60 protein-coding genes and 1 pseudogene are annotated in these 93,506 nt (G+C 73.0%); 30 read left to right on the top strand and 31 right to left on the bottom strand.

Annotated elements, in window-relative coordinates; genetic code table 11:
- Positions 1–148 precede the first annotated feature (148 nt).
- From VF746_25435 to VF746_25455, 5 genes are all read left to right on the top strand, one after another.
- Positions 149–3,526 (top strand): amino acid adenylation domain-containing protein, encoded by a 3,378-nt coding sequence (locus VF746_25435; protein ID HEX8695784.1) that lies wholly within the window; start codon positions 149–151, stop codon positions 3,524–3,526.
- Positions 3,527–3,716: 190 nt separating this feature from the next.
- Positions 3,717–7,073: an amino acid adenylation domain-containing protein gene (locus VF746_25440; GenBank protein ID HEX8695785.1), complete on the top strand. Its 3,357-nt coding sequence runs from the start codon at positions 3,717–3,719 to the stop codon at positions 7,071–7,073.
- Positions 7,074–7,359: 286 nt separating this feature from the next.
- Positions 7,360–28,032 (top strand): non-ribosomal peptide synthase/polyketide synthase, encoded by a 20,673-nt coding sequence (locus VF746_25445; protein HEX8695786.1) that lies wholly within the window; start codon positions 7,360–7,362, stop codon positions 28,030–28,032.
- Between the two features lie 94 nt (positions 28,033–28,126).
- Complete coding sequence (locus VF746_25450) at positions 28,127–28,456, top strand: hypothetical protein (protein HEX8695787.1); 330 nt, start codon at positions 28,127–28,129, stop codon at positions 28,454–28,456.
- A 218-nt stretch (positions 28,457–28,674) separates the two neighbouring features.
- Entirely contained in the window at positions 28,675–29,271 is a 597-nt protein-coding gene (locus tag VF746_25455) for a hypothetical protein (GenBank protein HEX8695788.1), read from the top strand.
- Positions 29,272–29,344: 73 nt separating this feature from the next.
- Here the strand turns inward: VF746_25455 and VF746_25460 are convergent, their stop codons facing one another.
- Both VF746_25460 and VF746_25465 read right to left on the bottom strand, forming a co-directional pair.
- Positions 29,345–32,017, bottom strand: a complete 2,673-nt coding sequence (locus VF746_25460; GenBank protein ID HEX8695789.1) for a hypothetical protein — start codon at positions 32,015–32,017, stop codon at positions 29,345–29,347.
- Positions 32,018–32,240: 223 nt separating this feature from the next.
- On the bottom strand, positions 32,241–33,050 hold the full coding sequence (locus VF746_25465) for a DUF4097 family beta strand repeat-containing protein (protein ID HEX8695790.1): 810 nt from the start codon (positions 33,048–33,050) through the stop codon (positions 32,241–32,243).
- A 315-nt stretch (positions 33,051–33,365) separates the two neighbouring features.
- Between VF746_25465 and VF746_25470 the strand changes: the two genes are divergently transcribed.
- From VF746_25470 to VF746_25480, 3 genes are all read left to right on the top strand, one after another.
- Positions 33,366–33,665: a hypothetical protein gene (locus tag VF746_25470; GenBank protein HEX8695791.1), complete on the top strand. Its 300-nt coding sequence runs from the start codon at positions 33,366–33,368 to the stop codon at positions 33,663–33,665.
- 89 nt (positions 33,666–33,754) lie between these two features.
- Positions 33,755–34,579, top strand: a complete 825-nt coding sequence (locus tag VF746_25475) for an alpha/beta fold hydrolase (protein ID HEX8695792.1) — start codon at positions 33,755–33,757, stop codon at positions 34,577–34,579.
- Between the two features lie 141 nt (positions 34,580–34,720).
- The gene (locus VF746_25480) at positions 34,721–35,920 is read left to right on the top strand and encodes an acyl-CoA dehydrogenase family protein (protein ID HEX8695793.1); all 1,200 of its coding nucleotides are present in this window, start codon (positions 34,721–34,723) and stop codon (positions 35,918–35,920) included.
- 559 nt (positions 35,921–36,479) lie between these two features.
- Here VF746_25480 and VF746_25485 read toward each other — a convergent pair.
- The 3 genes from VF746_25485 to VF746_25495 all read right to left on the bottom strand — a co-directional run bounded on the left by VF746_25485 (position 36,480) and on the right by VF746_25495 (position 39,917).
- Positions 36,480–36,809 carry a hypothetical protein gene (locus VF746_25485; GenBank protein HEX8695794.1) on the bottom strand — a complete coding sequence of 110 codons (330 nt, stop codon included), beginning with the start codon at positions 36,807–36,809 and terminating at the stop codon, positions 36,480–36,482.
- A 157-nt stretch (positions 36,810–36,966) separates the two neighbouring features.
- Positions 36,967–38,271 (bottom strand): erythromycin esterase family protein, encoded by a 1,305-nt coding sequence (locus tag VF746_25490; GenBank protein ID HEX8695795.1) that lies wholly within the window; start codon positions 38,269–38,271, stop codon positions 36,967–36,969.
- A 50-nt stretch (positions 38,272–38,321) separates the two neighbouring features.
- Entirely contained in the window at positions 38,322–39,917 is a 1,596-nt protein-coding gene (locus VF746_25495; protein ID HEX8695796.1) for an alpha-amylase family glycosyl hydrolase, read from the bottom strand.
- Positions 39,918–41,010: 1,093 nt separating this feature from the next.
- On the opposite strand from VF746_25495, the gene VF746_25500 reads away from it, so the two are divergent.
- Positions 41,011–41,271, top strand: coding sequence for a hypothetical protein (locus VF746_25500; protein HEX8695797.1), 261 nt, complete (start codon positions 41,011–41,013; stop codon positions 41,269–41,271).
- Between the two features lie 197 nt (positions 41,272–41,468).
- Here the strand turns inward: VF746_25500 and VF746_25505 are convergent, their stop codons facing one another.
- Positions 41,469–43,208: a DEAD/DEAH box helicase gene (locus VF746_25505; GenBank protein HEX8695798.1), complete on the bottom strand. Its 1,740-nt coding sequence runs from the start codon at positions 43,206–43,208 to the stop codon at positions 41,469–41,471.
- 139 nt (positions 43,209–43,347) lie between these two features.
- A complete protein-coding gene (locus VF746_25510; GenBank protein HEX8695799.1) occupies positions 43,348–43,887 on the bottom strand; it encodes a hypothetical protein in 540 nt (179 codons plus the stop codon).
- 293 nt (positions 43,888–44,180) lie between these two features.
- On the opposite strand from VF746_25510, the gene VF746_25515 reads away from it, so the two are divergent.
- The 4 genes from VF746_25515 to VF746_25530 all read left to right on the top strand — a co-directional run bounded on the left by VF746_25515 (position 44,181) and on the right by VF746_25530 (position 49,249).
- On the top strand, positions 44,181–44,360 hold the full coding sequence (locus VF746_25515; GenBank protein HEX8695800.1) for a hypothetical protein: 180 nt from the start codon (positions 44,181–44,183) through the stop codon (positions 44,358–44,360).
- Between the two features lie 204 nt (positions 44,361–44,564).
- Positions 44,565–47,738 (top strand): hypothetical protein, encoded by a 3,174-nt coding sequence (locus VF746_25520; GenBank protein HEX8695801.1) that lies wholly within the window; start codon positions 44,565–44,567, stop codon positions 47,736–47,738.
- Between the two features lie 245 nt (positions 47,739–47,983).
- Complete coding sequence (locus VF746_25525) at positions 47,984–48,583, top strand: TetR/AcrR family transcriptional regulator (protein HEX8695802.1); 600 nt, start codon at positions 47,984–47,986, stop codon at positions 48,581–48,583.
- Positions 48,584–49,093: 510 nt separating this feature from the next.
- Entirely contained in the window at positions 49,094–49,249 is a 156-nt protein-coding gene (locus tag VF746_25530) for a hypothetical protein (GenBank protein ID HEX8695803.1), read from the top strand.
- A 93-nt stretch (positions 49,250–49,342) separates the two neighbouring features.
- Here the strand turns inward: VF746_25530 and VF746_25535 are convergent, their stop codons facing one another.
- From VF746_25535 to VF746_25580, 10 genes are all read right to left on the bottom strand, one after another.
- Positions 49,343–49,870, bottom strand: coding sequence for a hypothetical protein (locus VF746_25535; protein ID HEX8695804.1), 528 nt, complete (start codon positions 49,868–49,870; stop codon positions 49,343–49,345).
- 27 nt (positions 49,871–49,897) lie between these two features.
- The gene (locus tag VF746_25540; GenBank protein ID HEX8695805.1) at positions 49,898–51,523 is read right to left on the bottom strand and encodes a hypothetical protein; all 1,626 of its coding nucleotides are present in this window, start codon (positions 51,521–51,523) and stop codon (positions 49,898–49,900) included.
- Entirely contained in the window at positions 51,520–52,329 is an 810-nt protein-coding gene (locus VF746_25545) for a hypothetical protein (protein HEX8695806.1), read from the bottom strand. The genes VF746_25540 and VF746_25545 overlap by 4 nt, the downstream gene beginning before the upstream one ends.
- Positions 52,330–52,368: 39 nt before the next feature.
- Positions 52,369–52,995 carry a penicillin-binding protein activator LpoB gene (locus VF746_25550; GenBank protein HEX8695807.1) on the bottom strand — a complete coding sequence of 209 codons (627 nt, stop codon included), beginning with the start codon at positions 52,993–52,995 and terminating at the stop codon, positions 52,369–52,371.
- A gap of 395 nt (positions 52,996–53,390) precedes the next feature.
- Positions 53,391–54,812: an amidase gene (locus VF746_25555; GenBank protein HEX8695808.1), complete on the bottom strand. Its 1,422-nt coding sequence runs from the start codon at positions 54,810–54,812 to the stop codon at positions 53,391–53,393.
- Complete coding sequence (locus VF746_25560; GenBank protein ID HEX8695809.1) at positions 54,809–55,216, bottom strand: hypothetical protein; 408 nt, start codon at positions 55,214–55,216, stop codon at positions 54,809–54,811. Before VF746_25560 ends, VF746_25555 begins: the two co-directional genes overlap by 4 nt.
- 45 nt (positions 55,217–55,261) lie before the next feature.
- Positions 55,262–55,906: a hypothetical protein gene (locus VF746_25565; GenBank protein HEX8695810.1), complete on the bottom strand. Its 645-nt coding sequence runs from the start codon at positions 55,904–55,906 to the stop codon at positions 55,262–55,264.
- Between the two features lie 30 nt (positions 55,907–55,936).
- Positions 55,937–56,095: a hypothetical protein gene (locus VF746_25570; GenBank protein HEX8695811.1), complete on the bottom strand. Its 159-nt coding sequence runs from the start codon at positions 56,093–56,095 to the stop codon at positions 55,937–55,939.
- Positions 56,096–56,238: 143 nt separating this feature from the next.
- Positions 56,239–57,615: a sigma-54 dependent transcriptional regulator gene (locus tag VF746_25575; protein HEX8695812.1), complete on the bottom strand. Its 1,377-nt coding sequence runs from the start codon at positions 57,613–57,615 to the stop codon at positions 56,239–56,241.
- Between the two features lie 35 nt (positions 57,616–57,650).
- Positions 57,651–59,423, bottom strand: coding sequence for an ATP-binding protein (locus tag VF746_25580; protein HEX8695813.1), 1,773 nt, complete (start codon positions 59,421–59,423; stop codon positions 57,651–57,653).
- A gap of 323 nt (positions 59,424–59,746) precedes the next feature.
- On the opposite strand from VF746_25580, the gene VF746_25585 reads away from it, so the two are divergent.
- From VF746_25585 to VF746_25605, 5 genes are all read left to right on the top strand, one after another.
- On the top strand, positions 59,747–59,992 hold the full coding sequence (locus VF746_25585; GenBank protein HEX8695814.1) for a hypothetical protein: 246 nt from the start codon (positions 59,747–59,749) through the stop codon (positions 59,990–59,992).
- A gap of 72 nt (positions 59,993–60,064) precedes the next feature.
- Positions 60,065–60,298, top strand: coding sequence for a hypothetical protein (locus VF746_25590; protein ID HEX8695815.1), 234 nt, complete (start codon positions 60,065–60,067; stop codon positions 60,296–60,298).
- A gap of 62 nt (positions 60,299–60,360) precedes the next feature.
- On the top strand, positions 60,361–60,588 hold the full coding sequence (locus tag VF746_25595) for a hypothetical protein (protein HEX8695816.1): 228 nt from the start codon (positions 60,361–60,363) through the stop codon (positions 60,586–60,588).
- A 64-nt stretch (positions 60,589–60,652) separates the two neighbouring features.
- Positions 60,653–60,874, top strand: coding sequence for a hypothetical protein (locus tag VF746_25600; protein HEX8695817.1), 222 nt, complete (start codon positions 60,653–60,655; stop codon positions 60,872–60,874).
- Positions 60,875–61,108: 234 nt separating this feature from the next.
- Positions 61,109–62,518 (top strand): putative glycoside hydrolase, encoded by a 1,410-nt coding sequence (locus tag VF746_25605; GenBank protein HEX8695818.1) that lies wholly within the window; start codon positions 61,109–61,111, stop codon positions 62,516–62,518.
- A gap of 109 nt (positions 62,519–62,627) precedes the next feature.
- On the opposite strand, the gene VF746_25610 is transcribed toward VF746_25605, so the two are convergent.
- The 4 genes from VF746_25610 to VF746_25625 form a co-directional block, all read right to left on the bottom strand.
- On the bottom strand, positions 62,628–63,758 hold the full coding sequence (locus VF746_25610) for a pyridoxal phosphate-dependent aminotransferase (protein HEX8695819.1): 1,131 nt from the start codon (positions 63,756–63,758) through the stop codon (positions 62,628–62,630).
- Positions 63,755–64,879 carry a succinyl-diaminopimelate desuccinylase gene (gene dapE, locus VF746_25615; protein HEX8695820.1) on the bottom strand — a complete coding sequence of 375 codons (1,125 nt, stop codon included), beginning with the start codon at positions 64,877–64,879 and terminating at the stop codon, positions 63,755–63,757. The genes VF746_25610 and dapE overlap by 4 nt, the downstream gene beginning before the upstream one ends.
- Positions 64,880–64,883: 4 nt before the next feature.
- Positions 64,884–65,705, bottom strand: a complete 822-nt coding sequence (locus VF746_25620) for a 2,3,4,5-tetrahydropyridine-2,6-dicarboxylate N-succinyltransferase (GenBank protein ID HEX8695821.1) — start codon at positions 65,703–65,705, stop codon at positions 64,884–64,886.
- A gap of 607 nt (positions 65,706–66,312) precedes the next feature.
- Entirely contained in the window at positions 66,313–71,805 is a 5,493-nt protein-coding gene (locus VF746_25625; protein ID HEX8695822.1) for a hypothetical protein, read from the bottom strand.
- A 758-nt stretch (positions 71,806–72,563) separates the two neighbouring features.
- On the opposite strand from VF746_25625, the gene VF746_25630 reads away from it, so the two are divergent.
- A complete protein-coding gene (locus tag VF746_25630; protein HEX8695823.1) occupies positions 72,564–72,740 on the top strand; it encodes a hypothetical protein in 177 nt (58 codons plus the stop codon).
- 214 nt (positions 72,741–72,954) lie between these two features.
- Positions 72,955–73,161 (top strand): annotated as a pseudogene (locus VF746_25635) (cold-shock protein).
- Positions 73,162–73,404: 243 nt separating this feature from the next.
- Here VF746_25635 and rpsU read toward each other — a convergent pair.
- The 8 genes from rpsU to hemQ form a co-directional block, all read right to left on the bottom strand.
- Positions 73,405–73,620, bottom strand: a complete 216-nt coding sequence (gene rpsU, locus VF746_25640; GenBank protein HEX8695824.1) for a 30S ribosomal protein S21 — start codon at positions 73,618–73,620, stop codon at positions 73,405–73,407.
- Between the two features lie 238 nt (positions 73,621–73,858).
- Positions 73,859–74,425 (bottom strand): NUDIX hydrolase, encoded by a 567-nt coding sequence (locus VF746_25645; protein HEX8695825.1) that lies wholly within the window; start codon positions 74,423–74,425, stop codon positions 73,859–73,861.
- Entirely contained in the window at positions 74,409–75,425 is a 1,017-nt protein-coding gene (locus VF746_25650) for an aspartate-semialdehyde dehydrogenase (GenBank protein ID HEX8695826.1), read from the bottom strand. Before VF746_25650 ends, VF746_25645 begins: the two co-directional genes overlap by 17 nt.
- A 3-nt stretch (positions 75,426–75,428) precedes the next feature.
- Positions 75,429–76,715, bottom strand: coding sequence for an aspartate kinase (locus VF746_25655; GenBank protein HEX8695827.1), 1,287 nt, complete (start codon positions 76,713–76,715; stop codon positions 75,429–75,431).
- Between the two features lie 96 nt (positions 76,716–76,811).
- Positions 76,812–77,909, bottom strand: coding sequence for an MlaD family protein (locus tag VF746_25660; GenBank protein HEX8695828.1), 1,098 nt, complete (start codon positions 77,907–77,909; stop codon positions 76,812–76,814).
- On the bottom strand, positions 77,906–78,694 hold the full coding sequence (locus tag VF746_25665; GenBank protein ID HEX8695829.1) for an ABC transporter ATP-binding protein: 789 nt from the start codon (positions 78,692–78,694) through the stop codon (positions 77,906–77,908). Before VF746_25665 ends, VF746_25660 begins: the two co-directional genes overlap by 4 nt.
- Entirely contained in the window at positions 78,691–79,473 is a 783-nt protein-coding gene (locus VF746_25670) for an ABC transporter permease (GenBank protein ID HEX8695830.1), read from the bottom strand. The genes VF746_25665 and VF746_25670 overlap by 4 nt, the downstream gene beginning before the upstream one ends.
- Positions 79,474–79,628: 155 nt before the next feature.
- Positions 79,629–80,444: a hydrogen peroxide-dependent heme synthase gene (hemQ, locus tag VF746_25675; protein HEX8695831.1), complete on the bottom strand. Its 816-nt coding sequence runs from the start codon at positions 80,442–80,444 to the stop codon at positions 79,629–79,631.
- A 668-nt stretch (positions 80,445–81,112) separates the two neighbouring features.
- Here hemQ and VF746_25680 point away from each other — a divergent pair.
- The 4 genes from VF746_25680 to fabF all read left to right on the top strand — a co-directional run bounded on the left by VF746_25680 (position 81,113) and on the right by fabF (position 85,647).
- On the top strand, positions 81,113–82,597 hold the full coding sequence (locus VF746_25680; GenBank protein HEX8695832.1) for a nitronate monooxygenase: 1,485 nt from the start codon (positions 81,113–81,115) through the stop codon (positions 82,595–82,597).
- Positions 82,598–82,789: 192 nt separating this feature from the next.
- Positions 82,790–83,530 carry a cytochrome c biogenesis protein CcdA gene (locus VF746_25685; protein ID HEX8695833.1) on the top strand — a complete coding sequence of 247 codons (741 nt, stop codon included), beginning with the start codon at positions 82,790–82,792 and terminating at the stop codon, positions 83,528–83,530.
- A 102-nt stretch (positions 83,531–83,632) separates the two neighbouring features.
- A complete protein-coding gene (locus VF746_25690) occupies positions 83,633–84,289 on the top strand; it encodes a response regulator transcription factor (protein ID HEX8695834.1) in 657 nt (218 codons plus the stop codon).
- A gap of 104 nt (positions 84,290–84,393) precedes the next feature.
- Positions 84,394–85,647 (top strand): beta-ketoacyl-ACP synthase II, encoded by a 1,254-nt coding sequence (gene fabF / locus VF746_25695; protein HEX8695835.1) that lies wholly within the window; start codon positions 84,394–84,396, stop codon positions 85,645–85,647.
- Positions 85,648–85,959: 312 nt separating this feature from the next.
- Here the strand turns inward: fabF and VF746_25700 are convergent, their stop codons facing one another.
- Both VF746_25700 and VF746_25705 read right to left on the bottom strand, forming a co-directional pair.
- Positions 85,960–87,324: a CBS domain-containing protein gene (locus VF746_25700; GenBank protein HEX8695836.1), complete on the bottom strand. Its 1,365-nt coding sequence runs from the start codon at positions 87,322–87,324 to the stop codon at positions 85,960–85,962.
- 129 nt (positions 87,325–87,453) lie between these two features.
- On the bottom strand, positions 87,454–88,197 hold the full coding sequence (locus VF746_25705) for an SURF1 family protein (protein ID HEX8695837.1): 744 nt from the start codon (positions 88,195–88,197) through the stop codon (positions 87,454–87,456).
- Between the two features lie 245 nt (positions 88,198–88,442).
- On the opposite strand from VF746_25705, the gene VF746_25710 reads away from it, so the two are divergent.
- The 6 genes from VF746_25710 to VF746_25735 all read left to right on the top strand — a co-directional run.
- A complete protein-coding gene (locus tag VF746_25710; protein ID HEX8695838.1) occupies positions 88,443–88,928 on the top strand; it encodes an Rrf2 family transcriptional regulator in 486 nt (161 codons plus the stop codon).
- 106 nt (positions 88,929–89,034) lie between these two features.
- Entirely contained in the window at positions 89,035–89,442 is a 408-nt protein-coding gene (locus VF746_25715) for a carboxypeptidase-like regulatory domain-containing protein (GenBank protein HEX8695839.1), read from the top strand.
- A gap of 111 nt (positions 89,443–89,553) precedes the next feature.
- Entirely contained in the window at positions 89,554–90,651 is a 1,098-nt protein-coding gene (locus VF746_25720) for an alkene reductase (GenBank protein HEX8695840.1), read from the top strand.
- Positions 90,652–90,686: 35 nt separating this feature from the next.
- The gene (locus VF746_25725; protein ID HEX8695841.1) at positions 90,687–90,851 is read left to right on the top strand and encodes a hypothetical protein; all 165 of its coding nucleotides are present in this window, start codon (positions 90,687–90,689) and stop codon (positions 90,849–90,851) included.
- A 249-nt stretch (positions 90,852–91,100) separates the two neighbouring features.
- Positions 91,101–92,429, top strand: coding sequence for an MFS transporter (locus VF746_25730; GenBank protein HEX8695842.1), 1,329 nt, complete (start codon positions 91,101–91,103; stop codon positions 92,427–92,429).
- A gap of 12 nt (positions 92,430–92,441) precedes the next feature.
- A partial coding sequence (locus tag VF746_25735; GenBank protein ID HEX8695843.1) for an ABC transporter ATP-binding protein occupies positions 92,442–93,506 on the top strand: 1,065 nt, incomplete at its 3' end.

The following is a 93,506-nucleotide window of genomic DNA, read 5'->3' on the forward strand; positions in this document are numbered from 1 at the left end:
TCTCCCGCGCAGCGGGGGAGGGCCGGGGAGGGGGCACCCCCGGTCGCACCGCGCCAATGCCAACCGAAGCAGGGTCGAAGTCGCACTTCGCACCTCGCACCTCGCACCTCGCACTTCGCACTCGTGAACGCGAATCGATGAAGAACCGATGACCATGGACACCTCCCCCCGGCGTGCCGGGCTCTCCGACGCCAAGCGCGCCCTGCTGGAGAAGCGCCTGCGCGGCGAGGCGCCCAGCCTGCGTCCGCGCGAGGTGGTCGGCCGCGTGGCGGGGCCCGGCCCCGAGCACCCGGCCTCGTTCGCCCAGGAGCGGATGTGGTTCCTCAGCCAGTTCACGCCGGGGAACCCCATGTACAACGTCCCCGTCGCCATCCTGGTGCCGGCCAGCATCGACCGCGAGGCGCTGGAGCGCGCCCTGACCGTGGTGGTGCGCCGGCACGAGGCGCTGCGCACCACCTTCCGCATGGACGCGGGCGGCGAGCTGAAGCAGGTGGTCCATCCCCCCTTCCCGGTGAAGGTGGAGGTGTTCGACCTCCGCCACCGCGTGGGCGGCGACTTCGCCAGGGACGTCGAGGCGCTGGTGGCCGAGGAGGGCTCGCGGCCGTTCGACGTGGCGCGCCTGCCGCTCTTCCGCGTCTCGCTCCTGCGCGTCTCCCAGGAGCACTACGCGCAGGTGGTGACCATGCACCACATCATCACCGACGGGTGGGCGTACCCGCTGGTGAACCGCGAGATGTTCGACCTCTACGAGGGCTTCGTCACCGGCAGCGTCCCCGAGCTCCCCGAGCCCACCCTGCGCTACGCCGACTACGCCGTGTGGCAGCGGCGCTACCTCACCGGCGAGACGCTGGATAAGCAGGTGAGCTTCTGGCGCGAGCACCTGCGGGGCGCGCCGCCGCTCGACCTCCCCGGCGACCGGCCGCGCCCGCCCGTGCTCACCTACCGCGGGCGCTTCCACCGCTTCCGCGTCCCGCTGGACGTCACCCGGCGGCTGCGCGAGATCTGCAGGGAGGAGGCGGCCACGCTCAACATGGTGCTGATGGCGGGCTTCTACGCCTTCCTGCAGAAGTACTCGGGGCAGGACGACATCGTGGTGGGCACCCTGCTCGGCAACCGCAGCCGCGCCGAGCTGGAGCAGGTGGTGGGCGTGTTCGTGAACACGGCGGCGCTCCGGATGGACCTCTCCGGCGACCCCGTGTTCCGCGACGTGGTGCGGCGGACGAAGAAGGTGGTGCTGGAGGCCGACCTGCACCAGGACCTGCCGTTCGAGAAGCTGGTGGACCTGCTGGGGGTGGAGCGCGACCTGAGCCGGCACCCCGTGTTCCAGGCGCTGTACTTCCACCACACCTTCGCCCGCTCGCACTTCGCGGAAGACACGGGAGACGAGCCGGGCGTGCTCCCCTCTCAGCCGATCTCGCCCGCCCACGAGGTGAGCCTGGTCGACACCGGCGTCGCCAAGTTCGACCTCCAGATCGCCACGATCGAGTTCCCCGACGGCCTGTCCGCCGTCGCCGAGTACTCCACCGACCTCTTCGACCCGGCGACGATGGCGCGCATGTGCGCCCACTTCGTCACCCTCCTCGACCACGCCGGCCGCGCGCCCGATTCGCGCCTCTCCCGGCTCTCGCTGCTGGGCGGCGACGAGCGCCGCGCGCTGCTGGAGGAGTGGGGCGTCGGCCCCGCGCTCGCCGCCCCCGCCGCCCCGCTGCACCGCCGCTTCGAGGCGCAGGCCGCGCGCACGCCCGGCGCCCTCGCCGTCGTCGCGGGCGGAGAGCGGCTGACCTACGGCGAGCTGGACGCGTGGGCGAACCGCGTCGCGGCGGAGCTGCGCTCGCGCGGCGCGGGGCCGGGGACCATCGTCGGCGTGGCGATGGAGCGCTCGGCCGCGCTGCCGGCGGCGCTGCTCGGCATCCTGAAGAGCGGCGCCGCCTACCTCCCGCTCGACCCGTCGTACCCGGCCGAGCGCGTCTCCTTCATGCTCTCCGACTCCGGCGCCGCGCTCGTCCTCACCGAGTCCGCGCTGCGAGACGCGCTCCCGGCGGACGCGCCCGAAGCCGTCCTCTGCCCGCCGCGCCCGTCCCCCGGCGAGACGGTGGAGCGCCCGGACGTCGCGGTCGCGCCGGCGGACCGCGCGTACCTGATCTACACGTCCGGCTCGACGGGGAGGCCGAAGGCGGTGGAGGTCGAGCACCGCGGCGCGTCCGCCTTCCTCGCCGCGATGGCCGCCGGGCCGGGGATCGCCGCGGGCGACGTGCTGCTCGCGGTGACCACCATCTCCTTCGACATCTCCGTGCTGGAGCTCTTCCTCCCGCTCGTCGCCGGCGCGCGCGTCGTCATCGCCAGTCGGGAAGAAGCGGCCGACGCGCCCGCGCTGGCCCGGCTGCTGGAGGCGGAGGGCGCCACCGCGATGCAGGCGACGCCGTCCACCTGGCGGATGCTGGTGCAGTCCGGCTGGGCGGGGCGCCCCTCGTTGCGCGTCCTCTCCGGCGGCGAGGCGCTCACCCCGGATCTCGCGGAAGACCTCCTCGCCCACGCGGGCGAGGTGTGGAACGTCTACGGACCCACGGAGACCACCGTCTGGTCAACCGCGCACCGCGTCGCGGAGCCGGGCGACGGCATCGTCCCCATCGGCCGGCCGGTCGCCGGCACGCGCGTCTACGTGCTGGACCGCGCGGGCGAGCCGTGTCCCGTGGGCGTCCCCGGCGAGCTGTGCATCGGCGGGGCGGGGGTGGCGCGCGGCTACCTGGGCCGCCCGGAGCTGACCGCCGAACGCTTCGTGCCCGACCCCTTCTCCGCCGCGCCCGGCGCGCGCATGTACCGCACGGGCGACCGGGTGCGCTGGCGGGCGGACGGCACGCTCGCCTTCCTGGGCCGCACCGACTTCCAGGTGAAGCTGCGCGGCCACCGGATCGAGCTGGGCGAGATCGAGTCCGTCCTGCTGCGCCACCCGGCCGTCGCCGCCGCCGCGGCCCTGGTGCGCGAGGACGTCCCCGGCGACCAGCGGCTGGCGGCGTACGTCGTCCCCGCCGCGGGAGGCGAGGCGCCCTCCGCGGACGATCTGCGCGCGTGGCTGAGGGAGCGTCTGCCCGAATACATGGTCCCCGGCGCCTTCGTGGCGCTGGAGAGCCTGCCGACGACCACCAGCGGCAAGGTGGACCGCCGCGCGCTCCCGGTCCCCGAGGCGCCCGCGGCCGCGGAGGACGAATTCGTCGCGCCGCGCAACGTGGTGGAGGAGATGCTGGCCGAGATCTGGGCCGAGGTGCTGCGCCGCGAGCCGATCGGCGTCACCGACAACTTCTTCCAGCTCGGCGGCCACTCGCTGCTGGCCACGCAGGTGATCTCGCGCGTGGCGCAGACGTTCGCGGTGGAGCTGCCGATCCGCGACTTCTTCGCCGCCCCCACCATCGCGGGCCTGGCGGAGGCGATCGAGGCCGCCGGCTCCCCCGTGCTCGAGCAGATGGTGTCCGAGCTGGAGGGCCTCTCCGCCGAAGAGATCGAGGCCCTGCTGGCCGAGGAAACGGCTTGACGGCAGGGGACAAAGGACAGCCTGCGGGACGGCTGGGAGGTGGCCCCCACGCGGAGGGGGAGGGCCGGGGAGGGGGCACCCCCGGTGGCGCCACGCCTACGTCAGCCGAAGCGGGATCGAAGTCGCACTTCGCACTTCGCACTTCGCACTTCGCACTCGTGAACGCGAATCGACCAGAGGACCGACGACCATGGACCCCTCCCCCCGGCGTGCCGGGCTCTCCGACGCCCGGCGCGCCCTGCTGGAGAAGCGCCTGCGCGGCGAGGCGTCCAGCCTGCGCCCGCGCGAGGTGGTCGGCCGCGTGGCGGGGCCCGGCCCCGAGCACCCCGCGTCTTTCGCGCAGGAGCGGATGTGGTTCCTCAGCCGGTTCATGCCGGGGAGCCCGATCTACAACATCCCCGTCGCGGTCCTGGTCCCGGTCGGCATCGACGTGCGGGCGCTGGAGCGCGCCCTCACCGTGGTGGTGCGCCGGCACGAGGCGCTGCGCACCACCTTCCGCATGGACGCGGGCGAGCTGAAGCAGGTGGTCCACCCCCCCTTCCCGGTGCAGGTGGAGGTGCTCGACGTCCGCCACCGCGTGGGCCCCGACTTCGCGCGGGACGTCGAGGCGCTGGTGGCCGAGGAGGGCTCGCGGCCGTTCGACCTGGCGCGCCTGCCCCTCTCCCGCGTCACGCTCCTGCGCGTCTCGGACGAGCACTGCGCGCTGGTGACCACCGTGCACCACATCGTCGCCGACGGGTGGGGGTGCGCGCTGGTGAACCGCGAGGTGTTCGACCTCTACGAGGGCTACGTCACCGGCAGCGTCCCCGAGCTCCCCGAGCCCACGCTCCGCTACGCCGACTACGCGGTGTGGCAGCGGCGCCACCTCACCGGCGAGACGCTGGAGAAGCAGGTGAGCTTCTGGCGCGAGCACCTGCGGGGCGCGCCGCCGCTCGAGCTTCCCGGCGACCGGCCGCGCCCGCCCGCGCTCACCTACCGCGGGCGCTTCCACCGCTTCCGCGTCCCGCCGGACGTCACCCGGCGCCTGCGCGAAGTCTGCAGACAGGAGGCGGCCACCCTCAACATGGTGGTGATGGCGGCATTCTACGTCCTCCTGCGGAAGTACTCGGGGCAGGACGACCTCGTGGTGGGCACCCTGCTCGGCAGCCGCGGCCGCGCGGAGCTGGAGCGGGTGGTGGGGATGTTCGTGAACACGGCGGCGCTCAGGATCGACCTCTCCGGCGACCCCGTGTTCCGCGACGTGGTGCGGCGGACGAAGCGGCTGGTGCTGGAGGCCGACCTGCACCAGGACCTGCCGTTCGAGAAGCTGGTGGACCTGCTGGGGGTGGAGCGCGACCTGAGCCGGCACCCCGTGTTCCAGGCGCTCTACTTCCACCAGACCTTCGTGCGCTCGCACTTCGCGGAAGGCGGCGGAGACGAGCCGGACGTGCTCCCCACCCGGCCGATCTCGCCGGCCCACGACCTGAACATGATGGACACCGGCGTCGCCAAGTTCGACCTGCAGCTCACCACCCTGGAGCTCGGCGAGGGGCTCTCCGCCTTCGCGGAGTACTCCACCGACCTCTTCGACCCGGCGACGATGGCGCGGATGTGCCGCCACTTCGTCACCCTCCTCGACCGCGCCGGCCGCGCGCCCGACTCGCGCCTTTCGGAGCTGTCGCTGCTGGGCGGCGACGAGCGCCGCACGCTGCTGGAGGAGTGGGGCGCCGGCCCCGCCCTCGACGTCCCGTCCGCCCCGCTGCACCGCCGCTTCGAGGCGCAGGCCGCGCGCACGCCGGACGCCCTCGCCGTGGTCGCGGGAAGCGGCCGCCTCACCTACCGCGAGATGGACGCGTGGGCGAACCGCATCGCGGCGGAGCTGCGCTCGCGCGGCGCGGCGCCGGGAGCGATCGTCGGCGTGGCGCTGGAGCGCTCGGCGGCGATGGTGGCGGCGCTGCTCGGCATCCTGAAGAGCGGCGCCGCCTACCTCCCGCTCGACCCGTCGTACCCGGCCGAGCGCGTCGCCTTCATGCTGGAGGATTCCGGCGCCGCGCTGGTGCTGGCCGACGCCCCGGCCGCGCCGCTCCCCGTGTCCGGGGCGCGGGTGATCCCCGTCCCCGCGCCGCCCGCGCCCGGCGAGGCGGTCGCGCCGGTCTCCGCCGGAGCCGCGCCGGGCGACCGCGCCTACCTGGTCTACACGTCGGGCTCGACGGGCCGTCCGAAGGCGGTGGAGGTCGAGCACCGCAACCTGTCGCACCTCCTGGCCTCCGTCGCCCACCAGCCGGGGATGCGCGCGGACGACGTGACGCTGGCGGTGACCACCATCTCCTTCGACGTCTCCGTCCCCGAGCTGTTCCTGCCGCTGGCGACCGGCGCGCGCGTGGTGGTCGCCGGGCCGGACGAGGTGGTGGACGGGCGGGCGCTGGCGCGGCTGATGGAGGCCGAGGGCGTGACGGTGATGCAGGCCACGCCCGCCGCCTGGCGGCTGCTGGTGCGGTCCGGCTGGGAGGGACGCCCCGGCCTGCGCGCCGTCGCCACGGGCGAGGCGCTGACGGCGGAGCTGGCGGAGGCGCTCCTCTCCCGCGCGGGCGAGGTGTGGAACCTCTACGGGCCCACCGAGATCACCGTCTGGGCGACGGCGCACCGCGTCACCGGGCCGGGCGACGGCATCGTCCCCATCGGCCGGCCGATGGCGAACGTGAGCGCCCGCGTGCTGGACCGCGCGGGCGAGCCGTCTCCCGTGGGCGTCCCCGGCGAGCTGTACGTCGGCGGCGGGGGCGTGGCGCGCGGCTACCTGGGCCGCCCGGGGCTGACCGCCGACCGCTTCGTGCCCGACCCCTTCTCCCCCGCGCCCGGCGCGCGCATGTACCGCACGGGCGACCGGGTGCGCTGGCGGGCGGACGGCACGCTGGAGTACCTGGGCCGCACCGACTTCCAGGTGAAGCTGCGCGGCCACCGCGTCGAGCTGGGCGAGATCGAGTCCGTCCTGCTGCGCCACCCGGCCGTCGCCGCCGCCGCGGCCCTGGTGCGCGAGGACGTCCCCGGCGACCAGCGGCTGGTGGCGTACTTCGTCCCCGCCGCGGGGAGCGAGGCGCCCTCCGCGGACGGCCTGCGCGCGTGGCTGAGGAAGCGGCTGCCGGAGTACATGGTCCCCGGCGCCTTCGTGGCGCTGGAGAGCCTGCCGACGACCACGAGCGGGAAGGTGGACCGCCGCGCGCTCCCGGTCCCCGAGGCGCCCGAGGCCGCGGAGGGCGGGTACGTCGCGCCGCGCAACCTGGTGGAGGAGATGCTGGCCGGGATCTGGGCCGAGGTGCTGCGCCGCGAGCCGATCGGGGTCACCGACAACTTCTTCCAGCTCGGCGGCCACTCGCTGCTCGCCACGCAGGTGATCTCGCGCGTGGCGCAGACGTTCGCGGTGGAGCTGCCGATCCGCGGCTTCTTCGCCGCCCCCACCATCGCCGGCCTGGCGGAGGCGATCGAGGCCGCCGGCTCCCCCGTGCTCGCGCAGATGGTGGCCGAGCTGGAGGGCCTCTCCGCCGAGGAGGTCGAGGCGCTGCTGGCCGAGTAGACCGCAGGGGACAGGGGATAGGGAACAGGGGACAGCCGGCACGATGGCTCCGATCCGCGCGAACGCTCGTAGGGGCGAGGCCTGCCTAAGGCCTGCCTCGCCCGCAGAGGCGGCCCCCGCGCGGATGGTGGCGGCGCGCGCAGTTCTCCCTCCCCCGCCCCGCTCCTGCGGGGCGGGGGAGGGCCGGGGAGGGGGCGCCCCCGCCGGCGCCCGCACCGATGTCATTCGCACGCACGATCACGACCGGCTGACCAACGCCGGTCTCGATGAGGGATAGCAGTACCAGATGAGCGACATCACCAGCAAGCTGGACAAGCTGACGCCCGAGCAGCGCAGGCTCCTGGCGCTCCGGCTCAAGGCGAAGAAGTCCGAGGCCGCCGCCGCGCCCGCCCCCGAGGAGGGCCGCGGGGCCGAGTACCCGCTCTCGTTCCAGCAGCAGCGACTCTGGCTGATCGACCGCCTGGAGCCGGGGACCGCCGCGTACAACATCCCCGCCGCCATCCGCGTCCACACCCCGCTGGATCCGCGGCTGGTGGAGCGCGCGCTGGACGAGATCGTCCGCCGCCACGAGACGCTGCGCACCCGGCTGGAAGAGCGCGAGGGCGGCGAGGCCGTGCAGGTGGTGGCCCCGCACCGCCCCTTCCGGCTGGAGGTGCTCGACCTCTCCCAGCTTCCCGAGGACGAGCGCGAGGCCGGGCTGCGCCGGCTGATCGCCGAGGAGGCCCACCTCCCCTTCCGGCTGGAGGAGGGCCCGCTCTTCCGCGCCCGCATGGTGCGGCTGGCCCCCGCCGACCACGCGCTGCTGGTGAACATGCACCACGTGGTCAGCGACGGGTGGAGCGTCAACGTGTTCTGGGGCGAGCTGGGCGCGCTGATGAGCGCCTTCGCCGAGGGGCGGCCCTCGCCGCTGCCGCCGCTCCCGGTCCAGTACGGCGAGTACGCCCGCCGCCAGCGCGAGCGCCTCTCCGGCCGCGCGCTGGAGAAGCTGCTGGGGCGCTGGAAGGAGCGCCTGGCCGGCGCGCCCCTGCTGCTGGAGCTCCCGGCCGACCGCCCCCGCCCGCCGGTCCAGACCTACCGCGGCTCGCTCCTCACCCGCGAGCTGGGCCGCGGCCTCGCCCCGCGCGTGCAGGCGCTGGCCCAGCGGCAGGGGGTCACGCCGTTCATGGTGCTGCTGGCCGGCTACCAGCTGCTGCTGTCGCGCTACACCGGGCAGCGCGACCTGCTGGTGGGCACCGCCATCGCCGGGCGCAACACCAGCGACGTGGAGGGGCTGATCGGCTTCTTCGCCAACACGCTGGCGCTGCGCGGCGACCTCTCGGGCGACCCGTCGTTCCGCGAGCTGCTGGCGCGGGTGCGCGAGACCACGCTCGAGGCGTACGCGCACCAGGAGATGCCGTTCGAGCGCCTGGTCGAGGAGCTGAACCCCGAGCGCAGCCTGGCGCACGCGCCCGTGCTGCAGACGCTCTTCGTCCTGCAGACCCCGGCGCCGGGACAGGCGGCGCCCGAGCACGCGCCCGGCGTGGAGACGGAGGCCGCCGCCGCCCGGGTCGACCTCACGCTCTCGCTGATGCTGGTGGAGGGGCGCGCCTTCGTCACGGTGGAGTACTCGGACGACCTCTTCGAGCGCCCCACCATCGAGCGGCTGCTGGCCCACTACGAGGCGCTGCTCGACGCCGCGCTGGCGGACCCCGACGCGCCCGCCTTCGCCCTCCCGATGCTGGCCCCCGGCGAGCGCGAGAAGGTGCTGGGCGAGTGGGCGGACGGCGGGGCCGCGGGCGACCGCGGCTCGTCCGTGCACGCGCTCTTCGCCCGGCAGCAGGCGCGCGCGCCGGAGGCGGTCGCGCTCTCGTGGGACGGCGGGGAAATGACGTTCGGCGAGCTGGAGCGGCGCGCCAACCGGCTCGCCCGGCACCTGCGGAGGCTGGGCGCGCGCCCGGGCTCGCGCGTGGGCGTGGGGCTGGAGCGCGGGCCGGAGATGGTGGTGGCCTTCCTGGCCGCGCTCAAGGCCGGCGGCGCGTACGTCCCCCTCGACCCGACGTATCCCCCCGATCGCCTGGCCTACATGGCGGCCGACTCGGCGGTGCCGGTGCTGGTCACCGAGTCGCGCTTCCGCGAGGCCTTCGCCGGGAGCGGCGCGGCGGTGCTCTGCATCGACGAGTCGCGCGGGGAGATCGAGGCCGAAGCAGAGATGGAGCCGGGGATCGACCCGGGGCCCGAGGCGCCCGCCTACCTGATCTACACCTCGGGGTCGACGGGCCGGCCGAAGGGGGTGGCCGTCCCCCACCGCGCCATCGTTCGGCTGGTGCGGCAGGACCGCTACGCCGAGCTGGGCCCGGGCGAGGTCTTCTACCAGATCTCCGCCGCCTCCTTCGACGTGGCCACCTTCGAGATCTGGGCGGCGCTGCTGAACGGCGGCCGCCTCGTCCTGCCGGGCGCGCAGCCGCCCACCCCGCGCGAGATCGGCGAGCACGTGCGGGGGCACGGCGTCACCACGCTCTGGCTCACCGCGGGCCTCTTCCACCTGGTGGTGGACGAGGAGATCGGCGCGCTGGCCGGCGTGCGCCAGCTCCTGGCCGGCGGCGACGTGCTGTCGGTCGCCCACGTGCGGCGCGTGCTGGAGGCGTACCCGCAGGTGCGGCTGATCGACGGCTACGGGCCCACCGAGAACACCACCTTCACCACCTGCCACACCGTCCGCCCCGAAGACCTGGAGCGCCCCTCCATCCCCGTCGGCCGGCCGATCGCGGGGACCCTCGTCTACATCCTGGACGAGGGGATGCGGCCGTGCCCCGTGGGCGTCCCCGGCGAGCTGTACGCGGGCGGCGACGGGCTGGCGCTGGGCTACCACGCGCGCCCCGCGCTCACCGCCGAGAAGTGGGTCCCCGACCCGTTCTCCGGCCGGCCCGGCGCGCGCCTCTACCGCACGGGCGACCGGGCGCGCTGGATCGAAAGCGCGGAAATGCGCGAGTGCGAAAGTACGCTGGATCCCGCCGAAGACGAACGCACTGACGCACTCACGCACTCACGCACCGGGGTCGTCGAGTACCTGGGCCGCATCGACCAGCAGGTGAAGGTGCGCGGCTTCCGCATCGAGCCGGGCGAGATCGAGGCCGCCCTCCGCGAGCACCCCCACGTGGGCGACGCCGTCGTGGTCGCGCGCGCCGACGGGCCGGGCGAGAAGCGCCTCGTCGCCTACGTCGTCCCGCGCGACGGCACCCGCCCGGCGGCGGCCGCGCTGCGCGAGGCGCTGGGGCGGCGGCTCCCCGCGCACATGGTGCCGTCCGCCTTCATGGTGCTGGACACGCTTCCGCTCAACCCCAGCGGCAAGGTGGACCGGGCCGCGCTCCCCGCCCCCGACGCGCGCGAGGAGGCGGAAGCCTACGTGGCGCCGCGCACGCCCACCGAGGAGGTCGTCGCCGGGATCTGGGCCGGCGTGCTGCGCGAGGAGCGCGTGGGCGCCGCGGACGACTTCTTCGCGCTCGGCGGGCACTCGCTGATCGCCACGCAGGTGGTGTCGCGCGTGCGCCAGGCGCTGGGCGTGGACCTGCCGCTGCGCGCGCTCTTCGAGGCCTCCACCCTGGCCGCCTTCGCCGCGCGGGTGGACGAGGCGCTGCGCGCGGGCGCGGGAACCGACGCGCCGCCGATCGTCCCCGTGGAGGGGAACGACCTGCCGCTCTCGTTCGCGCAGGAGCGGCTGTGGTTCATCGACCGGCTGGAGCCCGGCAACCCCGTCTACAACATCCCCTTCCCGCTGCGGCTGAAGGGCGCGCTCGACGTCCCCGCGCTGCAGCGCGCGCTCTCCGAGGTGGTGCGCCGCCACGACTCGCTGCGCACGCGCTTCCCCACGGTGGACGGCCGCCCCGTGCAGCGCGTCGAGCCCGCGGGCGATTCCCATCTCCCGAGCGAGGATCTTTCGACGCTGCCGGACGGCGGGCGCGAGGCGGAGGCCGCGCGGCGGGTGCGGGAGTGGGCGCTGGCGCCGTACGACCTGGAGCGCGGGCCGCTCTTCCGCGCCGGACTGCTGCGGCTGGGCGAGGGCGACCACGTGCTGCTGGTGGGGATGCACCACGTGGTCTCCGACGGCTGGAGCATCGGCGTCTTCTGGCGCGAGCTGATCACGCTCTACGGCGCCTTCGGCCGCGGCGAGCCGTCGCCGCTCCCCGATCCCCATCTCCAGTACGCCGACTTCGCCGTCTGGCAGCGCGGGTGGCTGCAGGGCGAGGCACTGCAACAGCAGGTGGACTGGTGGCGTGAGCACCTGGCCGGCGCCCCCGCGCTGCTGGAGCTCCCCACCGACCGCCCGCGCCCGCCGACGCAGAGCCACCGCGGGGCGCAGCTCCCCTTCACCCTCCCGGCGGAGCTGGCCGAGGGCGCGCGCGCGCTGGCCCGCCGCGAGGGCGCCACCCTCTTCATGGCGCTGCTGTCCGCGTGGAACGCGCTCCTCTCGCGCTGGTCGCGGCAGGACGACGTGGTGGTCGGCACCCCCGTGGCCGGGCGCACGCGGCGCGAGACGGAGGGGATGATCGGCTTCTTCGTCAACACGCTCCCGCTGCGGACCAGCCTCGCGGGCGACCCGTCGTTCCGGGCGCTGCTGGGGCGCGTGCGCGAGACCACCTTCGGCGCGTACGCGCACCAGGACCTGCCCTTCGAGCGGCTGGTGGAGGAGCTGCAGCCGGAGCGGTCCCTGAGCCACGCGCCGGTCTACCAGGTGATGATGGTGCTCCAGAACACGCCGGAGGGGCCCTCCGAGGGCTTCGCCGGGCTGGAGCCGGCCGGGCTGGAGGGCGGCGGCGAGTTCGGCGTCGCCAGGGTGGACCTCACGCTGGGGCTGATGGAGGGGCCCGGCGGCTCGCTGGTGGGATCGCTGGAGTACGCCACCGACCTCTTCGAGCGCGCGACGGCCGAACGGATCCTGCGCCACTTCGAGACGCTGCTGCGCTCGGTGATCCAGTCTCCCGAGGCGCCCGTCTCCTCGCTGGCGATGCTGACGCCGGACGAGCGCGCGGAGCTGGTCGCGGCCGGGTCGGCCACGGCGTCGTTCCCCGTCACGCAGCCGCTGCACGCGCTCTTCGCGGCGCGGGCGGCCGGGACGCCGGACGCGCCCGCGCTCACCTTCGCGGGGGAGACGCTTCCCTACGCCGAGCTGGACCGGCGCGCCAACCGCCTCGCGCACCACCTGCGCGCGCTGGGCGCGGGGCCGGAGCGGCTGGTGGGCCTGTGCGTGGAGCGGTCGCTGGAGACCGTCGTCGGCATCCTGGCGGTCCTCAAGGCGGGCGCCGCCTACCTCCCGCTGGACCCGGCGTACCCGGAAGAGCGCCTGGCGTACATGCTGGAGGACTCCGGCGCGTCCATCGTCCTCACCACGTCTGATTTGTCCGGAAAACTGACCGGAGGGACGACGCTGGTCCGTCTCGACGCCGACGCGGAGGCGATCGCGCGCCGGCCGTCGGACCCGCCTTCGGTAGACGTCGATCCGTCCGCGCTGGCGTACGTCATCTACACGTCGGGGTCGACCGGCCGGCCGAAGGGGGTCGAGGTCACGCACGCCAGCGTCGTCCGCCTCTTCCTGGCGACGGACCGCTGGTTCGGCTTCGGCGCGGACGACGTGTGGACGCTCTTCCACTCGTACGCCTTCGACTTCTCGGTGTGGGAGATCTGGGGAGCGCTGCTCTACGGCGGAAGGCTCGTCGTGGTCCCCTGGGTCGTCAGCCGCTCGCCCGAGGAGCTCCACGCGCTGCTGGAGCGCGAGCGGGTCACCGTGCTCAACCAGACGCCCTCCGCCTTCCGCCAGCTCATCCGCGTGAACGAAGAGGCGGCGCGCGACCTGGCCCTGCGCGTGGTGATCTTCGGCGGCGAAGCGCTGGACCCGGCGTCGCTGCGCGGCTGGGTGGAGCGGCGGGGAGATGAAAGCCCGCGGCTGGTGAACATGTACGGGATCACCGAGACCACCGTGCACGTCACCTACCGCCCGATCACGGCGGACGACGTGCGCGCCGGGTCCGCGAGCCCGATCGGCGTCCCCATCCCCGACCTGTCGGTGCACGTCCTCGACGCGCGCGGCGAGCCGCTGCCGGTGGGCGTGGTGGGGGAGATGCACGTCGGCGGGGCGGGGGTGGCGCGCGGCTACCTGCGCCGCCCGGAGCTGACCGCGCAGCGCTTCGTCCCCGACCCGTTCTCGTCCGACCCCGCCGCGCGCCTCTACCGCTCGGGCGACCTGGCGCGGCGGCTGCCGGACGGGAGCCTGGAGTTCCAGGGCCGCGCCGACGACCAGGTGAAGGTGCGCGGCTTCCGCATCGAGCTGGGCGAGATCGAGTCCGTCCTCCTGGAGCACCCCGCCGTGCGCGAGGCCGTCGTCCTGGCGCGCGGCGCGGGCGCGGACGACCGGCGCCTCTACGCCTGGGTCGTCCCCTCCGCCGAGGTGACGTCCGCCGACCTGCGCGCGCACCTGCTGGAGCGCCTGCCGGACTACATGGTGCCCGCGGCGTTCGTGCCGCTGGACCGGCTCCCGCTCACCCGCAACGGCAAGGTGGACCGCCGCGCCCTCCCCGAGCCCGAGGCGGACGCCGCCGCCGGCGCGGACTACGTGGCGCCGCGCACGCCGACCGAGGAGGTGCTGGCCGGGGTCTGGGCCGGGCTGCTGGGCCGCGAGCGCGTGGGCGCCACGGACGGCTTCTTCGAGCTGGGCGGGCACTCGCTGCTGGCGACGCGCGTCGTCTCCCGCCTGCGCGAGGACTTCGGCGTGGAGGTGCCGGTGCGCGCCGTCTTCGAGCACCCCACGCTCGGCGCGCTGGCGGCGGAGATCGACCGGCTGCTGCGGGCCGAGGGCGGCGTCGAGGCCCCGCCGATCCGCCCCGCCGCGCGCGACGGCGACGCGCCGCTCTCCTTCGCGCAGGAGCGGCTCTGGTTCGTGCAGCAGATGGAGCCCGCGAGCTCTGTCTACCACATGCCGTTCGCGTACTCGCTCTCCGGCGCGCTGGACGTGGACGCGCTCCACCGCGCGCTGGAGGAGGTCGTCCGCCGGCACGAGACGCTGCGCACGTCGTTCCCGCTGGTGGACGGCGATCCGGTGCAGCGCGTCTCGCCGCCCGCGCCGGTCGAATTCCCCCTGCACGACCTGTCCGATCTGTCCGACGAGGAGCGCGGCGAGGTGGCCCGGCGCATCGCCGCCGCGCACGCGGAGGAGCCGTTCGACCTGGAGCGCGGCCCGCTCTTCCGCGCCGCGCTGGTGCGGCTGGAGCCGGGGGAGCACCTCCTCCTCGTCAACCTGCACCACGTCGTCAGCGACGGGTGGTCCACCGGCGTGCTGTGGAGCGAGTGGTCCGCCCTCTACGGCGCCTTCGCGCGCGGCGAGCCGTCTCCCCTCCCCGAGCTTCCCGTCCAGTACGCGGACTTCGCCGTCTGGCAGCGCGGGTGGCTGCGGGGCGAGGTGCTGGAGCGGCAGCTCGACTACTGGCGCCGCACGCTGGCCGGCGCGCCGCCGCTGCTGGAGCTGCCGACGGACTGCCCGCGCCCGCCCGTGCAGGCGCACCGCGGCGAGGCCGTCTCCACGGTCCTCTCCCCCGACGCGGCGGAGCGGATCGCGGCGCTGGGGCGGCGCGAGGGGGCCACGCAGTTCATGGTGCTGCTGGCCGCGCTCGACGTGGTGCTCTCCCGCCTCTCGGGGCAGGACGACGTGGTGGTGGGCACGCCGATCGCCGGGCGCACGCGTGCGGAAGTCGAGGGGCTGATCGGCCTCTTCCTCAACTCGCTGGCGCTGCGCGCCGACCTCTCGGGCGACCCCACCTTCCGCGAGCTGCTGCACCGCGTGCGCGAGACCACCCTGGGGGCTTACGCGCACCAGGACCTGCCGTTCGAGCGCATCCTGGAGGAGCTGCAGCCCGAGCGGTCGCTCAGCCACACCCCCGTCTTCCAGGTGATGCTGAACCTGGCCAACTTCGGCGACGGCGAGGTGCGGCTGCCGGGGGTGGAGGCCGTCCCCGTGGGCGCCGCCAGCGAGGTGGGGAGCAAGTTCGACCTCACCATCTACGCGGGCGAGTCGCCGGACGGCACCTACCTGCACCTGGTGTACGACGCCGACCTGTTCGAGGCCGAGCGGATGCGCGGGATGCTGGCGCAGCTCGTCTCCGTGCTGGAGCAGGCCGCGGCCGACCCCGGCGTGCGCGTGGGGGAGATGTCGCTCGTCACCGGGGAGCAGCGCCCCGCGCTCCCCGACCCGGCCGCGCCGCTCTCGGCCGAGTGGCGGGAGAGCGTCCCCGCGCTCTTCGCCGCCTGGGCTGGGCGCACGCCCGACGCGGTCGCCGCGGAGGACCCGGGCGAGCGCTGGACGTACGCGGAGCTGGACGCCTCGTCGGCCGCCGTCGCCGCTCGCCTGGTGGCGGACGGCGTCGCGCCGGGGGACGTGGTCGCCATCCTGGGCCACCGCTCCACCGCGCTCGTCCGCGCGCTGCTGGGGACGCTGCGGTCCGGCGCCGCCTTCCTGGTCCTCGACCCCGCCTATCCGCCCGCGCGCCTGGCGGAGTACGTCCGCATCGCGCGCCCGACCGGCTTCCTGCGCCTGGCCGCCGCGGGCGAGGTGCCGGCGGAGGTCGCCGCCGCGCTCGCGGAGACGGTGAAGTCGACGGTCGAACTGCGGTCCGGGACGGATCTTTCTGCCGATGAAGTAAACGGAGTGAACGAGTCGCCGGACGTCGAGATCGGGCCGGACTCGCTCGCCTACCTGTCGTTCACCTCGGGGACCACGGGGAAGCCGAAGGCGGTGATGGGGCGGCACGGGTCGCTCACGCATTTCACCCCCTGGCTGGCGGAGACGTTCGGGCTCTCGGCGGCGGACCGCTTCTCCCTCCTCTCCGGCCTGGCGCACGACCCGCTGCACCGCGACGTCTTCACCCCGCTCCAACTCGGCGCCGCCGTGGTCGCGCCGGACCCGGAGGAGGTGGGGACGCCGGGGTATCTGGCCGGGTGGATGCGCGCAGCCGGGATCACCGTCGCGCACCTGACGCCGGCGATGGGGCAGGTGCTGGTGGACCTCCCCGGCGGGATCGACGCGGCGTCGGAGGTGCCGTCGCTGCGCCGCGCCTTCTTCGTGGGCGACGTGCTCACGCGCACCGACGTCGCCCGCCTCCACCGGCTCGCCCCCAACCTCCAGGTCGTCAACTACTACGGCTCCACGGAGACGCAGCGCGCCGTCGGCCACTTCGTCGTCCCGCGCGACCTCTCGCTGCTGGCGAAGGAGACGGTCCCCGTCGGCCGCGGCATCCCCGACGTGCAGCTCCTCGTCCGCACCCCCTCCGGCGCGCTGGCGGGCGTCGGCGAGGTGGGCGAGATCTGGCTGCGCAGCCCGCACGTCGCCCTCGGCTACCTGGGCGACGAGGAGCTGACGGCGGAGCGGTTCGTCGCCAACCCGTGGACCGGCGCGCCGGACGACCTCCTGTACCGCACGGGCGACCTGGGACGCTACCGGCCGGACGGCGTGGTCGAGGTGGCCGGCCGCGCGGACCGGCAGGTGAAGGTGCGCGGCTTCCGCATCGAGCCGGGGGAGGTCGAGGCCGCCCTGCGCGCCCTCCCCGCCCTGCGCGACGCCGTCGTGGTTCCCCGCGGCGAGGGCGCGGACCGGCAGCTGGCCGCCTACGTCGTCGCGTCGGACGGATCGGCCGGCGCGGCGGGGCTCCGCGGCGCGCTGCGCGGCGTCCTCCCCGAGCACATGGTCCCCGCCGCCTTCGTCTTCCTGGAGGCGATCCCGCTCACCCCCAACGGCAAGGTGGACCGCGCCGCGCTCCCCGAGCCCGGGCGCCCCGGCGCCGGGGCCGACGCGGGGCTGCCTCGCACGCCGACGGAGGAGGTGCTGGCGGAGATCTGGGGACAGGTGCTCGGAGCGGAGCGGATCGGCCCCGCGTCGGGCTTCTTCGACCTGGGCGGGCACTCGCTGATGGCCACCCGCGTCGCCTCCCGCGTGCGCGAGGCGCTGGGGGTGGAGCTGCCGCTGCGCGCCGTCTTCGAGCACTCCACGCTGGCCGCCATGGCGCTGGAGATCGACCGCCTGCGCGCCGCCGAGCGGACCTCTCAGGCGCCGCCGCTGGTCCCCGTGCCCCGCGGCGACCGGGCGCCCGCGTCGTTCGCGCAGGAGCGGCTCTGGTTCGTGGACGCGCTGGAGCCGGGAAGCCCCGTCTACCACATCTCTTCCAACCACCGCCTGCCCGGGCCGGTGGACCCCGCGGCGATGCGGCGGGCGCTGGAGGCCCTGGTGCGCCGCCACGAGACGCTGCGCACCTCGCTGGTGGAGGTCGACGGGCTCCCCGCGCAGCACGTGGCGCCGCCGGGGCCCGTCGAGCTCCCCTTCCACGACCTCACCGTGCTGCCGTGGGAGGAGCGCCGGCCGGCGTTCCTGCGCCTGGCCGAGGCCGACGCCAACCGGCCGTTCGACCTGGCGCGCGGGCCGCTCTTCCGCCTGGCGCTGGTGCGGCTGACGCCCGAAGACCACGTGCTGCTCCTCACCCTGCACCACGTGGTGGGCGACGGCTGGTCGGTGCGCGTGTTCCTGGACGAGCTGACCGCGCTCCACGCCGCCTTCGCGCGCGGCGAGCCGGCCGCGCTCCCCGAGCTGCCGATCCAGTACGCGGACTACGCAGTCTGGCAGCGCGAGTGGCTCACCGGCGCCCGGCGCGAGGCGCAGCTCGCCTACTGGCGCCAGGCGCTGGCCGGCGCGCCGCCGCTGCTCCGCCTCCCCACCGACCGGCCGCGCCCCGGGGTGCAGACGTACGCGGGCGCCTCGGAGAACCGCGTGCTCTCGCCGGAGCTGACCGGGGCCGTGCTGCGCTTCGGGCGGCAGGAGGGGGCCACGGCGTTCATGGTGCTGCTGGCGGCGCTGGACGTGGTGCTCTCCCGCCTGTCGGGCGAGGCGGACGTGGTGGTCGGCACCCCCGTGGCCGGCCGCACGCGCGCCGAGACAGAGCGGCTGATCGGCCCCTTCCTCAACACCCTGGCCCTGCGCGTCGCCGTGGCGCCGGGGGACGCCTTCGCGGCGCACCTGGCCCGCGTGCGCGAGGCGACGCTGGGCGCGTACGGACACCAGGACGTCCCCTTCGAGCAGGTGCTGGAGGCGGTGCAGCCGGAGCGCACGCTCAGCCACACCCCCGTCTTCCAGGTGATGCTGAACCTGCTGAACTACGCCGCGGCGGAGGGCACGGGCGATCCCGCGGCGCCGGCCACCTCGGCGCTGGGCGCGGGGGCGCAGCTCGCCAGCAAGTTCGACTTCACGCTGTACGCGGGGGAGACGCCGGAGGGGCTGACGCTGCACTGCGTCTACAACCCCGACCTCTTCGACGCCGCGCGCATCGCCGCGCTGCTGGCCCAGCTGGAGGGCGTGCTGCGCCAGGCGGTGGAAGACCCCGCTCGCCCGCTCGCCGCGCTGTCGCTGGCGACGCCGGAGTCGCGCGCCGTCCTCCCCGACCCCGAAACGGCGGACGCGGTGGTGCGCACGCCGTCCCACCTCCCCGCCGGGATCGGCGAGCTGGGCGAGGTGTGGGCGCGCGGGGCGGACGGCGCGCTGCACCCCACCGGCGCCGCCGCGCGCTACCGGCCGGACGGGTCGATCGAGCGGGTGGAGGACGCGGTTCCTGCCGCCGCCGCGGTCCCGGCCCCCGCGCCCGCGGTCTCCATCGCCCCCGAGATCGGCCGCCTGCCGAAGACGGCGACGGAGCGGGCGGTGGCGGCGATCTGGGCGGAGGTGCTGGGGGTGGACCACGTCGAGGCGGAAGAGGACTTCTTCGCGCTGGGCGGGCACTCGCTGCGCGCCACGCAGGTGCTCTCGCGCATCGCCGCGCGGCTGGGGGTGAAGCTCCCGGTGAAGGCGTTCTTCGCCGCCCCCACCGTCGCCGCTCTGGCCGCCGCGGTCGATGCGGCGGCTCCCGCGGCTGCGGCGTCGGTCGCACCGACGGTTGCACCGGCGCCCGAGCCGGAGTATCCGCCGGGCGTGTACCCGCTCTCCTTCGCGCAGCTCAGGCTGTGGGTGCTGATGCAGCTCGGCGGCACGCAGGCGTACCACATGCCGTCCGCGCTGCGCCTCGGCGGGCCGCTGGACGACTGGGCGCTGGAGCGCGCGCTGGACGAGATCGTCCGCCGCCACGAGTCGCTGCGCACCCGCATTGAGCCGCGCGGCGGCGAGCCGGTGCAGGTGGTGCAGCCCCCGCGCCCGCTCCGCCTGCGCGCCGAGGACGTGCGCCCGGAGCCGGGGGAGACGGTGGACGACGCGCTCCGCCGCCTGGCCGAGGAAGAGGCCGCGCGCGAGTTCGCGCCGGAGGGCCCGTTCCTGCGCGTGCGCCTCCTGCGCGCGGGCAACGACGACCACCTGCTGCTGTGGACCACGCACCACCTGGTGAGCGACGGGTGGTCGCTGGGCGTCTTCCAGTCCGAGATGGCGGCGCTCTACCGCGCCTTCGTGCGCGGCGAGCCCTCGCCGCTGCCGCCGCTCCCGCTGCAGTACGGGCCGTACGCGCTGGAGCAGCGGCGGCGCCTCTCCGGGGCGGCGCTCGACGCGCTGGTGGGTTGGTGGAAGGAGCGGCTGGCCGGCGCCCCCGCGCTGCTGGAGCTGCCCACGGACCGCCCGCGCCCGGCGCACCCCAGCGGCCGCGGCGCCTCGCTCTGGCTCGAGCTCCCCGAGGAGACGGCCGCGCGCGTGGGCGAGCTGGCGCGCCGCCGCGGCGCCACGCCGTTCATGGTGCTGCTGGCCGCGTTCCAGGCGCTCCTCTCCCGCTGGTCGGGGCAGGACGACCTGGTCGTCGGCACCCCCATCGCCAACCGCACGCGGACGGAGCTGGAGGGGCTGATCGGCTTCTTCGCCAACACGCTGGCGCTGCGCGGCGACCTGTCGGGCGAGCCCACCTTCGCGGAGCTGCTGGGCCGCGTGCGCGAGGCCACGCTGGGCGCGTACGAGCACCAGGACGTGCCGTTCGAACGCCTGGTCGAGGAGCTGAACCCCGAGCGCAGCCTCAGCCACTCGCCCGTCTTCCAGGTGATGTTCGTGCTCCAGAACGCCCCCGCGGCCGAGGGCGCGGCGGAGATGGAGGGCGTCACCGTGCGCGGGCTGGCGCGCGAGCGCGAGGCGGCCAAGTACGACCTCACCCTCTCGCTCTTCGAGCACGCCGGCGCGCTGCACGGGATGGTGGAGTACGCGACGGACCTGTTCGACGCCGGCACCATGGAGCGGCTGGCGGAGCAGATGAGCGTGCTGCTCGACGCCGCCCTCGCCGCGCCCGACACCCCCGTGGCGGACCTCCCGCTGCTGGACGCCGGGGGCCGCGCCGCGCTGCTGGAGACGTCGTCCGGCGCGCGGGCGGAGTACCCGGACGTTCCCCTGCACGCGCTCTTCGAGGCGCAGGCGGCGCGCACGCCGGGCGCGGTCGCGCTGGTCTTCGGCGGGGAGCGGGTCACCTACGCGGAGCTGGAGGCGCGGGCGAACCGGCTCGCGCACCTGCTGCGGGCGCGCGGGATCGGCCCCGAGTCGCCCGTCGCCGTCTTCATGGAGCGCTCGGTGGAGATGGTGATCGCGCTCTACGGCGTGCTGAAGGCGGGCGCGGCGTACGTCCCGGTCGATCCCGAGTATCCCGAGGAGCGCGTCGCCTACATGCTGGAGGACTCGGCGGCGGCGCTGGCGCTCACGCAGGATCGTCTCGCGTCGCGCCTGCCCGGCGGGATCGAGGCCGTCGCGCTGGATCGTCCCGGCGTGCTGGATGATTTCCCGGCCGACCGCCCCGCATCTCCCGAGACAGGGACGGACCGGCTGGCGTACGTCATCTACACGTCGGGCTCGACCGGCCGGCCCAAGGGGGCGATGAACGCGCACCGCGGCGTCGTCAACCGGATCCTGTGGATGCAGGACGCCTTCGGGCTGACGGCGGATGATGCCGTTCTCCAGAAGACGCCGTTCAGCTTCGACGTCTCCGTCTGGGAGTTCTTCTGGCCGCTGGCGGTCGGTGCTCGTCTTGTGATCGCCCCTCCCGGCGCCCACCGCGATCCGGCGGCGATCACCGGGCTGATCGAGCGCGAAGGCATCACCACGCTGCACTTCGTCCCCTCCATGCTGCGCGCGTGGATCGACGGCGCCGACGCGGAGCGCTGCGGCAGCCTGAAGAAGGTGATGAGCAGCGGCGAGGCGCTGCCGCCGGACCTGATCGCGCGCTTCTTCGAGCGCCTGCCGTCCGTCGAGCTGCACAACCTCTACGGGCCGACGGAAGCGGCGGTGGACGTCACGCACTGGCCCTGCTCGCCGGACGACGGCGGGGGGACGGTGCCGATCGGCGCGCCCATCGCCAGCACGCGGATGTACGTCCTCGACCCGCGCGGCGCGCCGTGCCCCGTGGGCGTCCCCGGCGAGCTGTTCATCGCGGGCGTGCAGGTGGGGCGCGGCTACTGGCGCCGGCCGGGGCTCACGGCGGAGCGCTTCCTCCCCGATCCGTTCTCCGGCGTCCCCGGCGCGCGGATGTACCGCACGGGCGACCGCGCGCGCTGGACCGAGCGCACTCACGCACTCACGCACTCACGCACTGCCGTTCTCGAGTACCTCGGAAGGACCGATTTCCAGGTAAAGGTGCGCGGCTTCCGCATCGAGCTGGGCGAGATCGAGGCGGCGCTCGCCGCGCTTCCCGGCGTGCGCCAGGCGGTGGTGGACGCGCGCCCCGGCCCCGGCGGCGACCGGCTGGTGGCCTGGGTCGCGGGCGAGGGCGGCGCCGCACCGGCCGCGGCGGAGCTTCGCAGCGGACTCCTCCGCACGCTGCCGGAGCACATGGTCCCCTCCGTCTTCGTGCCGGTGGACGGCGTCCCGCTCACCCCCAGCGGCAAGGCCGACCGCCGCGCGCTCCCCGACCCCGGCCGCGCCGCCGAGGGCCGCGGCTACGTGGCGCCCGACACGCCCACCGAGCAGCTCCTGGCCGGCCTCTGGGCGGACCTGCTGCGGGTGGACCGCGTCGGCGCGACGGACGGCTTCTTCGCGCTCGGCGGGCACTCGCTGCTGGCCACGCAGATGGTGTCGCGCGTGCGCGAGCTGTGGAGCGTGGAGCTGCCGCTGCGCGAGGTGTTCGAGGCGCCCGGGCTGCGCGAGCTGGCCGCGCGCATCGACGCCGCCGCGCACCGCGACGACTTCGCCGCGGCGCCGCGCCTGGTCCCCGGCCTGGCCCCGGAGAACGACGCGCCGCTCTCCTTCGCGCAGGAGCGGCTGTGGTTCATCGACCGCCTGGAGCCCGGGAGCGCGCTCTACAACATGTCGCCCTCCGTCCGCCTGGCGGGGGAGGTCGACGTCCCGGCGCTGGAGCGCGCGCTGGCCGAGGTGGTCCGCCGGCACGAGCCGCTGCGCACCTCCTTCCCCGAGGTCGACGGCGTCCCCGTGCAGCGCATCGCCCCGCCGGTCGATTTCCATCTCCCGGTCGAGGATCTGTCGTCGTCGGGAGATGAAGATCGCGAGCGCGACGTCGTGCGCCTGGCGACGGAGTTCGCGCGGGCGCCGTTCGACCTGCAGGCCGGTCCGCTCTTCCGCGCGCGCCTGCTGAAGCTGGCGGACGACGACCACGTGCTGCTGCTGGCGATGCACCACGCGGTGAGCGACGGCTGGAGCACGGGCATCCTCTTCCGCGAGCTGTTCGCGCTGTACGAGGCGTACCGCGCGGGCGAGACCCTGGCGCTCCCGCCGCTCCCCGTGCGCTACGCCGACTTCGCCGCCTGGCAGCGCGAGTGGCTGCGCGGCGAGGCGCTGGAGCGGCAGGTGGCGTACTGGCGCGAGCGGCTGGCCGGCGCCCCCGCCGTGCTGGAGCTGCCCACCGACCGGCCGCGTCCCGCCGTGCGCAGCCCGCGCGGCGCCTCGCACCTCTTCGGCGTCCCGGCGGAGGTCGCCGGCGCGCTGCGCACGCTCGCCCGGCGCGAGGGGGCCACGCTCTTCATGGCGGTGCTGGCCGCCTTCGACGCGCTCCTCGCCCGCTGGTCGGGGCAGGACGACATGGTGGTGGGCACCGCCATCGCCGGGCGGACGCGGCGCGAGGTGGAGGACCTGGTCGGCCTCTTCATCAACACCCTCGCTATCCGCGCCGACCTCTCGGGCGACCCCGCCTTCCGCGAGCTGCTGGGCCGCGTGCGGCGGACCACGCTGGAGGCGTACGCGCACCAGGACCTGCCGTTCGAGAAGCTGGTGCAGGAGATCCAGCCCGCCCGCAGCCTGAGCCACACCCCCGTCTTCCAGGCGATGCTCGTCCTGGAGAGCCGCGAGCACGACGACCCCGCAGCTTCCGGCGGGTCGGCGACCGGGCTGCGGCTGGCGCCGGTGGCGCGCGAGGGGACGCCGGCCCAGGTGGACCTGACGCTCGTGTTCATGGAGATGCCCGACGGGTCGCTGGCGGCCTCGCTGCGCTACGCGGCCGAGCTGTTCGAGCCCGCGACGGTGGCGCGCATGGCCGGCGAGCTGGGCGCGCTCCTGGGCGCGGCCGTCGCGGACCCCGACCTTCCCCTCTCCGCGCTCGTCCCGGCGGACGGGAGCGCGCCCGCCCCGCGGCGGACGGACCGTCCCGCCATGCCCGAGCCGGAGTCTGGCCCCGCCGAGTACGTGCCGCCGCGCACCGACACCGAGCGGGCCCTCGCGCGGATCTGGGCGGGGCTGCTGGAGGTGGAGCGGGTGGGGGTGGAAGACGGGTTCTTCGACCTGGGCGGGCACTCGCTGCTGGCCACGCGGATGATCTCCCGCGTCCGCGAGGCGCTGGGCGTGGAGGTGCCGCTGGCGGCGCTCTTCGAGGCCCCGCGCCTGGGAGCCTTCGCCGCGCGCGTGGAGGCCGAGGCGCATCGGGGCGAGCCCGCCGCGGCGCCGCCGCTGGCGCGCGTGGCGCCGGAGAACGACGCGCCGCTCTCCTTCGCGCAGGAGCGGCTGTGGTTCATCGACCGCCTGGAGCCGGGGAGCGCGCAGTACAACATGTCGCCCTCCGTCCGCCTGGTGGGGGAGATCGACGTCCCGGCGCTGGAGCGCGCGCTGGCCGAGGTCGTCCGCCGGCACGAGCCGCTGCGCACCTCCTTCCCCGAGGTGGACGGGCTCCCCGTGCAGCGCATCGCTCCCGCGGGCGACTTCCCTCTCCCGGTCGAGGACCTGTCGTCCTCGGGAGACGAGGATCGCGAGCGGGATGTCGTGCGCCTGGCGACGGAGTTCGCGCTCGCCCCGTTCGACCTGTGGGACGGCCCGCTCTTCCGCGCGCGCCTGCTGAAGCTGGCGGCGGACGACCACGTGCTGCTGCTGGCGATGCACCACGCGGTGAGCGACGGCTGGAGCCTGGGGATCCTCTTCCGCGAGCTGTTCGCGCTGTACGAGGCCTTCCGCGCGGGCCAGCCGTCGCCGCTGCCGCCGCTCGCGGTGCGCTACGCCGACTTCGCCGCCTGGCAGCGCGAGTGGCTGCGTGGCGATGCGCTGGAGCGGCAGCTCGGCTGGTGGCGCGAGCGGCTGGCCGGCGCCCCCGCGCTGCTGGAGCTGCCGACCGACCGGCCGCGCCCCGCCGTGCGCAGCCCCCGCGGCGCCAGCCACCTCTTCGCCGTCCCCGCGGGCGTCGCCGAGGGCCTGCGGGCGCTCGCCGCGCGCGAGGGGGCCACGCCGTTCATGGCGCTGCTGGCGGCGTTCGGCGTGCTCCTCTCGCGCTGGTCGGGGCAGGACGACGTGGTGGTGGGCACCCCGATCGCGGGCCGGACGCGGCGCGAGCTGGAGGAGCTGGTCGGGCTCTTCGTCAACACGCTGGCGCTGCGGACGGACCTCTCCGGCAAGCCCGGCTTCGTCGAGCTGCTGGGCCGCGTGCGCGAGGCCACGCTGGGCGCCTTCGCCCACCAGGACCTGCCGTTCGAGAAGCTGGTGGAGGAGATCCAGCCCGAGCGCAGCCTGAGCCACACCCCCGTCTTCCAGGCGATGTTCGTCTTCCAGAACACGCCGGACGGGGTGGTCGACTCGCCGGCGGGGCTCGCGCTGGCGCCGGTGGAGAAGGAGGGGGTGCAGGCGAAGGTGGACCTCCAGCTCACCATGGCCGAGATGCCCGACGGTGGGTTCGCCGCCTCGCTGGGCTACGCGGCCGAGCTGTTCGAGCCCGCCACGGCCGGGCGGATGGCCGCGCAGCTCGTCCGGCTGCTGGAAGCGGTCATTTCCGCGCCCACCCGTCCGGTTTCCTCGCTCCCGCTGCTGGACGAGGCGGAGCGCGCGGCGCTGCAGGAGACGTCGTCCGGCGCGCGGGCGGAGTACCCGGACGTCCCCCTGCACGCACTCTTCGAGGCGCAGGCGGCGCGCACGCCAGACGCGGTCGCGCTGGTCTTCGACGGCGAGCGTATCACCTACGCGGAGCTGGAGGCGCGGGCGAACCGTCTCGCGCACCTGCTGCGGGCGCGCGGGATCGGCCCCGAATCCCCCGTCGCCGTCTTCATGGAGCGCTCGGTGGAGATGGTGGTGGCGCTCTACGGCGTGCTGAAGGCGGGCGCGGCGTACGTCCCGGTCGACCCGGAATACCCCGAGGAGCGCGTCGCCTACATGCTGGAGGACTCGGCGGCGGCGCTGGCGCTCACGCAGGACCGTCTCGCGTCCCGCCTGCCGTCTGGGATCGAATCCGTCGCGCTGGATCGCCCCGGCGTGCTGGATGATTTCCCGGCCGACCGCCCCGCATCTCCCGAGAACGGGACGGACCGGCTGGCGTACGTCATCTACACGTCGGGCTCGACCGGCCGTCCCAAGGGGGCGATGAACGCGCACCGCGGCGTCGTCAACCGGATCCTGTGGATGCAGGACGCCTTCGGGCTGACGGGGGACGATGCCGTTCTCCAGAAGACGCCGTTCAGCTTCGACGTCTCCGTCTGGGAGTTCTTCTGGCCCCTCGCCGTTGGCGCGCGACTGGTGATCGCCCCTCCCGGCGCCCACCGCGAGCCGGCGGCGCTGACGGAGCTGATCGAGCGCGAAGGTATCACCACGCTGCACTTCGTCCCCTCGATGCTGCGCGCGTGGATCGACGGCGCGGACGCGGAGCGCTGCCGAAGCCTCAGGAAGGTGATGAGCAGCGGCGAGGCGTTGCCGCCGGACCTCGTCGCGAGCTTCTTCGAGCGTCTTCCCTCCGTCGAGCTGCACAACCTCTACGGCCCAACGGAAGCGGCGGTCGACGTCACGTACTTCGCCTGCTCGGGAGACGACGATCTGGCGACGGTGCCGATCGGGAGGCCGATCGCGAACACGCGGATGTACGTCCTCGACCCGCGCGGGGAGCTGTGCCCGGTGGGCGTCCCGGGCGAGCTGTTCATCGCGGGCGTGCAGGTGGGGCGCGGCTACTGGCGGCGGCCGGGGCTCACGGCGGAGCGCTTCCTCCCCGACCCGTTCTCCGATTCACCCGGCGCGCGGATGTACCGCACGGGCGACCGCGCGCGCTGGGTCGAACGCACTCACGCACTCACGCACTGCGGTTCTCGAGTACCTGGGGCGCACCGACTTCCAGGTGAAGGTGCGCGGCTTCCGCATCGAGCTGGGCGAGGTGGAGGCGGCGCTCAAGGAGCATTCGTCCGTGCGCGACGCGGTGGTGGTGGAGCGCGGCGGGCGGCTGGTGGCGTACCTCACCGCGGCGGACGGGCGGGCGCCCGATCCGGCGGAGTTGGGGGACGCGCTCGCGCGGCGGCTCCCCGACTACATGGTGCCGTCCGCGTTCGTCGCGCTGGACGAGCTCCCGCTCACCGGCAGCGGCAAGGTGGACCGCCGCGCCCTCCCCGAGCCCGCTGCGGGCGAGGCCGGCGACGCGTACGTGGTCCCGCGCGACGCCACCGAGCTGGAGCTGGCGCGGCTCTGGGAAGAAGTGCTGGGCGTGGAGCGCGTGGGCGCCGCCGACGACTTCTTCCGGCTGGGCGGGCACTCGCTGCTGGCGGTGCGGCTGCTGGCGCGCGTGCGAGAGCGCTTCGGGCGCGAGCTGCCGCTGGCCGAGCTGTTCCGCGCCCCCACGCCGTCCGGGCTCGCCGCCGCGCTCCGCCGCGAGGGCGCCGGCGCCGACGAGGCCGCGCTGCTGGTGACGCTGCGCCCGGGCGGAGACCTGCCGCCCTTCTTCTGCACGCCCCCCGCGGGCGGCACCATCACCCACTACGCCGACCTGGCGCGGCTGCTGGGGCCCGACCAGCCGTTCCACGCCTTCCAGGCCGTGGGCGTGGCGGGCGAGGCGGCGCCGCTGGAGACGGTGGAGGAGATGGCCGCGCGCTACCTGGCCGAGCTGCGCCGCGTGCAGCCGCGGGGGCCGTACTACCTGGGCGGCTGGTCCGCCGGCGGGATCACCGCCTTCGAGATGGCGCGCCGCCTCCGCGCCGAGGGCGAGGAGGTGGCGCTGCTGGCGCTCTTCGACACCCTCCCGCCGGACCCCGACGGCGAGGGCGAGGCGCCGGACCGAGTGGAGCTCTTCGTCCGCTTCGCACGCAGCATCGTCACCGGCGACGAGGAGCGGCTGGACGCGCTGGCCGCCGGGCTGCGCGCCCTCCCGCCCGGGGAGCGGCTGGCCGGGCTGGCGCGCTGGATGGCCGCCGAGGGCGTGCACTTCGGCGAGGGCGAGCTGGACCGCGTGGGCCGGGTGATGGCCGTCTACGAGGCCACCGCCCGCGCCACCCGCGCCTACCGGGTGGACGAGCCGTACGGCGGCCGCGTCGCCCTCTTCTGCGCCGAGGAGGGGAGCCCGGCGATCACCCTGACGCCGGACGAGCGCGCCGAGCGGTGGCGGAAGTACGCGAGCGGCCCCTTCAGCGTGTGGATGGTGCCCGGCGCGCACGCCCGCATGGTGCTGGAGCCCGCCGCCCGCGTCCTCGCCGCCGGCCTCCGCGACGCGCTCGCCGAGGCGCGGGAGGCGTGCGACGCGGCGGTGGGCGATTGATGCAAGTTGGGAAGAAGTGGCCGGGGGCGTCCCGGGCGGTTGAGTTCGCCCGGGCCGCACCGTCCCTCTCCGCCTCGACGTTCTAGATTCTTCGCAGTGCGTGTGTACGAACCCGGTGTACGGCCGATCGACTTCGGTCCGGCCGATGATTCCCCGCTCCCTCACACTGGAGGTAATCCCATGAAGACCCTGAAGCTGCATCTGGACGACCTGGCGGTCGAGTCGTTCCAGACCCTGCCGCAGGACGAGGCGCGCGGCACCGTACGTGCCGCTAACGCGCCGACGGTCTACGCGTGGGAGTACTCGTGCGAGAATTCGTGCCCCGACAGCGAATGCTGGCCCGTTCCCCCGGAGACGGCGGGTTGGACCTGTCCCGATTCCTTTGCCGACACCTGCTGGGATACCTGCGTCGGCTGCGGCACCAACGTGACCTGCACCTGCTACACCTGCAACGCGACGTGCGCAGGAGACACGTGCTATGAGACGTGCGCATTCACGTGCTCTTGCTAGCCCGAGACCTGCGTATGAGCTGCCGCCAGCACGACGGTAACCCGTAGACGGGGTGCCGCCACGGACAGGAGACGAGAGAGCCGGCCACCCTCGCGGGGCGGCCGGCTCTCTTCGGGTGCGAGGCGAGGGAGGCGTGCGAGGCCGCGTGGGCGATCGACGGCACGGGCACGCACCTTCCGGTGGAGCGTCGGCGAGAGCCCCGCTTCACCGGAGAGAGCATGACCGGACGAGCCTTCACCCTCTGCGCGCTGCTGCTGGCGGCCGCCGCCCCCGCCGCGGCGCAGAGGGCGTCCAACGGGGGATTCGCCGCCCTCGGCGTGGCCGGCGCCGACAGCCGCTACCTGGAGCCGAGCTGGACCATCGTCTTCGGCTGGGACCGGAGGTGGCCGGTGGCGCGCGACTTCCGGCTGGGGGTGCGCGGCGCCGCCGAGTACAGCCGCCTGGAGCCCGACGAGGCCGCGTACCTGGACTCCCTCGGCCTCGACGCCGGCGAGGTGGACGGCGGCGTCGCCAGCGTGGTGGCGACGGGCTTCGACGTGCTGGGCGGCTACCGGGCCGGCCGGTTCGGCGGCCACCTCTTCGCCGGCATCCGCTACGTGCGCGACCGGCGCGAAGAGCTGGAGATCGACTCCGGCGGCGGCGTCTTCACGGTGCGCGGCGACTCGGACTCGGGGCTGGGCGGAACCTGGGGCGCGGGCGTCACCTGGGACTTCGGCCCCGCCGGCCTCCTCGCCGAGTACTTCCGCACCGGCGGCTTCGGGGACGGGAGGGTCCAGGTGGAAGGGGTGCGCGCCGGCGTCTCCTGGGCGTGGTGACCCCTGGACCTGGAAAGCGAGCGAGCGCCCCGCGGCAGCCGCGGGGCGCTCGCTCGTTCTGCTCGCATCGAGTTCAGGGGAAGAGCGGGATGTCGAAGGCGATGAAGAACCCGCGCCGCACGGCGTCCACCTGCACCTCGCCCGGGTCGTCGGGATCCTCGGTCAGCGTGCGCAGCGCGGGGCTCAGCGCCCAGCCGTAGCCCAGCGTCAGCGGCGCGTCGTGCACGTCGAACACCACGAAGAGGCCCGGCGAGAAGACCTGCGCCAGCCCGATCTCGGGCCGCTGCTCGACGTCGTCGCTGTTCTCCAGCCGCCACGAGGCCAGCGCGCCCAGGTCGATCGCCTGGGCGAAGAGGCCGAACCGCCCCAGCCTGCGCCGGTGCCGCCAGACCACGTCCCACGGCGTGGTGAGCTCGAGCCCGACGGGGAGGTACAGCCCGGCGAACTTCGCGCGCTCGCCCCCCGCGGCCTCGCCGCTGAACAGCCCCGCCGAGAAGCCGAAGTACGCCCCTCCGAACGCGTTCAGGCTCAGGTGCGGGCCCCTGCCGGTCCGCTTGCCCATGAAGCCGCCGCCCGAATCCACGAACCCGGCGAGCGCCGTGTTGACCTGGTCCGGGCTGGACGCGTTCACCAGGTCGGAGACGAAGACGATCCCCCGCGTCCAGCTCTGCGTGGCGGGTGCGTTGGATGGGAGGTACGGCGCGACCTGGCGGCTGAGCGCCAGCAGCCCCGCGCTGTAGTCGCCGTCGAGGATCGGGAACACCACCTCCTGCACCCCCTCGACGATCCGCTGCGCCCCCACGAGCCGCTCCAGGCCCGCTCCGCCGCGGAACTCCGGGAGCTGCGACGCCTCGGCCAGCAGGTTCTCGACGGCCGAGAAGGCGCCCTGGGCCAGCCGCGCCTGCGCGGTCCGAACCACGCCCGTGCTGTCGGGCTTCGTCCGGCGCAGGTTCTCCAGCTCGCTCCGCAGCTCCTGGAGACGGTTGAAATCCTCGTGCAGCGTGAACGCGATCCGGACGAAGCGCCACGGCTCGAAGTCGAGCTCGCCCGCGGACGCCGGGGCGCCGCGCTCCTGCAGGTTCGCCATGGTCGCGATGAGCTGGAACCTGATCAGTTCCTCGGGCTCGAGCGCGGGAGGGACCAGGTTGCGCAGCCGCAGGGCGTCGAAGCGCGTGGACGCCAGGGCCGACAGGCCGAGCAGGATCTCCGTCACCGGCAGCGTGGAGTCGACCACCAGTCCCTCGAAGTGGCGCCGTACGTCGGCGAGCTGGCTGCGGGCCCGGTGCAGCTCCCACTGGAGGTCGACCAGGCCGCCGCGCGCGCGCAGCTCGGCGCGCGCGGCGTCTCGCAGCCGCTCGATCTCGGCGATCCGCTGCCGGAGGCGCTCGCGCTGTGCCGCGGCATCTTCCGCCAGCTCCCGCACGCGGTCTTGCGCCGCGGACAGCTCTCTCGACAGGCTGTCGACGCGCTCCCCGAGCGAGAGCGTGCTCGCGAGGCTGTCGACCTGCCGCTCGAGCGCCGCGCGGAGGAGGGTGACGCTGTCGCCGGCGCCCGCGAACCGCAGTCCCAGGTTCCCCAGCGCGAGCCACGGGTCTTCGCCGCGCGCGGCGTCGAGGGCGAAGCGCGTCACCTGCAGCGCGGTGAGCACGTTGTCGGCGTTCGGCCCCTGCAGCTTGAGCGAGTCGGCGTACCGCGCGTACGTCCAGTCGAGCGTCGTGTACGGGAGCGCCTGGAGATCCGCGCGCACCGCGCTGCGCAGGAGGGTGACGCCCGGCCTCGACAGCCCGAACTCATGGGACCGGAGCATCTGGCAGGACTCGCGCAGCACCATCCCTCCCAGGTCGCCGCACAGCCTGGCGGTGAAGCCCCGGAGCGCGTAGGCCTGGAGCTGCTGCTGCACGCGCGTGACCACGAAGTCCGTGGTCCCCCACAGCAGGTCCGACTGCCGGCTCAGCGACGACGGCCGGGCGCTGGTGCCGGCGACCAGCTCCTGCGCGGCCGCGCGGCTGAGGATCTGGCGCACGTTCGGGTCGGAGCTCCTCTTCTGCAGCAGGGTCGCGACGGTGGAGTCTCCGGCGAGATCCTTCAACACGCTCTGCTCGATCCGCGGCACCCGGGAGAGGAGGAGCGCCAGCTGGGCCGGCTCGAACCTCAGGATGGAATCCCTCACCGCTGCCACGATCTGGTGCGGCAGGCTGTCGGTGGACTGCCGGGCGCTCCGCAGCCGCGACGCGAGCAGCTGGATCGACTCTCCGGCCGTGTCCTGGACCGCGCTGTCGGTGGCGGCGTTGTACAGCTCCAGGATGTCCTCGTTCGCCAGGGCCCGCACGCGGCCGCGCAGCCGGTTCCGGTCCGAGAACAGCCGTTCGAACACCGCTGCGCGCTCGCGGACGCCCAGGTTGTCGAGCACCTCTCTCAGGGGGAGCTGCGCGGGGTCGACCCGCGAGTTCCGGATCGAATCCGCGAGCGCGGGGTTTTCGGCCAGCACGGCCCGCCAGTCTCTCCACTCCGTGGAATCCGCCAGCTGCTCGTACCTGGGCAGCTTCAGCCTGCAGAGCCTGTTCATCGCCGGCCCCCTCAGGCTGTCCGGCTTCAGGCAGATGAGCCGGACGTCGAGCAGGGTGACGGGGGCGCGGCGGGGCGGTGTCGCGACCGTGGCGGTCCCGGGCCGGGCTTGCGCCGCGAGGCCGGACGGCGCGAGCGCCCCGAGCGTGAGCGCTCCCAGCAGCAGCAGGTTCCTGTTCATGGAGGCCGGGGAGAGAGATGGCTGACCGGCCGGCGTGCAGCCGACCGGGAAGGGACCGCTTCGGGAGTGGCGGGAGAAACGCATGGGAGGCCCTGCCGCTGAATTATTACGCAGGCGAATCCTCGACGCAACCGACGGATGCGAGCGATCGACCAAACGTGACGAGGCCCCCGCGAGCGCTCGCGGGGGCCGGTCCGTTGTCGCCGGGTGGCGGGGCGGACGGCTACGACCGCCGCACCGTCACGGGCCCGTTGGTGGTGATCACGCGGATCGGGGGGCCGCCGCGGCCCAGGGTGGTGTTGATGCGGCGGTTCAGGCGGCCCTGTACGGTGACGGGGAAGTCGATGTTCATCGGCCCGTTCACGGTGCCCGTCTCCAGCTCGGCCGAGTAGCCGGCGGGGATGGTGAGGGTGACGGGGCCGTTGGTGGTCTCGGCGTCGAGCCCCTCGCCGCTCCAGCGCGAGCCCTCCAGCGACACGTGCAGCGGGCCGTTGGTGGTGCGCGCGTGCACGTCGCCGCCCACGCCGCGCAGCGCCAGGGGGCCGTTGTGGGCGCGCAGCTCCATGTCGCCGCTCACGCCGGTGACCGAGAGGGGCCCGTTGTTGGTCTCCACCTCCAGGTCGATCCGGCGCGGGACGAAGATCACGTAGCTCACCGACCAGTGGCGCCGGCGCCCCACGTCGGGCCCCTCGGCGTAGATCTCCCCGCCGGTGCTGACCCGCACCTGCCGGGCGATGTCGCGGGCCTCGTCGCGGGTCTCGGCGTGGGTCTGGATCTGCGCGCGGACCAGGATGTCGCGCCCGTCCCAGGCGCGGATCGACACGCCGCCGTTCTGGCGCCCGTCCACCCGCAGCTCGTCGCGCGCGCCCAGGCGCGTCTCGCGCTCCTCGCAGAAGACCTCGCGGTCGTTGTCGCGGTTGTTGCGGTAGCACCGCGAGACGAAGTCGCTGTCGTCCTGCGCGTGCGCGGGGAGCGCGAAGAGCGAGAGCGCCGCGGCGAGCGGGAGGGCGGCGCGGGCGATTCGGGTCTGCATCGGAGGGCTCCAGCGGGTGAGGGTTCTGCGGGCGTCAGACAGCGTGCCCGCCATAACGGACCCTTGGACATCGTGGAACGCCGGATGGTTTGAATCGCTTCGGCGGCAAGGGGTTGCCCCAATCCGGCCGGTCGTCGGGCGTGAGGAGGCAACCCGCGTGCGCGGCTCTCGACCCTGCCGGGTGCGCTTGCCGAGGTGCAGCTGGAAGGCGATCTTGCGCCCCTGGGAGTTGATTCGCAAGGAGGCGGAGGGGCTTCAGCCTGGTGCTGCAAAGATACTGAAAACTTCCCCCAACAAGATGCGCGGAGGTGCAACGTGGTCAAGCCGCTCAAGAACGTCTTCGTCCGGAGAATCGATTTCGAGCCGAAGGGGGATTTCCTGGGCTTCCGCACCTACGCCCATGTCTTCTTGAGAAACGAGCGAGACGAGGAGGTTGATGTTTACACGGATGATCCACGTCTCGAGGCGGCTCTGCTGGCAGCGTACGACCCATTCGCTCCCCAACCGCCCAAGGTCGAGGTTCACTACGAGGAAATCGAGAACGTGAAGAAGATTGTCCGCGTCATCCTGGATCGCGAATTCAATAAGCGGCCTGGCGTTCCAAGGCCGGCCTGACCAGGCGCTGCACCGGATCCGGCGGGTGCGTTGGTTCCCCGGATGTCACAGTTCATCCAGCCCGCCACGCACCCACGCACCGGCCATCCATGCCCACCCTGCGCGTCAACGGCGCGACCCTGCATTACGAGGACACCGGCTCCGGGCCCGAGACCGTGGTGTTCGCGCACGGGCTGCTGTGGAGCGGGCGGATGTTCGACGCGCAGGTGGCCGCGCTCCGTGACCGCTACCGCTGCATCACCTTCGACTTCCGCGGGCAGGGGCAGAGCGAGGTCACGGCGGACGGCTACGACATGGACACGCTCACCGGAGACGCGGCGGCGCTGATCGAGTCGTTGGGCGCGGCGCCGTGCCACTTCGTGGGGCTCTCCATGGGCGGGTTCGTCGGGATGCGGCTGGCGATCCGCCGCCCCGGGCTGCTGCGCTCGCTGGTGCTGATGGAGACCTCGGCCGACCCCGAGCCGAACGTGCTGAAGTACCGCGTGCTGGGCGGCGTCGTGCGGTTGTTCGGCCGGCGCGGCTTCCGCCTGGTGATGCCGCGGGTGATGCGCATCATGTTCGGCCGCAGGTTCCTGGAAGACCCGGCGCGCGAGGACGAGCGGCGGCTCTGGCGGGAGCGGGGGATGGAGAACCACCCCGTCGGCATCCTGCGCGCGCTGGACGGCGTGATCGAGCGCCGCGCCGTCTACGACGAGCTGGACCGCATCGCCCTTCCCACGCTGGTGATGGTGGGCGACCAGGACGTGGCCACCGTCCCCGCGAAGGCCGAGCGCATCGCCGCCCGCATCCCCGGCGCCAGGCTGGTGACGATCCCCGGCGCCGGCCACACCTCGTCCGTCGAGGAGCCCGAGCTCGTCAACCGCACACTGACGGAATTCCTGGCCTCCGTCTCCGCCGCCCCCACCCCGGCGTGAACGGGACCTCCGGAAGCCCGCAGCGCGCGCCGACCTCGACTCCGCGCCGACGCCGGTAGTCCGCGCAGGCGGACTTCGTGTGGTCGTTGCAGCGAATTCCATTCGCCCTTGCCCCCCAACCACCGGCGCCCCCGGCCCCGCATGACCGACGACCCGACCTCCCCCAACCTCGCCGCGCGCGTGCGCGCCTTCGTGCGCGAGGAGCTGGTGCCGCTGGAGGGGCGCTTCATGGCGGAGCCGTTCCGCGCGCTGCTGCCGGCGCTCGGCGAGGCGCGCGCGCGGGCGAAGGCGGCGGGGCTCTGGGCGCCGCACCTGCCGCGCGAGCTGGGCGGGCAGGGACTGTCGCTGGCGGTGTTCGCGCGGGTGAGCGAGGCGCTGGGGTGGAGCCCGCTCGGGCACTACGCGCTCAACTGCCAGGCCCCCGACGTCGGCAACATGGAGCTGCTGCACGCGCACGGCTCGCCCGAGCAGCGGCGGCGCTGGCTGGAGCCGCTTGCGCGCGGCGAAATCCGCAGCTGCTTCTCGATGACCGAGCCCGACCGCGCCGGCTCCAACCCCGTCTGGCTGTCGACGACGGCCGTGCGCGACGGCGGCCAGTACGTGATCAACGGGCGCAAGTGGTTCACCTCGTCCGCCGACGGCGCCGCGTTCGCCATCGTGATGGCGGTGACCAACCCCGACGCGGAGAAGCCGCACGCGCGCGCCAGCCAGATCGTCGTCCCCGCCGACACGCCGGGCTTCCGCCTGGTGCGCAACATCCCCGTGATGGGCGAGGCGGGCGAGGACTACTTCAGCCACGGCGAAGTCGCCTACGAAGACTGCCGCGTCCCGGTGGAGAACCGCATCGGCCCCGAGGGCGCCGGCTTCCTCCTGGCGCAGGAGCGGCTGGGGTCGGGGCGCATCCACCACTGCATGCGCTGGATCGGCGTGGCCGAGCGCGCCTTCGACCTCATGTGCCGCCGCGCCGCCGAACGCGAGCTGGCCCCCGGCGACGTGCTGGGGACGCGGCAGGCGGTGCAGCACTGGATCGCCGAGAGCCGCGCCGAGATCGACGCGGCGCGGCTCCTCACGCTGGACGCCGCGGAGAAGATCGACCGCGGCGGGGCGCGCGCGGCGCGGGTGGAGATCTCCACCATCAAGTTCTACGTGGCCGGCGTCCTCCAGCGCGTCCTCGACCGCGCGATCCAGGTGCACGGCGCCGCGGGAATGACCGACGACCTGCTGCTCTCCTTCTGGTACCGCCACGAGCGCGGCGCCCGCATCTACGACGGCCCCGACGAGGTGCACAAGTCGCTCGTCGCCCGCGAGGTGCTCAAGGGCTACGGCGTGCGGGGCGATTGAGCGCGCGGATGCCTCCACCTTCCCGCCCCCCCGTCGGCCGGGCCGGGCCTCGTCTACGCAGGCGCGGGTCTCCTGGAAGGTGAATCCCTGGCCCGGGCGATTGGCAGCCGGGCGGAATACCTCAGCCGGCGCGGCCACGCTCCGAAGCTCAGGGTAGAGGCGCGAGCACGTCATACCAGATTCCGAGATTGAATGTGCATTACAGAAAGGTGTCATCCTGAGGCCGGCCAGACCGCAGCCGCCTGCGCGCGAATGCTCGCAGGCCGAAGGATCTATGGCCCGCATGCGAAAGATCTACGCAGTGCGGGCCATAGATCCTTCGGTCGCGTCCAACCATCGGTGCGGGAGCGAATCACGCGCAGACGCTCCCCTCGGGATGACACCCTTCGGGGCGCGGAATGCACGATCGATCGTGGAATCCGGTATCACCGATCGGACACGCGAGAGCCCCTCGCCGAACTCGGACGAGGGGCTCTCGCTGTGCGGGGCCCGCCTCACATCCCGCCCCGGTACGTCTCGGGCACCTCGTGCTCGGGGACGGGAGCCAGGTACAGCGAGTTCAGACCGGCTCAGATCCACGATCCTCGTGATCTCGACCCAGCGGGCCGGCGGCCGATTCCCCGCCCGCGCGGAGCTGGCGATCGAAGGCTGCGCTCTCGGATAGATCCTCCACCCTGTCGCGCAGCGTCATCACTTCCGCCTCCAGTGCGGCGAAGCGCTGCGCAGAAATGCTCGGATTCGGGGGGGCAGCGGACGCCTCTCGCAAGCGCAGGATCGCCTCGGCCACGGGCCGAATCGCGATGCGTGCGGCAATGGCCAGGGCAGGGATCCCGAAGACGATGAACATGAGGACCAGAAAGGCGGCTTCCTTGATCACTTCGAAGTCCATGGGGCACTCCGGGGCTTCCGGGAAGGAGGGACCTGCACCACCGTCTGTACGCAGGAGATGCCGAAGAGTGTCAGCCGCGGAGTGATCCCGACATGGGACGCGTGGAGAGCCCCCTCGCCCGCGCTCGTGCGAGGGGCTCTCCACGTGGTGATCCGCCTCACATCCCGCTCGGGTACGTCTCGGGCACCTCGTGCTCGGGGACGGGGGCCAGGTGCAGCGGGTGCACGGCGTGGCTCTCGTCGATGTAGAGCATGGCGTCGTAGCGGTACGGCATCACGGTGGGGACGTAGTTCCCGTAGCGCTCGGCGTCGGGGTTGTAGACCACGCCGATGGCCCGGTGGCCGCGCGGGTCCAGCGCGCCCGGCACCTCGTCGAAGCCCTCCAGCAGGAGCAGCTTGTCCTGCGCCCCCGCCTCGTGGAAGACGGCCTCCCAGCTCCCACCGCGCGCCTCGGGCACGCGCATCCGCTCCATCGGCGACCCCCACGCGTCACCCGCGATCACGCTCCCCCGGTAGCTCGAGAAGCCGACGATCACGCACTCGTCGCCGTATTCCTGGCGCGCGAGCTGGCCGACGTTGACCATCCCGGCGCGCGCCATGTCGGTGGCGCGCGCGTCGCCCACGTGCGTGTTGTGCTCCCAGACGATGGCCTTCGCGTCGGGGCCGTGGTGCTTCATCAGCCGCTGCAGCGTCTCCATCATGTGCGTGTCGCGCACGTTCCAGCTCGCCGAGCCGCCGCGCACCATCGTCCGGTAGTACAGCTCTGCGTTCAGCGCCACCAGCGCGTTCTGCTCGGCGTTGAAGTACGCCTCGCGGCCGTGCTCGCGGAACTGCGGCCCCTTCGAGCGCATCTCCCGGAGCATCTGCACCACCTCCTCCTCGCAGTCGGTGGGGACGAAGGCGGTGGCGAAGGCGTACTCCTGCACGTCCTCCTCGTACGGGTCGAAGCAGCCGTACGCCCGGCGCGCGCGCTCGGCCAGCGCGGGGTCGCGCCGCTCCAGGTAGCGGGTGACCACCTCCATCGAGTCCCACAGCGAGTAGACGTCGAGCCCGTAGAAGCCCGCCTTGCGCTCGTCGGGGCGGTCGCGGTTCGTCTCCCGCATCCACTCGGCGAGCGCCACCACCTCCTCGTTGGCCCACATCCAGGTGGGCCAGCGGTGGAAGGCGTGCAGCACCTCGCGGGCGCTCTCGCCCACGTCGCCCCACTCCTTCACGAACAGGTTGACGGCGTAGCAGTCGGGCCAGTCGCCCTCGACGGCGATGAACGAGAAGTCCTTCTCGGCGATCAGGCGGCGGCTGATGCGGTCGCGCCAGGTGTAGTACTCGCCGGTGCCGTGCGACGCCTCGCCCAGCAGCACCACCCGCGCGTCACCGATGCGCTCCAGCAGCGGGTCCAGGTCGCGGTCGTCCTCCAGCGGCAGCGCGTGCTCCTTCACCCCCTCGACGAGCTTCTCCACGGCCATCGCTCCCTCCCGTCGTTCGTCTCCAGCAGCCAGGCACCGAGCCGCACGTTCTACGCCGCCAGTCGCACCACCACGCCCTCGTCCCCGCCCAGCTCGATCCTCCCCCGGACCGGTTTCCCCTCGCGCTCGAGGTGCGTCGAGACGGCGATCTCCCCCGCCCCGCCGAAGTCGAGCGCGGCCGGCTCCGCGCCGAGGTTGAGGGCGACCAGGAAGCGCGTCCCCTCCGCCTCGCGCACGTAGGCGAGCACGTCGCCCGACGCGTCCACGGGCGCGTACGTGCCGACGCAGAGCGCGGGCTCGGCGCGGCGCAGCCGGAGCAGGCGGCGGTAGAGGGCCAGCATGGAGTCCGGCTCGCAGCGCTGCACCTGCACGTTCGTCTCGCGGTAGTCGGCGGCGAGCGGGAGCCAGGGCGTGCCGGTGGTGAAGCCGGCGTTCGGGGCGCCGCTCCACTGCATCGGCGTGCGCTCGGGGTCGCGGCCCAGGCCCTGGCCGGGGAGGTTCTTCTCCCACGGGTCCTGCACCCGCCCGGGCGGGATCGGCACGTCGGCCATCCCGATCTCGTCGCCGTAGTAGAGCGTGGGCGTGCCGCGCAGCGTCAGCAGCAGCACGGCGGCCACGCGCGCCTGCGCCGCCCCCACCCGCGTGGCGATGCGGTGGCGGTCGTGGTTGCCGAGCACCCAGTTGGGCCAGGCGCCGCCCGGCAGCAGCGCCTCGTAGCGCCGGATCGCCGCGTCCAGCGTGCGCGCCTCCCACGGCAGCACGATGAGCTGGAAGTTGTAGGGGAAGTGGCAGCCGCCCAGCTCGCGCCCGTAGTACGGGATGATCCGCTCGACCTTGTTGTAGATCTCGCCGATCAGCACGCGGTCGCCGGGATACTCGTCGGCGACGCGCCGCATGCGGGCGATCACCTCGTGCACCTCGGGACGGTCGCCGGACCAGACGCGCTCCAGCCGGTCGAACGGGTCGTCGACGCCCGGCCGATAGTCGGGATTCGGCGGATTGTCGCGGAAGAGGTCGTCTTTGACGACGTTCTGCACCGCGTCCAGCCGCAGGCCGTCGACCCCGCGGTCCATCCAGAAGCGCACCACGTCCAGCATCGCCGCCTCGACGGCGGGCTCTCGCCAGTTGAGGTCCGGCTGCGAGCGCAGGAAGGTGTGCAGGAAGTACTGCCCCGTGGCGTCGTCCCACTCCCACGCGCTCCCGCCGAACGCGCTGATCCAGTTGTTCGGCGGCCCGCCGCCCGGCGCCGCGTCGCGCCAGATGTACCAGTCGCGCTTCGGGCTCTCGCGCGAGGAGCGCGATTCCACGAACCAGGGGTGCAGGTCGGAGGTGTGGTTGGGGATGTAGTCGAGAATGACGCGCAGCCCGCGCGCGTGCGCCTCCGCCAGCAGCGCGTCGAAGTCCGCCAGCGTGCCGAAGAGGGGGTCGACGCCGGTGTGGTCGGTGACGTCGTACCCGAAGTCGCGCATCGGCGAGGGGTAGAAGGGCGAGATCCAGATGGCGTCCACGCCCAGCCACCTCAGGTAGTCGAGCCGCGCCGCGATCCCCGGCAGGTCGCCCACCCCGTCGCCGTCGGTATCCAGAAAAGAGCGCGGGTAGACCTGGTAGATCACCCCGCGCTGCCACCACTGAGGATTGTCAGCCATGACGCTATTCGACGCTAACCTTATCGGACCGTCGCTCTTTTCAATCGCCTGTGCACGTAGGACGCCAACGACAGCAAATCAAGAGCATCCTCCTCGCCCATCGGCCATTCCAGCCGTGGTGCGTGCGCTGTAGGGTTTCTAAATGTACCGAAAAGCCCCACAAGCAGGTTGGCAAACCCACGTTGCTCGCCTTTCTCCGTATCGGTCGTGAAATTATTGATTCGGACTCGTGGGTCACCTCCCCCGAGCGCGTCTTGAACTAAGGTCGCACCATCCGAACCTAGTCCGGTCATTTGGCGAAGCTTAGCTGCAACGCTCTTGGTTGCTTCTAGTACAGCATGGAAGTAGTTGTCCTGAAGCAACTCGGCTCGACAGAACGCGAGTACCTCAGGCTCAACGTTCCGCTGCTCCAACTTAGCTCTTAATCGATGAGCACGCTCTTCAGCCTCGCCGAGCGTGCTGGCGGGGGCACACCGGTAAAACTTGCCATCCGCACCGTACTCCAATCCGTAAAATGCAAGCGGCACGTTTACAGCGGAGCGCCGGTGCTCGAATGCGTCTCTTTGACCCGCGTATCGTGCAGGATTTAAGGCGGCGCCAATAAACGCCAAAACCCTATCACCGCTCTGGTCCCTGTTCTGTCTCCCCGCGAGTGCGTTGTATAGGCGCTTCCACTTTGTTAAGCCCGGATCAACGTCATTGACATGGATCTGCCGCAGAATCTGGCCAATCTCAGATCCCGTTAGCCCCTTCTCAGTGTCAGCAAGAGCTTTGCAGAGCGCTTCTAATTGCGCAGCAGAAAAGTTGGGAGGACGAGAAGTCATTTCTGATCTGGCATGCCAAATGTTGGCTCTCCCGCGCTCCAGACGCTCACCGGCTGTCTTTGATGGAATTGCGCATACGGCCGATCACATGCTCGGCGTCCCACAACTCGGTCGGCGTTCAGGAGCCATGGATCTCACCCGCCGCCACCGGATCTCCCCCGCTCGCCATCTCCCCCGTTATCTTTCACGTTCCGCGAACCTCGCGCGGCGTTCCCACGCAGACGCATCGCCTCCCGTTCCGCCACACACCCGCCTCCCGGAGCACAGCCTTGGGCCCGCACGACATCCCCCTCGCCGGCCTCACCGTAATCGCCATCCCAGTGCTCGCCGTCAGCTTCCGCATCGTGGTGCGCGCCATCGCCGACGCCGTGGCCCAGGTGCGCGCGGCGTCACGCCCCCAGCCGGTCGCGCCCGACCCGCAGGTCGCGCGGCTCCAGGCCGAGGTGGACGAGCTCCGCGCGCAGGTGGAGCGCCTCTCCACCGCCGAGTCGTTCTACGCGCAGCTCCAGGCGGGCCCGGACCGGGGCTGAGACTGTCGGACGGGGATCGCGCGTCCCTCAGGCTCACGCTCGCATCCACCCGCAGATCCTTCGTCGCCGCCCGGGCGTTCGCTCGTTCCGCCAGTCACGTGCGGGCGGCTCCTCAGGATGACAGCATGAGGGTTCGAGCCTTCCGAGGCGAAGCGCCCCGTGCGCCGAAGAGCCGGCTGTCCCCTGTCCCCTGCCGTTCAGCTTTCCCGCGCCCGTCGAATGCTCACCGGCCGCCCCTTGATGGTGGCGCTGCGCATGCGCTCGATCACCTGGTCGGCGTACTGCGAACCGACCTCGACCAGCGTGAACTGGTCGGCGATCTCGATGGCGCCGATCGACTCGCCCGGGATCCCCGTCTCCCCCGCCAGCGCGCCCACGATGTCGGACGGGCGGATGCCGCGCCGCCGGCCCACGCCGATGAAGAGGCGCGTGGTGTCGCCCCCGCCGCGGAGTCCCCGCGACGGGCCTCGCCCGCCGCCGCCGTCCCGCTCCTCGAAGCGGTCGCGCCGCCCGCGCGGGCCGCGGCCCTCGTCGCGCTCGCGGTCCCGCGGCCCGCGGTCGCGCGTCTCCCACTGCGGGATCTCCACCTCGTTCTCGGGCTCCTCGCCGCGGGTGGCGTCGGCCGCCAGCTTGGCCGCCGCGGCCGCGATCTCCAGCGGGTCGAACTGCTCGGCCAGCGGGCGCACCGCCTCGCGGTAGGCGTCGTACTCCGCCTCCTCCAGCGTCTCGCAGATCGCCGAGCGCAGCAGCTCCAGCCGCCGCGCCCGCAGGTCGGCCACCGTGGGCACCCGCGCCCGCTCGATCGGGCGCCCCACCACGCGCTCGATGCCGCGCAGCAGGAACTGCTCGCGCGGCTGCACCAGCGTCACCGCCGTCCCCTCGCGCCCCGCGCGCCCCGTGCGGCCGATGCGGTGCACGTACGCCTCGGGCGTCTGCGGGATGTCGTAGTTGATCACGTGGCTCACGTGCTCCACGTCCAGCCCGCGCGCCGCCACGTCGGTGGCGATCAGCAGGTCGGCGGTGCCCTCCCGGAAGCGCTTCATCACCCGGTCGCGCTGCACCTGGTTGAGCCCGCCGTGCAGCGCCTCGGGGCGGTAGCCGCGCACCCCCAGCGCCTCGGTCAGCTCGTCCACCTCGTTGCGCGTGCGGCAGAAGAGGATGGCCGACTGCGGCGCCTCCAGGTCCAGGATGCGCGTGAGCGCCTCCAGCTTGTAGGGCCGCGGGACCACGTACGCCACCTGCCGCACCAGCGGCGTCTCCAGCTGCTCCTGCCGGACGGTCACCCGCTCCGGGTCGCGCATGTGCCGCTCGGCCAGCTCGGCGATGCGCGGGGGGAAGGTGGCCGAGAAGAGCGCCGTCTGCCGCTCGCGCGGGGTCTCCTCGAGGATCGCCTCGATGTCCTCGATGAACCCCATGTCGAGCATCTCGTCGGCCTCGTCGAGCACCACGTAGCCCACGCCCGAGAGGTCCAGCGAGCGCCGCCGGATGTGGTCCAGGATGCGCCCGGGGGTGCCCACCACCACGTGCACCCCGCGCCTCAGCTCGCGCAGCTGCCGGTCGATGGCCTGGCCGCCGTACACCGCCAGCACGCGCAGCCCCCGCCGGGCGCCGTAGCGGTGCGTGGCCTCGGCCACCTGCACCGCCAGCTCGCGCGTGGGCGCCAGGATCAGCGCCTGCACCGCGCCGCGGCCGGTGTCCAGCCGCTCCACCAGCGGCAGCGCGAACGCCGCCGTCTTCCCCGTCCCCGTGGCCGCCCGCCCGATCACGTCGCGCCCCCCGAGGAGGAGCGGGATCGCCTGCACCTGGATCGGGGTGGGCTCCTCGTACCCCAGCGAGTCCAGCGCCTGCACGATCTCGGGCGAGAGCCCCAGCTCCGCGAACGCGGAACCCGCCTCGACCTCCGCCCCCTGCTCGATCACGTCCGTTTCGTCCGTCACCGTCCGTCTCCTGGAAACCGTCGCCGTAGAACCACCGCCGCCCGCCGTCCGCACCCGGCGGCGGCGCGCGGCCGAAAGACTCCCCGCCCCGGCGGCCGGACCCCCGCGTAAGGGTATCCGGCGCGCCGGGTGTCTTCCTTCAGTAACCGTACTGGCCCACGTCCGGCTCGCGGGCGAAGGCGCGCAGCGCCTCCTCCGGGTCGGCATGACGCTCCAGCAGCGAACGCAGGCGGCGGAACGACATGCGCAGCATCCTCTCGCGCAGCACCGCGTCGGTGGGCACCGGCGGGTACAGCCACTCGGGCACGTACTTGTCGGTGGTGGGCTGCGAGGGCGCGTTGGCCACCCCGTCGGACGGGGGGCACACCCCCAGCCCGGAGCGCACCAGCTCGTACGCCAGCACGGGGTCGAGCCCCTCGTCGCGGGCCACCTCGTACATCATCTCCGCCAGCTCGGGCGGCATCCCCGCGGCCTCGGCCTCTCCCAGCACGTCCAGCCGCCGCCGCGACAGCTCCGCCGCGTCCGCCCCGGCCTCCGCGTTCACCAGCAGGCAGTCGGCGCTGCCGAAGTACGTGTCCTCGGCCCGGCGGCGGCGGCGGCGCTCGCGGTACGCGTGCAGGGCCCGCCCCGCCGTCTCCTCTCGCGCGGCCATCTCCCGTTCGTCCTGCGTGGCGTCCAACGCACCCTCCTCGCGTCTCGCTCCGGGACACCGTGCAGCACCCCGGAGACAGGTCTCCGCGCGAGGGAGCAAGCGGCGGACCATCCCGCGCGCACCCCGTGGAGGGAAGGCGTCGCCCTGCGCAGCGGCAGCGCGCGGAACAGGTTGGGCAAAGCCGCCGCGGGCCCAGCGTTCGGGGTGCCCCGCGTGTCGGGGTACAGGGCACGATCCGTGCGTTCCGCGGCTGTCCCGGAGCGCGTCCCGGCGCCCCGGTCGCGGGGGATTTCGAGCGGCGGAAGGAGATCCGGGAGCAGGTGGCGGACACCCGAGCGGAGCCGGGGCGGCCCGGCGCATGGCCGTGGATCGGCGGGCTCCTGGTGCTGGCGCTCCTGATCTGGGGGATCACCCGGCTGCTGGGCGCCGGCGGCGACCACGCGGTCGAGGCGGCCGTCCCCCCGCCCGCGGCGGCCCCCGCCGCGCCGGCCGCCCCGTGACGGACCCGCGACGGCGGACGACGGCCTGGACGGGGCGCGCAAACGCCTGGCGGAGCGCCCTCCGGACCGTCAGAAGCCTTGCAGGATAGACGTTGTGAGCGAACGGGCGACGGACGCCCGCTCGCGCCGCACCGGACGCATCAGCCCGGCGCGGTTTTCCAGGCCGTCCACGCCACACCGTCGGTCAGGGTGGAAGGAGCCCCGATGTCGCCCTTCGTCCGCAGGACCGCGCGGCTCACGGCAGCCGCGCTGGCGCTGGCCCTCGCGGCCGCGCCGGGACCCGTGCACGCCCAGTACTTCGGGCAGAACCAGGTCCAGTACCGCAACTTCGACTTCCGCGTGCTGCGGACGCCGCACTTCGACGTCTACTTCTACCCCGAGGAGGAGGCGGCCGTCCGCGACGCGGCGCGCATGGCCGAGCGCTGGTACGCGCGGCTGTCGCGCATCCTCGACTACGAGTTCGAGTCGCGCCAGCCGGTGATCCTCTACGCCGCCCACCCGCACTTCCAGCAGACCACCGCGCTGGGCGGCGAGGTGGGCGAGGGCACGGGCGGCGTCACCGAGGCGTTCAAGCAGCGCGTGCTCCTTCCCTTCGCCGCCAGCTACGAGGAGACCGACCACGTCCTCGGCCACGAGTTGGTGCACGCCTTCCAGTACGACATCTCGGGGCTGGGGCGCGCCGGGGGCGGGCTGGAGGAGGCGTCGCAGCGCTTCAACGTGCCGCTCTGGTTCATCGAGGGGATGGCCGAGTACCTCTCGGTGGGGCCGGTGGACCCGCACACCGCCATGTGGCTGCGCGACGCTGCGCTCACCGGGCGGCTCCCCACCATCGAGCAGCTGAACTACGACCCCAGCTTCTTCCCCTACCGCTGGGGGCAGGCGCTCTGGGCGTACATCGGCGGGCGCTGGGGCGACGCCACCATCGGGCAGATCCTCAAGCAGGTGGGGCAGGGCGTGCCGTTCGAGGACGCCTTCCAGCGCATCCTGAACTCCGACCTGGAAGAGATCGTCCGCGACTGGCAGGAGTCGATCCGCCGCACCTACCTGCCGCTGATCGCCGAGCGGCGCGAGGCGCGCGAAGAGGCGCGGCCGCTCGTCACCCGGCGCGAGCGCGGCGGGCGCTACAACGTCTCGCCCGCCCTCTCGCCCGACGGGCGGCGGGTGGTGTTCCTCTCCGAGCTGAACTTCCTGGACATCGAGCTCTTCGTGGCCGACGCCCAGACCGGGCAGGTGCAGCGGCGGCTGGTGCGGGGCACCTCGTTCGACCCGCACTTCGGCTCCCTGCGGTTCATCAACTCGGCCGGCACCTGGTCGCCCGACGGGACGCGCTTCGCCTTCTCGGCGCTGCGCAAGGCGCAGGACGTGGTGGTGGTGCTGGACGTGGACCGCGCCCGCATCGTGCGTGAGTACGAGGTCGACGGGGTGGACGAGATCACCAACCCCACCTGGAGTCCCGACGGGAGCACCCTGGTGTTCTCGGGGATGAGCGGGGGCGTCAGCGACCTGTGGGCGCTGGAGCTGGCCAGCGGGCGCTCGCGCCGGCTCACCAGCGACGCGTACGCCGACATGCAGCCGGCGTTCTCGCCCGACGGGCGCACCCTGGCGTTCGTGACCGACCGCGGGGCGGGGACCAACCTGGAGCAGCTCACCTACGGCAACTACCAGGTCGCCACCATGGCCTGGCCGGGCGGCGAGATCACCAGCCTGAGGGGCTTCGAGCGGGGGAAGAACATCAACCCGCAGTGGGCCTCCGACGGCGCGAGCTTCTACTTCATCTCCGATCGCGAGGGGATCTCCAACGTCTACCGCTACTACCTGGCCGACGGGCGCACCACCCAGGTGACCGACCTGTTCACCGGGGTGAGCGGGATCACCGACCTCTCGCCCGCCATCTCCTCGGCCACCCGGGCGGACCGGCTGGTGTTCACGGCGTACGAGCGGGGCGTGTACAACATGTACGCGCTCGCCGACCCCGCCGAGCTGGCCGGGAGCGCGCCCCGGGCGCCGCAGGTGGCGCAGGGGGGCGACCCGCTCCCGGCGGTGCTGCCGCCCAGCCCGCGCCCCACCGAGCCGGCGTACAACCGGGTGCTGTCGCTGCTGCGCAACCCCGAGTTCGGCCGCCCCGAGCCCTCGGCCGAGCAGACGTACGCGGCGGCCCCGTACCGGGCGCGGCTCTCGCTCGACTACCTGGGGCAGCCCTCGGTGGGGGTGGCCGGGAGCACGGGCCCGTACGCCCGCGGCGGCGTGTACGGCGGCGTGGGGGCCATCTTCAGCGACATGCTGGGCCGCCACACCGTGTACGGCGTGGTGCAGGCGCAGGGGCAGCTCGACGAGATCGGCTTCAACGTGGTGTACCTGAACCGGCAGAACCGGGTCAACTGGGGCGCCGCCGCGCAGCGCGTCCCCTACCTGGCGGGCGGGCGCCGCACGGTGCGCGAGGGCAACGAGCTGCTCGACCAGGTGGTGATCTACCGCTACTTCGACAACAGCGTCTACGGCATCGCCCAGTACCCGTTCTCGCGGGTGCAGCGCGTCGAGGCGGCGGCCGGGGCGCGGCGGATCACGCAGGACCTGCAGATCCGCGAGTACGTCTACCAGGCCGTCACCACGGGCGGGCAGACCGTCTTCCAGGGGCCGGTGGACTACCGCGAGCGCGAGGAGCCGCTGGAGTCGTTCAACCTGGCCGAGGGCTCTCTGGCGCTGGTGTACGACAACGCGTTCTTCGGCTACACCTCGCCGCTGGCGGGGCAGCGCTACCGCTTCGAGGTGGCGCCCACGGTGGGCGACCTGCACTGGAACTCGCTGACGGCCGACTACCGCCGCTACCTGTTCCTGCGCCCCTTCACGGTGGCGTTGCGCGGGCTGCACTTCGGCCGCTACGGCCGCGACGAGGCGATCCCCAGCGCGATCTTCCTGGGCTACCCCTCGCTGCTGCGCGGCTACGGCTACGGGAGCGTGGCCGACGGCTGCATCGCCGAGCTGCAGAACTCCCCCGACGGCGGGTCGGAGTGCGAGGCGTTCGAGGAGCTCTTCGGCAGCCGCGTGGCGGTGGCCAACTTCGAGGTGCGCCTGCCGCTGATCCGGCAGCTGATCGTGGGGAACACGCTGGGGCTGCCCCCGATCGAGGCGTTCGGCTTCTTCGACGCCGGCGCCGCGTGGGGCAAGCTGCGCGACCGCAGCGACACCCAGACCGTGACCAACTTCAACTTCGACTTCGGCGTGCAGCCGGGCTTCGAGGAGCGCGGCATCCTGGCCAGCACGGGCGTGGGCACCCGCGTGAACCTGTTCGGCTACCTGATCCTGGAGGTCGACTTCGTGCGGCCGCTCCACCGCGACAAGGGGTGGCACTGGCAGTTCGCCTTCCAGCCGGGCTTCTGAACGGCAAGTGCGAAGTGCGAAGTCCTGAGTGCTAAGTGCTCGAATGCAGAGTGCGTGGGTGCGGCTCCGGCCGCATCCACGCACTCTCGCTTTCTCCCGCTCGGCAACTGCCGCGAGGCGCAGGACTTCCCGGATCTCCCGCACTTCGCACTTCGCACTTCGCACCTCGCACTTCGCACTTCGCACTTCGCACTTCGCACTCCCGTACTTTCGTACTCTCGTACTCCCGTACTATAATCCCGCCCATGCCTGAGCAAGCGCTCACCGACAGCAAGGAAGCGCGGCGCCGCGCCATCCTCGACTCGGCGGTGCGGGTGTTCGCCGAGCACGGCTTCTTCGCCGCGCGCATCCGCGACATCGCGGCCGGGGCGGGAGTGGCCGAGGGCACCATCTACCTCTACTTCGACGGCAAGGACGACCTGCTGCTCACCGCCTTCCGCGAGAAGGTGGCCGAGTTCGTCTCGTCCGTGCGCCAGGTGCTCGACTCGGGCGAGCCGTTCGAGCGGCGGCTGGCGCGCTTCATCGAGATGCAGTTCGAGAGCATCGAGGCCGAGCCGCAGCTGGCCACCGTGCTCCTCCTGGAGTCGCGCCAGTCCAGCAAGTTCTACGGCGGCGCCGTGCGCGACGTGCTGCGCACCTACGCCCAGGCCATCGACGAGCTGATGATGAGCGGCGAGGCCGAGGGCGCCATCCGCGCGGGCGCCGACTTCCCCCTCGCCCGCCGCATGCTCATCGGCTCGCTGGAGGAGATCGAGCTGGAGTGGCTCCTGGGCGAGCGCACCCGCCCCCTGGTCCCCCTCGCCCCCAAGCTCGCCGCCGCCTTCTACCGCGGCCTCGCCCCGTAAGCACTTTCGCACTTTCGCACTTTCGCACTCACGCACTGCGGTTTCCGGGCATGTCCCTCCGCTGCGCTCCGGGCCGGGCTGCGCGCGCGGTAGGGCACGATACGACCGTGCCCAACCGCGCCGGGCCACCGCCGCCACGATACCCCCTGTGGCGGCGGCGTCCCGGCCCTGTCGGGCGCGCATCCCTCATGCGACCGCGAACGGCCTTCGCCCCGGGAATCCGGGAAGATCAGCTGGTGTTTGCCGTCATTCTGCCCGGCCACACCGAACCAGCATCCGGACGGATCGCCCCAGGGCCGAAGAATCTTCTCACCCCGGCAGGTGGGTGGGGCGCGGCAGCGGCACGGATCCCGGCCCCGGCTCATCCCTCGATCGTCCAGGCCGTTCCCCGGAACCCGGTCCACCGCGACCCGTGCGGCGACGCACGCCCGGTTGTTGCGTCGCGGGAGCGCGGGTGCTACAATACCGCCGCTTCCGGGGCGACCTGAACGAGCGAGCCGAGCAACCGCCATGGCAGACCTGAACGTCCAGCGCGAGCGCGAGTCCTTCGAGGACGACTACTCCTGGTGGGAGGTCGTCTACTGGCTGATCGGCATCCTGATGATCCCGCTGGTGCCGATCCTCATGATCGCGCTCTTCGCCCCCTACAGCGGCGTCGGCAAGTAGGCGCACCCGCTCGACAGACGTGGCGAGGCCCCGCCCGGGATCATCCCGGCGGGGCCTCGCTGTTCCTTCGCACTTCGCACCTCGCACTTCGCACTAGTCGTTCACCGCTGCCGTCGCTCCTCCGCCGAAGCTGCACCGCCGCACCACCTCGCGCGCGTGCTGGGCGGTGGGGCCCGGGTTCACCCGGCGCGGGCCGCTGCTGCGCGGGCGCGGGCGCCCGATCACGTCGGTGGTGTCGTACGGGCGCGGCCGGCCCCCGGGGGGACGGGGCATCGGCTCCGGCCGCGGCCCCACGGCGCCCACCCGGCGCCCGCCCTCCGCGAAGCGCTCCGCGTACACCCGCAGCTTCTGGTCGCGCTCGCGGTCCACCGCGACGGTTAGGTAGCCGCGCGTGTACTCCCCGTCCGCGCCGCCGCGGTCGAAGTCCTGCGAGGCCCGCAGGTACTCGCTGGGCACGTCCAGCGAGCTCACCGCGTAGCCGAGGTCGCTCACCGCGCGCTGGGCGCAGCGGAACGAGTCGCCGTACGCCGTGCCCTGGGCCGAGTAGGCGTCCACCCCCGGGTTGAAGACGCTGCACCCGGCGAGGGCCAGGACGAGCGGGAGAGAGGTCTGTCTGCGCATGGTGCGGCTCCGGTTGGGTGACTCGGCTCACTGCGCGGGAACGGCCTGCACGTCGGCGGTGAGGCGGGCGCTCGCGGCGTGGGGGGCCAGCCGCCGCACGTCGCCCATCTCGGCGCCCCACACCCGGCGGTTGAGGATCAGCGTCCCGCGCGGGGCCAGGGTGACGGTGCCCAGGTCCACCGTCTCGGCCACGGCGCCGTCGGGCCCCAGCACCTCCACCCGCACCCGGTGCTCGCCGGGCGGCAGGGTGAAACGCGCCACCGAGATGCGGTCCGGGAGCAGCGACCAGCTGCGCGTGTCGGCGCGCTCCAGGGCGTTGCCCACCAGGTTGCCCACGCGGCCCACCAGCCAGCCCAGGCTCTCGTCCTCCTTCTTCGCCTTCTTCTCCATCTCGCGCACCGCCAGGAACTTGACGATGCCGCGCCCCACCAGGCGGGTGAACACCCCCGGGCGCTGCCCCGTCCAGCGGCGGAACATCACCGCCGAGAGGTCCTGCACCACCGGCCCCTCCACCGCCTGGCTGTCCACCAGCACCCGCACCCGCGGCGCCTCGGCCGCCTCCAGCCGGTACTCGGGCCAGGCCAGCTTCATCACGTACGCCCCGTCCAGCGCCGCGCCCAGCTGGAAGGCCGGGTGCTCGTCCAGCGCCTCGCCCCAGTACGCCTGCTCGGAGAGGTTCCCCACCAGCCGCCCGACCACCCCGGCGGCGGCCTCCAGCACGCTCCCCTCCTCGCCGCCGTCCAGCTCCTCCAGCTCTTCGGGGAAGATGGGGACGTGGATGTCGGCGTGCGCCCGGTGCGCTACCCAGCCGTTCTCGACGAAGACCACCAGCTCGGCCGCGTCGCCCGCGCCTCGGACGTCGGACGCCAGCCGGTAGCGCGACGCCGCCGAGTCGGCCACCTCGCGCACCCCCGCCTCCAGCGCCGCACGGTAGAGGTCGAGCCCCAGCCACTCCGGCGCCCGCGCCTCGTCGCGGCCGTCGCACGCCAGGAAGGACCGCTCGGCGTTGCGGTACGCCACCAGCGCGTCGCCGCGCTCGCCCGCCCCGCGGAACGTGGTCCCCGCCAGGTAGTGCACGAAGCCGTCGCCCACGCACGGCGCACGGTCCTCGGAGAGGCGGCCGAGCGTCGCCGCCGCCTTGCGCGCCTCCACCAGCGCGTCGTCCGCGCCGCCGATCGCCAGGTAGTTCAGCAGCCGGTAGTAGGGGATCATCGCCAGCTCGCCGGGGGGCGGCACGTACTCCACCACGGCGTCGTTCAGCAGCAGCGAGCCCGCCTGCCGCGACAGGCTGCGCGTCCAGCGGGCCTCCGCCTCGGCCTCGGCCCAGGCGAAGGCCGCGTTGCTCTCCTCCCACTTCCCCGCGTGGTGCAGCACCACGCCCAGCTGCAGCTGGCGCAGCAGCTCGTCGCCCGGCCTCACCCGCGAGCGGGCGTCCAGCAGCAGCGCCGCCGAGTCGGGCTTCCCCTCCATCAGGTAGTACCTGAGCCACGCGTCGGTCTCGCCCAGCGTGCGGGAGAGGAGCGGCGAGTTCGAAGGAAGCGATTCCGGCCGCGGGCGCGCCGGGTACCCCGAGCGCCCCGCGCACGCGCCGAGCGCGGGAAGGAGCAGGGCCGCGGCGAGGGCGGCCCGGGCGGCGCGCCGCGTGGGGCTCATCGCCCGCCGCGCTCCAGGACGATGATGCGGCTGCGCGCCTCGGCGATCGCCGCGGCCATGCCGGCGTAGACCTCGCCGTAGGCGCGGATCCGCTCGATCTCCAGCTGGTGCAGGAAGAGCCGGTAGCGGATCGCCGCCTCGTACGGCCGGAGCTGCTTGTCGAGCGCCCGGGCGATGCGCAGCGTGGTCTCGGGGTCGTTCGGCACGATCACGTCCGCCCGGTCGTAGCGGTCGAGCGCGCGCCGGAAGTCGCCCGCCAGCGCGAACTCGTCGCCCTCGCGGCGGAGCGCCCCGGCGCGGGCGCGGGCCTGCGCCTCGGGCGTCGCGTCGGCGGGCGAGGCCACCAGGCGCACCCCCTGCGGCTCGCGGTAGGCGTAGCTGCGGACGCGGCCGTTCTCCAGCGTCACGTACGCGACTTCGGCCACGGCGTCGCGCGGGCCCCGCCCCTCGTCGCGAGGGGTGAGCGTGGTGACGAAGCCGCCGCCGCGCTCCTCCCAGGCCACGGCCGAGGTGTGGGTGGCGGCCAGCACCTGCTCGCGGGTGAGCCCGATGGCCAGCTCGCCGCGGGCGATGGCGTCGCACGCCGCGCCCGAGCACGCCTGCAGCGCGCGGGCGATCGCCTGGTCGTGCTCGGCGGCGATCCGCTCGCGCTCGCTGCGCCCCTCTGCGTGCGCGCGCTCGACGGATTCCGGGGCGGTGGAGGGGACGATGGCGCCGTTGGGCTGCACGGCGCGCACGGGCTGCATCCGCGGCGCGCACGCGGCGGCCGCGAGGGCGAGCGCGGCGGCGGCTGGGATCCTTCTCATCTCAGGAGTCTCCTGCGAAGGGTTCGCGTCGCCGCGGGGCTAGAGGCGGAAGCGGGGCCGCTCGACGAACTTCTTGATGCGGTGCTGCCCGGTCCACGTCTTGGCGTTGCTCTCCAGGTCCACCAGCGTCATGTCGACCTGGTAGTAGACCACGCGGCGGCCGCCCTCGCGGTCTTCGATGGAGCTGATGTCGCCCTGGAGCATGTACTGCGCGCCGCGCTCCTTCCCCAGCCGGGCGCGGGTGTCGGCCGAGGCGTGCTCCTGCTGGTCGAGCCGCTCCTCGCGCACCTCGCCGCGCTCCTCGGCGCTGGCCACCACCTGCACCTGGCCGCTGGCCAGGTAGGCCCGCTCCAGCTCGCGCACGAAGGTGGTGACGGGGATGTGCTCCATGCTGCGGTTGCGGATGCTGCCGACGATCACGGTGGGGCGGCGGCCGGCGTTGGCCTGCGCGTACTGCAGCGCCCAGCTCTGCCCGAACTGGCTCTCGAAGCTCTGGTGGATGATGGCGTCGGCCACCTGGCGGCTGTCGACGTCGTTCCAGCGCCCGGAGAGGTCGATCTGCTGGTCGGGCGAGATGCGGGTGACCTGCGTGGCGCAGCCTCCCGAGACGAGGACTACCGCCAGGGCGGCGGCCGCGCGAAGCGATGCGCGTGCGAGCGGGTTCATCGGGTCTCCACGGACTGGGTTTCCTGCGGCGGGTGGTGTTTCAGACGGCGCGGCGGGCCTGCATCGGCCGTACCGGATTTGCGGCCGAAATCATCTCGTTTGCAAGCAACGACTTAGCTTTTTCGCTCGACGGGCGTCCAGCCGTCGGTGTCATCGCCGGTGGACAGGCGTTCGCGGCGGAGGGACACGGGCGATGGCGTCGGACGACCGTCTTCCATCATCCACGCCGACGATCTCTCACTCGAGATCCGATGAACTGCATGTCTCACGCAGAGTCAGCAGAGTTAGCAGAGGAACCCCTGTTGTTCTCTGCTGACTCTGCTAACTCTGCGTGAGGCTTTTCAGTAGCAGGATTCGCAATCGGGACTGTCTTGGGCGGAATGGCGGATCTCGCCCTACGTGCTGAAGGCGGGCGGGGTGCGGCGGTGCCAGTCGGTGCGGCGCTGGTACTCGGCGGCGAGGGCGATCAGCACGCCCTCGTCCCAGGCGCGGCCGGTGAGCGAGAACGAGGTGGGGAGGCTCTCGCGCCCGAAGCCGTTCGGCAGGGCGATGCCGGGGAGCCCCAGCAGGTTGGCCGCGCCGCCGATCGGCTCGCCGCCGCCACGGGCGTCGCTGTAGGCCTCGCTGAACTTCTTCCCCACCGGGTAGGCCACCGTCGGGCGGGTGGGGTGCGCCAGCGCGTCGAAGCCGCCTTCGACGAAGAAGCGGTCCATCGCCACCGCCGCGGGGGTGCGGATGCGCATCGCCCGCAGGTAGTCCTTGGCCAGCACCACCTGCCCCGGGTAGCCGCCGATGCGGTCCTCGGGCGCGGTGAGCTCGTGCACGCGCCCCGAGTCGACCAGCTCCTCGAAGATGCTGGCCGCCTCGGCGTCGATGATGATCCCCGCCGCGGCGCCGTAGGGGAACTTCGGCAGGGTCACGTCGCGCACGATCTCGGCGACGTCGGAGAGCGCCTCGACCGACGCGGCGAAGTTGCGCTGCACCTCGGGCTGCGAGCCCTCCGCCAGCCCCTTCAGCACGCCGATGCGCGGCTTCCTCCCGGCCGGGAGACGCGCGTCGTGGCGGTACGGGCGGTCGGCCGAGGCCTCGTCGAGCGGGTCGGGCCCGGCGACCGCCTGGAGGATGAGCCCGCAGTCCTCGGCCGTGCGGCAGAGCGGGCCGATCTTGTCCATCGTCCACGACAGCGCCATGGCGCCGGCGCGGCTCACCCGGCCGTACGTCGGGCGCAGCCCCGTGACCCCGGAGAACGCTGCCGGGGTGGTGATGGAGCCCCACGTCTCCGAGCCGATGGCGAAGGGGACGAGCGCGGCCGCCACCGCCGCGCCGGGGCCGCTGGACGAGCCGCCGCTCCAGTACTCCGGGTTCCAGGGCGTCCTCCCCGGCCCGGTGAACGAGGCGTTCGCCTGCTCGTAGCCCATCCTGCCCGCCAGCTCCACCGAGGCCAGCTTGGCCACCAGCACCGCGCCGGCCTCCTTCAGCCTGGCGACCACCGTGGCGTCGCGGTCGAAGCGCTGCTCGCGGTACGGCTGCGCCCCCCACGTGGTGGGGTAGCCCGCGGCGGCGATCAGGTCCTTGGCGCCGTACGGGACGCCGTGCAGCGGCCCGCGGTAGCGCCCGGCGGCGATCTCGGCCCTGGCGGCGCGCGCCTCCGCCAGCGCCCGCTCGCGCGTGAGCGTCACCACGGCGCCGAGCCGCGGCCCCAGGCGCTCCAGCCGGTCCAGGTACGCTTCCGCCAGCTCCACCGGGTCCAGCCGGCGCGAGCGGAGCTGCTCCGCCAGCGCGGCGACGGGGAGGTAGAGCGTCTCGACCGGGATCACCGCCCACCTCCGCGGTAGGCGCGGAAGGCGAACGGCGGCTCGGTGGAGATCGGCAGCTCGAACTCGCGCAGCGTCCTGGCGGCGCGCAGGTTCCCCTCGATCCCCCTGCGCACCTCCTCCCACTGCTCGGCAGTGAGCCGGTCGCGGTACTTCGCCCGGAGCGCCTCCATCAGCTCTTCGGCCACGGGGTCGCGCTCCTGCTCGTTCTGCCGCTGCGGCGGCGCGGAAGGCGCCGTCGGCGTCCCGCCCGGCGCGGCGGCAGCCGGAGCGGGAGCCGGCGACGGCGCGGGCTCGGGGCCGCCGGACGCGCACGCGGCCAGCGGACCCAGCACGGGCGCCACCGCGGCCGCGACGGCGGCCTTCGCGAAGTCGCGGCGGGTGGGGTTCTGCGGTGTCTCGGTCATGCGGATGCGGATGGTGGAGGAGACAATGGTGGCTCTCCCTCGCGCTCAACCATCCGCCGGCGGATGATGGGGGAGGGGAAAAAGGCCGATCCAATTTGCGATGAGGACCGTCAACTCGCGAAAAGTGAGCTTCGCCGGATCGAGCCGCAACTCTGTGCAGTACTGCGGCAGCTCGCGGCGGAACTCCCGGTAGCGCCCCACCAGCGCCTCACCGCCTGGCAGCAGGACGTCCGGTGGACAGTGCGTGGAGAGGAAGTCCCGCACCACGTGGATCGCGCGGTCGGCCTTCCGGCCATGAGCCCGGATGTCCTGGCCCGCGATGTCGGAAAGGAACTTCTGGTAGCGGTACCGCTCGCTGTCGAGCACGACGCACGCCTTCCGCCGGTGCTCCTGCGCGCCGAACGCCTTCGCCCCCATGAAGATCCCGAACTCGAAGGGCATGTTGAAGCGCGGGAGCCGGTTGGCCCTGTCGAGCTGCGTGCGGGAGATGTCGTGGATCGCGAGACGGCACTGCCGGATCATGCCGTTGATCTTCTCGATCCGCACCTGGCTGCTGTCTTCCGACTCCAGCGCGCAGCGGGGATAGAAGCCGCAGTCGTAGACGGCAAAAACAACGGCCTCGAAGAGAGGCCGGTACGCGGAATCGAAAGGGCAGTTGAGGAAGACGCTACTGTCGTAGCTGGGTGGCATACGATGTAAGCACGGGTGGGCAGCCTGCGCCTACGGCGCAAGCTCGGCGGGACGGTTCTCCTGGCTCTTGCGCTTCTTCCGCTTCGCCTCCGCTTCAGCCCTCACCTTCAGGATCGCCTTACGAGCCTGTGCGGACGTGAGGGTCTTGCTCTTGTGCGGGGGCTGCACGGTACGGAGAACCTTCTTCATATCTCCCTCTCGTGATGGAGTCTCCATAAGCTAGCACGACCGGTCGTCCATTTCAAGAGGAGAATGACGAACCAGCACAACACTTCTTTCCTGTCAGTGCTCCAAAACGGACACGGGCGAGACGATCGCCCGCAGGCCGGCGCTCACAGGCCGTACTCCTTGAGCTTCTGCCAGAGCGTGGTGCGGCCCATCCCCAGCGCGGCGGCGGCCTTCGTCCGGTTGCCGTTGGCCTCCTCCAGCGCGGTGCGGATCGCCTCGCGCTCGCGCTCGGCGTCGGGGGCCTGGTAGCGCTTCGCCGGCTCGGGGGCCCGCGCCTCGGCCTTCTTCCCGTTCCCCTCGTGCGACACCGGCTCGGAGACGGGGCCCTCGCGCACCTCCTCGGGGAGGTGGCAGGGGAGGATGCGCTTGCCGTCGCAGACGATGCAGGCGTACTCCACCGCGGTCATCAGCTCGCGCACGTTCCCCGGCCAGTCGTAGGCGCGCAGGACCTCGACCGCCTCGTCGGAGAGGCCGGCCACGCGGCGGTGCGGCTCCACCCGCTCGTTCCAGCGCGCCAGGGCGGCCGCCGCCAGCGCCGGCACGTCCTCGGGGCGCTCGCGCAGCTCGGGGACGCGGATCTGGAAGACCTTGAGGCGGAAGTAGAGGTCCTTGCGGAACTTCCCCTCCTCGGCCATCGCCTCCAGGTCCTGGTGCGTGGCGGCGACGATGCGCACGTCCACCTGCACCGGGCGGCTGGTGCCCACCCGCACCACCTCGCGCTCCTGCAGCACGCGCAGCAGCTTGGCCTGCATGGCGGGCGAGACGTCGCCGATCTCGTCCAGGAAGATCGTCCCCCCGTTCGCCTCCTCGAAGAGCCCCTTGCGCTCCGACACCGCCCCCGTGAACGCGCCGCGGGCGTGGCCGAACAGCTCGCTCTCCAGCAGCCCCTCGGCCAGCGCCGAGCAGTTGACGGCCACGAACGGCTTCGACCGGCGCGGGCTCTCCTCGTGGATGGCGCGCGCGATCAGCTCCTTCCCCGTGCCCGTGGCGCCGCGCAGCAGCACGGTGCTCTCGGTGGGCGCCACCCGCGCGATAGCGCGCAGCACGTCGCGCATCTTCGGCGTGTTCCCCACCAGCCGCGCCGCGCCGGCGCCCAGCACCGGCTCGCGCCGGGCCAGCACCGCCTTGATCTTGGAGCGCAGGACGGCGTTGTCGCACGGCTTGGTGATGTAGTCGTCGGCGCCCAGCTTGAGCGCCTGCACCGCGCTGTCCACGGTGGCGTAGCCGGTGAGCATCAGCACGGGGACGTCGTTCCCCGAGCCGCGCAGCTCCTCCAGCACCGAGAGCCCGGTGCGCCCCTGCATCTTCAGGTCGAGCAGCACCATGTCGTAGTGCTCGCGGCGCAGGCGCTCGAGGCCGGGGTCGCCCCCCGGCTCGGCGTCCACGTCGTAGCCCTCGTCGGCCAGCAGCGCGCCCGTTCCCACGCGGAAGGCGCGGTCGTCGTCGATGATCAGGATCCTGGGCTTTTCGGTCGTCACCACGGTGCGAAGTCCTGAGTGCGAAAGTGCGAAAGTGCTCAGGCGGCGGCCGCGGCCGCTTCCTCGTCGGGGCGCGGCTCGCCGGGGGCGGCGGCCTCGTCGAGCGTCTCGCGGGGGAGCCGCACGGTGAAGCGGCTCCCGTCGCCCGGGCGGCTCTCCACCGAGAGGCGGCCGCGGTGGCCGCGGATGATCCCCTCCGACACGAAGAGCCCCAGCCCGATCCCCGCCACCCCCGGCTTGGTGGTGTAGAACGCCTCGAAGATGTGCGGCAGGTCGGCCTCGGCGATCCCCGTCCCCGTGTCCTCCACCACCACCTCCACCGCGTCGGCGTCGGCGCGGGTCGACAGCCGGAGCCGCCCTCCGCCCGGCATGGCGTCGAGCGCGTTGTTCACCAGGTTGGCCAGCACCTGCTGCACCCCCTCGGGGTGCACCACCACGCGCGGCAGGTCCGCCGCCAGGTCGGTCTCGGCGCGGATGCCGCGCGCCTGCAGCTCGGGGCCGGCCAGCGTGAGCACCCGGTGCACCAGCGTGTTCAGGCTCACCGGCTGGGCGGCGTCGGAGAGCGGCCGGCTCTGGTCCAGCAGCTGGCGGGTGAGGGTGGCCATGCGCGCCAGCTCCTCCTGCGCCAGCTCCAGGAACTCGCGGTTGGGGTCGCCGGGGTCGCCGCGGCGCTCCAGCGCCTCCAGGCAGTTCTGGATGTTGTAGATCGGGTTGTTGATCTCGTGCGAGAGCTGCGCCACCAGCCGCCCCATGGCCGCCAGCTTCTCGCGGTGGATCATCTCCGCCTGCGCCGAGCGCAGCCGCGCGTCGCGCTCGGCCAGGGTGCGCCGCATCTCGCCGAAGGTGCGGGAGAGCTGCCCGATCTCGTCGCCCGAGTCGCGCGGCAGGGGCGCGTCGTAGTCGCCCCGCGCCAGCCGCTTGGCCGCCTCGGCCAGCGCCTGGGTGGGGCGCGCCACGATGCGCGCCACCAGCGCCGCCAGCGCCACGGCGGTGAGCAGCGCCAGGAAGCCGATCCCGAAGAGCGACTTGGTGATCCCCTCCGCGATGCGCAGCTCCTCGGCCACCGGGCGGAAGACCGCCACCCGCACCGGAAGTCCCGCCCCGGGGACCCGATAGATCCGCGACAGGTAGGTCTGCCCCCCCACCGGGTAGCGCTCGGTGGCCCCCTGCGGCTGCCCCACCACCGCCCGGCTCAGGGCCTCGACCTCGGCGCGCGGGGCGCTGTCGGGGTCGAAGGTGAGCCCCACCACCGACTCGCCCACCAGGAGCGCCAGCTCGGCGTTCGACTCGGCGAGCTGCTTCTTGAGCCCCGAGGCCGAGAGCCGCTCCCCCACCCCCACCCACCCCAGGCGGACGGTGTCGCGCGACGCCTCGCGCACCGCCAGGAGGAGGGGGAGCCCCGAGTCGGGGAGCACCACCAGCGGCCTCCCCCCGGCGGCGGCCGTCTCCAGCACCTCGCGCTGGAGCTCGGGCCCCAGGAGCGTGCGGAAGGTGGTGTCGACGACGACCACCACCTCCTTGTCGGCATCGTTGCGCAGGCGCCGCTCCAGGGCCCGCTCGCGGCCGGCCAGCCAGGCGGCGGTGGCGACGGAGTCGGCCGCCTTCACCTGCACCTTGTCCTGCAGCCCCTCGGCGCGGAGCGCCCAGTAGCGCAAGAGCTGCGCGCCGGCGTTCTCCACGTCGGCGGTGGCGCGCTGGTACGCCTGCCGCTTCACCGCGTCGGCGATCAGCAGGAGCGCGGGGACCACGATCAGGAGCGCGGCCCCGGCGAAGAGGAAGAAGACCTTGACGCGGAGGGAGAGTCCTCGCATGGCACCCTGCGTTTTCCCGCGGGAGCGGCGTTCCGTCCGCTGCACGGCCGGACGCCCGCGTTCACTGAACGCCCGCCGGGTGTTCACTGAACACCCGCCGCAGGCTCCGGAACGGGGGGACGGACGCCCCCGGACGCGCTCCCCGATGCGTGGAAAGTAAGCAGCGGCGCCACTTTCCGCCACTGCGCCCCACCCTGGCCGACCCCGGCACACCCGTTGCCCCTACCCGGGGCCCGGCCGCGGACCCACTGCGAAAGGGGCGCCGCGGGACCGAGGGACCACCCGGCCGGCAGAGCCCGGCCTCACAACCGAAGGAGACCACGATGAGCAAGAGCCGCTATCTCGCGATCCTGGCGCTGTCGGCGTTCGTCGGCCTGACGGCCTGCGGCGGCGACGACGCCGACGGCGACGACGCGACGGCCCAGGACACCTCGGTGGTGGCGGGCCAGGACACCATCAACCAGCCGACGGTGGTGCCGACCCAGGACTCGGTGGTGACGACCACGGACGTCGACACCATCCAGGGCGAGGCCGACGACGACACCACCGCGAAGGACACGACTCCCTGACCCGAGCGAGCAGCACCGGGCCCGCGCACCGGCGCGCGGGCCCGCCTCTACCCAGCCTGGAGCCTTGAGACGATGAAGCTGCGCACCCTCTCGATCTTCGCGGCGGCCCTGGTCGTGTCGCTCGCCGCCTGCGGCGGCGACGACGGCGACGACACCGGCGGCGACACCACCACCGTGAACGTCGACACCGGGATGGCCGTGCCGCCCCCGGCGCCGATGACGCCCGACACCTCGATGATGCCGCCGGCCGGCGACACCACCGGCGGGATGATGGACACCACCGCGACCGACACGGCCGCGCCGTGAGTCCTCCCGGGGCCCGCGCGCGCCGCGCGGGCCCCGCTTCACGTCCCAGGCAAGGGCGAGAGATGAAGATCCGTACCCTGTCCGTCTTCGCCGCGGCGGCCCTGGTGCTGGCGGCCTGCGGCGGCGGCGACGAGGGCGACGACGCGGCGGGCGGCGACACCACCGCCGTGGAGACCGCCGCCCCGGTGACGCCGCCGACGGTCACGCCCGCGGACACCATGATGCCCCAGCCGGCCGACACCGGCATGGGCGGCGACACCGTCACGGCCGACACGGCCGCCAAGATGTGATTTCCCGGGTCCGCGCCGACCGCGCGCGGGCCCGTCTTCACGTCCGACCAACGGAGGCAAAGGCATGAAGATCCGCACCCTCTCCATCTTCGCGGCCGCCGCGATCGTGTCGCTCACGGCCTGCGGCGGCGGCGAAGACGACACCGACACCGACGGCGACACCACCACCGTGGTGCCCGCCCCGATGCCGGCCCCGCTGCCGCCGCCGGCCCCGATGCCGATGGACACGACCGGCATGGACACCATGTCGCACGACACCATGGGCGGCGACACCACCAAGATGTAAGCAGGTCCACGCGTCCCACGCGGGCCGTGGAGCGGGCCCGGACGCCGAGTCCGGGCCCGCCTCTTCGTTTCCACGGGGAAGTGCGAGAGTACGAAGGTACGAGGTACGAAGGTACGAGGTACGAAGGTACGAGAGTACGAAAGTACGGGGTACGAAGTACGGGGTGCGGAGATGCGGGAGCGGCGGTAGATTCGGCGGGACCGGAGCGGTGGACCTCGACCGGAAGAGGGGATCGTGAGAGCGACGGGTTCTCGGCGGCTGCTGGCGCTGGCGGGGCTGGCCTGCGCGCTGGCGGCGTGCGGCGAGTCGGAGGGGCGCACGCGCCCGGGCGGCGCGCGCGGGCGGGGGGAGGGCGACTCCGCGGCCGCGGCGCGGCGGGCGCGCGAGGACTCGCTGGCGCGCTGGCGGGCGCGCTTCGGCGACCGGGTGCCGCGCCCCGACTCGGTGCGCGCGCTCTACGTGAACGCCTGGGCGGCGGGGTCGCGCTCGCGGATGCGCGAGCTGATCCGCGTGGCCGACGAGACCGAGATCAACGCCTTCGTCATCGACGTCAAGGAGTCGGACACCTACCTCACGCACGACTCCACGGGGATCGCGCTGGCCAGGGAGATCGGCGCCGACCAGCGCCCCGGGTCGAAGTGGCTCCCCCAGCTGGTGGACACGCTCCAGGCGCACGGCATCTACCCGATCGCCCGCATCGTGGTGTTCAAGGACCGCATGCTGGCCGAGAAGAAGCCGGAGCTGGCCATCCGGCACGTCGACGGCAGCGTGTGGCTGGACCAGAAGGGGAAGCCGTGGGTGAACCCGTACCACCGCACGGTGTGGGACTACAACGTCGCCATCGCGCGCGAGGCGCTCGACATGGGCTTCGCGGAGGTGCAGTGGGACTACGTGCGCTTCCCCGACGTGGTGGAGGCGCGCCGGCGCACCATGGCCTTCCCCGGCGCGGGCGGGAAGAGCCGCGCGGACAACATCCACGACTTCATCGTCTACTCGAAGCAGCAGCTCGCCCAGTACCAGGTGCCGGTCACCGCCGACGTCTTCGGGCTGGTGACGCACCTGGAGGGCGACGTGGGGATCGGGCAGAACTGGGAGCAGGTGATCACCGCGGCCGACGCGGTGCTGCCGATGGTCTACCCGTCGCACTACTACGCGGGGATGTACGGCTTCGCCCGGCCCAACGCGCACCCGTACGAGATCGTGCGCATCTCCATGCAGGACGCGGTGGAGCGCACCCGCTTCGTGCAGCAACAGGGGAAGAAGACGGGCGAGATCGTCCCCTGGCTGCAGGCGTTCACCGCCGACTACCTGCACGACGGCCTCACCTACGGCGCCGGCCACGTGCGCAGCCAGATCCAGGCGGCGTACGACGCGGGGCTGAAGAGCTGGGTGCTGTGGAATCCCGGGAGCAACTACCAGGTCTACTACGCGGCGCTGCGCCCGAAGGACGGCTCGCCCTCGCCGCTGGAGCGCGGCGGCTGGCGGCCGCTGCGCTGGGAGGTGCCGCGCGGGCGGCTCAGCAAGGTGATCCGGCAGCGCGAGGCGGCCGAGCGGGCGGCGCAGGCCGCGCGGGACTCGGCGGCGCGGGCGGGAGGTGCGGGGGCGGATTCGTCTCGCGCGGTCGGCTCGGGGAAGGGCGGCTGAAGCCGCGGCAACGACTGCAGAAAGCCTCACGAACCCCGTGAGGCTTCAACTACGACGAGGCGCCGCACCGCTCAACGGGGGTGCGGCGTTTTCGCTTGTCACCTAACCTTTATGAGAAGAACTCCGCGATCCGCTCGATGCCCGCGGCCAGCGCGTCCGGCTCGGCCACCCAGGACAGCCGCAGCCACCCCTCCCCGCCCTCCCCGAACGCGATCCCCGGCACCGTGACCACGCGGTGCTCCTCCAGCAGCCGCTCCGCCGCGGCGAGCGAATCGCCCGCCAGCTTCTCCGGGAGACGGACGAAGCAGTAGAAGGCACCCTCGATGGGGGCATGCCTGATGTCGTGCCGATCCAGAAGATCGACGAGCTGCGCGCGGCGCGCGGCGTAGAGCGGGCGGTGCGCGGCCAGCGACTCGGGGCGGGCGAAGATCTCCAGCGCCACGTGGTTGGCGAAGGTGCTGGCGGCGGTGTTCACGATCTGGTGCACCTTCACCGCCGCGGCGACCGGCTCCGCCTCGGCGACCAGCCAGCCCAGGCGCAGGCCGGTGAGCGCGTTGCTCTTCGACAGCGAGCCGACCACCAGCGAATGGGGATACAGCTCGGCGATCGAGGGCGGGCGGTGGGGGAGGTAGTACAGCTCGCGGTAGACCTCGTCGGCCAGCACGTGCACGGGCGGGCCGGGGCGCTCCGCCAGCCCGTCGGCGAGCCGGCGCAGCTCCTCTTCGGGCCAGACGCGCCCGGTGGGGTTGCAGGGGGTGTTGAGGATCACCAGCCGCGTGTCGGGGCCGAGCGCGCCCAGCACGGCGTCGGCGCGGGGGCGGAAGCCGTCCGCCGGGTCGAGGGCCGCGGTGCGGTGGCGGACTCCCTCCAGCGCGCAGAGCTTGGGGTAGGCCAGGTAGCACGGCTCCACGACGAGCGCCTCGTCGCGCGCCGGGTCCAGGAGCGTCTTGACGACCAGGTAGAGCGCCTCCTCGGAGCCGATGGTGACGCAGACGTTCGTCCCGGCGGTCTTCCCCGGGAAGGCGAAGTAGCCCGCGACGGCCTCGCGCAGCTCGGGGAGGCCGGCGTTGGGGGTGTAGGGGATCCCCTCGGCGCGCACCCGCTCGAGCGCGGCCTCGAACGGCGCCAGGTCGGGGCGCAGGGTGGGCTCGCCCATCCCCAGGTCGACGTCGCCGGGCCGCTTGCGCGCGGCGATGGCCCGGATGAGCGACGGCGCGATGCCGGCCAGCAGCGGGTTCACGGGGTGAAGAAGCGCCGGAGTGCCCGGTAGCACGACTCCAGCGAGTCGATGGAGCACCACTCGTTGGCCTGGTGCGCCTGCGCCGTCTCGCCGGGGCCGAAGTTGACGGCGGGGATGCCGTGCGAGGTGAAGCGCGCCACGTCGGTCCACGCCTGCTTGGGGGTGACGGCGAGCCCCTCGCGCAGGCGCCAGCCGCGGATCAGCGGGTGGTCGGCGTGCACCTCGCCGGCGGGGGCGCAGTCGTGCACCTCCACCTCCCCCAGGTCGCCCACCAGCGCGCGCAGCTCGGCCTCGGCGGCCGCCGCGGTGTTCCCCGGCGCGAAGCGGAAGTTGACGTTCAGCGCCAGCTCGTCGGGGACCACGTTCTTGGAGTTGGCGGTGAGCGCCGTGGTCACCACGCACACCTCGTAGAAGGTGAGCTCGCCGAAGGCGACGGGGCGGCGCTGGAAGCCGGCGAAGCGCTCCAGCAGCGGGATGGCGCGGTAGATGGCGTTCTCGCCCTGCCAGGGCCGGGCGCTGTGGGCGCGCACCCCGCGCACGGTCACCGTGGCGTGCATGGTCCCCATGCACCCGGGCTGCAGCCCCTGGTCGGTGGGCTCCAGGATGAAGGCGAAGTCGAGCGGGGGCAGGACGCTGCCGTCGAGCACCGGCTGCAGGCCGTTGGTCTCCATCGGCCCTTCCTCGGCGTCGTAGAAGATCCACACCGGCCGCGCGCCCTGCAGCTCGCGCCAGCGGTCGAGCAGCGCCAGCATCACCGCCACGCCGCCCTTCATGTCGCTGGCGCCGCAGCCGTAGACGCGCCCGTCGCGGATGGTGTACTCCTGCCGCTCGGCGCAGCGCACGGTGTCGAGGTGCCCCACCAGCGCGACCGCGGGGAGCCCCTGCCGGCGCGGGTCGCCCGCGCAGGGGTCGCAGACCACGGAGTTGCCGATCCGCCGCACCGCGTCCGCGCCGGCCACCACCGTGCAGTGGCGCTGCACCCGGGCGGCGATCTCGGCCTCGTGCAGCGTCTCGCTGGGGATGCGGCAGAGCTCCAGCGTGAGCCCGGCCAGCTCGTCGCGGACCCGGGCCGACGCGTCGCGGTCCGCCCCCGCGGGCGCCGCGGTGTTCGTATCGGTCACGCGCTCACACCTGCACGTTGAAGGTCCGGAGCACGTCGTTGAGCGACGTCTTGCGGTCGGTCGACTCCTTGCGCTGCCCGATCAGGAGCGCGCAGGGGACGTGGAAGGTCCCGGCCGGGAACTGCTTCGGCATCGTCCCGGGGATCACCACCGAGCGCGCGGGGACGCGGCCCCTGGTCACCACCGGCTGGGAGCCCGTGACGTCGACGATCGGGGTCGACGCGGTGAGGACCACGTTGGCGCCCAGCACCGCCTCCTCCTCGACCACCACGCCCTCGACCACGATGGAGCGCGAGCCGACGAAGGCGCCGTCCTCGACGATCACGGGCGAGGCGCCGGGCGGCTCCAGCACCCCGCCGATGCCCACGCCGCCGGAGAGGTGCACGTTGCTGCCGATCTGCGCGCACGAGCCGACGGTGGCCCAGGTGTCGACCATGGTGCCGGCGCCCACGTACGCGCCGATGTTGACGTAGCCGGGCATCAGCACGCAGCCGGGCTCCAGGTGGCTGCCGTAGCGGGCCACGCCGGGCGGCACCACGCGGATCCCCTGCTTCCTGAGCCCGCGCTTGGTGCGGATCTTGTCGAAGAAGCGCAGGTCGCCGGCCTCGATCGGCTCCAGCGGGCGCAGTGCGAAGTAGAGGAGGATGGCCTCCTTGAGCCACGCGTTCACCCGCCACTGCCCGTCGACCTTCTCGGCCACGCGCGCCTGGCCGCGGTCCAGCAGCTCGATGGCGGCCTCGACGGCGTCGGCCACGTCGCGGTCCTCGAGCCGCTCGCGGTCCCGGTACGCCTCCGAGATGGTGCGCTCCAGCTTCTCCCGGTTCATCCTCTCCCGCTCCTCCGGCCGGTCGTCCACCGCCCCCACGCCCGGCGCGGAACGTAGCCCGCGCGGTCCGCCGCGACAAGCGCGGGCGGGTCCGCGGGAAGAGGATGTGGATAAGGGGATGTGGATGAGGAATGCGGTGAGAGAATGCGGGTGAACCCGCGGCTGGAACCACGGAAAGCCTCGCCTGGCCGGCATCCGCGCGGGACGCGGGGGCGGCGCGGACGAGGCTTCAACCGCATGCGGGGGCGGGACCGGCGGTGGAGGCGGACATCGGTGCAGAGACGGACATGGAAGCGAGCGGGCATCCGTGTCGCTGCCGCGCCCGACCCACCTGCCAGGGTGAGAAGATTCTTCGGCCCTGCCGTCGTTCGTGCGGATGCTGGTTCCGTGTGGCCGGGCCTCAGAATGACAGCATTGGGTACGCGCCACTCACGCACTCACGCACTCACGCACTCACGCACTCACGCACTCACGCACTCACGCACTCACGCACTCACGCACTCACGCACTCACGCACTTTCGCACTTCGCACTTTCGCACTTCCCCAAAGAAGCCGGCCCGCGGCGGGCGCCGCGGGCCGGGCTGGAGGATGGTCACGAAACGGAGACTACCGCCGCTTGCAGATGGTCCGCGCCGTCTTGGGGTCGACCACGCACGCGCCCAGGCGCGCCGAGCCGTCCCGCGACTGCAGCGTGGCGGTCTGCGGCGACGTGGGCTCCGACGACGTGGGCTGCAGCGTCGTGGGGCTCGTCGTCGTGGTGGCCGAGTTCACCTTGATCAGCCCCCACATCCCGCCGTCGAAGAGGAACGACGGCTGGTTGCGGTACAGGTACTCGCCCGGGACCCGGTACTTCCCGCCCGCCCCGTTCTTGGGCAGCACGTCGAAGTGGTTGAGCGGCCCGTGCCCGTCGCGCGCGCCCTTCCACTCCGAGAGGGCGTTGGGGCCCAGGAAGCGCGAGTTCTTCACGTAGGGCAGCTCCTCCCAGATGTGCCCGTGCAGGTTGAAGACGTGCGCCCGCGCGTGCCCGCCCGACTGCAGCACGCGGATGCGCAGCGCCTGCCCCGCGCCCGCCGTCAGGATCGGGGTCTGCGGGCGGCCGCCCACCTGCACGTCCTTCAGCGAGTTGCGGAAGTCCTTCTTGAGCGTGAAGTCGAGCTCGGCGTTGGGCGCGAAGGCCATGCGGAACCAGAGCGGCTCGGTGCGCGTGTTGAAGCCCTTCTGCCCCGAGTCTTCCGGGTCCTCCGCCTCGGCCAGGTTCGGCACCGCCTCGCCCGCGCGGAAGGTCACCCACCCCGGCTGCGGGTTGGACGGGTCGCACGCCTTCTCCTCCTCGGCGTCGTGCGGGTTCCCCGCCTCGAACTTGCAGTCGTAGCGGGGGAGCGTCACGTCGCTGCCGAAGCGCAGGTTCACGTCGTCGTGGAACTGCAGCACCATCTCGCGGAACAGGAAGTTGTTGTTCTCGTCGCGGATGGTGGCCAGCGCGTGCGAGCCGGGGTCGCGGTAGTGGCGCGACTTCTGGGGCTCGATGATGAGCGAGGCCGCGGCCCCCTTGTTGGAGTGCTCGATCCGGTCGGGCGAGGCCAGGTTGGTGGCCCCGAACTCGATCGGGGTGGCCACGAACTTCCTCCCCACCTTCTGCACGTCGCCCGCGTACCACACGTACCAGCGGTACTCGCCCGGCGCCACCCAGGTGCGCCGGTTGACGCCCACCTCGGTGCCGTCGGCGTGCTGCACGTCGAAGGCGACCAGCTGCGGGTGCAGCCCCACCAGGGTGTCGGGGTGGGTGTGGTTGGCGTTGAAGAGGTCCACGATCATCGGGAGCGTGTTGAAGCCCGCCGGGTCCAGGAGCGGACGGCGCATCCAGTTGTGCAGCCGCACCAGGATGCACTCGCCCGCGTTGGCCCGGAGCACCAGCGGCTCCACCGGCGCGCCCGCGCGCAGCGTCCCGTCGCGGCGCAGGTCGGCGCGGAACACGTACATGATCGCCGACGGGTCGTGCAGCGGGCCGCCGTTGACCGTGCGCCGGTTCCACTCCAGCCGGCCGCCCGGCAGCGCCTGCCGCGCCGTGGTGGCCACGATGTCGAACCAGCGCGTCTTCGACACCCGCGGGCAGGTGGTGTAGAAGCCGCGCGCCACGCTCCCCCCGCTCCCCGACCAGGCGGTGGACGAGGTGGAGGTGGAGGAGGTGGTGGAGGTGCTCCTGAGCGCCATCGTCTGGGTGGCGGTGGCGTCCTGGACCAGCCCCTTCTCGGCCGCCTTCGGGTCGTCGCTCACCACCGTCTCGGTCTGGGTATCGGGGTCGTACTCGAACACCTCGTAGTCGATCCCGCCCGTGGTCTCGGTCCCGTACCCGGCCGCGACGCTGTCGGTGATCACGGTGTCGGCCTCGGCGTCGGTCCCGATCGCCAGGGAGCTCATGGCGACGACCGCCTCGTCGGGCGCGGGGCTCGCGCCCTGCCACTGGGCCGGCTCGTTGGGGTCCGGGTACTCGGGCGGGGAGCCGTCGGGGCGGGCCGGCGCCAGGGCCGCCTCGGCCTCGGCCGTCTCCAGCGAGCGCGACACGGCCAGGTTGTTGAGCCGGAGCAGGGTGGGCTGGGTGCGGCGGTACATGCGGATCAGCCCCCAGGTCCCGTTCCAGATGTCGTCCACGGGGGCGCTCTGGTACAGGAAGTCGGCGATCGTGTCGCGCCGGTTGGTCATCAGCTTGTCGAGGTTGAACTCCCAGAACTCGCTGATCCCCACGCCCTGCGTGTTGCGCCACCCCGAATCGGGGAAGCGCGGCTCGAACAGCCAGCGGGTGCCGTGCAGGTTCACCTGGTGGCTCTCCTCGTGCGCCCCCACCAGCAGCCGGAAGACGATGCGGTCGTCCTCGTACACGCGCAGGAGCGGCGTGAAGGGGTCGCCGGGGAGCTCGCCCGGGCGCGCGCCGTACGGCCCGAAGTTGTTGAAGCGCGCGTCGGCGCGGAAGCCGTCGGAGGCGAACGCCCGCGCCAGGCTCCCGCCGGGCGCGGCGGCCTGCTGGTTGGTGGCCGGGTTGCGCACCCGCAGCGCCACCGGCTCGTTGCGGTAGTTGATCAGCATGGTGCCGGGGTCGTCGGCCGAGATGATCTCGGGGCACGGCGGCCGGTCGATCCCGTTGGGGCACACCCCGCGCGCCTGCGGGGGCCGCAGCAGGTTGGGGAGCCCGTCCTCGTCCTTCCCCGGCGGGTTGATGGCCGGGAGGTCCTTGTAGCAGTACCCCGTCCCCACGCCGGTGGCGAACCCCTCCCGCCCGCACGCCAGCGCGAAGTCGGCGATCTGCAGGCCGAACTCGCGGAAGCTGGAGTCGGGCAGCGCCGTGTAGAGGATGTCGGCCCGCCAGCTGGTGGGCCCGCCGTCGTTGCGGGTGCCGAACTGCACCCCCGTCTCGGGGTCGCGCCAGACGGTCCCCGAGTCCTCGGGGAGGAAGCCGGCGTAGAGCCCCGTCTGCTGGTGGGTGGAGGGGCCGAAGTGGTCGTGGGTGAACACGGTGCCCTGCCGGCGCGCGTCGGCGATGGCGTCGGCCCAGAAGCGCTGCACGTTCTCCTGCGCCCCCAGCCACTCGGTGTGCCAGTTGAAGAACGGGTGGTAGCGCGGCCGCGGACAGGTGGTCGTGCCGTCCCTCGCGTCGGTCGGCTCGGCGCACCCGTTCGCCGCGCGGATGGCCTTGATGCGGTTCCTCACGTCGCCCGGCGCCAGGGCGCCGTCCTCGTAGTTCCACCCGTTGGCCGCCCCGTCGGAGGCCGTGACGTCGAACTTCATCAGGTGGATGTGCTGCCCGATCACGTCGGTGGGCGTCTGCACCTGGAAGTCGTCCATCCGGTACTCTTCGGGGACCAGGTTCACCAGGCTGTAGTCGATGCAGTCGCGGTCCAGCACGCGGATGAAGAGCGGCTCCGGGGCGCGCCCGTTGTCGTAGAAGTCGCGCACGTCGTGCCAGAGCGCGAACATCCGGTGCTGGGGGAACCGCCAGTTCGCCTTGTTGTAGGTGGCGTCGATCTGGAACGCCGCCGCCTTGATGCTGTCCGGGTTCTGGGTGTTGATCGGACAGGGGTCGGCGTAGGGCGCGCCGGGCTTGGGAGTCCTCCCGTTGGTCTCGAAGAAGCCCAGCGTGGCCCACTGGTCGGCGATCGGCGTGTTGTAGCCGGGCGCCGCGTGGAAGTTCATGGCCGCCTGCTCGGCCGGGGTGCCGGCCTCGGGGAGCCAGTTCACCAGCAGCGTCACGTCGTGCTTCGAGAAGTCGCGCGTGTTGAGCGCCGGGAAGGCGGCGGTGCCGTCCTTCACCACGTGCCGCGGCAGCCCGCCGTCGAAGCGCGTGTCCAGCGGCGGCTTGGGCGGCCGGTGGCCGGGGATGCCGGGGATGTAGAAGGGGAATCCCGGCATGGTGGCGTTGGGCATCGGCGCCATGGCGTAGGTGGGCAGCGGCACCAGCGCGGGGATCGGGGTCCCCGCCGCGATCTCGCCGTCGGGGAGCGCGCGCGAGCCCGGCGCGGGGCGCCCGCTGGCGTCGAGGACGGTGCCCTGCTCGAAGACGTCGTGCACCCGCCACAGCCCCCACATCCCCTGCGCGAAGTGGGGATAGAAATGGCAGTGGTAGATGGCGTCGCCCGGCGTGTTGCGGCGGTTGCCCGCCCCGCCGAAGGCGATCTCGTAGGTGTAGCCGCCGGCGGGCCCGATCGCCTGGCTGTCGTCGTAGTTGGAGCCGTCGGCGTTGGGGGTGTGCAGCCACTGGTGGGCGTGCAGGTGGAAGATGTGGTGCTCCTTGGGGCCCGCGTGCACGTTCCGGATCTTGACGTGGTCGTTCAGGTAGCTGTGGAACACGTTCGACGGGTCGTCCGGGTAGAGCGCCTTCGTGGCCCGCGGCCCCGGCGCGGGCGGGTTGTTCGGGTCGAACGACGCCGCCGGCGGGTTGTCGACCACCATCGCCGGGTCGCCCACCGCCCAGGCCGAGAGGAAGAACTCCTCGAACTTGCAGTCGTTGCAGTCCCACATCGGCCCCAGCCCGAAGCGGTTGGCCAGGATCTCGGCGCCGATGCCGCCCGTGCCGTAGTTGATGGCGAAGGCGTCGCGGCCGCCGTGCAGGGTGAACTCGAACTGCTGCGAGTCGAAGATCTTCTCGAATGCCTGCACGATCCCGATCTCGTCGTGGAAGATCACCGTGTTCTCGCGGAACGGCTTGAGCCGGTTTGGATAGATGCACTGGTCCGAGTTCGGGTCGCCGCACCCGGTGCCGATCACGTCGTCGGGGTAGGTGCCCGGCGGGAAGTTCCCCCGGTTGGGACCGGTGATGACGGCGTACAGGTCGGAGTGCACGATCCGGTTCCCGTCGGTCATCCGCATGATCGGCCGCGGGTAGAGCGGGTGCCCCAGCGGGTAGCGCCTCTCGTAGTCGATGATCGGCTGCCCGCCGCCGGTGGTGCCGGTGGTGGCCAGGTTCAGCTCTTCGCGGGTGAGCTGGCTGCGGTACCACTGCGCGCCCCGGGGCTCCACGTTCACCGCGCCGAAGAGCCCCTTGGCGATCTGGCCGCCGTCGCCGTCGCCGCCGGTGGTCTGCGCGGTGCTGTACATCAGGAAGGGGCCCTCGCGCTCGGCGAAGAGCTTGTAGGTGCGCGAGCTTCCCGGCTCCACCAGGGAGGTGGCGTTGATGCCGACGTTGGAGCCGTCGTCCTGGATGGAGGTGACGAGCTGCATCCCCACCACGTGCACGCTGGCCGCGCGCGTGCCGGTGCGCCCGCCGCCGGTGCCGGTGGGGAGCCAGTTGGTGAAGTTGATCTGCAGGCAGTCGCCCTGGTTGACGCGCAGGACGAGCGGGCGGGGGCGCTTACCGGGCCGGAGCCGGGCGTTGCCGGGGCCGGGGGCGCCGCTGATCCCCACCACGTCGTCCTTGAGGGCGTACATCATCCCCTCGGGCTCGTGGGCGCCCAGGCGGTTGTACCAGATGAACTGCTCCAGCGCCACCACGTCCGCCACGACCGTGTTGGCGCACTGCGCCGCGAGCGGCGCGGCCGGCAGCAGCAGAGCCGCCGCGGCCAGCGCCGCTCCGGCCCCGCCCGGCGGGGCCATCCATCGAGAGTGTCGCATGGTCCTCCTTCGGTGCAGGGTGACCGATGGGCTGGACCCCTTCTGCCCGCGACCCTCTCCCGCGCCCGGCTGCGGCGCCCCGGTGCGCCGCCGGACGTTTTCCCGCGGGCGTCCTCCACGCCGCGAGTTGCGTCCGCAAGTGTGGGACTCGGCCGCGCCGCGGGCTGGGGGCCCGGCGGCGAGGGGTCCGGGCGGGCGCACCGGCAACACCTGTTCCCATCTTGTGGCGTGAAAGGTAAATGGTTGGCCCGTATCAGATTACGCCGACAAAAGCGCCGGAGCGAACGAGCCGGATTTGCACAGCTTCTGTGCATCCGGGCGCACCGGGCGCACAGGAGATGTGACCCGGGTATTTATGAACGGATTGGCGCGGAAGAGGTGCTTGGAGGAAGGGCACAAACGCATAATTCGTCCTTGCATAAAAGGGGCCGCTCCGGCGAGTGGAGCACGGCGATGACACCTCACCAGACCTCGCGACACTCCCTGCGGAAGGTGGTCGCGTGAGGGATGCGCGCCCGACAGGGCCGGGACGCCGCCGCCACGGGGGGTATCGTGGCGGCGGTGGCCCGGCGCCGTTGGGCAACGTAGTTTGTTGCCCTACGGCGCGCGCAGCCCGGCCCGGAGCGCGGCGGAGGGACACGCCCAAATCCGCAGTGCGAAGTGCGAAGTGCGTGGCGGAAGTGGCGGCGGGATCCGCGCACGATTCCTGCAAGTGACGAAAATGCAATCACTTACCACGCAAACAAGGGAGGCTCGCGATGCGGAGCAGGCTGATGCGGATGGCGATGATGGGGGCGGCGGCCTGGGCCGGGCGGCGGATGTCGCGGCCGACGGCGGGCCGCGGGACGCGCATGGCCGGCACGGGCCTCTCCACCGCCGCGTGGGCGCTGCCCCTGGGGATGTACGTCACCCGGCGGATGCGCGGGCGGCACTGAGCGGAAAGGGCGCGGGGAAAGGGCGATTCCGCGCGGCGCGGGCGGGGGCGACCCCGCCCGCGCGCTGCGTCGGGAAGGCGCGGCCGGCGTGCGTCGGGGAGCCTCGCGGACGATCCGAGCGAAAAAGATCGCACTTTGCCCTTGCCGACGCCGGGACAGCGCGTACCTTATGCAGCGGGGAGGTTCAACACATCACCATCGCAGGCGGGCGAGCATGCCGAGAGAGACTGGGACCGTGAAGTGGTTCAACCCGGAGAAGGGCTTCGGCTTCATTACCCGGGAGAGTGGGGAGGGGGACGTGTTCGTCCACCACAGCGCCATCCAGGGGGGCGGCTTCCGCACCCTGGTGGACGGCGAGCGGGTGGAGTTCGACGTGGTGCAGGGGCAGAAGGGCCCCGCGGCCGAGAACGTGACGCGGCTCGACCCGCCGGCGGGCGGCGGCGGTGGGAGCGGCGGCGGCGGCGGCCGGGGCGGGGGTGGCTACGGGGGTGGCGGCGGCGGCCGGGGCGGGGGTGGCTACGGCGGCGGCGGTGGCGGCTACGGGGGTGGCGGCGGCCGGGACCGCGACCGCGACAACTGGTAGCTCTCCGCGCGACGGGAAGCGAAGGCCCGGGCCGGCTTGGCCCGGGCCTTTCCCGCCTGCCCCATCCTCTTTCCGGGCGGCCTAGAAGTCGAAGCGGCGGGCCGCCCGCTTCCGGTCCTTGTGCCGGCGGCGCTCGGCGGCCTTGGCCTTGGCCTTCTTGGCCTCGCTGGGCTTTTCGTAGAAGCGCTTCCGGCGCATGTCCTTGAACATCCCGGAGCGGATCATCCGGCGCCGGAACTGCTTCAGCGCCCAGTCCAGGCGGTCGGTCTCCGCCAGCTGGATCTCTACCACGCTCATCCTTCCGTCGAGGAATACAGGAAGACCTGGCCCGCTCGCGTTCCAGGTCTTCGAACCCACCATTCGGTCGTTCGTCCCGCTGAAACCTACCTCGCCGCGGCCCGAAGGTCAACGTGGGAGACCTCCGGACCACCTCCTCGGCAGCCACACCCTGACAGCTCGACTCTCACGGAGGCACAGAGGACACGGAGGAACCGCGATGAAGTCCTCTGTGCCCTCTGTGAGATGAAACAGACCGTCATCCGGGAGAAGAGCGGCCCGGGACGGCGGACGAGAGCGCCTCGTCTTCCGACGGCGATGGTCCTCCCGAGCCGTCTGTCGGCACCCCGCCCGCCGCCTCCCGCAGCCAGTCGGCGGCGATGCGCAGGACCTCGCGGGCGTTGTCGTAGGAGATCGACTCGATGGCCTGGTGCAGGGGGAGCCACACGCACTCGGTGATGCCTTCCTCCACCTGCGGGCAGGTGTCGCCGTCGGGCGACTCGATCAGGTAGAAGTGGCAGTACTTGTGGATCAGCCGGCCGCGGAAGCGGAAGAACCAGTCGATGGTGCGCAGCTCGCGCTCCAGCCGCAGCGCCGTGAGCCCGGTCTCCTCGGCCACCTCGCGCAGCGCCGCGTCGGCCGCCGTCTCGCCCCCCTCCACGTGGCCCTTGGGGAAGCCCCAGTGCCGGTAGCGGTCGCGGATCAGGAGGATGTGCGCGGTGCCGCCGGCCCAGCGGTAGATGACCCCGCCGGCGCTGGTCTCCACCACCGCCCGGGCCGCCGCGCCGCCCTTGCCGCGCGCGCCGCGCCTACGCCGGGCGGCCACCGTCCAGCCGCTCCAGGATCTGCACCGCGTTGGTGGCGGCGCCCTTGCGCAGGTTGTCGGCCACCACCCACAGGTGGAAGGTGCGCGGCAGCTCGGGGTCGGCGCGCACGCGGCCCACGAACACCTCGTTGCGGCCCGCGATCTCCAGCGGGGTGGGGAAGCTCTCGGGGCCGCCGGCGATCAGGATGCCGGGAAAGGCCGCCAGCGCCAGGCGCAGCGAGTCGAGCGTGAGCTCCCGCTCGGTCTCCACCATCACCTGCACGCTGTGCCCCACGTCGACGGGGACCCGCACGCAGGTGGCGGCCACGGGAAGCTCGGGGAGCTCCAGGATCTTGCGCGTCTCCTGGATCATCTTGCGCTCCTCGCCCGTCCACCCCTGGGCGTCGAAGTCGCCGATCTGCGGCACCACGTTGGCGGCGATGCGCCGGGTGAAGGGCGAGCCTTCCACCGGAGCCCCCAGCTTCACCCCCTCGAGCCCCTCGCCGCCCTCCTCGCGGCGCAGCGCCTCGCGCCCGGTCTCCCCCGCCCCGCTCACCGACTGGAACGTCGTGGCGACGACACGGGTGAGCCCCGCCGCCTTCCGGATCGCCTGCAGGGCGACCACCATCTGGATGGTGGAGCAGTTGGGGTTGGCCACGATCCCCCTGGGCCGCTCGGCCAGCGCGCGCGGGTTCACCTCGGGGACCACCAGGGGGACGCGCGGGTCCATCCGCCACGCCGAGGAGTTGTCGATCACCACCGCGCCCTCCTCCGCCGCGCGCGGCGCCCACTCCCTGGAGCGGTCGCCGCCGGCGGAGAAGAGCGCCACGTCGACCCCGCGGAAGACGCCCGGCCTCGGGGGCTGCACCGTCCACTCGCGCCCGCCCCACTCCACCGTCTTCCCGGCGGAGCGCTCCGAGGCCAGCAGGGTGAGCCGGTCGACGGGGACGCGGCGCTCGGCCAGCACCTCGAGCATGGTGCGCCCCACCGCGCCCGTGGCCCCCAGGACGGCGACGTGCATCGTCTAGCCCTCCCCTTCCGGCGAGGACGCGCCGCCCCGCCCGTCCAGCGCGAAGGCGGCGTGCAGCGCGACGAGCGCCTCGTCCTCGCGCTCGGCGGGGACCAGCACGGTGATCGACGTCGAGGAGGTCGACGCCCCGTGCACCTCGACGCCCGCGTCCAGGAGCGCGCGGTAGGCGCGGGCGTAGACGCCGGGGCGCCCGTGCATCCCGTGCCCCACCAGGGCGATGCGCGCCAGCCCCCCGTGCGCGGCCACGTGCGCGCCCCCGGAGCGGCCGGCCACCCGGTGCGCCACCTCGTCCGCCCGCTCCGCGTCCTCCTCGGCCACGGTGAGCTGCAGCTGCAGCCGCCCGTCGGCCTCGAACGACCCGGCGAGCATGTCGACGCTCACCCCGGCGGCGGCCAGCGCCTCCAGCAGCTCGGTCTGGGTGCGCATCCCGGGCTCCAGGCCGCGCAGCACCAGCTTGGCCTGGCCGCCCTTCGACGCCAGCCCCGTCACCTCGCGCAGAACCAGGTCTTCCATCTCCTCCCTCGACGTGATCAGCGTCCCGCGCGGCGCCCCGCCGTCCCCACCGCCGTCCGCGAACGAGGAGAGCACGCGGATGTCCACCCCGAAGCGCGCGCCGATGTCCACGGCCCGTCCATGCATGACCTGCGCCCCCGAGGTGGCCATCTCCAGCATCTCCGCGTGCGAGATGACGGGGATGATCCGCGCCCCGGGGACGCGCCGCGGGTCGGCCGTGTAGACGCCGTCGACGTCGGTGTAGATCTCGCAGCGGCCGGCGCCGAGCCTGGCCGCCAGCGCCACCGCCGTGGTGTCGGAGCCGCCGCGCCCCAGGGTGGTGATCTCGCGCGCGGTGCTCACCCCCTGGAAGCCGGCCACGATGGCGATGCACCCCTCGGAGAGCGCGTCGCGCACGCGGTCGCCCCTCACGTCCAGGATGCGCGCGGCGGTGTGGCTGGTGTCGGTGATGATGGCCGCCTGGCTCCCGGTGAAGGAGCGCGCCTCGAACCCCTCCTCGCGGATGGCCATGCTCAGCAGCGCCGCCGCGATCCGCTCGCCGGCGGTGAGCAGCATGTCCATCTCCCGCGCGTGCTCGGCCTGCGGCCGCGCCTTCCCCGTGACCTCCGCCGCCAGCCCGGTCAGCTCGTCGGTGGTGTGCCCCATCGCCGAGACCACGACCACCAGGTCGTCGCCGCGCCGCCGGGCATCCGCCACCCGCCGGGCGACCGCGCGGATGCGCTCGGACGTGCCGACCGAGGTGCCGCCGTATTTCTGGACGACCAGCATGAACCGAAGTCCCCAGTGCCCAGTGCCCAGTGCCCAGTTCGAGCGCCCGGGCGTCGCAGTTCCCGGGCACTTTCCACTGGGCACTGGGCACTGCGGTTAAAAGATCTGCAGCTGCCCGATGTACTTCGCCGGGTTCTGCTGGATGTCGGCCAGCAGGCGCTGCAGCGTCACGATCGCCCGCTGCGTCTCCTCGTAGAGCGCCGGGTCCTGCAGCAGGCGGCCCAGGGAGCCGTTGCCCTGCTCGATCGCCGTCATCGCCCGGTTGAGGGTGGACACGGCGCTCCTCGCCTCCACCATGGTCGGGCCCAGCTCCGCCAGGCCGGGCTGCAGCCCGCGGATCGTCTCGTTCAGCGTCCGCGCCGTCTCGCCGAACGAGGCGATGGTGGTGTCGGCCCGCGCCACCATCCCGGGCACTCCCGAGGTGGCGCCGCGCAGCTGGTCGGAGAGCGCCGCCAGGTTGTTGCTGGCCCGCTGCGCGTTGGCCAGCACCGCCTGGATCTCGCCCTCGCTGATGGTGCGGCGGATCTCGCGCGCGGCCAGCGACGCCTCGGCGGTGGTGGTGCGGACGTTGGCGGTCGACTCCAGGACGTTGCGCCCCACCTGCCCGTAGACGCGCGTCTGCTGGTCGATGAAGCCCTCGATCTGCTGGCTCACGTCGCGCAGGTCGCCCAGCGTCTCGCGGATGTTGATGGCCGTCTCCTCGGTGAAGGCCAGCTGCACCCGGTCGCTGAGGATCTGCATGTCCTCGGCGATGTCGGCGGCCACGGCGGTGAGCTGGGTGATGTCGGGCATGGTGGCGCCGGGGAGCGCGTCGGTGCCGGGCATCTGCACGAAGTCGAGGCTCGAGTTGGCCGCGCGCGACACCAGCGCCACCTGCCAGTCGCCGAAGAACGATTCGGGCGAGATCAGCGCCCCCGCGTCGCGCGGGAGCACCACCCGGTCGTCCACCGCCATGGTCACCAGCACGCCGTTGCCCTGCGGCACCAGCTCGATGGCGCTCACCCGCCCCACCTTCACCCCGCGGTACTTCACCGGGCTCCCCTCGGCCAGCACCCCCACCTCGGTGAACACGGCGGTGAGAGTCCGCTGCGGCGAGCCGAACGACTGGCCCGAGAGCCAGATCGCCCCCACCAGCGCCACCAGGATCCCCGCCAGCACCACCATCCCCACCAGGGCCTCGTTCTTCAGCCTCATATTTGCCTCCGTGTCTCCGCGGCCGGGGGCTGCGGAATTTCCGCGTCGTGGGCCAGGTCGGGGCGACCCTCCACGAAGCTGCGCACCACCTCGTTGGTGGAGTTCCGGATCTCGTCCGGCGTCCCCACCTCGACCACCCGCCCCTGGTACAGCATGGCGATGCGGTCGCTGATCGAATAGGCGCTCTTCATGTCGTGGGTGATCACCAGGCTGGTGACCCCCAGCTCCTCCTTCATCCGCATGATCAGCTGGTCGATCACCGTGGTGGTGACCGGGTCCAGCCCGCTGGTGGGCTCGTCGTAGAGCAGGTACTTGGGGCGGTACGCGATGGCCCGCGCCAGCCCCGCGCGCTTGCGCTGCCCGCCCGAGAGCTCGGCCGGGAGGCGCTCCTCGAAGCCCCCCAGGTCCACCAGCGCCAGCGACTCGCCGATGCGGGAGCGCATCTCCCGCTCGCTCATCCCGCCCTTCTTCCTGAGCCCCATCAGGATGTTCTCGGCCACCGTCATGGAGTCGAACAGCGCGGCGAACTGGAAGACGTAGCCGATGTCGAGCCGCAGCCGGTACAGGTCCAGGCGCGGCAGCTTCGGCACCTCCTGCCCGTCCACGAACACGGTGCCGCGGTCGGGGCGGAGCAGCCCGTTGATGTGCTTGAGCGCCACCGACTTCCCCGCCCCCGAGAAGCCCACCAGCGACACCGTCTCGCCCTCTTCCACGTCGAGGGTGAGGCCGCGCAGCACCTGCTTGGGCCCGAACGCCTTGTGGATGTCCTTCAGCTCGATGCTCACTGGCGCAGCAGCGTGGCGGCCCAGAAGGCGTCCAGCACCAGGATCATGATCGCCGACATCACCACCGCGCGCGTGGTGGCCACGCCCACCCCTTCGGCGCCGCCGCGGGTGTGGAAGCCCTGGTAGCAGCCGATCAGCGTGATCACGAACCCGAACGAGATGCACTTGATGGTCGAGTAGACGATGTCGAAGTGCGTGTAGAAGAGCCTCAAGCCCCGGATGAACTGCTGCGCGCTCATGTCGAGCAGGCTCATCGCGGTGATGAGCCCGAAGAAGATCGACACCACGTCGGCCAGGATCACGATGATCGGGAACATCAGCAGCCCCGCCAGCACCCGCGGCACCACCAGGTACGCCACCGGGTTGTACGCCATGGTCTCCAGCGCGTCGATCTGCTCGGAGACGCGCATGGTTCCCAGCTCGGCCGCGATGTTGGCCCCCACCCGCCCCGCCAGCGCGAGGCCCGTGAGCACGGGGCCCAGCTCCAGGATCATCGTCTTCCCCACCAGCGTCCCCACGAAGTAGAGCGGGATGGCGCCGGTGAAGGTGTACGAGGCCTGCAGCGCCAGCACGATCCCCGTGAACGCCGAGAGGAAGAGGGCGATGGGGATCGAGTTCACCCCCAGCTTGCGCATCTGCACGGCCAGCAGCGGCCCCCAGGTGCCGACGTCCTTCGTGGAGCGCGCGCCCTCGGCCGCGAAGCGGCTGAAGACGCCCATCCCGCTGAAGCCGCGCAGGGTGGCCGCGCCCAGGTTCTCGAGTCTGCCTTGAACGCTCATGCGTGCCAAGATACGGGCGGGCCGAACGCCGCCGCCAGAACGGGCGCTTTCGGCGGCCGGTGGAAGCGAAGCTCCGTCCCTATCGCAAGAACGCCCGGACCCCGCCGGGCCCGGGCCGCGTGGTCGGCTGCCGGGAACGGGCGCCGCGGCGGGGATCAGCGGCCCACGCCCAGCACCTCCGGCCAGTCGCCGGGCGCAAATCGGATGCCGGTGAAGAAGCGCCCGAACTCGCCGTAGAGCGCGCTCGCCTCGTCGAAGCGCATGTCGGTGACGATGCGCTTGAAGTCCAGCGGGTCGTGGGCGAAGAGGGTGACGCCCCACTCCCAGTCGTCGAGCCCGATGCTGCCGGTGATCACCTGGAAGATGCGCCCCGCGTAGCGCCGCCCGGTGAGCCCGTGCTCGCGCATCAGGCGGCTGCGCTCCTGCACGTCGAGCGCATACCAGTTCTGCCCCGCCGCGCGCCGCTTGCTCATCGGGTAGAACGAGGCGTAGCGCATCCCCTCGGGGATCCGCGGGAAGAGGCGCGTCTGCACGTGCGCCGAGGCGCGCTCGGCGGCGGCCGCCTCGCCCAGCAGGCGGCGGAACTCCTCGCTCCCCGGCTCGGCCTCGCGGGCGGCCTGGGCGGTGGCGTGGTAGAGCCCGGCCTCGGTGACGGAGAGGTAGTCGAACTCCAGCCGCATCACGTCGGAGAGCGGCGAGCCCTTGATCCGCCGCTCCACGGCCGAGAGCTCCTCGAGCGAGGGGCGGAAGTGCACGAACATCCAGTCCGCGCCGCCGCCCACCACCTGGAAGGCGGCGGTCCACCCCTCGGCCGCCTCCTGCTCGACCTCGGTGAAGACGCGCACCGCCGCCTCGGCCAGTTCGCCGCGCCGCCCGGGCGCGAGCGCGCGGACCGCCGGCCAGTCGGCGGCGAACATCTGGTGCAGCGCGTACCACCCCTCCAGGGTGGCGGGGGAAAGCTGGGTGGGCATCGGCCTGGACCCTCGGCTCCGGGATCGTCGTCGGGACGCACGGTGGAATATCCATCGGCGGGGGAGGGGCGGCAACGGGGCGGCGTGGTGGAGGGCCTGGTGGAGGGCGGGTGGACCCGCGGCGGCAACGGCGCAAAGCCCGCCTGTGCCGGCTCCTTCGGCGCGGACGCGGGTTCGGCGCGGGGAGGCTGGCTTCGTAACGACCACGTGAGCCCGATACGCCGCGCCGACTCATGGGGGTTGCAGTTCTCCCTCTCCCGCCCGCTCCTGCGGGCGGGAGAGGGGCGGGGAGGGGCGTCCCCGACGGCCTCCCCCACCCATGCCGGCCGAGCAGGAGGAACCGGTCTCACCTTGCGGCAGAGATTGCCGTTTCCCGGGCCGCGGGGAGAGGAAGTCCACGGACGCGTGGAAAGGCTGCGGCGGCCGGCGCGAACCCCGGAAAGCGTGGAACGACCACGGTCGAAGGGCATCCGGAGGGACAGATCGCGGCTCTCCGCGCGGGCGGCGGGGGAACCTGGCACCCGTTCTGCGGTACGGAGCAGGCCCGCTGAGCCGCGTTCACGAGGCAGCGGTTTTTTTGTAAAGCGTTGCCTCGGCGCCACTTTCACGCTAGATTGCCTGGTTCCTTGCTCTCGTCCTCCGACCGCAACCCTTTGTCCCGCAACGGTATGACTGCTGCGTTCACGCATCCGCTCATCATCCAGGGCGGCATGGGGGTCGGGATCTCGAACTGGGTGCTCGCCAAGGCGGTCTCCATGCGGGGGCAGCTGGGCGTGGTGTCCGGGACGTGCATCGACACGGTCCTGGTGCGGCGGCTGCAGGACGGCGACGCGGGCGGGCACATGCGGCGCGCCATGGCCGACTTCCCGCTGCCGGAGGTGGTGGAGGACGTGCTCGACCGGTACTTCCGCCCGGAGGGGCGCGCGCCGGGCGAGCCGTACCGGGCCATCCCCATGTACCGGCAGGTGATGACCAAGGTGCGCGAGCAGCTCACCATGCTCGCCTCGTTCGTGGAGGTGTGGCTGGCCAAGGAGGGGCACGACGGCCTGGTGGGGGTGAACCTGCTCACCAAGGTGCAGATGCCCAACCTGGCCACCCTGTACGGAGCCATGCTGGCCAAGGTCGACTACGTGCTGATGGGCGCCGGAATCCCCAAGGAGATCCCCGGCGTGCTGGACCGCTTCGCGGCGCACGAGCCGGCGCAGATCAAGTTCGAGGTGGAGGGGCTGGGGCGCGACGAGACCGAGTACCTCACCTTCGACCCGCGCGCTCACTTCGCCGAGGCGCAGGACGCGCCGCGGCCGTTCTTCCTTCCCATCATCGCCTCCAACTCGCTGGCCACCATGCTGGCGCGCAAGGCCACGGGCCGGGTGGACGGCTTCGTCATCGAGGCGCCCACGGCGGGCGGCCACAACGCCCCGCCGCGCGGCGACCTGGTGCTCAACGAGCGCGGCGAGCCGGTGTACGGCGAGCGCGACCTGGTGGACCTGGAGAAGATGAAGGAGCACGGGCTCCCCTTCTGGCTGGCCGGCGGCTCGGGGAGCCCCGAGAAGCTGCAGGAGGCGCTGGAGGCCGGCGCCGCGGGGATCCAGGTGGGCACCCTCTTCGCCTACTCCGACGAGTCGGGGCTGGCGCCCAGCCTCAAGCGCGACGTGATCCGCCAGGCGCAGGACGACTCGATCGACGTCCTCACCGACGGCCGCGCCAGTCCCACGGGCTTCCCCTTCAAGGTGGTGCAGCTCGAGGGCACCGTCTCGCAGCTTCCCGTCTACCAGCAGCGCGAGCGCGTGTGCGACCTGGGGTACCTGCGCACCGCCTTCAAGCGCGCCGACGGGCGCATCGACTACCGCTGCCCCGCCGAGCCGGTGGACACCTACGTGAAGAAGGGCGGCGACGCGGCCGACACGGTGGGGCGCAAGTGCCTGTGCAACGCGCTCTTCGCCACGCTGGGGATGGCCCAGGCGCGCGACGGCGGCGTCGAGGAGCCCCCGCTCATCACCAGCGGCGACGAGCTGAAGAACATCCGCCGCTTCATCGGCTCCGACCGTTCGGGCTACACCGCGGGCGAGGTGATCGACTACCTCCTCACCGGGCTGCGCCGCCTGGTGAGCCGCGACCCCGTCGAAGCGGCGGAGGCCCCCGCCCGGGCCTGACGCGCGGGATCTCCGCAGATGGAACGACCGGGCTCCGCGTTGCGCGGGGCCCGGTCGTGCTTGCGGGGCTTTGTTCGTGCAGCGAGGGCCTGAGCTGCATGTCTGTTGGTCCGTGGCTCCGAAGCGCGGAAGCGGTGTATCAGGCGCGCGCTCTACCCGGCGCCAGTGCTCCACCCAACCAGACGGATCGGAATGGAAGGCCAGTCGCTGGGGCTGTTCGTCGCCTTTTCCGCGGGGCTGCTCAGCTTCCTCTCGCCCTGCGTGCTCCCGCTGGTGCCGAGCTACGCCACGTTCATCACCGGGATGAGCCTGGACGAGCTGCAGGGCGCCGAGACCGCGCGCACCCGCCGCACCGTGCTCCTGCACGGCGTGCTCTTCGTGCTGGGCTTCACCTTCGTGTTCCTGGCGCTGGGCGCCAGCGCCAGCTTCCTGGGCGCGCTGATGAACTACGCCAGCCGCTGGGTGGAGCGCGTGGGCGGCGTGCTGCTCATCCTCTTCGGGCTCTACCTGCTGGGCGCGCTGCGGCTGCCCGGCGCGGGGCGCGAGTGGCGGATGCACCTGGCCGAGAAGCCGGTGGGCTACCTGGGCACCGTGCTGGTGGGGATCACCTTCGGCGCGGGGTGGACGCCGTGCATCGGGCCCGTGCTGGGCGGCATCCTCACCCTGGCCGCCACGCGCGACAGCATGGCGCAGGGGATCGGGCTCCTGGCCGTGTACTCGGCCGGCCTGGCGGTGCCGTTCCTCCTCTCCACGCTCCTGATCGAGCGCTTCCTCACCGGCTTCCGGCGGATCCGGCGCTGGCTGCCGTGGATCAACCGCATCAGCGGCGCCCTGCTGATCGCGCTGGGGCTCCTGATGCTCACCGGCTCGTTCTCGGCGCTCTCGGGGGTGATGGCGCGCTGGACGCCCGCCTGGCTCTCGGAGCGGCTCTGACCCGGCGCTCCGACCCCGCGCTGCTTGCGCCGCCGACACCTGCGGGGCAGATTCGTCGCGCTCCGGCGCCGTTTTCCCCCGACCCGAGCCGCTGAAAGGCCGATGCCCCAGACGATCCGCATCCTGCTGGTGGACGACCACGCCGTGCTGCGCGCGGGGCTGCGCGCGCTGCTGGAGGCCGAGCCCGGCTTCCTGGTGGTCGGCGAGGCGTCCACGGGCGAGGAGGGGGTGATGAAGGCCGGGCAGCTGCGCCCGCACGTGGTGCTGATGGACCTGTCGATGCCGGGGATGGGCGGGCTGGAGGCGGTCAGGCAGATCTCGGCGCTCGGGCAGGACATCCGCACCCTGGTGCTCACCATGCACGGCGAGGAGGAGCACCTGCTCCCGGTGCTGGAGGCGGGCGGCTCGGGGTACGTCAACAAGAAGAGCGCCGACGAGGAGCTGATCGAGGCGATCAAGACGGTGGCCTCGGGCGACGTCTTCCTCTACCCGAGCGGCGCCAAGCTGCTGCTGCGCGGCCTCAAGCAGAAGGCCGAGCCGGGCGGGGAGGACCCGCTGGAGAGGCTCACCGACCGCGAGCGCGAGGTGCTGGCCTTCACGGTGGAGGGGTTCAGCTCCAGCGAGATCGGGAAGAAGCTGTTCATCAGCCCCAAGACGGTGGACACCTACCGCGCGCGGATCATGGAGAAGCTCGACCTCCACCACCGCAGCGAGCTGGTGCGCTTCGCGCTGAGGACGGGGCTGCTGAAGGCGGAATGAAACCGCAGGGGACAGGTTACAGGGTACAGGGGACGGCCTGCCCGCTTCGGCGCGGTTGCGGGCTGTCCCCTGTCCCCTGTCCCCCATAACCCGAGGGGTCGAACGTGAATCGCAGGGTCGTGGTCACCGGGATCGGGATGGTCACTCCGCTGGGGAACGGCGCGGAGGAGACCTGGAGGAACGTGCTGGCCGGGAAGTCGGGGACCGGGCCGCTCACCAGGTTCCAGCTGGAGGGGCTGCCCCCCGAGGTGTGCGTGGCGGCCGAGGTGAAGGACTTCGACCCCGAGCCGGTGATCGAGCGGCGCGAGGCGAAGCGGATGGACACCTTCATCCAGTACGCGCTGGTGGCCGCGGACGAGGCGCTGAGAAACGCCGGCCTCGGCGGGCTGGGGCCGGTGCCCGACCCCGAGAACACGGGGACCATCATCGGTTCGGGGATGGGCGGGATCGCCAACATCATGGAGACGCGCACCCTGATGGACGCCTCGGGGCCGCGGCGCGTCTCGCCGTTCTTCATCCCCGCCAGCATCATCAACCTGGCCGCGGGGCAGGTGGCCATGCGCACCGGCGCGGCGGGGCCCAGCTACGCCCCCGTCTCGGCGTGCGCCAGCAGCAACCACGCGATCGGCGAGGCGTTCCACGCCATCCAGCGCGGCGACGCCGACATGATGATCGCCGGGGGCACCGAGGCGTGCGTGACGGCCATCTCCTTCGCCGGCTTCGCGGCGGCGCGCGCGCTGGCCACGGAGTACGACTCGCCCGAGACGGCGTCGAAGCCGTTCGACGCGAAGCGGAGCGGGTTCGTGCACGCCGAGGGCGCGGCCATCCTGATCCTGGAGGAGCTGGAGGCGGCCCGGCGGCGCGGGGCGCCGATCCTGGCCGAGGTGGCGGGCTTCGGGATGAGCGCCGACGCCTACCACGTGACGGCGCCGCCGGAGAACGGCGAGGGCGCGGTCCGGGCGATGCGGCGGGCGCTCAGGAGCGCCGGCATGGCCCCCGAGCAGGTGGACTACATCAACGCGCACGGCACCGCCACGCCGGTGGGCGACCTGGCCGAGACGCGCGCCATCCGCACCGTGTTCGGGCCCCACGCGGACCGGCTGGCGGTGTCGTCCACCAAGTCGATGCTGGGGCACGCGCTGGGCGGCAGCGCGGCGATCGAGGCGGGGATCTCGGCCTTCGCGCTGCGCGACGGGGTGATGCCGCCCACCATCAACCTCACCGACCCCGACCCGGAGTGCGACCTGGACTACGTCCCCCACCAGGCCCGCAAGGCCGAGCTGGACGTGGTGCTCTCCAACTCCTTCGGCTTCGGCGGCGCCAACACCACGCTGGTGCTGAAGCGGTACGAGGAGTAGCCGGGAACACTTCGGCGCTTCGCGCGACGGTGGGCGGCCGGTGGACAATCCCTGCTTCTCAGCGAGTATCGGCGCGGCCGCGGGGGCCCTCACCCGCCGCCTTGGAGCGTCCACCCTCTCCCAGGTCTGGGACCCAGGTCTGGGAGAGGGTGGACGTGACGGATCGGTGCGAGGGGTTGTAGTTGCAGCGGTTGAAGCCTCGCGGGGTTTGCGAGGCTTTCCGTGGTTCCAGCGGGTGTCTTCAGGCACTCGCGACGAGGGGGAGGCCCCACCCGGGAGCCTCCCCCTCGCGTCGTGCCGGAGAGACGGCGGTCAGGAGGTCTCGCCGCCGCCCCAGCTCCCGCTGCCCGACTCGCCGGTGCCGCCGAGGTTGCTGCCGCCGCCCGAGCCCGTGCGGCCGGTGCCGCCGCCCAGGCCGGTCCCGCCGGCGCTCATGCCGCCGCCGGAGCCGGTCCCGCCGGCGCTCATCCCGCCCGTCGAGCGGCCGCCGCCCGTCCCGCCGCGGGACTGGCTGGAGCGCGTGCCGCCGCGCCCGCCGCGGCCGGTGGGCTCGGAGATGCGCTCCAGGGTGTCGGCCACGCGCTGCTCGCCGCGTGGGGTGTCGATGTCGCGGGCCACGTCGGCCTGCGCCACGATCCCCACCAGGCGCCCCTCGCGGTCGGTGATGGGAACGCGGCGCACCTGCTCGCTCTCCATCACCCGGAGGATGTCGGCCACCGTGTCGTTCTTGTTGCAGCTCTCGACCTCGGTGGTCATCACCTCGGAGACCTTGGTGCCGCGGGCGTCCATCCCCTCGGCCACCGCGCGGATGGTGATGTCGCGGTCGGTGACCACGCCGCGCAGCCGCTTGTTGGTCTCGCTGTCGACCACGGGGATGATCCCCACGTTCAGGTCGCGCATCTTCTGCGCGGCCTCGGCCAGCGAGCTGTCGGGGGTGACGCACTCGGGGTTCTCGGTCATGATGTCGGCCGCGCGCACCCGCCGGGTCTCGTCCTGCCCGCCCGACATCCCGCCGCCGCTGCCGTAGCCGCCGCCGTACCCGCCGCCGCGGCTGCCGCCCCGGCCCAGGCCGGTGTCGCGGGCGCCCCAGTCGCCGCCGCCGGTGTAGCCGGTCTCGAAGTCGCGCCCGCCCAGGGTGCTGCCGGCGCCGCCGAACGAGCTGCCGCCGGTCGAGCCGCCGCCGTAGTAGCCGCCGCCGGTGCCGCCCCCGCCGTAGTCGCGCATCCCGCCGTAGCCGCCGGTCTCGTAGCCGTAGCCGCCGGCGCTGTACAGGTCGCCGCCGCGGCCGCGGGTCATCCCGCCGCCCCAGCCGCCGCGGCCGCCGCCACCGCTGCCCCAGCCGCCGCCGGCGCCGAAGTCGTTGTCGTACGAGCCGCCGCCGCTGCCGAAGCCGCTGTAGCCGCCGCCGTACCCGCCGCCCTGGTAGCCGCCGGCGTCGGAGCCCATCCCGCCGTACTCACCGCCGCCCCAGCCGCCTTCACCGCCGCCCCAGCCGCCGCGGCCGCTGGAGCCCATCCCGCCGTACTCGCTCCCCCAGCCGCGGCCCATCCCGCCGCCGCCGCCCTGCCAGTGCGAGCCGTACTCGTCCCCGCCGCCGTAGAAGCCGGAGCCGCCGGTCCCCCCCTCGCCTCCGCGTCCCCACCGTGTACGGTCGAAGTCCCGTCCGTAGCGTGCCATGCTCAGCCTCCTGCGGTTGAGTGACCTGCCGGCGGCGCCCGGGCCGCCGTCCGAATCATCCCCCACTCACCAGGGGAAGGAACGGGCAGCGGGTGCAAGATGCGCACCCTTCCGGCGGGGTCTTCCGGCTTACTTCGAGGCGCGCCGCCGCTCGCGCAGGAGGAGGATCGCGAGCCCCACGACGCCGATCGCGGCGAAGCTGAACCACTGGATGGCGTAGCCCAGGTGCGGCCCCTCGTCGAGCGCGGGCGCGCCCAGGCGCACGGGCGGCGCCGCGCGGGCCGAATCGGCGCCGGGGAGCTGCTGCAGGTAGAGCGGGAGGACGGACCCGGGCGCCAGCCGCCGCAGCGTCTCCAGGTCCAGCCGCCGGTAGGTGGTGGCCCCGCCCGCGCGCGCGGCGGCCGGGGCGCCGCCGTCGCGGGTGACGGGGACCTCCTGGAGGATGCCCTCGACCCGGCGCGCCCCCGGCTCGGCGTACGGCGCCGGGTCCGCCGTGGCCGCGTCGGGCGAGGGGACCCACCCGCGGTTCACGTAGACGACGGCGCCGGTGCCGCCGACCGCCAGCGGGGTGACGAGGTGGACGCCCGGCCTGCCGTCCTGCACGCGCCCCCGGAGGACGACTTCGCCCGCGGGGAGGTAGACGCCCGCCGCGCGCACCCGCCGGTTGACGAAGCGCCCGGGGTCGCGGCGGATGGAGTCGGCGGCCGCCGCGTCGAGCGCGAGCGGGGGGAGGCTCATCTTCGAGACGAGCGCGGCGTTGCGCTCGCGCTTCTGCTGCAGCCGGTCGAGCTGCCAGAAGCCCAGGCGCACGCAGAGCGCGCACATCGCCAGGATGAACGCGGCGCCCAGCACGCCGCGCGGGGAGATCTTCATCGTCCGACGGCAGATTCGGGGTCGTTTCGCGCGGAGAATCTACCACCCGGCGGGCATCCGTGCTCGTATGGATCGACATGTCTCACACGGAGTCAACGGAGTTAACGGAGTTAACGGAGAAACCCCCTCGCTGTTCTCCGTTGACTCCGTTTCCTCCGTGTGAGGCTTTTCAGCCGGCCCTTGACACGGAGAGAATCCGAAACTAGTCTAGTTACAGTTTCTCGGGAGCGACGAAACGAGGCAGGATGATCAGCAGCAGGGTCGCGGTAGCCGTTCACGTGCTCGCCTACCTGGCGTGGAAGCGGTCCGAGGGTGCCACCTCGGAGCGCATCGCCGCCAGCGTGAACACCAACCCGGTGGTGGTGCGCCGCATCGTGGGCGCGCTGCGCAACGCGGGGATGGTGACGGTGCAGCCGGGCGTGGGCGGCGGCGCGCAGCTCGCCCGCGAGCCGGGACAGATCACGCTGCTGGACGTCTACCGCGCGGTGGAGGACGCCGACGAGCTGTTCTCGCTGCACCCGCAAACGCCGCGGCGCGACTGCAGCATCGGCGGCAACATCCAGCACGTGCTGCAGGGGATCTTCTGCCGCGCCCGCCAGGCGATGGAGCGCGAGCTGGACGAGGTCACCATCGCCGACGTGGGGCGCGAGGTGATGGCGCGCGCGGGGCACTGCGGGTGCGATCGCGTGCAGGAGCCCGCCCACGCCGCCGCGGGCGAACGGCAGGCGTAGCCGTCCGGACGGCCGCCTTTTCCACATAAATGTAACTGTAACAGGCACGGTTTTCGAAACGGCGGTATCGTTTCGGCCGGGTGGAGACGAGGGGAAGGAGGAGGCGATGACGATCACATGGCGAGACCCGATCCGGCGATCGCTCCCCGTCCAAGTGCTCTTCCTGCTCTTCCTGCTGGCCGCCGCGCCGGCCGCGGCGCAGGAGGGGAGGATCGTGGGGCGGGTGACGGACGGGACCGGGAGCCCGGTGGCCGGGGCGCGCGTGACGCTCACGCCGGCCGACGCGGAGCAGCCGGCGCGCAGCACGGTGACGGGCGAGACGGGCGGCTTCGAGTTCGCGGGGGTGCGGCCGGGGGAGTACCGGCTGCGCGCGGTGGGGACGGGATACGGCGCCCGGGAGCTGCGGGTGGCGCTCGATCCCGGGAAGCTGCAGAGCGTGATCGCGCGGCTGGCGCCCGCGCGGCGGGGGGAAGCGCTCGCGGAGCAGCGCCGCGGACCGCGGCGGCGGCCGTAAGCTGTTCCCCCGCAAGGGATTGGTGCGTCCAAAACCGTAACAGTGACGGTTTCGGTTGCGTCGCGAAGGGCGCAACGGGGGCCGCGGAAAAGCGAAGACGAGAGGGTCGAGATGAGCGACACGAGGGAGCGGAACCTGTTCTCGCCCTTCCAGCTCGGGCCGTACGAGCTGCGCAACCGGCTGGTGATGGCGCCGATGACGCGCAACCGCGCCGGCGAGGGGAACGTGCCCACGCCGCTGATGGCCGAGTACTACGCGCAGCGGGCCACGGCGGGGCTGATCGTGACGGAGGGGTCGCAGGTGTCGCCGCAGGGGGCGGGCTACCCGCACACGCCGGGGATCCACACCCGCGAGCAGGTGGAGGGGTGGCGCGGGGTGACCGACGCGGTGCACGCGGCGGGCGGGCGCATCTTCCTGCAGCTCTGGCACGTGGGTCGGGTGTCGCACCCGTCGCTGCAGCCGGGCGGGGCGCTCCCCGTGGCGCCGTCGCCGCTGGGGATCCAGGGGCAGGCCGTCACCCCGCACGGGCCGCAGCCGTTCGTCACCCCGCGCCCGCTGGAGACGGAGGAGGTCGCGTCGGTCGTGGAAGACTTCGCGGAAGGGGCGCGGCTGGCGTACCAGGCGGGGTTCGACGGGGTGGAGCTGCATGGGGCCAACGGCTACCTGATCGACCAGTTCCTGCGCGACGGCTCCAACCGGCGCACCGACCGCTACGGCGGCACCGTGCCGAACCGGGTGCGCTTCCTGGAGGAGGTGGCGGCCGCCGTGGTGGACGTGTGGGGCGGCGACCGGGTGGGAGTGCGCCTCTCGCCGCTCGGCACCACGAACGGGATGGCCGACTCGGACCCGGAGGCCACCTTCGGCTACGCGGCGTACGCGCTGAACCGCTTCGGGCTGGCGTACCTGCACGTGGTCGAGCCGGTGGCGCCGGGGAGCAGCCCGACCCGGATCTCGCCGGCGCTCCGGGCCATCTTCCGCGGGCCGTTCATCGCCAACGGGGGCTATGGGGCAGAGAGCGCCCACGCGGCGGTCGCGTCGGGGCGGGCGGACCTGGTGAGCTTCGGGACGGCGTTCCTGGCCAACCCCGACCTGCCGCGCCGCTTCCGCGAGGGGGCGCCGCTCAACGAGCCGGACCGCGCCACCTTCTACGGCGGCGACGAGCGGGGCTACACCGACTACCCGCCGCTCGACGCGGTGCGGGCGGCGTGAGAAGGGCACACGAGACAGGGAGGAAGGGAGGCACCATGCTGGCACTGCTCACGCTCCCCCGCGGCGTCCCGGTGGAGCCGGCGCTGGAGCTGGCCGACGCACGGCGCGAGGAGCCCGTCGGCATTGTCATCCGCCCCGGACCGGCCCCCGCGCCCGCCTCGGGCGCGTCGCGGCCGCGTCCGAGCCAGGCGATGGGATGAAGCAACGATAAACTACATGTCTCACGCAGAGGAAGCAGAGGTAGCAGAGAGAGCCCCGGAGCGGCGATGAACTCTCTGCTAACTCTGCTGACTCTGCGTGAGTCCAATGCTGTTTTGCCAGTCTATCGGAACCAAGGTGAATTCATGAGATTGAAGTCGTGGCGGAGCGGGACGGCGAAGCCGGGGTATCAGGCGCCTCCCACCGGGCGAAGGACGGCTCGCCCGGTGTTTTCTACTTTGCGGGCGGGAATGAGTCGAGAGAGCACGGGGGCGGAGGCGGCGTCGCGGGACCCGGAGGCGAAGGCGGAGCGGCGGCGCGAGTGGCTGCTGCTCCTCGTGCTGGCGGCGGTGCAGTTCTGCCACATCATGGACTTCGTGATCGTGATGCCGCTGGGGCCGCAGCTCATGCGCTCCTTCCGCATCACGCCCGAGCAGTTCGGGCTGATCGTGTCGGCGTACACCTTCAGCGCGGCGGTGTCGGGGCTGCTGGCGGCGTTCTTCATGGACCGCTTCGACCGCAAGACGGCGCTCCTGGGGCTGCTCACCGGCTTCGGGGTGGGGACGCTGCTCTGCGCGCTGGCGCCCTCGTACCCCTTCCTCCTCGCCGCGCGGGTGGCCGCCGGCGCGTTCGGCGGGGTACTGGGGGCGGTGGTCTTCGCCGTCGTGGGCGACCAGATCCCCCCCGCGCGGCGCGGCACGGCCATGGGGATCGTCACCTCCGGGTTCAGCGCGGCCTCGGTGCTGGGGCTGCCGGTCGGGCTCTTCCTGGCCGCGCAGTCGTCCTGGCACGCGCCGTTCTACCTGCTGGCGGCGGCCACGGCGGCGGTGATCGCGCTCGGCTTCTTCGCGCTGCCGCCGATGCGCGCGCACCTGGCGGCGGAGCGGCGCCCCCCGCTGGGCGAGGTGATCGAGGTGGTGCGCGAACCGCGGCACCTGCGGGCGTTCGCGCTGATGGTGGGGCTCATGTTCGGCGGCTTCACCGTCTCCCCTTTCCTGAGCCCGTACCTGGTGGCCAACGTGGGGGTGAAGGAGGCGGAGCTCAGCTTCGTCTACCTCTTCGGCGGGCTGTTCACCCTGCTCAGCGGGCCGCTGGCGGGGCGGCTGGCCGACCGCCACGGCCACGCGCGCGTGTTCATGGCCGCGGCGCTCGTCTCCATCGTCCCCATCCTGGCGGTGACGCACCTGCCGCGCGCGCCGCTCTGGGTGGCGCTGGTGGTGACCACGGTGATGATGATGGGCTTCTCGGCGCGCATGGTGCCCTCGATGGCGCTCATCACCGGGAGCGTGGAGCCCCGGCGGCGGGGCGGCTTCATGAGCGTGAACTCGTCGATCCAGCAGATGTCGGCCGGGCTGGCGGCGATGCTGGCCGGGCAGGTCGTCGGCGGCTCGGCGGCCACGGGGATCACGCGCTTCGGCACCGTGGGGCTGATCGCCGCCGGCGCCACCCTGCTCTGCCTCCCGCTGGCCGCCCGCATCCGCCCCGCGGAGCCGGTAGCGCCGCTCCGGCCGGCCGCACGGCGCGCGGACCAGACCGAGATTTCAGGCGATGCCGAGCCGCGGCGCGCCACCGGAACCTGAAAGGACACTCCCTTGGCTGCTTCTACGCCCGACGGGGCCGGGAAGAAAAAGAAGAAGAGCTCGCCCGAGGCGTGGCGCGAGGCGCGCCGGCTGATGTGGGCGCACCGGCGCTACCTGGGCGTGGGCCTGGTGCTGATGCTGGTGAGCCGCGTGGCCGGGCTGGTGCTGCCGGCCAGCACCAAGTTCCTGATCGACGACGTGATCGGGAAAGGGCGCGCCGGCCTGCTGGCGCCGCTCGCGCTCGCCGTGGCCGCGGCCACGCTGGTGCAGGCGGTGGGCTCGTTCGCGCTCTCGCAGGTGATCAGCGTCACCGCGCAGCGGGCCATCACCGACATGCGCCGCCGGGTGATGGCGCACGTCACCCGCCTTCCGGTGCGCTACTTCGACTCCACCCAGACGGGGATCCTGGTGTCGCGCGTGATGACCGACGCCGAAGGGATCCGTAACCTGGTGGGGACGGGGATGGTGCAGCTGGTGGGCGGCGCCTTCACGGCGGCGCTGGCGCTGGTGGTCCTCTTCTGGCTCAACTGGAAGATGACGCTCTTTATCCTGCTGGTGCTGGCGAGCTTCGGCACGGGGATGGGGCTCATCCTCTCGCGGCTCAGACCCGTCTTCCGCGAGCGCGGCGAGATCAACGCGCAGGTCACCGGGCGGCTCACCGAGACGCTGGGCGGCATCCGCGTGGTGAAGGCGTACGGCACCGAGAAGCGCGAGCAGCGGGTGTTCACCCGCGGCGCGCACCGGCTCTTCCGCAACGTGGCCCGCACCATCACCGGCGTCTCGGCGGCCGGCGCGGTGGCCACGGTGGTGGCCGGGCTCATCGGGGTGGTGATGATCCTGGTGGGAGGGCGCGACATCCTGGCCGGGCGGATGACCGTCGGCGACCTGGTGAGCTACCTGGCCTTCACCGCCGTGCTGGCCGCCCCCGTGGTGCAGATGGCCAGCATCGGCCCGCAGCTCAGCGAGGCGCTGGCCGGGCTCGACCGCATCCGCGAGATCGTGCGGATGGAGTCGGAAGACCAGGAGGACGAGCGCCGCGAGCCGCTCGGCCACGTCCGTGGCGACGTGCGGCTGGAG

Origin of the sequence: Longimicrobium sp. (genome assembly GCA_036389795.1) — a bacterium.
In the GTDB taxonomy this organism is placed as follows: domain Bacteria; phylum Gemmatimonadota; class Gemmatimonadetes; order Longimicrobiales; family Longimicrobiaceae; genus Longimicrobium.

What these genes read in the sequence shown, in the direction of transcription:
- VF746_25435 (HEX8695784.1), top strand. Translation starts at nt 149, where the DNA reads ATGACCATGGACACCTCCCCCCGGCGTGCCGGGCTCTCCGACGCCAAG.
- VF746_25440 (HEX8695785.1), top strand. Translation starts at nt 3,717, where the DNA reads ATGGACCCCTCCCCCCGGCGTGCCGGGCTCTCCGACGCCCGGCGCGCC.
- VF746_25445 (HEX8695786.1), top strand. Translation starts at nt 7,360, where the DNA reads ATGAGCGACATCACCAGCAAGCTGGACAAGCTGACGCCCGAGCAGCGC.
- VF746_25450 (HEX8695787.1), top strand. Translation starts at nt 28,127, where the DNA reads ATGAAGACCCTGAAGCTGCATCTGGACGACCTGGCGGTCGAGTCGTTC.
- VF746_25455 (HEX8695788.1), top strand. Translation starts at nt 28,675, where the DNA reads ATGACCGGACGAGCCTTCACCCTCTGCGCGCTGCTGCTGGCGGCCGCC.
- VF746_25460 (HEX8695789.1), bottom strand. Translation starts at nt 32,017, where the DNA reads ATGAACAGGAACCTGCTGCTGCTGGGAGCGCTCACGCTCGGGGCGCTC.
- VF746_25465 (HEX8695790.1), bottom strand. Translation starts at nt 33,050, where the DNA reads ATGCAGACCCGAATCGCCCGCGCCGCCCTCCCGCTCGCCGCGGCGCTC.
- VF746_25475 (HEX8695792.1), top strand. Translation starts at nt 33,755, where the DNA reads ATGCCCACCCTGCGCGTCAACGGCGCGACCCTGCATTACGAGGACACC.
- VF746_25480 (HEX8695793.1), top strand. Translation starts at nt 34,721, where the DNA reads ATGACCGACGACCCGACCTCCCCCAACCTCGCCGCGCGCGTGCGCGCC.
- VF746_25485 (HEX8695794.1), bottom strand. Translation starts at nt 36,809, where the DNA reads ATGGACTTCGAAGTGATCAAGGAAGCCGCCTTTCTGGTCCTCATGTTC.
- VF746_25490 (HEX8695795.1), bottom strand. Translation starts at nt 38,271, where the DNA reads ATGGCCGTGGAGAAGCTCGTCGAGGGGGTGAAGGAGCACGCGCTGCCG.
- VF746_25495 (HEX8695796.1), bottom strand. Translation starts at nt 39,917, where the DNA reads ATGGCTGACAATCCTCAGTGGTGGCAGCGCGGGGTGATCTACCAGGTC.
- VF746_25520 (HEX8695801.1), top strand. Translation starts at nt 44,565, where the DNA reads ATGTCGCCCTTCGTCCGCAGGACCGCGCGGCTCACGGCAGCCGCGCTG.
- VF746_25525 (HEX8695802.1), top strand. Translation starts at nt 47,984, where the DNA reads ATGCCTGAGCAAGCGCTCACCGACAGCAAGGAAGCGCGGCGCCGCGCC.
- VF746_25530 (HEX8695803.1), top strand. Translation starts at nt 49,094, where the DNA reads ATGGCAGACCTGAACGTCCAGCGCGAGCGCGAGTCCTTCGAGGACGAC.
- VF746_25535 (HEX8695804.1), bottom strand. Translation starts at nt 49,870, where the DNA reads ATGCGCAGACAGACCTCTCTCCCGCTCGTCCTGGCCCTCGCCGGGTGC.
- VF746_25540 (HEX8695805.1), bottom strand. Translation starts at nt 51,523, where the DNA reads ATGAGCCCCACGCGGCGCGCCGCCCGGGCCGCCCTCGCCGCGGCCCTG.
- VF746_25545 (HEX8695806.1), bottom strand. Translation starts at nt 52,329, where the DNA reads ATGAGAAGGATCCCAGCCGCCGCCGCGCTCGCCCTCGCGGCCGCCGCG.
- VF746_25550 (HEX8695807.1), bottom strand. Translation starts at nt 52,995, where the DNA reads ATGAACCCGCTCGCACGCGCATCGCTTCGCGCGGCCGCCGCCCTGGCG.
- VF746_25560 (HEX8695809.1), bottom strand. Translation starts at nt 55,216, where the DNA reads ATGACCGAGACACCGCAGAACCCCACCCGCCGCGACTTCGCGAAGGCC.
- VF746_25565 (HEX8695810.1), bottom strand. Translation starts at nt 55,906, where the DNA reads ATGCCACCCAGCTACGACAGTAGCGTCTTCCTCAACTGCCCTTTCGAT.
- VF746_25570 (HEX8695811.1), bottom strand. Translation starts at nt 56,095, where the DNA reads ATGAAGAAGGTTCTCCGTACCGTGCAGCCCCCGCACAAGAGCAAGACC.
- VF746_25580 (HEX8695813.1), bottom strand. Translation starts at nt 59,423, where the DNA reads ATGCGAGGACTCTCCCTCCGCGTCAAGGTCTTCTTCCTCTTCGCCGGG.
- VF746_25585 (HEX8695814.1), top strand. Translation starts at nt 59,747, where the DNA reads ATGAGCAAGAGCCGCTATCTCGCGATCCTGGCGCTGTCGGCGTTCGTC.
- VF746_25590 (HEX8695815.1), top strand. Translation starts at nt 60,065, where the DNA reads ATGAAGCTGCGCACCCTCTCGATCTTCGCGGCGGCCCTGGTCGTGTCG.
- VF746_25595 (HEX8695816.1), top strand. Translation starts at nt 60,361, where the DNA reads ATGAAGATCCGTACCCTGTCCGTCTTCGCCGCGGCGGCCCTGGTGCTG.
- VF746_25600 (HEX8695817.1), top strand. Translation starts at nt 60,653, where the DNA reads ATGAAGATCCGCACCCTCTCCATCTTCGCGGCCGCCGCGATCGTGTCG.
- VF746_25620 (HEX8695821.1), bottom strand. Translation starts at nt 65,705, where the DNA reads ATGAACCGGGAGAAGCTGGAGCGCACCATCTCGGAGGCGTACCGGGAC.
- VF746_25625 (HEX8695822.1), bottom strand. Translation starts at nt 71,805, where the DNA reads ATGCGACACTCTCGATGGATGGCCCCGCCGGGCGGGGCCGGAGCGGCG.
- VF746_25630 (HEX8695823.1), top strand. Translation starts at nt 72,564, where the DNA reads ATGCGGAGCAGGCTGATGCGGATGGCGATGATGGGGGCGGCGGCCTGG.
- rpsU (HEX8695824.1), bottom strand. Translation starts at nt 73,620, where the DNA reads ATGAGCGTGGTAGAGATCCAGCTGGCGGAGACCGACCGCCTGGACTGG.
- VF746_25650 (HEX8695826.1), bottom strand. Translation starts at nt 75,425, where the DNA reads ATGCACGTCGCCGTCCTGGGGGCCACGGGCGCGGTGGGGCGCACCATG.
- VF746_25655 (HEX8695827.1), bottom strand. Translation starts at nt 76,715, where the DNA reads ATGCTGGTCGTCCAGAAATACGGCGGCACCTCGGTCGGCACGTCCGAG.
- VF746_25660 (HEX8695828.1), bottom strand. Translation starts at nt 77,909, where the DNA reads ATGAGGCTGAAGAACGAGGCCCTGGTGGGGATGGTGGTGCTGGCGGGG.
- VF746_25670 (HEX8695830.1), bottom strand. Translation starts at nt 79,473, where the DNA reads ATGAGCGTTCAAGGCAGACTCGAGAACCTGGGCGCGGCCACCCTGCGC.
- hemQ (HEX8695831.1), bottom strand. Translation starts at nt 80,444, where the DNA reads ATGCCCACCCAGCTTTCCCCCGCCACCCTGGAGGGGTGGTACGCGCTG.
- VF746_25680 (HEX8695832.1), top strand. Translation starts at nt 81,113, where the DNA reads ATGACTGCTGCGTTCACGCATCCGCTCATCATCCAGGGCGGCATGGGG.
- VF746_25685 (HEX8695833.1), top strand. Translation starts at nt 82,790, where the DNA reads ATGGAAGGCCAGTCGCTGGGGCTGTTCGTCGCCTTTTCCGCGGGGCTG.
- VF746_25690 (HEX8695834.1), top strand. Translation starts at nt 83,633, where the DNA reads ATGCCCCAGACGATCCGCATCCTGCTGGTGGACGACCACGCCGTGCTG.
- VF746_25700 (HEX8695836.1), bottom strand. Translation starts at nt 87,324, where the DNA reads ATGGCACGCTACGGACGGGACTTCGACCGTACACGGTGGGGACGCGGA.
- VF746_25705 (HEX8695837.1), bottom strand. Translation starts at nt 88,197, where the DNA reads ATGAAGATCTCCCCGCGCGGCGTGCTGGGCGCCGCGTTCATCCTGGCG.
- VF746_25710 (HEX8695838.1), top strand. Translation starts at nt 88,443, where the DNA reads ATGATCAGCAGCAGGGTCGCGGTAGCCGTTCACGTGCTCGCCTACCTG.
- VF746_25715 (HEX8695839.1), top strand. Translation starts at nt 89,035, where the DNA reads ATGACGATCACATGGCGAGACCCGATCCGGCGATCGCTCCCCGTCCAA.
- VF746_25720 (HEX8695840.1), top strand. Translation starts at nt 89,554, where the DNA reads ATGAGCGACACGAGGGAGCGGAACCTGTTCTCGCCCTTCCAGCTCGGG.
- VF746_25725 (HEX8695841.1), top strand. Translation starts at nt 90,687, where the DNA reads ATGCTGGCACTGCTCACGCTCCCCCGCGGCGTCCCGGTGGAGCCGGCG.
- VF746_25730 (HEX8695842.1), top strand. Translation starts at nt 91,101, where the DNA reads ATGAGTCGAGAGAGCACGGGGGCGGAGGCGGCGTCGCGGGACCCGGAG.